88 protein-coding genes, 1 tRNA gene and 2 pseudogenes (2 of these 91 running past the window's edge) are annotated in these 115,343 nt (G+C 60.6%); 36 read left to right on the top strand and 55 right to left on the bottom strand.

Annotation, left to right across the window (positions count from 1 at the left end; all coding sequences use genetic code 11):
- From ABFB52_RS15115 to ABFB52_RS15100, 4 genes are all read right to left on the bottom strand, one after another.
- Nucleotides 1–480: the 5' end (the start) of a transketolase family protein gene (locus ABFB52_RS15115; protein ID WP_129974208.1), read on the bottom strand. The gene continues 573 nt to the left of window position 1, outside the view; only the first 480 of its 1,053 coding nucleotides appear in the window; its start codon is at nucleotides 478–480; its stop codon lies beyond the left edge, outside the window.
- Entirely contained in the window at nucleotides 477–1,325 is an 849-nt protein-coding gene (locus tag ABFB52_RS15110) for a transketolase (protein ID WP_129974207.1), read from the bottom strand. The genes ABFB52_RS15115 and ABFB52_RS15110 overlap by 4 nt, the downstream gene beginning before the upstream one ends.
- Before the next feature lie 18 nt (nucleotides 1,326–1,343).
- A complete protein-coding gene (locus ABFB52_RS15105; protein WP_064596576.1) occupies nucleotides 1,344–2,642 on the bottom strand; it encodes an MFS transporter in 1,299 nt (432 codons plus the stop codon).
- 97 nt (nucleotides 2,643–2,739) lie between these two features.
- Nucleotides 2,740–3,489 (bottom strand): SDR family NAD(P)-dependent oxidoreductase, encoded by a 750-nt coding sequence (locus ABFB52_RS15100; protein ID WP_085745652.1) that lies wholly within the window; start codon nucleotides 3,487–3,489, stop codon nucleotides 2,740–2,742.
- Nucleotides 3,490–3,687: 198 nt separating this feature from the next.
- Here ABFB52_RS15100 and ABFB52_RS15095 point away from each other — a divergent pair, with 198 nt between their 5' ends.
- Nucleotides 3,688–4,602 carry a LysR substrate-binding domain-containing protein gene (locus ABFB52_RS15095; RefSeq protein ID WP_127798179.1) on the top strand — a complete coding sequence of 305 codons (915 nt, stop codon included), beginning with the start codon at nucleotides 3,688–3,690 and terminating at the stop codon, nucleotides 4,600–4,602.
- 42 nt (nucleotides 4,603–4,644) lie between these two features.
- Here ABFB52_RS15095 and ABFB52_RS15090 read toward each other — a convergent pair whose 3' ends face one another.
- Entirely contained in the window at nucleotides 4,645–5,559 is a 915-nt protein-coding gene (locus tag ABFB52_RS15090; protein WP_085745654.1) for a LysR family transcriptional regulator, read from the bottom strand.
- Between the two features lie 214 nt (nucleotides 5,560–5,773).
- On the opposite strand from ABFB52_RS15090, the gene ABFB52_RS15085 reads away from it, so the two are divergent.
- The 3 genes from ABFB52_RS15085 (at nucleotide 5,774) to ABFB52_RS15075 (ending at nucleotide 8,447) form a co-directional block, all read left to right on the top strand.
- The gene (locus tag ABFB52_RS15085) at nucleotides 5,774–7,114 is read left to right on the top strand and encodes a nucleobase:cation symporter-2 family protein (protein WP_102686155.1); all 1,341 of its coding nucleotides are present in this window, start codon (nucleotides 5,774–5,776) and stop codon (nucleotides 7,112–7,114) included.
- A gap of 30 nt (nucleotides 7,115–7,144) precedes the next feature.
- Nucleotides 7,145–7,654, top strand: a complete 510-nt coding sequence (locus ABFB52_RS15080; protein ID WP_129974206.1) for a nucleoside deaminase — start codon at nucleotides 7,145–7,147, stop codon at nucleotides 7,652–7,654.
- Between the two features lie 133 nt (nucleotides 7,655–7,787).
- The gene (locus tag ABFB52_RS15075; protein WP_127798173.1) at nucleotides 7,788–8,447 is read left to right on the top strand and encodes a carbonic anhydrase; all 660 of its coding nucleotides are present in this window, start codon (nucleotides 7,788–7,790) and stop codon (nucleotides 8,445–8,447) included.
- A 215-nt stretch (nucleotides 8,448–8,662) separates the two neighbouring features.
- On the opposite strand, the gene ABFB52_RS15070 is transcribed toward ABFB52_RS15075, so the two are convergent.
- Together ABFB52_RS15070 and ABFB52_RS15065 are read right to left on the bottom strand one after the other, a co-directional pair.
- Nucleotides 8,663–8,983 carry a hypothetical protein gene (locus ABFB52_RS15070; protein ID WP_129974205.1) on the bottom strand — a complete coding sequence of 107 codons (321 nt, stop codon included), beginning with the start codon at nucleotides 8,981–8,983 and terminating at the stop codon, nucleotides 8,663–8,665.
- 274 nt (nucleotides 8,984–9,257) lie between these two features.
- A pseudogene (locus ABFB52_RS15065) lies at nucleotides 9,258–9,533 on the bottom strand (short chain dehydrogenase); the annotation flags it as partial.
- 150 nt (nucleotides 9,534–9,683) lie between these two features.
- Between ABFB52_RS15065 and ABFB52_RS15060 the strand changes: the two are divergent.
- The 3 genes from ABFB52_RS15060 to ABFB52_RS15050 all read left to right on the top strand — a co-directional run bounded on the left by ABFB52_RS15060 (nucleotide 9,684) and on the right by ABFB52_RS15050 (nucleotide 11,426).
- Nucleotides 9,684–9,932, top strand: coding sequence for a hypothetical protein (locus ABFB52_RS15060; RefSeq protein ID WP_129974203.1), 249 nt, complete (start codon nucleotides 9,684–9,686; stop codon nucleotides 9,930–9,932).
- 176 nt (nucleotides 9,933–10,108) lie between these two features.
- Nucleotides 10,109–11,038, top strand: a complete 930-nt coding sequence (locus ABFB52_RS15055; RefSeq protein ID WP_102686159.1) for a ZIP family metal transporter — start codon at nucleotides 10,109–10,111, stop codon at nucleotides 11,036–11,038.
- Between the two features lie 73 nt (nucleotides 11,039–11,111).
- Entirely contained in the window at nucleotides 11,112–11,426 is a 315-nt protein-coding gene (locus ABFB52_RS15050) for an alpha/beta hydrolase (protein WP_256656688.1), read from the top strand.
- A 121-nt stretch (nucleotides 11,427–11,547) separates the two neighbouring features.
- Here ABFB52_RS15050 and ABFB52_RS15045 read toward each other — a convergent pair whose 3' ends face one another.
- Nucleotides 11,548–12,450: a bestrophin family ion channel gene (locus tag ABFB52_RS15045; protein ID WP_039768508.1), complete on the bottom strand. Its 903-nt coding sequence runs from the start codon at nucleotides 12,448–12,450 to the stop codon at nucleotides 11,548–11,550.
- Nucleotides 12,451–12,974: 524 nt separating this feature from the next.
- Here ABFB52_RS15045 and ABFB52_RS15040 point away from each other — a divergent pair.
- From ABFB52_RS15040 to ABFB52_RS15020, 5 genes and pseudogenes are all read left to right on the top strand, one after another.
- Nucleotides 12,975–15,029 (top strand): ATP-binding cassette domain-containing protein, encoded by a 2,055-nt coding sequence (locus tag ABFB52_RS15040; RefSeq protein ID WP_129974210.1) that lies wholly within the window; start codon nucleotides 12,975–12,977, stop codon nucleotides 15,027–15,029.
- Between the two features lie 87 nt (nucleotides 15,030–15,116).
- Nucleotides 15,117–16,094: a glycine betaine ABC transporter substrate-binding protein gene (locus tag ABFB52_RS15035; RefSeq protein ID WP_346836140.1), complete on the top strand. Its 978-nt coding sequence runs from the start codon at nucleotides 15,117–15,119 to the stop codon at nucleotides 16,092–16,094.
- On the top strand, nucleotides 16,091–17,017 hold the full coding sequence (locus ABFB52_RS15030) for a homocysteine S-methyltransferase family protein (protein WP_102716824.1): 927 nt from the start codon (nucleotides 16,091–16,093) through the stop codon (nucleotides 17,015–17,017). Before ABFB52_RS15035 ends, ABFB52_RS15030 begins: the two co-directional genes overlap by 4 nt.
- Nucleotides 17,010–17,159 (top strand): annotated as a pseudogene (locus ABFB52_RS15025) (peptide-methionine (S)-S-oxide reductase); the annotation flags it as partial. The gene ABFB52_RS15030 and the pseudogene ABFB52_RS15025, both read left to right, overlap by 8 nt.
- A gap of 214 nt (nucleotides 17,160–17,373) precedes the next feature.
- Nucleotides 17,374–17,889, top strand: coding sequence for a cupin domain-containing protein (locus ABFB52_RS15020; RefSeq protein ID WP_129973781.1), 516 nt, complete (start codon nucleotides 17,374–17,376; stop codon nucleotides 17,887–17,889).
- A 199-nt stretch (nucleotides 17,890–18,088) separates the two neighbouring features.
- On the opposite strand, the gene ABFB52_RS15015 is transcribed toward ABFB52_RS15020, so the two are convergent.
- On the bottom strand, nucleotides 18,089–18,700 hold the full coding sequence (locus ABFB52_RS15015; protein ID WP_129973780.1) for a dTMP kinase: 612 nt from the start codon (nucleotides 18,698–18,700) through the stop codon (nucleotides 18,089–18,091).
- 148 nt (nucleotides 18,701–18,848) lie between these two features.
- On the opposite strand from ABFB52_RS15015, the gene ABFB52_RS15010 reads away from it, so the two are divergent.
- From ABFB52_RS15010 to ABFB52_RS15000, 3 genes are all read left to right on the top strand, one after another.
- Nucleotides 18,849–19,982, top strand: a complete 1,134-nt coding sequence (locus tag ABFB52_RS15010; RefSeq protein WP_085745690.1) for an aminotransferase class V-fold PLP-dependent enzyme — start codon at nucleotides 18,849–18,851, stop codon at nucleotides 19,980–19,982.
- Between the two features lie 271 nt (nucleotides 19,983–20,253).
- Entirely contained in the window at nucleotides 20,254–22,659 is a 2,406-nt protein-coding gene (locus ABFB52_RS15005) for a glucose/quinate/shikimate family membrane-bound PQQ-dependent dehydrogenase (RefSeq protein ID WP_129973779.1), read from the top strand.
- Between the two features lie 84 nt (nucleotides 22,660–22,743).
- The gene (locus ABFB52_RS15000) at nucleotides 22,744–24,042 is read left to right on the top strand and encodes a carbohydrate porin (protein WP_129973778.1); all 1,299 of its coding nucleotides are present in this window, start codon (nucleotides 22,744–22,746) and stop codon (nucleotides 24,040–24,042) included.
- Nucleotides 24,043–24,109: 67 nt separating this feature from the next.
- Here ABFB52_RS15000 and ABFB52_RS14995 read toward each other — a convergent pair whose 3' ends face one another.
- Nucleotides 24,110–26,305 (bottom strand): OsmC domain/YcaO domain-containing protein, encoded by a 2,196-nt coding sequence (locus ABFB52_RS14995; protein ID WP_129973777.1) that lies wholly within the window; start codon nucleotides 26,303–26,305, stop codon nucleotides 24,110–24,112.
- 177 nt (nucleotides 26,306–26,482) lie between these two features.
- Between ABFB52_RS14995 and ABFB52_RS14990 the strand changes: the two genes are divergently transcribed.
- Both ABFB52_RS14990 and ABFB52_RS14985 read left to right on the top strand, forming a co-directional pair.
- Nucleotides 26,483–29,104 carry an EAL domain-containing protein gene (locus ABFB52_RS14990; RefSeq protein WP_129973776.1) on the top strand — a complete coding sequence of 874 codons (2,622 nt, stop codon included), beginning with the start codon at nucleotides 26,483–26,485 and terminating at the stop codon, nucleotides 29,102–29,104.
- 138 nt (nucleotides 29,105–29,242) lie between these two features.
- Nucleotides 29,243–30,487 carry an OprD family porin gene (locus ABFB52_RS14985; protein WP_305955801.1) on the top strand — a complete coding sequence of 415 codons (1,245 nt, stop codon included), beginning with the start codon at nucleotides 29,243–29,245 and terminating at the stop codon, nucleotides 30,485–30,487.
- 7 nt (nucleotides 30,488–30,494) lie between these two features.
- Here ABFB52_RS14985 and ABFB52_RS14980 read toward each other — a convergent pair.
- The 5 genes from ABFB52_RS14980 to ABFB52_RS14960 all read right to left on the bottom strand — a co-directional run bounded on the left by ABFB52_RS14980 (nucleotide 30,495) and on the right by ABFB52_RS14960 (nucleotide 34,971).
- Nucleotides 30,495–30,590: transfer RNA gene (locus tag ABFB52_RS14980), tRNA-Sec, on the bottom strand.
- A 6-nt stretch (nucleotides 30,591–30,596) separates the two neighbouring features.
- Nucleotides 30,597–32,507 carry a selenocysteine-specific translation elongation factor gene (gene selB / locus ABFB52_RS14975; RefSeq protein WP_129973782.1) on the bottom strand — a complete coding sequence of 637 codons (1,911 nt, stop codon included), beginning with the start codon at nucleotides 32,505–32,507 and terminating at the stop codon, nucleotides 30,597–30,599.
- Nucleotides 32,504–33,910, bottom strand: a complete 1,407-nt coding sequence (gene selA, locus ABFB52_RS14970; RefSeq protein ID WP_129973774.1) for an L-seryl-tRNA(Sec) selenium transferase — start codon at nucleotides 33,908–33,910, stop codon at nucleotides 32,504–32,506. The genes selB and selA overlap by 4 nt, the downstream gene beginning before the upstream one ends.
- A 51-nt stretch (nucleotides 33,911–33,961) precedes the next feature.
- Nucleotides 33,962–34,642: a DUF3313 domain-containing protein gene (locus tag ABFB52_RS14965; protein WP_129973773.1), complete on the bottom strand. Its 681-nt coding sequence runs from the start codon at nucleotides 34,640–34,642 to the stop codon at nucleotides 33,962–33,964.
- Between the two features lie 17 nt (nucleotides 34,643–34,659).
- Entirely contained in the window at nucleotides 34,660–34,971 is a 312-nt protein-coding gene (locus ABFB52_RS14960; RefSeq protein ID WP_129973772.1) for a hypothetical protein, read from the bottom strand.
- A 149-nt stretch (nucleotides 34,972–35,120) separates the two neighbouring features.
- Between ABFB52_RS14960 and ABFB52_RS14955 the strand changes: the two genes are divergently transcribed.
- Together ABFB52_RS14955 and ABFB52_RS14950 are read left to right on the top strand one after the other, a co-directional pair.
- Nucleotides 35,121–35,846 (top strand): response regulator, encoded by a 726-nt coding sequence (locus tag ABFB52_RS14955; protein ID WP_102686172.1) that lies wholly within the window; start codon nucleotides 35,121–35,123, stop codon nucleotides 35,844–35,846.
- Nucleotides 35,843–37,174 carry an ATP-binding protein gene (locus tag ABFB52_RS14950; RefSeq protein WP_129973771.1) on the top strand — a complete coding sequence of 444 codons (1,332 nt, stop codon included), beginning with the start codon at nucleotides 35,843–35,845 and terminating at the stop codon, nucleotides 37,172–37,174. The genes ABFB52_RS14955 and ABFB52_RS14950 overlap by 4 nt, the downstream gene beginning before the upstream one ends.
- A gap of 3 nt (nucleotides 37,175–37,177) precedes the next feature.
- On the opposite strand, the gene fdhE is transcribed toward ABFB52_RS14950, so the two are convergent.
- Genes fdhE through fdnG form a run of 4 tightly spaced genes read right to left on the bottom strand, consistent with a single transcriptional unit; the run spans nucleotide 37,178 to nucleotide 42,773 of the window.
- Nucleotides 37,178–38,104: a formate dehydrogenase accessory protein FdhE gene (fdhE, locus tag ABFB52_RS14945; protein ID WP_129973770.1), complete on the bottom strand. Its 927-nt coding sequence runs from the start codon at nucleotides 38,102–38,104 to the stop codon at nucleotides 37,178–37,180.
- A 3-nt stretch (nucleotides 38,105–38,107) separates the two neighbouring features.
- On the bottom strand, nucleotides 38,108–38,761 hold the full coding sequence (locus ABFB52_RS14940) for a formate dehydrogenase subunit gamma (protein WP_129973769.1): 654 nt from the start codon (nucleotides 38,759–38,761) through the stop codon (nucleotides 38,108–38,110).
- Nucleotides 38,758–39,693: a formate dehydrogenase subunit beta gene (fdxH, locus tag ABFB52_RS14935; protein WP_129973768.1), complete on the bottom strand. Its 936-nt coding sequence runs from the start codon at nucleotides 39,691–39,693 to the stop codon at nucleotides 38,758–38,760. The genes ABFB52_RS14940 and fdxH overlap by 4 nt, the downstream gene beginning before the upstream one ends.
- Before the next feature lie 14 nt (nucleotides 39,694–39,707).
- Nucleotides 39,708–42,773, bottom strand: a complete 3,066-nt coding sequence (gene fdnG / locus ABFB52_RS14930) for a formate dehydrogenase-N subunit alpha (RefSeq protein ID WP_165369567.1) — start codon at nucleotides 42,771–42,773, stop codon at nucleotides 39,708–39,710.
- Nucleotides 42,774–42,991: 218 nt separating this feature from the next.
- Here fdnG and ABFB52_RS14925 point away from each other — a divergent pair, with 218 nt between their 5' ends.
- From ABFB52_RS14925 to ABFB52_RS14910, 4 genes are all read left to right on the top strand, one after another.
- On the top strand, nucleotides 42,992–44,140 hold the full coding sequence (locus tag ABFB52_RS14925; RefSeq protein WP_129973766.1) for a PatB family C-S lyase: 1,149 nt from the start codon (nucleotides 42,992–42,994) through the stop codon (nucleotides 44,138–44,140).
- Nucleotides 44,141–44,235: 95 nt separating this feature from the next.
- A complete protein-coding gene (locus ABFB52_RS14920) occupies nucleotides 44,236–45,093 on the top strand; it encodes a glucose 1-dehydrogenase (protein WP_129973765.1) in 858 nt (285 codons plus the stop codon).
- 90 nt (nucleotides 45,094–45,183) lie between these two features.
- On the top strand, nucleotides 45,184–45,795 hold the full coding sequence (locus ABFB52_RS14915; RefSeq protein ID WP_129973764.1) for a Yip1 family protein: 612 nt from the start codon (nucleotides 45,184–45,186) through the stop codon (nucleotides 45,793–45,795).
- A 48-nt stretch (nucleotides 45,796–45,843) separates the two neighbouring features.
- Nucleotides 45,844–47,205 (top strand): cation:proton antiporter, encoded by a 1,362-nt coding sequence (locus ABFB52_RS14910; protein ID WP_129973763.1) that lies wholly within the window; start codon nucleotides 45,844–45,846, stop codon nucleotides 47,203–47,205.
- 13 nt (nucleotides 47,206–47,218) lie between these two features.
- Here the strand turns inward: ABFB52_RS14910 and ABFB52_RS14905 are convergent, their stop codons facing one another.
- From ABFB52_RS14905 to ABFB52_RS14885, 5 genes are all read right to left on the bottom strand, one after another.
- On the bottom strand, nucleotides 47,219–47,755 hold the full coding sequence (locus tag ABFB52_RS14905; RefSeq protein ID WP_129973762.1) for a hypothetical protein: 537 nt from the start codon (nucleotides 47,753–47,755) through the stop codon (nucleotides 47,219–47,221).
- Nucleotides 47,756–47,828: 73 nt separating this feature from the next.
- Complete coding sequence (locus ABFB52_RS14900; RefSeq protein ID WP_085745711.1) at nucleotides 47,829–49,748, bottom strand: PAS domain-containing sensor histidine kinase; 1,920 nt, start codon at nucleotides 49,746–49,748, stop codon at nucleotides 47,829–47,831.
- A gap of 100 nt (nucleotides 49,749–49,848) precedes the next feature.
- On the bottom strand, nucleotides 49,849–50,763 hold the full coding sequence (locus ABFB52_RS14895; RefSeq protein WP_085745712.1) for a zeta toxin family protein: 915 nt from the start codon (nucleotides 50,761–50,763) through the stop codon (nucleotides 49,849–49,851).
- Nucleotides 50,764–50,939: 176 nt separating this feature from the next.
- Complete coding sequence (locus tag ABFB52_RS14890; protein WP_129973761.1) at nucleotides 50,940–53,225, bottom strand: ATP-dependent DNA helicase; 2,286 nt, start codon at nucleotides 53,223–53,225, stop codon at nucleotides 50,940–50,942.
- Nucleotides 53,222–54,874: a VRR-NUC domain-containing protein gene (locus ABFB52_RS14885; RefSeq protein WP_129973760.1), complete on the bottom strand. Its 1,653-nt coding sequence runs from the start codon at nucleotides 54,872–54,874 to the stop codon at nucleotides 53,222–53,224. The genes ABFB52_RS14890 and ABFB52_RS14885 overlap by 4 nt, the downstream gene beginning before the upstream one ends.
- Before the next feature lie 196 nt (nucleotides 54,875–55,070).
- On the opposite strand from ABFB52_RS14885, the gene ABFB52_RS14880 reads away from it, so the two are divergent.
- Nucleotides 55,071–55,295, top strand: coding sequence for a YgdI/YgdR family lipoprotein (locus tag ABFB52_RS14880; protein WP_007951417.1), 225 nt, complete (start codon nucleotides 55,071–55,073; stop codon nucleotides 55,293–55,295).
- Between the two features lie 59 nt (nucleotides 55,296–55,354).
- On the opposite strand, the gene ABFB52_RS14875 is transcribed toward ABFB52_RS14880, so the two are convergent.
- The 14 genes from ABFB52_RS14875 to ABFB52_RS14810 all read right to left on the bottom strand — a co-directional run bounded on the left by ABFB52_RS14875 (nucleotide 55,355) and on the right by ABFB52_RS14810 (nucleotide 76,962).
- Entirely contained in the window at nucleotides 55,355–55,729 is a 375-nt protein-coding gene (locus ABFB52_RS14875; RefSeq protein WP_085745715.1) for a hypothetical protein, read from the bottom strand.
- A gap of 239 nt (nucleotides 55,730–55,968) precedes the next feature.
- Complete coding sequence (locus ABFB52_RS14870) at nucleotides 55,969–57,822, bottom strand: polyurethanase (RefSeq protein ID WP_129973759.1); 1,854 nt, start codon at nucleotides 57,820–57,822, stop codon at nucleotides 55,969–55,971.
- Nucleotides 57,823–57,922: 100 nt separating this feature from the next.
- Nucleotides 57,923–59,611, bottom strand: a complete 1,689-nt coding sequence (locus tag ABFB52_RS14865; protein WP_129973758.1) for a polyurethanase — start codon at nucleotides 59,609–59,611, stop codon at nucleotides 57,923–57,925.
- 57 nt (nucleotides 59,612–59,668) lie between these two features.
- Entirely contained in the window at nucleotides 59,669–62,755 is a 3,087-nt protein-coding gene (locus ABFB52_RS14860; protein ID WP_346836082.1) for an autotransporter domain-containing protein, read from the bottom strand.
- Between the two features lie 179 nt (nucleotides 62,756–62,934).
- Complete coding sequence (locus ABFB52_RS14855; protein ID WP_129973757.1) at nucleotides 62,935–65,886, bottom strand: autotransporter serine protease; 2,952 nt, start codon at nucleotides 65,884–65,886, stop codon at nucleotides 62,935–62,937.
- Nucleotides 65,887–66,137: 251 nt separating this feature from the next.
- Entirely contained in the window at nucleotides 66,138–67,499 is a 1,362-nt protein-coding gene (locus ABFB52_RS14850) for a TolC family outer membrane protein (protein WP_085745720.1), read from the bottom strand.
- A 2-nt stretch (nucleotides 67,500–67,501) separates the two neighbouring features.
- Nucleotides 67,502–68,851, bottom strand: a complete 1,350-nt coding sequence (locus ABFB52_RS14845; protein ID WP_085603749.1) for an HlyD family type I secretion periplasmic adaptor subunit — start codon at nucleotides 68,849–68,851, stop codon at nucleotides 67,502–67,504.
- On the bottom strand, nucleotides 68,848–70,647 hold the full coding sequence (locus ABFB52_RS14840) for a type I secretion system permease/ATPase (RefSeq protein ID WP_085745721.1): 1,800 nt from the start codon (nucleotides 70,645–70,647) through the stop codon (nucleotides 68,848–68,850). The genes ABFB52_RS14845 and ABFB52_RS14840 overlap by 4 nt, the downstream gene beginning before the upstream one ends.
- A 158-nt stretch (nucleotides 70,648–70,805) precedes the next feature.
- A complete protein-coding gene (locus ABFB52_RS14835) occupies nucleotides 70,806–71,225 on the bottom strand; it encodes an AprI/Inh family metalloprotease inhibitor (protein WP_158247722.1) in 420 nt (139 codons plus the stop codon).
- A 93-nt stretch (nucleotides 71,226–71,318) separates the two neighbouring features.
- Nucleotides 71,319–72,785: a serralysin family metalloprotease gene (locus tag ABFB52_RS14830; protein WP_102716848.1), complete on the bottom strand. Its 1,467-nt coding sequence runs from the start codon at nucleotides 72,783–72,785 to the stop codon at nucleotides 71,319–71,321.
- A 387-nt stretch (nucleotides 72,786–73,172) separates the two neighbouring features.
- Nucleotides 73,173–74,258: a polyamine ABC transporter substrate-binding protein gene (locus ABFB52_RS14825; protein WP_007954580.1), complete on the bottom strand. Its 1,086-nt coding sequence runs from the start codon at nucleotides 74,256–74,258 to the stop codon at nucleotides 73,173–73,175.
- Between the two features lie 56 nt (nucleotides 74,259–74,314).
- Nucleotides 74,315–74,659 carry a cupin domain-containing protein gene (locus ABFB52_RS14820; RefSeq protein WP_102686193.1) on the bottom strand — a complete coding sequence of 115 codons (345 nt, stop codon included), beginning with the start codon at nucleotides 74,657–74,659 and terminating at the stop codon, nucleotides 74,315–74,317.
- Nucleotides 74,660–74,688: 29 nt separating this feature from the next.
- Complete coding sequence (locus ABFB52_RS14815; protein ID WP_346836081.1) at nucleotides 74,689–76,095, bottom strand: FAD-dependent oxidoreductase; 1,407 nt, start codon at nucleotides 76,093–76,095, stop codon at nucleotides 74,689–74,691.
- Nucleotides 76,096–76,146: 51 nt separating this feature from the next.
- Nucleotides 76,147–76,962, bottom strand: coding sequence for a helix-turn-helix domain-containing protein (locus ABFB52_RS14810; protein WP_085745727.1), 816 nt, complete (start codon nucleotides 76,960–76,962; stop codon nucleotides 76,147–76,149).
- 263 nt (nucleotides 76,963–77,225) lie between these two features.
- Here ABFB52_RS14810 and ABFB52_RS14805 point away from each other — a divergent pair, with 263 nt between their 5' ends.
- Nucleotides 77,226–77,498 carry a DUF1652 domain-containing protein gene (locus ABFB52_RS14805; protein ID WP_129972735.1) on the top strand — a complete coding sequence of 91 codons (273 nt, stop codon included), beginning with the start codon at nucleotides 77,226–77,228 and terminating at the stop codon, nucleotides 77,496–77,498.
- A 57-nt stretch (nucleotides 77,499–77,555) separates the two neighbouring features.
- Here ABFB52_RS14805 and ABFB52_RS14800 read toward each other — a convergent pair whose 3' ends face one another.
- The gene (locus ABFB52_RS14800; protein ID WP_129972736.1) at nucleotides 77,556–80,030 is read right to left on the bottom strand and encodes a UvrD-helicase domain-containing protein; all 2,475 of its coding nucleotides are present in this window, start codon (nucleotides 80,028–80,030) and stop codon (nucleotides 77,556–77,558) included.
- A gap of 278 nt (nucleotides 80,031–80,308) precedes the next feature.
- On the opposite strand from ABFB52_RS14800, the gene ABFB52_RS14795 reads away from it, so the two are divergent.
- Nucleotides 80,309–81,004, top strand: a complete 696-nt coding sequence (locus ABFB52_RS14795; RefSeq protein ID WP_085683700.1) for a pirin family protein — start codon at nucleotides 80,309–80,311, stop codon at nucleotides 81,002–81,004.
- A 61-nt stretch (nucleotides 81,005–81,065) separates the two neighbouring features.
- On the opposite strand, the gene pgm is transcribed toward ABFB52_RS14795, so the two are convergent.
- The 4 genes from pgm to ABFB52_RS14775 all read right to left on the bottom strand — a co-directional run bounded on the left by pgm (nucleotide 81,066) and on the right by ABFB52_RS14775 (nucleotide 87,287).
- Nucleotides 81,066–82,712 carry a phosphoglucomutase (alpha-D-glucose-1,6-bisphosphate-dependent) gene (pgm, locus tag ABFB52_RS14790; protein WP_102686197.1) on the bottom strand — a complete coding sequence of 549 codons (1,647 nt, stop codon included), beginning with the start codon at nucleotides 82,710–82,712 and terminating at the stop codon, nucleotides 81,066–81,068.
- 76 nt (nucleotides 82,713–82,788) lie between these two features.
- A complete protein-coding gene (locus tag ABFB52_RS14785; RefSeq protein ID WP_129972737.1) occupies nucleotides 82,789–84,219 on the bottom strand; it encodes a PLP-dependent aminotransferase family protein in 1,431 nt (476 codons plus the stop codon).
- A gap of 49 nt (nucleotides 84,220–84,268) precedes the next feature.
- Nucleotides 84,269–85,717, bottom strand: a complete 1,449-nt coding sequence (locus ABFB52_RS14780; RefSeq protein WP_129972738.1) for a hypothetical protein — start codon at nucleotides 85,715–85,717, stop codon at nucleotides 84,269–84,271.
- Nucleotides 85,718–86,264: 547 nt separating this feature from the next.
- Complete coding sequence (locus ABFB52_RS14775) at nucleotides 86,265–87,287, bottom strand: zinc-dependent alcohol dehydrogenase family protein (protein WP_102686200.1); 1,023 nt, start codon at nucleotides 87,285–87,287, stop codon at nucleotides 86,265–86,267.
- A gap of 270 nt (nucleotides 87,288–87,557) precedes the next feature.
- Between ABFB52_RS14775 and ABFB52_RS14770 the strand changes: the two genes are divergently transcribed.
- Complete coding sequence (locus ABFB52_RS14770; RefSeq protein WP_074690647.1) at nucleotides 87,558–88,472, top strand: LysR family transcriptional regulator; 915 nt, start codon at nucleotides 87,558–87,560, stop codon at nucleotides 88,470–88,472.
- A gap of 58 nt (nucleotides 88,473–88,530) precedes the next feature.
- On the opposite strand, the gene ABFB52_RS14765 is transcribed toward ABFB52_RS14770, so the two are convergent.
- The gene (locus ABFB52_RS14765; protein ID WP_129972739.1) at nucleotides 88,531–89,781 is read right to left on the bottom strand and encodes an MFS transporter; all 1,251 of its coding nucleotides are present in this window, start codon (nucleotides 89,779–89,781) and stop codon (nucleotides 88,531–88,533) included.
- A gap of 101 nt (nucleotides 89,782–89,882) precedes the next feature.
- Here ABFB52_RS14765 and ABFB52_RS14760 point away from each other — a divergent pair, with 101 nt between their 5' ends.
- Nucleotides 89,883–90,851, top strand: a complete 969-nt coding sequence (locus ABFB52_RS14760) for an AraC family transcriptional regulator (RefSeq protein ID WP_129972740.1) — start codon at nucleotides 89,883–89,885, stop codon at nucleotides 90,849–90,851.
- A gap of 37 nt (nucleotides 90,852–90,888) precedes the next feature.
- On the opposite strand, the gene ABFB52_RS14755 is transcribed toward ABFB52_RS14760, so the two are convergent.
- The 3 genes from ABFB52_RS14755 to gcvA all read right to left on the bottom strand — a co-directional run bounded on the left by ABFB52_RS14755 (nucleotide 90,889) and on the right by gcvA (nucleotide 93,489).
- Nucleotides 90,889–91,650, bottom strand: a complete 762-nt coding sequence (locus ABFB52_RS14755) for an SDR family oxidoreductase (protein ID WP_129972741.1) — start codon at nucleotides 91,648–91,650, stop codon at nucleotides 90,889–90,891.
- A gap of 30 nt (nucleotides 91,651–91,680) precedes the next feature.
- Nucleotides 91,681–92,508 (bottom strand): DMT family transporter, encoded by an 828-nt coding sequence (locus ABFB52_RS14750; RefSeq protein WP_129972742.1) that lies wholly within the window; start codon nucleotides 92,506–92,508, stop codon nucleotides 91,681–91,683.
- A gap of 75 nt (nucleotides 92,509–92,583) precedes the next feature.
- The gene (gcvA, locus tag ABFB52_RS14745) at nucleotides 92,584–93,489 is read right to left on the bottom strand and encodes a transcriptional regulator GcvA (RefSeq protein ID WP_129972743.1); all 906 of its coding nucleotides are present in this window, start codon (nucleotides 93,487–93,489) and stop codon (nucleotides 92,584–92,586) included.
- 429 nt (nucleotides 93,490–93,918) lie between these two features.
- On the opposite strand from gcvA, the gene mexE reads away from it, so the two are divergent.
- From mexE to ABFB52_RS14730, 3 genes are read left to right on the top strand one after another with little or no spacing between them, the layout of a single operon-like run.
- Complete coding sequence (mexE, locus tag ABFB52_RS14740; protein ID WP_011334072.1) at nucleotides 93,919–95,172, top strand: multidrug efflux RND transporter periplasmic adaptor subunit MexE; 1,254 nt, start codon at nucleotides 93,919–93,921, stop codon at nucleotides 95,170–95,172.
- A 15-nt stretch (nucleotides 95,173–95,187) separates the two neighbouring features.
- The gene (locus tag ABFB52_RS14735; RefSeq protein WP_129972744.1) at nucleotides 95,188–98,379 is read left to right on the top strand and encodes an efflux RND transporter permease subunit; all 3,192 of its coding nucleotides are present in this window, start codon (nucleotides 95,188–95,190) and stop codon (nucleotides 98,377–98,379) included.
- Nucleotides 98,376–99,797, top strand: coding sequence for a TolC family protein (locus tag ABFB52_RS14730; RefSeq protein WP_102686206.1), 1,422 nt, complete (start codon nucleotides 98,376–98,378; stop codon nucleotides 99,795–99,797). Before ABFB52_RS14735 ends, ABFB52_RS14730 begins: the two co-directional genes overlap by 4 nt.
- A 59-nt stretch (nucleotides 99,798–99,856) precedes the next feature.
- Here the strand turns inward: ABFB52_RS14730 and ABFB52_RS14725 are convergent, their stop codons facing one another.
- Genes ABFB52_RS14725 through ABFB52_RS14715 form a run of 3 tightly spaced genes read right to left on the bottom strand, consistent with a single transcriptional unit; the run spans nucleotide 99,857 to nucleotide 103,167 of the window.
- Nucleotides 99,857–100,837 (bottom strand): HlyD family secretion protein, encoded by a 981-nt coding sequence (locus tag ABFB52_RS14725; protein WP_129972745.1) that lies wholly within the window; start codon nucleotides 100,835–100,837, stop codon nucleotides 99,857–99,859.
- Between the two features lie 4 nt (nucleotides 100,838–100,841).
- The gene (locus ABFB52_RS14720) at nucleotides 100,842–101,042 is read right to left on the bottom strand and encodes a DUF1656 domain-containing protein (RefSeq protein ID WP_085745740.1); all 201 of its coding nucleotides are present in this window, start codon (nucleotides 101,040–101,042) and stop codon (nucleotides 100,842–100,844) included.
- Entirely contained in the window at nucleotides 101,032–103,167 is a 2,136-nt protein-coding gene (locus tag ABFB52_RS14715; RefSeq protein WP_129972746.1) for an FUSC family protein, read from the bottom strand. Before ABFB52_RS14715 ends, ABFB52_RS14720 begins: the two co-directional genes overlap by 11 nt.
- Before the next feature lie 192 nt (nucleotides 103,168–103,359).
- On the opposite strand from ABFB52_RS14715, the gene ABFB52_RS14710 reads away from it, so the two are divergent.
- From ABFB52_RS14710 to ABFB52_RS14700, 3 genes are all read left to right on the top strand, one after another.
- Entirely contained in the window at nucleotides 103,360–104,415 is a 1,056-nt protein-coding gene (locus tag ABFB52_RS14710) for a tetratricopeptide repeat protein (protein WP_085745742.1), read from the top strand.
- A gap of 127 nt (nucleotides 104,416–104,542) precedes the next feature.
- On the top strand, nucleotides 104,543–106,045 hold the full coding sequence (locus ABFB52_RS14705) for an ATPase domain-containing protein (protein WP_085603805.1): 1,503 nt from the start codon (nucleotides 104,543–104,545) through the stop codon (nucleotides 106,043–106,045).
- Nucleotides 106,042–107,712, top strand: a complete 1,671-nt coding sequence (locus ABFB52_RS14700; RefSeq protein ID WP_129972747.1) for an ATP-binding protein — start codon at nucleotides 106,042–106,044, stop codon at nucleotides 107,710–107,712. Before ABFB52_RS14705 ends, ABFB52_RS14700 begins: the two co-directional genes overlap by 4 nt.
- Before the next feature lie 13 nt (nucleotides 107,713–107,725).
- On the opposite strand, the gene ABFB52_RS14695 is transcribed toward ABFB52_RS14700, so the two are convergent.
- The 5 genes from ABFB52_RS14695 to ABFB52_RS14675 are packed head-to-tail and all read right to left on the bottom strand — an operon-like array spanning nucleotide 107,726 to nucleotide 114,270.
- Complete coding sequence (locus tag ABFB52_RS14695; RefSeq protein WP_007954537.1) at nucleotides 107,726–108,103, bottom strand: response regulator; 378 nt, start codon at nucleotides 108,101–108,103, stop codon at nucleotides 107,726–107,728.
- A 44-nt stretch (nucleotides 108,104–108,147) separates the two neighbouring features.
- Nucleotides 108,148–109,362, bottom strand: a complete 1,215-nt coding sequence (locus ABFB52_RS14690) for a hybrid sensor histidine kinase/response regulator (RefSeq protein WP_085603811.1) — start codon at nucleotides 109,360–109,362, stop codon at nucleotides 108,148–108,150.
- Nucleotides 109,356–109,949 carry a chemotaxis protein CheB gene (locus tag ABFB52_RS14685; RefSeq protein ID WP_085745744.1) on the bottom strand — a complete coding sequence of 198 codons (594 nt, stop codon included), beginning with the start codon at nucleotides 109,947–109,949 and terminating at the stop codon, nucleotides 109,356–109,358. The genes ABFB52_RS14690 and ABFB52_RS14685 overlap by 7 nt, the downstream gene beginning before the upstream one ends.
- A complete protein-coding gene (locus tag ABFB52_RS14680; RefSeq protein ID WP_085603817.1) occupies nucleotides 109,946–110,779 on the bottom strand; it encodes a protein-glutamate O-methyltransferase CheR in 834 nt (277 codons plus the stop codon). The genes ABFB52_RS14685 and ABFB52_RS14680 overlap by 4 nt, the downstream gene beginning before the upstream one ends.
- A complete protein-coding gene (locus tag ABFB52_RS14675; protein WP_085745745.1) occupies nucleotides 110,779–114,270 on the bottom strand; it encodes a response regulator in 3,492 nt (1,163 codons plus the stop codon). Before ABFB52_RS14675 ends, ABFB52_RS14680 begins: the two co-directional genes overlap by 1 nt.
- A 265-nt stretch (nucleotides 114,271–114,535) precedes the next feature.
- Here ABFB52_RS14675 and ABFB52_RS14670 point away from each other — a divergent pair, with 265 nt between their 5' ends.
- Both ABFB52_RS14670 and ABFB52_RS14665 read left to right on the top strand, forming a co-directional pair.
- On the top strand, nucleotides 114,536–114,901 hold the full coding sequence (locus ABFB52_RS14670) for a response regulator (RefSeq protein ID WP_085745746.1): 366 nt from the start codon (nucleotides 114,536–114,538) through the stop codon (nucleotides 114,899–114,901).
- A 165-nt stretch (nucleotides 114,902–115,066) separates the two neighbouring features.
- Nucleotides 115,067–115,343 carry the start of a glycosyltransferase gene (locus ABFB52_RS14665; protein WP_129972748.1) on the top strand. 1,013 nt of this gene lie beyond the right edge of the window, so only the first 277 of its 1,290 coding nucleotides appear in the window; its start codon is at nucleotides 115,067–115,069; its stop codon lies beyond the right edge, outside the window.

Raw genomic sequence — 115,343 nt, 5'->3', positions numbered from 1 at the left:
GGGCATCGCCCGGAAGATCGCCAGGTCATCGGTGGCCTGGTGGCTGGGGCCGTAGCCGGTGGTGAGGCCGGGTAATCCGCAAACGATTTTGACGTTTAGGTTTTCCTCGGCGATCGCCATGCAGATGAAGTCATAGGCGCGGCGCGAGGCGAACACCGCATACGTGGTGGCGAACGGTACGAAGCCTTCGCGGGCCATGCCTGCGGCCGCACTCATGAGCAACTGTTCGGCCATGCCCATCTGATAGAAGCGCTCGGGATGGGCCTTGGCGAAAATGTGCAGGTCGGTGTACTTGGACAGGTCAGCGGAAAGGCCGACGATGTCCGGACGCTGATCTGCCAGTGCAGCCAATGCATGGCCAAAAGGTGCTGAGCGGGTGGCTTGGCCTTCAGAGGCAATCGAGGCAATCATCGCCGAGGTGGTCAGACGCTTCTTGATCGGTTCGCCAGTCGAGGTCGGTGTGTTGGCGGCGTTGCTCATTGTTTTTTTCCTTCTTCAAGCGTGGTCAGTGCCAGATCCCATTCGTGTTCGTCCACGCGGATGAAATGGGTCTTTTCGCGGTTTTCGAGGAAGGGCACACCTTTGCCCATGGTGGTGTCGCAGATGATCACCCGGGGTTGGGTGCCAGGGTGGTGGCGGGCGGCATCGAAGGCTTCGACCAGTGCGCCCAGATCATTGCCGTCGACGCGCTGGGTGAACCACCCAAACGCTTGCCAGCGATCCACGATGGGTTCGAACGACAGGATCTCGCTGGAATGGCCGTCTGCTTGCTGGTTGTTGACGTCGACGATGGCGATCAGGTTGTCGAGCTTCCAGTGCGAGGCCGACATCACGGCTTCCCAGGTCGAACCTTCGTTCAGCTCGCCGTCCGACAGCAGGTTGTAGACGAACGATGTCGAGCCATTGCGCTTGAGACCCAGGCAGGCCCCGACGGCGATGCCCAGCCCCTGACCCAGCGAACCACCGGTGATTTCCATGCCCGGCGTGTAGGCGGCCATGCCCGACATCGGCAATCGGCTGTCATCCGAGCCGTAGGTTTCAAGCTCATCGAGCGGAATGATCTCGGCTTCGATCAGCGCCGCGTACAGCGCAATCGCGTAGTGACCGATCGACAGATAGAAACGATCACGCGGCTCCCACGCCGGGTCTTCGGGGCGATAGCTCAGCGCATGGAAGTAGGCGACCGCGAGCAGGTCGGCGGCACCGAGGGCCTGACCGACGTAGCCCTGGCCTTGCACCTGGCCCATGCGCAAGGCATGGCGGCGAATGTTGTGGGCGCGCTCGGCCAGCGTCTGGGGTGTTGTGAATGAAAGGTTGGCAGTCATGGTGAATTCTCCTGTGAATCAACGATTGACCAGAGCGGCGGGTATGCGCAGAACCAGCGAGGCGCCGATCAGCAATACGCCGGTGATCAGATACATGCCGATAGCGCTGGAGCCGGTGAGTGTGGTTATCCAGCCAATCAGGTAGGGCGAGCAGAAGCCGGCAAGGTTGGCGAAGCTGTTGACGGCGGCGATGCCGGCCGCGGCGGAAACACCGCCGAGCAGCGTGGTCGGGAGCATCCAGAACAGCGAGGTCGCGGACAGGATGCCGGAAGCCGCCAGGCACAGACTGAGAATGGACAGCATCACATTGCCTCCCATCAGCGCCGCGAGGGTCAGGCCGATGGCCCCGGCGATCATCGGCACGATCAGGTGCCAGCGGCGTTCGCGATGTTTGTCGCCACTGCGTCCGACCAGCAACATGGCGGCGATGGCACAGAGGTACGGCAGGCTGGTCAGCAGGCCGATCTTCATCGGATCGGAGACCCCGGCATTACGCACAAGGGTCGGCAGCCAGAAGGTGATTGCGTACTGCCCCATCACCACACAGAAATAGATCCCCGCGAGCAGCCAGAGGCGACGGTCACGAATGAATTCGCCCACGGACGCATGCGTCACTTTCTGCTGGTCGTCCTCCGCCAGCTCACGAGCGATCAAGGCTTTTTCATCGTCGTTGAGCCAACTGGCCTGATGCACGCCATCCTTGAGGTAGCTGAGCACCAGCAGGCCGACAACCACGGTAGGCACAGCCTCCAGCACAAACATCCATTGCCAGCCGGCCCAGCCGTGCATACCGGCGAAGTGGTTCATGATCCACCCGGAGAGCGGACCGCCGACCATGCCCGACAACGGGATGGCGATGAACCACAACACCGTCATGCGCGCACGCCGGTAGGACGGAAACCAATAGGTGAGGTACAGCAGCAGACCCGGCGCCAGGCCGGCTTCGGCAATGCCCAGCAGAAAGCGCAGGGCGTAGAACTGCCAGGCGGTTTCGACGAAGGCGAAGAGGGCGGAGACAATGCCCCAGGTGATCATGATGCGCGCGATCCACACTCGCGCGCCGACCTTGTGCAGGATGATGTTGCTGGGCACTTCGCAGAGAAAGTAGCCGATGAAGAACATGCCGGCGCCCAGTCCGTAGACTGTTTCGCTGAGCGCCAGATCGTTCATCATTTGCAGTTTGGCAAAGCCGACGTTGACGCGATCGAGGTAGGCGCACAGGTAGCACAGCATCAGGAACGGCATCAGGCGCCAGGCGGTTTTACGGTAGGCGTTGGAACGCACCGCCGAAACGGCTTCGAGCGACAGGGTAGTCATGATGGTCTGATCTCTTGTTTTTATTGACCGCCGGGCAAGAATGCCCGGCCGTATCATCGATCCAGAACCGCACGGGCCGCGAGGCCCGCCACGTGTGTCAGTGAATCAGCATGCCGCCGTTCACATCCAGGGTGATGCCGGTCAGATAGGAGGACAGGTCGCTGGCCAGGAACAGCGCCGCATTGGCCACATCCTGCGCCTCGCCCAGACGACCCAGCGGAATGCCGTCGATGATCGCGTGGCGGCGCTCGTCCTGCATCAGGCCGCCAGTAATGTCGGTGTGAATCAGGCCGGGAGCAATGGAGTTGACGCGTACGTTGTCCGGCCCCAGTTCACGCGCCATGGCCTTGGCCAGACCCAGCACACCGGCCTTGGCGGCGCTGTAATGAGGCCCGCCAAAAATGCCGCCGCCGCGCTGTGCGGAAACCGAAGACATGCACACGATGCTGCCGCTGGCTTGCTGGCGCATGAGCGGAATCACCGCCTGGGACATCAGCAACGTACCGCGCAGGCTGACGTCCAGCACCTTGTCGTAATCACCGGGGCGGATATCGAGGGTCTTGAGGGGTTGGGTGATGCCGGCATTGTTGACCAGTATGTCGATCCGGCCAAAGTGTTCGATGATGGTGGCGACAGCCTGCTGCACCTGAGACTCGTCGGCGACGTTGGCAGCCAGGCCGAGATGACCCTCGCCCAAAGAGGCAGCGGCATCGCGGGCAGCGGATGCGTCCAGATCCAGAATCACCACCCGGGCGCCATGTTGAGCGAAGGTCGTAGCTGTCGCGCGGCCGATACCACGTGCGGAGGCAGCACCTGTGATGATCGCGACTTTGCCTTGAAGAAGCATGGGAAAAAACCTCTGATTGTTGTTATTGAGTCGGTCCGTGCAGAACCGATGACTCAGCTTGTCTCCCGTAACGACCCTGAGCAATAACGCAAACTTCACTGGATGCTGAAAAAAATTCAGCACTCGCCAACATGCGATTGCAGTGTTTGAATAGCCGAACGCCCGGCCTCAGCCACTTGCAGCGGAATAACCATCATCATGAGTTCATCTGGCGAAGCACCGCCGATCCTGCCACCGCTGAAAGCCATTCAGGCCTTTGAGCAAACTGCGCGCTTTGGCAACGTCGCACGTGCGGCCGAAGTGCTGGACCTGACGCCCTCGGCAGTCAGTCACCAACTGGCCAAACTCGAGGCGATGATCGGGCGACAGCTGTTCCTCAGAACGGCGAGGGGAGTGACGTTGACGCCCGTGGGCGAGCAATACCTGTCCGAGATATCCGGCATCCTGCACAGCCTGGCGGTGGCAACAGAGCGTGCGACCAGTGATGTCAGCCTCGACTGCCTGCGATTGCATTCGTCACCCAGCTTCGGCCTGTTGTGGCTGATGCCGCGCCTGGAACAGTTTCGCGAGAGCCATCCCGACATTCAGCTCAATCTCTCATGCTCCTATGAATCGCTGCACTTCAGTCGGGACAAGATCGACGTGGACATCCGCCACGGCATGCCGAACTGGCCAAGTTTCGAAGTGCGCACGTTGCGCAACGAAAAAATCGCAGTCCTCGCATCACCCAAGCTTCTGGAAAAACGCCCCATCCGCGCCGTCGCCGACTTGCTGGACTGCAACCTGATCCTGTCGGAAGCGACGCTGATCAAGTGGCCGCAACTGTTTGCTCAACACGGGCTGTCGCGCCCTGAAAGCCCCTATACCTTGAGCTTTGACCGCTCCTACATGACCCTCGAAGCCGCCAGCCACGGTCTTGGTTTTGCACTGGAAAGCACGCTGCTGGCGCAGGACTATCTGGCGCGCGGCGAGTTGGTTGAAGTCATTCCCGGGCTGAGTGCCCCGATTACCGCGCACCACCTGGTTTTCCCGAGGGCGCATGCGGGGTTTCCCCGGGTGAGGCGTTTTCTGGAATGGATGCAGCGTGAGTTGGGGCATGACTTCAGTTACTGATGCTGGCGCGATCGGCGAGGTATTGGGCGTCATGTACAAACCTCAAAGCGTGGTGGTCTGCCCGTTGCGATCCAGTTCATACACTTTGTTGCCCTGCAATTTTTCCTTCAACCACCGCTCCGCCTTACCCAGCGGCCGCTGCCGCGCCCAAAGCAAATCCACACCAATCTGCCAGTCCGTATGCGGGTACGCCGAGAGCAGCAATTCCACCAGCTCACCCTTGGCCAGTTCACGCTGTATGAGTTGGCGGGGCAGGGTGGCCCAGCCGAGTCCGGCTCGGACCATTTCCAATAACGCCAGATAGCTTTCAGCCTGCCACAACTGGGTCGAACGCAGGTATTCGCTGCTCGGCAGTTTGCTCGCGTGGGCGCTGAAGGCCAGGCGGCGATGGACGTGCAGATCCTCGAATGTGACGTTTTCGAGTTGCGCCAATGGGTGGCGGGGATGGCAGACGTGCAGCATGATCAGTTTGCCCAGTTGCTGGAACGCCAGCTCCTTGGGGTAGCCGGGCTGCGAGAACGCCACACCGAGTACCGCTTCGCCGCTGCTGACCAGTTCGCTGACGTCGCCATGGACCGGATGACGAATGATCAGGTCGACAAAGGGGAACGCTGCTTCGAAAGCTTTGAGCACCGGCATGATCGGGCCGTACGGCGTTTCAATGGCCAATGTCAGGCTGGGCTCTACGTTGTCCGAGAGGCAGTCGGCGTGGGCTTCGAAGGTCATGCAGCGTTCGAGCACGGCTTCGGCCTGCACCAGTAATTTGTGACCGCTGGCGGTGAGGGCAGGGCTGCGGTTGCTGCGATCGAACAGGTCGACGCCAAGGTCGGTTTCCAGGTTGGCAATCGCTGCGCTGATGGTCGATTGGGTCTTGCCCAGTTTGCGCCCGGCGGCGGAAAACGATCCGCTTTTGACCACTTGGACGAACATCTGCAGTTGATCGAGTGAGAAGCGCAAGCGTTGAACTCCCGGTTCGAAATGAAGGTTTGGAGTGGCTAGCAGATGCCAGATTCATGCCATCGGAAAAAGCGATGGTTGCTAATTTGTTTCATCGCAATAAACGTTCAAATATGGCCCCGCGTCAAAACGATCTCCGGGGCGGATCCTCCTTTCAAACGCCCCGAGCATGCCCGCTATCTCAACAGATGCCGCACTTTCAGGAGCGTGTGAAATGACCACACAACGCATTCATCCGGTGGACGAGGTTTTGCCACTGCGCCAGTTGTTCACGTTTGGCTTGCAGCATGTTCTGGTGATGTACGCGGGAGCGGTGGCGGTGCCGCTGATTCTTGGCAGTGCGATGGGGCTGACCTCGGCACAGGTGGTGTTGCTGATCAACGCGAACCTGTTGACCTCTGGTGTGGCGACGCTGATTCAAACCCTCGGTTTCTGGAAGTTCGGCGCCCGCCTGCCGCTGATTCAGGGCTGTTCGTTCATTGCCCTGGCGCCGATGATCATGATCGGCAAGGAGTTTGGCCTCAGTCAGATTTTCGGCGCGGTGATCGCGGCGGGTTTTCTCACCATTGCGCTGGCACCGGTGTTCAGCCGCTTGCTGCGGTTTTTTCCGCCGGTGGTGATTGGCAGCCTGATCACCATTATCGGCATCTCGCTGATGCCAGCGGCGGCGATCTGGCTGGGCGGCGGCAATCCCGATGCGGCAGATTTTGGCAATCCCGCCAACCTGTTACTCGGTTTGGCCACGGTCAGTGTGACGCTGGTGATCTACGCCAAATTCAAAGGTTTCATCGGCAACCTCAGCGTACTGATTGGCCTGTTTGTCGGCAGCCTGATCGCAGCGGCTTGCGGCATGACTCACTTCAATCGGGTCAGCGAAGCGGCGTGGTTTGAGCTGAGTGCGCCGATGGCGTTCGGCGCGCCGGAGTTCGCGCCGGTGCCGATTCTGATCATGACCCTGGCGATGCTGGTCATCATGGCCGAGACCACCGGCAACTGCCTGGCGATCGGCAAATTGACCGGAAAACCGACCACGCAACACACCCTCGGCAACGCATTTCGCGCCGACGGCTTGTCGACCATGCTCGGTGGCTTGTTCAACAGCTTTCCTTACAACGCCTTCACCCAGAACACCGGTTTGATTGCGCTTTCCAACGTGAAAAGCCGCTTCGTCGTGGCCGCTGCCGGGGCAATCATGGTGCTGATGGGCCTGTTCCCGAAACTCGGCGCGTTGATCGCCGCGGTGCCGACGCCGGTGCTCGGTGGCTGCGCGATTGTGATGTTCGGCATGACCACGGTGGCGGGGATTCAGGAACTGTCACGGGTGCAATTCGAGGGTACGCGCAACGGCATTATCGTCGCCGTGTCAGTGAGTGTCGGGGTGCTGCCGATGTCCTTTCCGGCGCTGTTCGAACACGTCGGCCCGACCCTGAAACTGGTGCTCGACAGTGGAATTTTCCTCGGAGCGATCACCGCCATCGTCCTCAACGTTCTGCTCAACGATGAAAAAAAATCGACCGAAACCATCGGCGCTACATCGGCTGAACTGGCCGACTGACTTTTGTTTTCCACTGCCCTGGAGTTACCCATGAATCAATTGACTGAACTCATCCCGGCTGGCATCAGCGCGCTTGATCTGAAACTACTGCGCCAGACCATCGCCTTGTCCGAGGCATCGAAGCAACGCGATCGCCATCCGTTCGCGGCATTGGTGGCCGACCGCAACGGCAAGGTGATTGTCGAAGCGGGGAACAACTCGATGCCCCCGGAAGGTGATCCGACGCAGCACGCTGAGTTGGTGGCAGCGGCGGCAGCGGCAAAACTGCTGTCGCCGCAGGAGTTGGAACTGTGCACGCTCTACACCAGCGCCGAACCTTGCTGCATGTGCGCCGGCGCCGTGTATTGGACGGGGATCGGGCGGGTGGTCTATGCCTTGTCGGAGCATGCCTTGCTGGGTTTGACGGGGGACCACCCTGAGAACCCGACGTTCTCGCTGCCGTGCCGCGAAGTGTTCGCCAAGGGGCAACGCAAGGTCAGCGTGCTGGGGCCGATGTTGGAGGGGGAGGCCGCTGAACCGCACAGAGGGTTTTGGTCCTGACAGGTTTGAAACGAAGCTTGAGCGGTGTGAGGTCGCGCACTCGCCTGCAACGTCTGCGATAATGACGCCCCACTGAGGCGCGAAGGCATCGAGTGCTCGTCTCGGCATCCGGAATCAGGCTTTGGAGGACTTTATGCGTGACATTATTGATGGCTTTCTGCGGTTTCAGCGCGAGGTGTATCCACAACGCGTCGAGCTTTTCAGGCAGCTCGCGACAGAGCAAAACCCAAAGGCGTTGTTTGTCACATGCTCGGACAGTCGTGTAGTGCCAGAACTGCTCACACAGCGTGAGCCGGGTGAGCTGTTCGTGATCCGCAACGCCGGCAACATTGTGCCGTCATATGGTCCTGAACCGGGTGGTGTTTCGGCTACCGTCGAATATGCGGTTGCAGTGCTCGGGGTACGGGACATTGTGATCTGCGGCCACTCGGATTGCGGAGCGATGGGCGCGATTTCACGCTGCACGTGTCTGGATCATCTTCCGGCAGTTGCCAACTGGCTTCGGCACTCGGACGCCGCGAAAGCGATCAACGCGGCGCATGAGTTCGATACGCCACGCGACAAGCTCGATGGCCTCGTTCGTGAAAACGTGATCGCACAACTGGCGAACCTGCGCACCCATCCATCGGTGGCGCTTGCGCTTGAGCAAGGACGCTTGAATTTGCATGGCTGGGTCTATGACATCGAGGCGGGCTGCATCGATGCGCTGGATGGTGCAACTCGGCGCTTCGTCAAGCTTTCCGATTCACCGACCACCGTTGCCGTTGCTGCGCGCAATGCTGGTCAGTTGTAACTCGCGGAAGGACTGCACGTCGCTGATAACGAGAATTCTCTAAGCATGCGTTGAGTCAAGGGCTGGGCACCTTATGCCAAGCCACCGCAGCGTTAACTTGGCTACGTCGTACAAATGCCAGAGGGCCAGCGGTTGTATTGGGTGCATCCAATGCCTCGGTTCGTCGATTATGAGCAACACTGGAACATCATCCGAATCGCACCTTACGCCGAGAGTTAATCAGGCTCTTGGAGCGAGCTGAACCATTCGGCATAAGGGGAGTTGACGACCAGCCGCCGGTTGAAGTCAGGGCTTCCATCAGCCCACCAGACAGGCCCCCGTTCCCCGAGGGCCACTTTGGCCATTTGTACCTTTTCCCGAGCGCGCTTGAGTTGCGACCCGTCTTGCGCACTCTTAGCGTTCTTGACCTCTCGTCGAGCGGCCATAAGCGCATCGACAAGACGCTGGCGCACATCTTCATCCAAAGACGGGTTGGAACATCGCCATAGCTGGCCTTTGACAACAAAGTAGCGACCGTCTGGTGTCACTGGATGCATTCCTGTCTCCGACCGTTCAAAGAGCACTTCTCCAAAAATTCAGCAAGGACGGCTATCTAGGTTTTCGGGTAGGAAGGCGATTGGCTTGTTTGACTCCAAGCAGTATTCCCAGCATTAACGCAGCGCCTGCCGCCAGGAGGATTGGATACGGATGTTTACCTGACATCCGGACGCCCTCGACTCCGAGTTGATCGCTTGCCGGAGCAGGTCGATTCCGTGATGGCGATGGATTAAGACTGCTTGGACTGGCAGGGGAGTCGACATCTGCCCTGTACGGCATTTCGTTCAAGGGCAAACGCGCACCGTCCGCGAGAGTCAGGGTGAGGTCCTCGACAGTCCCGGCGAGTCGATCGGGAAACACCGGCTCACCCGTGGGATCAAGTTCATCGTAATAAAACTGCTTTCCTTCCAGCCAACCTATGGCCGTCATCAATTCCGGGCCAAGATAATATTTTCCGTCGAGGAAGAAACCCGGGAAATGTCGCGTGCGTTCGAGACTGTCTATGGTGTAGCGCTCGCCTGCCTTCATACCGGTTGCTGGGTCGATCATGATGAAATCCTCAGATTCGCTGGTGTTGCGATAGAGGACGGGGCCTGGCGCAACGTTCCATCGAGATTACCGAAAGGCTGTGCTTCGTCAGACCTTTTGAACCTAATTCGAAAACTGTTGCTCAACCGGGAAATGTAGGGGGTGGGTGAAATGAATGCTTTCAAGAATCAACTGACGCTTGAGCAGGAATCCAGATTGAAAGCCCTGGATGCCTGGCATCGTGCATTGGAGAACCGAGCGTTACGCATGGAGTGTCCCGATGCCTATCACGAGGAACTATTGCGCCAGTCTGATGAGATGCATCGGTTGGGTATGTTGACCGATTCCGAATGGCGTGACCTGAGAAGGGAGGCAGATGCGGCCTATCTGCGTGCGGTCGCCGGTGAGGATTATCACTGAGGTCATTCAGCTCATGTCTATTGCCGACGAAGCCAGGGCGATGTCCGACCCAGACAGCAATCCGATCACGGGTGCGGACCTGGGGGCGGGTGTGAAAGGCGAACCACAACCTTAACGACGTGACCGCACGCCAAAGGGCGTGCGGTTTTTTCATCTCAAGACAACAGGAGGGTGCGATGTCCGAGCCGTTGACCTCATCTGGCGCAACACTTCGCTCACGGTTTGTTCGGTTCTCAAAATCCGGATGGGGCGGGCTAGCCTTCTGGTCAATTCTGATTGGCGTGACGCTTTACTTGCTGATCAGCGGGTATGGTGCCTTCGTCGGCGCCAACAAACAAAATCTGCACTTTGCATTTCTCGGCGGCATGTCAGGCTTCGCTGCGACGGCCATAGGTGCGGTGGCAGCGATCGCGTTACGTGATATCGCCGCCAGAACGCAGGACATCATGCTGGGCTTCGCTGCCGGGATGATGCTGGCCGCCAGTTCGTTTTCGCTCATACTTCCGGGTATCGAAGCCGCCCAGGAGCTCTGCGGTAACCAGTTGCTCGCAGCCTGTGTCGTCGTTGCAGGATTGGGATTGGGGGTAGCGCTGATGATCGGTCTGGATCGCTTCGTGCCTCACGAACATGAGAAAAGCGGTCGCCGTGGGCCCGAGGTGCAGCGCATCAATCGCGTATGGCTGTTTGTTCTGGCAATCACGCTGCATAACCTGCCGGAGGGGATGGCCATTGGAGTGAGCTTTGCCAATGGCGACATGAAGGTGGGATTGCCGCTAACCACTGCCATTGCCATTCAAGACATTCCCGAAGGCCTGGCTGTGGCCCTTGCGTTACGCGTGACCGGGATTTCAGCGCTTCGCGCTGCGCTTATTGCGGTGGGCTCAGGGTTGATGGAGCCCATAGGCGCGATCGTCGGCTTGGGGATTTCGAGCAGCTTCGCATTGGGATATCCCATAGCGCTCGGTCTGGCGGCGGGCGCGATGATTTTTGTGGTGTCCCATGAGGTCATTCCCGAGACCCATCGCAACGGTCATGAGACACCTGCAACCTTGGGGTTGATGCTCGGTTTCGGGGTCATGATGTTTCTCGACACGGCTTTGGGTTGACCCTTTACCTCCCATCCCGCACAAGCAAGAAAGATCCGGCCATTCAGTTCAGACGCTGCTGCGGTTCGGTGTGATGAAAGGCATGCTCTCTGTTAATCCGCGAACCTACTATTTCCAGCGCGCAGCCTTGATCGGATGGACAAGCCTGCTTCGCTTTTCCCGGATGCTTCAACGCACGCTGATTCTTGCCGGCGACCGCGATCCGTTAATACAGGCGTACAACGGCCATATCCTGCGCCGCACAATCCGACGTTCAGAACTTCGCCTTCTGGAGGGCGAGGGACATTTCTTTGTGGTGACCAGCGCTGGACGAACTGCCGTCCTGGTCCGCGAATTTCTTCGCCGCCATTATGACGATGAAGAGAAGGCGCCGAGGATCACGATTTGAAACACCAAGGCTGGCCTGGAGCGCACACAGGTCAGTTAATCCGCTCGTTTCATCAATAGTCGCTCTGCACCTGATAAGGAAAAGGGGAGACCCGCTATCGCGCTGCTGCTAAAGCAGCGCCTCACGCGTGCTCTTCAAGCCTGCGCACATCACCCAACGAATCACGTTGCATCGACTGCAAGTTCTTTTCAATGGTTTCGCACAGTGCTTCCATTTGAATCTGGTGTTCGCTGTGGCGAAACGGGCTTTGCAGATCGGTGCCGATGCGTTCGATGGCCAGCAGCATGAATCCCACCACGGTCGACGCCAGCGGCGTGAACCAGCCCAGGGATTCGACCAGACCCACCGGCACGATCAGGCAGAACAGCGAAATAAACAGCCGCGGAAAATAGACGTAAGGGTAGGGCAGCGGGGTATTGGCGATCCGCTCCATGCCGCCCTGACTGTTGGACAGGTCGACCAGCGTCGACTCAAGCCGCGCCAGGCGAATACTGTCCAGATGCCCGGCCTTGTATTCCTTGGCGAGCAAAGTCGCGGAGCCGGTGAGAATATCGTTGGCAAAGTTATTGGTCGTGCCACTGCGGGCGAACTCTTCGGCGGGAATAAACGCCCGCACCTCGTCAGGACAAGGCTGGCCTTGCAGATGCGCGGCGAGGCAGTTCACATACGCGACGTGGCGGCGCAGCAGAGTGGATTTGACCGGATTCACCTCGCCGCCGGCGTCGTCCAGCAGCGTCAGCACCTGCCGGGCGAAGCTGCGGGAGTTGTTGATCATCGCCCCCCACAACGTCCGCGCTTCCCACCAGCGGTTGTAGGCGCTGCTGTTGCGAAAACTGATCAATACGATCAACGCCGAACCCAGCAAGGTCAGCGGCATCAGCGGCAGGTTCAGCTTGGCGTTGAGGAACAGCATGAAGTCTACGGTGACGGCGATGTCCCACAGCAGCAACCAGAACAGAGACCAGCCCACGTAGCCCAGGGTCTTGATGATCAGGCGGTATTTTTTGACGATGGCAGCTTTCAAACGGAAACCTCGTGGCGAGCAGTTTGCTTAAACGCTTAAGCTCGGACGATGCCTGGCACCGGCAGTTCCCTGAAGCAGCCAACCGTCAGTCAATCTGCGAAGCCCGGCCATCCGAATGGCCAATGCTTGCGAGAAAAATCCTCGTATCCCGATTGGACCGCAGATGAACCACGCGGGACCTGCGATACAGGATCGTTGTCGCTGTGCAGCACGTCCGGCGGTCGGCACGCAACAAACCACATCGCTTTGAAAAGCACCTCCGGGAACCGGGCGGGAAGGCCTAAGCTCATTCCAAAAAGATATTTATTTAATCTTTTTAAGATCGTTTAGCTTTTAACAAAAGAAACGTGCAGCGCCTCGCTTGCGGCGTTTTTTTGCCTCAGGCCAACCCTGTCCGCGGTCATCGCCCGAGGCTTTTGTCCATTTTTTACCCTGGAACGGCCACATATCTGGCCGTCAGCGGTTCGTTGCCGGGAGCCCTCGTGACACTTATTCAAACCTCTTTGGCAACGGTACAGGTCGACTTGCCTGAACGATTGGCCCCACCCATCGACGATAGCGCCGAGGAGGGCGATGTTGTCCTCGAACTGCGAGGCGTCACTAAAGCTTATCTGCGCAAGGGCGGATCGCCGTTGCCGGCTGTCAACCATGTCAGCTTGAAGGTCCGGCGCGGCGAAGTGCTGTGCCTGATGGGCACCTCCGGCAGCGGCAAATCGACCTTGCTTCGCCATATCAATCGTTTGATCGAACCCACCAGCGGTGAGGTCTTGATTGAAGGTCAGGCTATCAGCGGTCTGAGCCACAAAGCGTTGCGGGATTTGCGCTCGCGGCGAATCGGCATGGTCTTCCAGCATTTTGGTCTTTTGCCCCATCGCACGGTGCTGGACAACGTTGCGCTGCCTCTGGAGTTGCGCGGCGAATCCGAGGCCGTCCGGCACGCAGCGGCCACCCGACAGTTACAGGCGATGGGCCTTGAGGGATGGGGCGAGCATTATTCCCACGAGTTGTCCGGCGGTATGCAGCAAAGGGTCGGTCTTGCGCGGGCATTGGTGACTGATCCGGATATTCTCCTGATGGACGAGCCTTTCAGCGCACTGGATCCGACCATCCGGCGAGACCTGCAAAGCCACTTTCTGGCCTTGGTACGCGAGCGCGGGATCACCACGTTGCTGGTCACCCACGATCCTGCCGAAGCGGTCCGTCTCGCTGACCGGATAGCGGTATTGCGCCAGGGACGTCTGGTGCAATCGGGCACCCCGAAACAGCTGCTCGAGACGCCGGCCGATGCTGAGGTCGCGGATTTTTTCCGCGATTGCCTTCCAGCCGCACCGGTATTGCACGATGCCGGTGGCGCGGTACGTCAGGTTCCCGAAACGGCACCAAAGGAGCAACCGGTTCAGCCGGGCTTGCGCGGCTGGCAAGCCCTGTTGCTCGGGCCGGCAGCGCTGGCGGCGCGGGGCCGAGGCGGGTTGTTCTGGCTCGGGTTCGCCGCAGAACTCGCGGCCCTGGCCACTGCGGTGCAGGGCATTACGAGCGCATCCTGGATATCGGTCGTGGTGGGATTGGCAGTGCTGGCGGCCAGTCGTTTCACCGCGTATTCACTAGGCCGTCAACCGGTGCGGCGCGCCGTTTCGAGTTGGACGTTGCCGCTGGCGGTGCTGCTGGTCAGTCAGGCATTGGTGATCTGGCGCGTGTTGACGCCCGATACCACCCAGGCGTTCTTGCAGTTCCCGGCCAGCCGCCAGGCGCTGTTACTGACTGCACAGAGCCTGGATGACTTTATCGGTTGGTCACAGGTGACGTTCGAGAGCGCTTTTGTCGGCGTGATCGTTGCGGTTCGCACGGTCATTGAAGGAATCGAATCCCTGCTCGGTTGGCTGCCCTGGCCGGTTTGCGCGCTGGCGCTGGTATTGCTGGCATGGCGCTCGGCGGGCCTGGCCCTGGCGCTCACCAGCAGCGCAGCGTTGTTGTATATCGGCCTGTTCGGGTTTTGGGAGCGGACAATTGCCACGCTGGCGCTGGTTGGTTCGTCGGTGCTGATCGCACTGGTGATCGGCGTACCCACCGGCATTCTGCTGGCGAAGCGGCCATTTGCCCGCAGGCTGCTCACGCCTTTGCTGGATGTCATGCAGACCCTGCCGACCTTTGTCTATCTGATTCCCGCTGTGGCGTTCTTTTCGGTAGGCAAGACCCCGGCGGTCATTGCGACGGTGATTTTTGCCCTGGCACCGATGATTCGTCTGACGTCCCTGGGTATTCAGGAAGTCCCGAAGGATGCCGTGGAAGCGGCAATCGCCCATGGAGCAACCCCCTGGCAAACCCTGGTGAAGGTGCAACTGCCGCTGGCGCGAAGATCACTGTTGCTGGGGATTAATCAGACCATTGTCATGAGCCTGTCGATGGTGGTGGTTGCCGCCCTGATCGGCGCTGGAGGACTGGGTTACGACGTCATGACGGCGTTGCGCAATATCAAGGGCGGCGAGGGCGTGCTGGCCGGCGTGGCGATCGTGCTGTGTGCATTGATCCCCGATCGAATCATTCAATCGAGCTTGCGCAAGCAAGACCATCTGCATAACTGAACAGTGAGACTTATCGTGACAAAACATCTATTGCGTAACCTGAGTGCGGTCGCAGTGCTGGCTTCCCTGATCGTGCCGGCCAGCGTGATGGCCAAGGACAAAATTGTCATTGGCGAGCAGAACTGGACGGGGGCCATCGCCATTCAACACATTCTGGGTGAGGTGATCAAAAGTCGTCTGGACGGTGATGTGTCGTATCTCGCCGGGGACGTGCCGGTGCTGTTCAGTGCGGCGGCCAAGGGCGACGGGTCTGTGGATGTGCTGACGGACATCTGGCTGCCCAATCAGTCGGCGGCGTGGGCCAAGTACGTCACCGGCGGCACCCGCTCACTGGTGCCCAATGCTCACCCTTATGCCGGCGAACAAGGCTTCTACATTCCCGGTTATCTGCAAGACAAGTACGGCGTCAAATCGATCTACGACCTGAAAAAACCGGAAGTGGCCAAGCTCTTCGAGCCAGTGGGCGGCGGCAAGGCCGAACTGCTGGTGGGGCCGGCGGGCTGGGAGTCGACCTATATCGGCCAGATCAAGGCCAAGGATTACGGCTTCGCCGATAAATTCGAGTCCGTGTCGACGGAAGCCTCGGTGACTTACGCCAAACTGGCCTCGGCTTACAAAGCGCAACGCGGCGTGGTGTTCTACGCCTACACCCCTGACTGGATTTTCTCGGCCTATGATCTGCGTCGCCTGGAAGAGCCCGCGTTCGATGGCTACGCCCAGGACAACAAAAAAGAAGATCCTCTTTACAAGGCGGATGGCTGCTGGAAATTCATCAGCCCGACCGTCGATCCCGACTGGCTGAACAAGAGCCACATCACCTGCGCCTTCCCGGATGCCAAGGTGTACGTCCTGGCTTCCACCGCACTGCAAAAGCGCGCGCCGAAAATTGCCGAGTTCCTGCACAATTTCGCCATCGACCCGGCACAGTTGAACGGACTGATCCAGAAGATCGAAAAGGAGAAACAGCCAGCAGACGTCGCCGCCAAGGCCTGGGTTCAAGCCAACCCTTCTACTGTTGACCAGTGGGTTGCAGGGAAGGCGCAGCAAGTGAGTTCAGCCCAATGACCAGAGCGAACGTACGTGTGCTCGATGGCGGCATGGGGCGGGAGTTGAAGCGAATCGGCGCGCCGTTCCGTCAACCGGAATGGTCGGCCCTCGCGCTGATCGAAGCGCCCGAGTATGTGCTGCAGGCGCATCAGGCGTTCGTGAAAGCGGGCGCGCGGATCATCACCACCAACAGCTATGCGGTGGTGCCTTTTCATATTGGCGACGAGCGATTTGCCGAGCAGGGAAGAGCGCTGGCTGAGCGCGCCGGACGGCTGGCGCGGCAGGCCGCCGGCGAAAGTACCGATGCGGTCACCGTGGCCGGTTCGTTGCCGCCGGCGTTGGGGTCCTACCGGCCGGATCTGTTCGATCATCAGCGTTCAGTAGCGATCCACCGCGAACTGATTGCCGGATTGCGAACGCACGTCGATGTTTGGCTGGCCGAAACGCAAAGCTCCATTGCTGAAGTGCGGGCGGTGGCCGAAGCCCTCGGAACGGATCCCGCGCCACTTTGGGTATCATTCACGCTGTTGGACGAAGAGGGGCGGGAGCCGCGATTACGCTCAAACGAGGCCGTTGCCGATGCAGTTCGCGTGGCGGCTGGGCTGGGGGCCAAGGCGGTGCTCTTCAATTGCAGCCAGCCGGAAGTGATGGCCGCGGCTTTGATTGAGGCACGCGCTGTGATTGAAAACCTGGATCATCCTGTCGAACTGGGGGTTTATGCCAATGCTTTCCCCCCTGTCAGTGCCAAAGCCGAGGCCAATAGCGATTTGTTGGAAATTCGGCGTGATCTGGGCCCCGAGTCCTACCTGGACTGGTCGAAGTCATGGGTTGCCGCAGGGGCCAGCATTGTCGGCGGATGCTGTGGAATCGGCCCGGAGCATATCGCCCAGTTGCATTTGCACCTGCACTATCAAAATGGTGAGGAGGCCGCGCATGAGTGATTTTTCAGGCGACGTTCTGTCAGAGCAGGCGACATTCGGTGCCGGCTGTTTCTGGGGAGCGGAAGCTTCATTCCGGGCATTGCCGGGTGTGCTCGACACCCGTGTCGGGTTCGCGCGGTCAGACTTGGGTGACGCCACCCTGATCGAATGCGCCGCTTTTGCCGTCACGGCCGGGGCGTTGCAATTGCTCGGGTCGGCGAGTGGGGCAAGCCGAAATTGGCGCAAGAGTGAATCCACAGGAATACGGGCAGGAAAGGGTGTATAAAAGTGATTAAAATCGTCGAAATATAGTTAACTACGCTAAATAGATGTTTAGTCGAGTTATTACAGATCGTATTGAAACGATGGAGCAGGTCATGAATCCACGCCCGATTACTGCATCGAACCTGATTGCGTCACTGGACCTTGAGCCTCACGTCGAAGGTGGTTTCTTTCGCAGAACCTACCAGGCCGATCATCGGGACATGCTCGAAACCGCCGGTGGGCCGCGTTATCGGATGACGTCGATTTACTACCTGTTGACCGAAGAATCACCGGTTGGCCAGTTTCATTTCAACCAGTCAGACATCCTGCATTATTTCCATCTGGGCGATGCCATTGAGTACAGCTTGATCCTTGAAGACGGTTCACTGCAGACGTTGGTGATGGGCAACGATGTTCTAGCCGGACAACATTTGCAATTGCACGTACCGGGCGGAATCTGGAAAGCCTCCAGATTGCTGAATGGTTCGAACGGATTTGGTTTGATCAGCGAAGCGGTTTCACCAGGCTTTGATTTTGCCGATATGGAAATGGGGAACCGGCAGAAACTCACAGCGCGGTATCCGCAGCATCGAGTGCTGATTGAAAAGCTGACGCGTGACGAGGATTGAGCGCAGCACGTTTCAAATGGAGAGATCTGCAGGCACCAAGGATCAGGTCCTTTGAGAGCGATGCTGGAGATTGAAATGGTGTGCGCAACCGTGCTGACTTCGTAATACTTTGTTACGTGTAATGTATATTATGTTAAATGATGTGTCTGGGCGGAACTTTATGAACTCCCGCCTAAACCCATCTGATCCACCTCGGCAATCAGTTGAACAATTCATAGATCTCAGAAACCACCTGCATCGTCGCATCCTCGACCGTTCCTTCATTACGGCACAAAACCCAACCATGATCGGCAGCTGCTTGCTCGAACATCTCCGTACACGCGACATGCTCTGCGTGCTTTTGAATCACAGTACCGCCCAGTCCTCTGGATCGTGCCGTTGCCCTGGCCCATGAAACATCCGGCGTGGTGACGACCCCGACATGCAAGTCTGGCACCTGCACGTTTCGCTCGATATTCAATTGGAGAATCTCTGCAAACGGGACGGTATGGCGAAACGCGGCGTCAGACGGATACCAGCGATCGATCAAGACAATGCTGCCCAGCGGCTGCTTAGTCAGCACGTGCCGGGAGATCCAGCTACGGCTATCAGCAAAGCGCTGACACACAGCCCACTCCAGATCCCGGGAGGGATTTCTGGCAAGTTCGTTAACGAGGGCCATCGTGGCACCCCGGTACGGATCGCTTTTTCTCTCGCAAAGCCGGATGACTTTCTTGTTGTCGGCCCTCAGTACTGCCGTAACCGCTTCCAATAATGTGGTCTTGCCGGTTCCTTTTGGCCCATCCAGAGAAATAAACAGCGGACGATTCATTTTTCACACAACGATTGAGGCATTGATGACCACTCTATCCTCATTTCTGCAATTCGATCAGCTCATCCCTGCCCTTTGCCTAGACTTGCTTCCCAATGATGTTCGCCAGACCTTTCGACTGCCAGGGAATCACATAAGGAGCCACCCCATGTCAAAGCTATATCCCGGAATCGATCCTGAAGGGCTTATCGAGTACTCAGTGGTCTACACCGACCGCTCGCTGAACCACATGTCGCAGTCGTTTCAGGCCGTGATGAAGAACATTTCCCAGACCCTGAAACAGGTCTACAACGCCGAGGCCGTTGCGGTGGTTCCGGGCAGCGGCACATTCGGCATGGAAGCGGTGGCGCGACAGTTCGCCACCGGTCAGCAATGTCTGGTGATACGCAACGGCTGGTTCAGTTATCGCTGGAGCCAGATCCTTGACACCGGCAACATCCCGGCAGCCACGACGGTGCTGAAAGCCCGACCGGTCGAAACGGGTCGCCAGGCTGCCTACGCCCCGCCACCTCTGGACGAAGTGCTGGCAGCCATTGCGGCTTCGAGGCCGCAGATTGTCTTCGCCCCCCACGTTGAAACCTCATCAGGGATTATCCTGCCCGACGAGTACCTGCGGGCCGTCGGCGACGCCGTGCATGCGGTGGGTGGGCTGTTCGTGCTGGACTGCATCGCTTCAGGCACGCTTTGGGTTGATATGCACAAATGCGCCGTCGACCTGCTGATCAGCGCACCGCAAAAAGGCTGGAGCGCCTCCCCGTGCTGCGCCCTGGTGATGTTCAGTGCTCTGGCCCTCGAACGCATCGAGCAGACACAAAGCAGCAGCTTCGCCTGCGACCTGAAAAAGTGGCTGCAGATCATGCAGGCCTACGAACAGGGCGGACATGCCTACCACGCGACCATGCCCAGCGATTCCCTCGCGCGGTTCAACGACGTAATGAAAGAGACGCAGGTCTACGGTTTCGACAAGGTCCGCGACGACCAGCAGGTTCTGGGTGACCGGGTGCGCGCCATGTTGGCCGGCAAAGGCTTTAAAAGCGTGGCCGCAGCCGGCTTTCAGGCGCCAGGCGTCGTGGTGAGCTACACCGATGATGCCGATATCAAAAACGGTAAGAAATTTGCCAGCCACGGCCTGCAGATCGCCGCTGGGGTGCCGCTGCAATGCGATGAACCGGCCGACTTCCAGACCTTTCGTATCGGTCTGTTCGGACTCGAAAAGCTGCACAACATCGAGCGGACGGTCAGCACCCTCGAGCGGGCACTGGATGAGCTGATGGTTAGCTAAGCTTTCATCTCGGCCGCAGCCAATACTGTTCCCGCAGATCCTGTCTGGCGGGAACCACCAGGCCGTGATCAACCTGTCATAAATTCCATATCTGCTGGCAAATAGAGGACTTTTCTACCGTTTCAATAGCACCTGAGGTGCCGCGAAGACAAGGCCAGCGTCGATCCGTCGCACCATTGAGCGCCAAAACCCCTTTCATTCTGAATTAGTGATTTAACTAGGTAGTTACCTAACTATATAATGCCCTCCTCATTTCAACGGGACATTCAACGTGAAGCAGAGTCAACGCCTCTCGGGCATATCAACATTCATTCTGGTCGGGCTGGGCGTGATCATCGCCCTGCTCGGCCTGGCACTGGCCGCTGGCGGTGTGAAATTGGTCAGCCTGGGAGGCTCCTGGTACTTCCTGGTGGGTGGTCTGGCGATGACCATTTCCGGCCTGCTGATCGCACGCCGCAAGCCTTCCGGCGCCTGGCTGTTCGCAGCGTTTCTGCTGGGGACGGCGATCTGGGCAGTGATCGACGCAGGGCTGGTGTTCTGGCCGGTGTTCTCGCGTTTGTTCATGTTCAGTGCAGTTGGCCTGGTGGTTGCGCTGGTCTATCCACTGCTTAAACGCGCCAATGGCGACACTGCGGGCCGTGGTGCCTACGGTGTTGCCGCTGTTCTGGCGGTTGGATTGGCGGTAGCTGCCGGCAACATGTTCGTCGCACACCCGACCGTTGCCCCTACTGGCACCGGCCCAGGCCTGACGCCGGTCGAGCCGGAAAAAGCGCAGAAAGACTGGGCACACTACGGTAATACTGAAGGTGGCAGCCGCTTCGCCGCGCTGGACCAGATCAACCGCAGCAACGTCGACAAGTTGAAAGTCGCGTGGACCTACCACACCGGCGACATCGCCGAGAGCGACGGCAACGGCGCCGAAGACCAGCTGACTCCGCTGCAGATCGGCAACAAAGTCTTCATCTGCACCCCGCACAACAACCTGATCGCACTCGATGCCGACACCGGTAAAGAAATCTGGAAAAACGCGATCAACGCTCAATCCAAAGTCTGGCAGCGCTGCCGGGGCATGGCGTATTTCGACGCCAGCACCGCCGTCGCCAAACCGGCCAGCGCGCCAGTGAGCGAAACCCCGACCGCTCCAATCGCCAACTGCACACGTCGCTTGCTCACCAACACTATCGACGCCCGCCTGATCGCGGTCGATGCCGACACCGGCGAGTTCTGCCAGGGTTTCGGCAACAACGGCCAGGTCGATCTGAAGGCCGGTCTGGGTGATGTCCCGGACAGCTACTATCAATTGTCCTCCGCGCCGCTGATGGCCGGCACCACCGTGGTGGTTGGCGGTCGCGTTGCCGACAACGTGCAGACCGACATGCCGGGCGGCGTGATCCGTGGTTTCGACGTGATGACCGGCGCCATGCGCTGGGCATTCGACCCGGGCAACCCGCAGGATAAAAACGCACCGGCAGACGGCAGCACCTACGTGCGTAGCACGCCGAACAGCTGGGCGCCGATGTCCTATGACCCGGCGACCAACACGATCTTCCTGCCGATGGGCAGCTCGTCCACCGATATCTATGGTGTCGAGCGCAGCAAACTGGATCACACCTACGGCGCCTCGATCCTGGCGCTGGACGCCAACAGCGGCGAAGAAAAGTGGGTGTACCAGACCGTCCACAACGACCTCTGGGACTTCGACCTGCCGATGCAACCAAGCCTGATCGACTTCACCAAGGACGGAAAAACCGTGCCGGCGCTGGTGATCGGCACCAAGGCCGGGCAGATTTACGTACTCGACCGCGCCACCGGCAAACCGTTGACCGAAGTAAAAGAAGTGCCGGTCAAGGCCGCCAATATCCCCAACGAACCGTACTCGCCTACCCAGCCTAAATCGGTCGGTATGCCGCAAATCGGTGCCCAGCACCTGACCGAATCGGACATGTGGGGCGCCACGCCGTACGACCAGTTGCTGTGCCGGATCGATTTCAAGTCGATGCGTTACGACGGTCTGTACACCGCGCCAGGCACTGACAAATCCCTGAGTTTCCCGGGTTCGCTGGGCGGCATGAACTGGGGCAGCATTTCCACTGACCCGGTGCACGGTTTCATCTTCGTCAACGACATGCGTCTGGGCCTGTGGATTCAGATGATCCCGTCGCAGAATAAAGGCCAGGCAACCTCCGGTGGTGAAGCGTTGAACACCGGTATGGGCGCCGTTCCGCTGAAAGGCACGCCTTACGCAGTGAACAAGAACCGCTTCCTGTCGGTTGCCGGCATTCCGTGCCAGGCCCCACCGTTCGGTACGCTGACCGCCATCGACATGAAAACCCAGAAAGTCGCCTGGCAAGTTCCGGTCGGCACTGTTGAAGACACCGGCCCGCTCGGCATCCGCATGCACCTGCCGATCAAGATCGGTCTGCCAACCCTCGGCGGCACCCTGTCGACCCAGGGCGGCCTGATCTTCATCGCCGGCACCCAGGACTTCTACCTGCGCGCGTTCAACAGCGGCAACGGTGAAGAAATCTGGAAAGCGCGTCTGCCAGTCGGCAGCCAGGGCGGCCCGATGACGTATGTATCGCCGAAAACCGGCAAGCAATACGTGGTCATCACCGCCGGTGGTGCTCGCCAGTCGACCGACCGTGGCGACTACGTGATGGCGTACGCCCTGCCGTAAACCGCAGCGCCCTCCTTCACTTCACTTGTGCGCGGCACCTTCGGGTGCCGCGTCGTTTCATGTCCTTCGCTCTGGATTTCAGCAATGTCATTGGCTGTTCGCTTTTCTCACGCCGGCGTATTCACCGGCATGCTGTTCGGTCTCACCTGCGGCGCTGCCCTGCCCGCCCTCGCCGATACCGATTCGAACGTGTTCACCCGCAGCACCCTGACCGGCGACTGGGGCGGCCTGCGCCACCAGCTCGATAAAGACGGCATCAAGTTCACCGGCGATTACACCGGCGAAACCGCCTACAACGCCGACGGCGGCCTGCATCGCTCGGCGCGCTATTCGCAGAACATCAAGCTCGGCGCGCAGTTCGACCTGAGCAAACTGTACGGCGTCGATAACGCCGGCAAGATCCAACTGACCATCAACGACCGTCGCGGCAACAGTGCTTCTGAAGATCTGGTCGGCAACCGTTTGCCGATCCAGGAAAACTACGGCGGCCTCTACACCCGCCTGACCGAGCTGAGCTACGAGCGCAGCCTGTTTACCCCGGCACTGAACGTCAAACTCGGCTACATGGCCATGGGCAACGACCTCGGCGGGCTGGACAGCGGCATTCTCTGCAACTTCATGAACGCCGGTTTCTGCGGTCATCCGCTGAACATGTCCGGTGGCAGCGGCTGGACTAACTACCCCAACGCCCACCTCGGTGTACGGGTGAAATACGACCTCTCCCCTGCCTGGCAACTGCGCGTGGCCGCGTTCAATGTCGACCCGGAAAGCAACGGCAATTCCAGCCGCGCCTGGCACCTGGGCCCGAAACACACCACCGGCACGGTGGTGCCGATCGAGCTGGTCTACAAGCAGGCAGGCAAACTGCCCGGCGAGTACAAGGTCGGTTATTACTACGACAGCTCCGACGTTAAACGCATCGGCAGTGACAAGGAAGTGTCCGGACGCGGCGGCCATTACGTCCTGATCGACCAGGCCGTCTGGGCCTCGGACGCCTCTGAAGGTCGCAGCCTGCACGCCTTCGGCCAATATTCGGCGGCCAGCGAAGCAGCTTCGCCGTTCAGCAAGTGGTACGGCACCGGCCTGGTGCTGTACAAGCCTTTTGAGGGCCGTCCGCGCGACACCGTGGCGCTGGGCTATGGCCGCGCAGTGCCGAACCCGCGCAGCCGTGATGTGCAGCAAGACGCGGCGCTGGACAATGGCGCAGCGTTTCCAAACCTGGACAGCGCCGAGCAATTGATCGAACTCGGCTACGGCTACCAAGCCACTCCATGGCTGACGCTGCGCCCGAATATGCAGTACATCATCGAGCCGGGCGCGTTTTCCGGGAAGGACATCGACAATGCATTGGTGTTTGGATTGCAGGTGAAAGCTGCGCTCTGACGCCAAAGTTTGTCGACCACAAAAAAAGCACCCGAAGGTGCTTTTTTTGTGCGTGCCGCCAACCGAATCAACCCGTGAAGCTGGCCCGCGCTGCGTGCAGTTTCTTGTAGCTCTCGATCAGGCGCAGATGGCGATCCAGCCCTTCCAGCTTCATGCTGGTCGGCGTCAGGCCGTAGAAGCGCACGCTGCCGTTGACCGAACCGATCGCCGCGTCCATGCGCTCGTCGCCGAACATGCGGCGGAAGTTGGCTTCGTAGTCTTCCAGCTGCAGATCCTCGTCCAGCTCCATTTCCAGCACCACGTTGACCGCTTGATAGAACAAGCCACGCTCGACGGTGTTGTCGTTGTATTGCAGGAACGCTTCGACCAGATCCTTGGCCTGCTCGTACTTCTGCAAGGCGAGATAGATCAGCAGGCGCAGTTCGAGAATGGTCAACTTGCCCCATGGCGTGTTGTCGTCGAACTCGATGCCGATCAGCGTGGTGATGTCGGTGTAATCGTCCAGCTCGCTGTGTTCCAGGCCTTTGGCGAGGTTGCGCAGGCCGACCTTGCTCAGGTTGTGCAGGTTGAGGATGTCAGCACGGAATTGCAGCGCTTTGTTGGTGTTGTCCCAGATCAGGTCTTCTACCGGATAGATCTCCGAATAGTCCGGCACCAGAATGCGGCAAGCCTTGGCGCCGATGTGCTCGTAGACCGCCATGTAGACTTCCTTGCCCATGTCTTCGAGGATGCCGAACAGCGTCGCGGCCTCTTCGGCGTTGGAGTTTTCGCCGTTGCCGGAGAAATCCCACTCGACGAATTCGAAGTCGGCCTTGGCGCTGAAGAAACGCCACGACACCACACCACTGGAATCGATGAAGTGCTCGACGAAGTTGTTCGGTTCGGTCACGGCCTGGCCCGAGAAGGTCGGCTGTGGCAGATCGTTGAGGCCTTCAAAGCTGCGGCCCTGCAGCAACTCGGTGAGGCTGCGTTCCAGCGCCACTTCGAAGCTCGGGTGCGCGCCGAATGAGGCGAACACGCCGCCGGTGCGCGGGTTCATCAGCGTCACGCACATCACCGGGAATTCACCGCCCAGCGACGCGTCCTTGACCAGCACCGGGAAGCCCTGCTCTTCCAGCGCCTTGATCCCGGCGAGAATGCCCGGGTACTTCGCCAGCACCTCTTGCGGCACATCCGGCAGGGCCATTTCGCCTTCGAGGATTTCGCGTTTGACCGCCCGCTCGAAGATTTCCGACAGGCACTGCACCTGGGCTTCCGCCAGGGTGTTGCCGGCGCTCATGCCGTTGCTGAGAAACAGGTTTTCGATCAGGTTGGACGGGAAGTACACCACCTTGTTGTCCGACTGACGTACGAACGGCAGCGAGCAGATGCCGCGCTGGGTGTTGCCGGAATTGGTGTCGTACAGGTGCGAGCCGCGCAGTTCGCCGTCGCGGTTGTAAATGCCCAGGCAATATTCGTCGAGGATTTCCGCAGGCAACTCGTCTTTGGCGCCGGGCTTGAACCAGCGCTCGTCCGGGTAATGCACGAACTCGGCATTGGCGATCTCTTCGCCCCAGAACTGATCGTTGTAGAAGAAGTTGCAGTTCAGCCGCTCGATGAACTCGCCCAGCGCCGATGCCAGCGCGCCCTCTTTGGTCGCGCCCTTGCCGTTGGTGAAGCACATCGGCGACTGCGCATCGCGGATGTGCAGCGACCAGACGTTGGGCACGATGTTGCGCCACGAAGCGATTTCAATCTTCATGCCCAGGTCGGCAAGAATCCCCGACATGTTGGCAATGGTCTGTTCCAGCGGCAGGTCCTTGCCGGCAATGCAGGTGCCCGCGCCGGACGTGGACGCCGGCATCAGCAAGGCCTGGGCATCCGCGTCAAGGTTCTCGACTTCCTCGATCACGAACTCCGGCCCGGCCTGCACCACCTTTTTCACCGTGCAACGGTCGATCGAGCGCAGGATGCCCTGGCGATCCTTCTCGGAGATGTCCGCCGGCAGCTCGACCTGGATCTTGAAGATCTGGTTGTAGCGGTTTTCCGGATCGACAATGTTGTTCTGTGACAGACGAATGTTTTCGGTCGGGATATTGCGGGTGCTGCAGTACAACTTTACGAAGTAAGCCGCGCACAAGGCCGACGACGCCAGGAAATAGTCGAACGGACCCGGTGCAGAGCCATCGCCCTTGTAACGGATCGGTTGGTCGGCCACCACCGTGAAGTCATCGAACTTGGCTTCGAGTCGGAGGTTGTCGAGAAAATTGACCTTGATTTCCATGCGGGTTACCAGAATAGCGGGCTAAACAAATTGGCCGCCATTATCCGGCTTTTGAGCGTGAAGTCTTGTGCTTTTGCTTAGCGGGGCCTGAGCGGTCAGACACATTTGGCGAACTTCTGAACATCTCGAAGCTGAAGATGTTCTAGATTGAAGAAGTACCGGATCAAGGACGAGCAAATGGACATTTCCAGCCGTGCGACGCCGTTACCCACCCTGCAGGGCTCCGTCACCCGGCGTCTGGCCGTCGCGGTGGGTGCGCTGTTCATTGCCGGAGTGATGGCGGCGACCGCTGCGTTGCTCGGCATTGCCACTCAACTGGATGAGGATGACGTCAACGACGTGCGGTTCTATTCCGGCCGGGCGCTGGAAAACCGGATTACTGCTTCCAAGAACTACATCACCAGTTACGCCAACTGGACGACAGCGTATGAACGTCTGAGCGGTACGGTCGACACGAACTGGGCGTACACCGAGCAGAACATGGGCAAGACCCTGTTTACCAGCGACGGCTATGACGGTCTGTTCGTGCTGGATCGGGAACGCACCAAATACGCTGTCGTTCGCGGGCAAATGCTCGATGCGCAAATGCCCCAGTTCCTTCAGCTTTCGGCGAACAGTCTGGTTGAGCAAGTGCAGAGTCAGTCCGACCTGACCAAGCCCGTCAGTACTTATTCATTGTTTGAAGAATGGCCGGCGTTGGTCACCGCAGCGGCGATCCTTCCCAACGATGAGCGCCCGGTAGGCGATCCACAAAAGACCTCGGTACTGGTATTCGTCGACAAACTGACACCCACCAAGTTGCGCAAGATCGGCAGCGGGTATGGGCTGAACAATCTGTCGCTGGCACCGGACGACAGCATCGACCAGGGCCAGCCCCGCGTCCCGCTGGACAGCACCGGATACAGCCTCGTTGCGGATCTGGAGCGACCGGGCCTGCATCTGCTGTGGTCATTGTTGCCCACCCTCGGCTCCGCCTTGATTGTGTTGATGGCGCTGACGGCCTGGTTCTTTCGCCATGCATTGCGTTCCTCGCGCTATGTCGACAACAGTTTTGAAGCGATGCAGGCCTCGAATCAGGCACTGCTGGCGTCCAACCGCGCACTGGAAGCCAGCGAGGAGCGCTTCCGGGCGGTGGCCGAAGCCGCGTCCGACTGGATCTGGGAAGTGGATGAAGCGTTGTCCATCACCTATCTGTCGACCCGGTTCAGTGCGGTCACCGGCTATCCGCAGGCCCAATGGATCGGGAAACACATCGGGCACTTGCTTGTCTGCGACACCACGCCGCTGGATCTGTGGCTGAAAAAACTCGATGAGGAGAACAACGCCAGCGACCTGCGCTGCACCTACCGTGACCGCAAGGAACAACAGCGCCACTGCCGCCTCTCGGCCCGGCCCATCGTGGAAAGAGCGGCAGTCGTCGGCTATCGCGGCACGGCCAGCGACATCACCGATGAAGTCGCCGCCCATGCGCAGATCCAGCACCTGTCCTTGCATGACGCGCTGACGGGACTGCCCAACCGCAACAAACTGTCGCGCTATCTGGACGACGCTCTGCTGCTCAAGGAACACGCTCCGCCTGTGTCGCTGTTGATGATTGACCTGGACAATTTCAAGCCGATCAACGATTCGCTCGGCCACCCCGCCGGCGATGCTGTTTTGCAGGAGGTTGCCGGCCGACTGCGCGAATGCACGCGTGACCACGATATCGTCGCCCGTCTGGGCGGTGACGAGTTCGTCGTTGTGCTCTGCGGCATGGACACGCATCAGGAGATCGACAGGTTCTGCACACGCCTGATCGGCAGCCTGCATCAGCCCATCCTCTTCGAACAGCAACCGTTGCACATCGGCGCCAGCATCGGAATCGCCCTGAGCCGGCGTCACGGGTACATCGCCAGCGAGCTGATCCGCTGCGCGGACATTGCGCTGTACCAGGCCAAATCCGAAGGCAAGAACACCTGGTGCTATTTCGAAGCGCACATGAGCGATCAGATCCAGACCCGTCGGCAGATGGAGGACGACCTTCGAAGGGCCCTGACGAACAATGAGTTCGTGCTGCACTATCAACCCCGATACAAAGTCGATGGCAAGCAGATCGTCTCGGTCGAGGCACTGGTGCGCTGGCAGCATCCTGCCAAAGGCTTGCTCGGGCCGGATTTATTCATTCCGCTGGCCGAACAGACCGACCTGATTGTTCCCCTCGGTCGCTGGGTCCTGCGTGAGGCTTGTGAAACGGCACTGACCTGGCCGGCGGACATTCTCCTGTCGGTCAACCTGTCACCTGCGCAGTTTGCGATCAGCGATGTGGTCGAAGATGTACGCGAAGTGCTGGTCGGCACTCGCTTCCCGGCCAGCCGGCTGGAGCTGGAAATCACCGAGAACGTAATGCTCAACGACACGGACGGCGCGCTGACCACCATGACCGCGCTCAAGGAACTGGGGGTGCGCCTGAACATGGATGACTTCGGCACCGGTTATTCCTCCCTTGGCTATCTGCGGGCCTACCCGTTCGATGGCATCAAGATCGACAAACGCTTCATCGCGTCCATTAGCACCGGCGCCAATGATCGGGCGGTGGTACAGGCCATCATCGGACTGGGTAAAGCGATGGGGCTGACCGTGACCGCCGAAGGCGTCGAAACCGAGGAACAACTGGACATCCTGGGCAAGGATCAATGCAACGAAGTTCAGGGTTATTACATGAGTCGCCCGATCGACAAGGCGGCCTTCGCCAGTCTTCTGCAAACATCAAGAGTCGCTGTTGTCGATCCTTCCAGACAGCGAAAAGGCCGGGTGACCTGAGGACGCTGACTCAGCACATCCGCTCAATCGCGGCACGACGGTTTGCTTCAGTATCCGGCGACTTCCATCACGGCCGGTCACTGACACATGAAAGGTTTCATGCAACCGCGTTTCGCCCTGGCACTGTTGTATTGCGCAATGACCGACTCGGCATTTGCCAGCGGATTTCTCGACGACGCCAAAACCGAAGTGCTCAGCCGCAACTTCTACCTGAGCAACGACTATCGCTCGCCCTCTCCGTCCGGGAAAAACTACAAACAGGAATGGGCTCAAGGGTTTATCGGCACTTTCGCATCCGGTTTCACGGATGGAACCATCGGCTTTGGCCTCGATGCTCATGCCTTTTATGGTTTGAAACTCGATGGCGGCAAAGGGCATTCCGGCACGGGACTGTTGCCGGTGGACAGTGATGGCCGTAGCGAAAGCGAATACTCCAGCGCGGGTGGTGCGCTGAAGCTCAAGGCCTCGAAAACCACCCTCGCCTTCGGTGAAATGACCGTGGAAACGCCGGTATTCGACACTTCGGACAAACGCCTGCAACCGGAATACGCCACGGGGTTTCTGCTCGACAGCCGCGAGATCGATAACGCGCGTCTTGTCGCCGGGCGTTTCACTGCGTTCAAGAACCAGGACAGCTCCTCCGGCAGAGGCGACTTTCAGGGCTATGGCGCAAGTACCCAAGGTGAAAGCATCAGTTTTATCGGCACCGACCTGTTCAGCGACAGCCCGGTGGGCGGCGCGTTGTATGCGTCCGACCTGAGCGACACCTGGCGCCAGTACTACGCCAACCTGCATTTCAAACAGTCCGGTCTGTTGCTTGACGCCAACGTCTACCACACCCGCGACACCGGACAGGCGTTGGCCGGCGACATCGACAACACCGCGTTCAGCCTCTCGGGCAAATACACCTTCGGTGCCCACGCGGTCATGCTCGGCTGGCAACGCATCAATGGTGACACGCCGTTCGATTTCGTCGGCGGCGACTCGATCTACCTGGCCAACTCGATCAAATACGCCGACTTCAACGGCGCCAACGAACGTTCCTGGCAAGCACGTTACGACCTGGATCTCGGCGCCTTCGGCATTCCCGGGCTGAATTTCATGACCCGCTACGTCGCCGGCAGCCACATCGACGGCACCCACGCGCCCAAGGGCGGCGCCTATAGCCCGTTCGACGCGGACAGCGGGCAATACCAGCCGCAGCAAGGGGACGGCGGCAAACACTGGGAACGCGACATCGATCTGCGCTACATCGTCCAGTCAGGTGCGGCCAAGGATCTGTCGGTGCAGCTGTCCCACGTTTCGCACCGGGCCAACAGCGCCCAGGCGGGCGATGACATCGACCGGATCTACGTGGTGATCCAGTACCCGTTGGGCTTTTGAGGGACATTGGCGGAAGGCAGCCGGAGTCGAACCTGCCCGGGAACGGATGCCGTCCCCAACCGGGTTTGAAGCCCGGCCGCGCCACCGGGCGCGATTGCCTTCCATGAACTCAGTCCGCGCCGGGGTTGGCCAGCGCACTGTCGGAGCGGATTTGCCGGCCTTCGCCGACGCGCCGGGTCAGGCCCAGCCGATCGAAGTATTCGAGGATCTGAATACTGCGCTTGCGTCCCAAGCCTAGCGCATCGCGGAAGGCCGTGACTTCGATCTGCGGATTTTCTTCGGCCAGGCGCAGCAGCACCGCCGCCATTTGCCGCAGCGTGATATCGGTGACAAACAGGTCGCGCACCACCTGATGCATCACGCCAAGGCGCGCCAGTTTGCGCAGCAGCAAACGCACAGCCGCGTCTTCCTGACCAACGACTTTCGCCACATCACGAACCCACGGCGGATCGAAGCCGGCCTGTTCGAACAATGGCTGCAGCGCCTGCCACAGGGTTTCGTCATCGGCGCTCAGGCGCACCTGATGGTCGGGCAAATGCAGCCACGGGCCGCTGGCGACCAGGGAGCCGGCGCCGAGCAGTTCTTCCAGCAGGCTGATAAAGGTCGCGCGTTCGAGGCTCAAACCGCTGAAACGCCGCAGACGGTCGCGATCCGGGCCCATCTGATCGGGCTCCAGCTCATGAAAGCGCGCCAGTTGTTCCAGCAAGGTGAACTTGAGCATGCCCCAGCGCTGCGCATTGAACAGCACCGGGCCTTGTCGGGTTTCGATCAGGCGGACGTTGTCCGGCAGCGTCCAGCCGTCACGCGGACGATTGAACTGACGTTCCAGACGCTGCGGATCGAGGCCGCTTGCGCTGTATTCCAGTAGCGTCGGCAACGCCTGTTCCAGCTCGGAGCTGATCGCCAGCACACGCAGTTGCGCCAGCCGTTCCGGACTGCGGCGCTGACGGGCCGGGGCGAAGGGATCGAGCACACGCCCGCCGCCGAGCGTTCGCTGGGCGCTGGCATCACGCAGGATCAGCGGATCGCCGTGGACGCCATGCACCGGAGCGTTCGTCAGCAGTTGCGCAAACATGCGCTCGCCGGGCGCCAGGCTTGAACCCTCCAGCAAGGCGACCCGCGCGATCACATCTTGCGTGCCCAGATGCAGGTGCACCGGCTGGAAATGCTCGAAAACCCGCTCGCCCGGCAACAACCGGAATTCGATATCCAGCCGCTGGGTCGGCGCGTGCAGCCATTCGGCGAGCAACCATTGGCCGCGATGGATCTGCCCGAGTTCCAGACGATCCGCGCTGATGTTCAGGGCCACGCGCTGGCCGGCGAAGGCTTGTTCGGCGGCGTGATTCTGCGCGTGCAGGCCCCTGACCCGCACGGTTTTGCCCGCCGGGCCGAGGCTGAGTTTGTCACCCACGACGACCGAGCCCGAAAGCGCCGTCCCCGTCACCACGATCCCGGCGCCGGCGACACTGAACGCCCGGTCGATGGCCAGGCGAAAACCGCCTTCGCGACTGCGCTCCTCGCCTTCTATCTGCAGCAATGTCTGGCGCAGCGCATCGACGCCCTCGCCCGTCACGCTGGAAACCGTCAGCAACGGTGCTTCGGCATAGGGCCCGGGTGCCAGCAGGCTTTCAACCTGTCGGCGAACCTCTTCCACCCTGCCCGCCTCGACCCGATCACACTTGGTGATCGCCACCAGCGCCCGTGGAATGCCCAGCAGCTCGACAATCGCCAGATGCTCGCGGGTCTGCGGCATCACGCCGTCATCCGCCGCCACCACCAGCAATACCAGATCGATGCCCTGCGCGCCTGCGAGCATGTTGTGGGTGAATTTCTCGTGGCCCGGCACGTCGATGAAACCGGTCAGCCCGGCGCCGGGCGCCAGTTCTGCGTACACATAACCGAGGTCGATGGTCATCCCGCGCTCGCGTTCCTGCGGGCGGCGGTCGCCGGTTTGCCCGGTCAGCGCTTGCAGCAGTGACGTCTTGCCGTGGTCGATGTGCCCTGCCGTGCCGACGATCACGTTTGCAACTGCCCGAGTTGCGCCTGCCACGCCGGTTCATCGTCGAGTTGCCGCAGATCCAGCCACAACGCGTCGTCATCGATCCGCCCGAGCACCGGGATCGGCAAGGCGCGCAGCGCGGCTTCCAGATTCAGCAGGCAACGGCCGCGCAGGCGTTTCGATACTTGCGGGCGCAGGCACAGCGCTGCGCTTGGCAGGCGCGCCACCGGTTGGCTGCCGCTGCCGATCATGCCCAGCGCGGGCTCCGCCGTGACGATCCAGCCCTCGCCCAACAGTTCGGACAAGGTCGGTCGCAGGCGTTCGGCCTGGGCCAGAATCTCGGCTTGCGGTCGGGTCAACAGGCGCAGGCTCGGCAAACGCTCGGCCAGACGATCCGGGTCGCGATAGAGCCCGAGCACCGCTTCCAGTGCCGCCAGCGTCAGTTTGTCGACCCGCAACGCGCGTTTCAGCGGGTTCTTCTTGATCTTCGCGATCAAGTCCTTGCGCCCGACGATCACCCCCGCCTGCGGCCCGCCAAGCAACTTGTCGCCGCTGAAGGTGACGATGTCGGCGCCATCGAGCAGCGCCTGACGCACCGTCGGTTCCGCCGGCAGGCCCCAGCGGGTCAGGTCCAGCAGGCTGCCGCTGCCAAGATCTTCCAGCAACGGCAGGTCATGCCGATGGGCCAATGCCGCCAGTTCGGAAGTCGGCACCCGGGCGGTGAAGCCTTCGATGCTGTAGTTGCTCGCGTGCACGCGCATGATCAGGCCGCTGCGCGGGCCGATCGCCGCTTCGTAGTCGCGGGCATGGGTACGATTGGTGGTGCCGACCTCGTGCAGGCGCACGCCAGCACGGCTCATGATGTCGGGGATGCGGAACGCGCCGCCGATCTCGATCAGCTCGCCCCGGGAAATGATGCCTTCCTTGCGCGCGCCGAGGCTGTTGAGCGTCAGCAGCACGGCGGCGGCATTGTTGTTGACCACCGTGACGGCTTCGGCGCCGGTCAGCTCGCGGATCAGGCCTTCGATCAGATCGTCGCGGTCACCGCGCTTGCCGCTGGCCAGATCGAATTCCAGGTTCAAGGGATAGCGCGCCGCAAGTTGCACCGCTTCAATGGCTTCTTCGGGCAACAAGGCGCGCCCGAGGTTGGTGTGCAGCACCGTGCCGGTCAGGTTGAACACCCGGCGCACCTGACTGCGCTGCTTCTGGGCCAGACGTTCAGCAACCCTTCCGGCCAGCGCTTCAGGGCTGATTTCAACGGCGGTCAGTTGCCCCGTCACCACGGCTTCGCGCAAGTCATCCAGTAACTGGCGAAACCCCGTCAACAAGGCCTCGCGCCCATAACGCTCGGCCAAAGGCTGGCACGCGGGGTGGCGCAACAGGCTGTCAATCGACGGTAACCGCAGGGCAACACTTACGGACATCAGGCACTCCCGAAATCGAAATACGCCTGATGATGTTAGACCACCCTGCTTCTAGCGCAGCGCGGCCCGCTGAACCGGCACATAGGTTTGACTCAAGTCCGTCGCCCAGCCATCGAGCACGGCTTTCACGTTATCGGGCGTCATGATCTGTTTGTCGTTTTCCAGCGGCACGCCCTTGCCCTTGCGCACCACCTCGGCCACAACCTCCCCGGTCGAACCGTCCTCGAAGGACACTTCGGTGGCGATCTCACTGTCCCGGTCACGAATGCCGGTAGCGCTGCTCACCCCGGCCGCGACCAGTGTCACCGGCAGCCATTCATAAAAGCGCAGACCCTGAGTACTAGCGGCGACCTGGGTGATGGCCGGTTTGACGATCAGTGTGTTAGGGCCGGGTTTAGAAACCAGCGGCAGCACCTTGCCCAGCTCGAGCCTGAGGGCTGCGTCGTAGTAGTGGGTCACGCCCGACAAGGTACTTTGGGGAATGCGCTGCGACGGCTGGGGCCGGGGATAGAACTGGCTCGGCGCCAGGTAAACCTGGGTGTAACGCCCCCTCATCAGTGTCGGGCTGACCCAGCTCAGAATCTTGTGCCCCGAAGCGGTCTGCCCTTCCTTGAGCACGCTGTAATCCCGCAGAAACCCGGCCTGCGGCTCGGCCGGAAGCTTTTTGCTGCTGCACGCCGACAGGCTGAGGGTGGCGGCAAACAGCACGGCCAGTGAGCGATGGCTAGTCATCGATGGTGTTTCCTTGTTCAAGCGTGGACGTGGCTGTGCGGGGTGTTGTCGGAGCACTCGATGCGCAACTGGCCGTGGGTCATGATCCATTGGATGAATTCGGCGGTAGGAATCGTGTGCAGGTATTCGACCCAATGGGCCTCGGTCGGGCTGAACCGTTCGAAATAGCGGCGCAGGATCAACTGGCTCTGATCGTTCGTCAGCCCCAGGCACGTCTCTTGGAACAGGATCGGCGTGTCGGGACCCGGTGCGGTGGTGCGCTGGGTCAGGATCAACGGGCGCACGGCGCCATGGTCCCGGGTGATGTAGCCGCTGTTCATGTCCTTCATGTTGAGCCCCCTTGGTTGGAAGGCCTGCAGAGTGCCTGCGGATGTTTGCCCGACGATGTCCGGCTGATGTCCGCGCTGAAGGAATGTTGCAGGATTGAAATATATGACCGGCGCATCGAAATGGTTTTAGATGCGCTTCTTTTGGGTTCATGGATTGCGCAAACGTGAGCAGATTGCTGATCGTCGATGACGACGGGGAAATTCTGTCCTTGCTGAAGAAGTTCTTCGTTCAGCACGGCTATCAGGTCGATGTCGCCGCCCATGGCGAGGCCATGTGGGCGGCCATTGCGCAGGCACGGCCGGACACGATCATCCTCGACCTGATGCTCCCCGGTGAGGGTGGCCTGAGCCTGTGCCAGAAAGTCCGGGCGCAGATGGGCATCCCGATCATCATGCTCACGGCCATGGCCGAGCTGAGCGACCGGATCGTCGGCCTGGAATTGGGCGCCGACGACTACCTGACCAAGCCCTTCGCCCCGCAGGAGTTGCTGGCCCGGGTGCGCGCGCTGCAACGCCGGGTCGGTGAGAACACGCCGTCCGGCGCCGAGCCTTCACGCCCGGTCATGGCCTTCGCCGGTTGGCATCTGGACATCACCTGCCGCGAACTGCGCTCGCCCGAAGGCGTGATGATTCCGATGTCCGCCGGCGAATTCGACCTGTTGCTGGTGTTGCTCGAACATCCGCAACGCATCCTGACCCGCGAACAACTGATCGACCTGACCCACGGCCAGGGCCACGACGCCTATGACCGCAGCATCGACGTGCAGATCAGTCGGCTGCGGCGCAAGATCGAACCGGACAGCAAACGCCCGGACCTGATTCGTACCGTGCGCAACGGCGGCTACATGTTCACCGCCAAGGTCAGCCGCTCATGATCGGCCGGATGCTGCGGCGCGACACCCTCAGCCGGCGGATTGCCCTGACAATCGTCGCGGCGATGCTCGCTTCGCTGCTGCTCAATGCGCTGTTCGTTCAGGTCGCCGGCATCTGGGCCCGCCCACCAATCGAGCGCACCGGGCTGCTGGAGCAGATCGCCGCCACCACCCGAGTGGTCGAGGCCGCGCCGGCAAACTTGCGCCCGCAACTGGCCAGTGCCGCCAGCAGCCCGATACTTGAGGTGTTGTGGAAACCCCGTCGAGCCGACTTCGGTCTGCCGGGGGACGGCGAACAGGTCGAAGCCGGAAAAGTGCCGGCGCTGCGGCAATTGCTTGGCGATAACCGACAGATCGATGTGTTCAACCCCGATGACTGGCCTGCCGGCAGCCCTCGCGCGCATTACATGGCGCTGGTGCGGCTGGCGGATGACAGCTGGCTGTCGTTCACGCCGCCGGAGCGCAGTTGGGGCTTGAGCCTGAACGTGCGGATTGCTGTGATCGTTGCCCTGGGGCTGGTCGCCACCCTGCTGGTCGCCTGGCTCGCCACGCGGCAACTGGCCCAGCCGTTGCAGCGCTTTGCCCATGCGGCGCGGCGTTTTGGCGGGGATCTGAAAGCGCCGCCGATCCACCTCGAAGGCCCCCATGAAATCCGTCAGGCCATCGTCGCCTTCAACACGATGCAGGCGCAGATCCAGCATTTCATCGGCGAACGCACCCACATGCTCGCCGCCATCTCCCATGATCTGCGCGCCCCACTGACCCGGATGCGCCTGCGCAGCGAGTTCATGGAAGACCTCGATCATCAGGGCAAACTGATCCGCGACATCGAGGAAATGCAATCGATGATCAACGCCGCCCTGGCGTTCTTCCGGGAAGACACCCATCTGGAGCAATCCACCGCGTTCGATCTGTCGGAGTTGCTGCAAACCATCGTCGATGACTACCGCGACCAGCACATCGACATCGACTTCAGCGGCCCGGCGCATGTGGTGTACGACGGCCGGCCGCTGGGCATCAAACGGGTCATCGTCAATCTGTTGGATAACGCGGTGAAATACGGACAGCGACCCAGTGTGGCGCTGAGCTGCGATGACACGTCGATCCGCATCGAGGTCATTGACGAGGGGCCGGGAATTCCCGAGGACGCGCTGGAGCGGGTGTTCGATCCGTTCTTCCGTCTGGAGACTTCGCGCAACCGTGATACCGGCGGCGTCGGGCTCGGTCTTTCGGCGGCGCGAGGGATCATTCGTGAACAGGGTGGTGAACTGAGTCTGCGCAATCGCCGCAGCGGCGGCTTACGCGCACGGGTTGAATTGCCGCATCGCTGAGGCTTATTCGTCGCCGGGCGCCAGCAGCAGATTCGGCGCCAGGCGCTGATAGCCGTCCTGAGCCAGGCGCATGTCGAGCAACAGACTGCCCAGATCCGCCGACAGCGCCTCGCCCTCCCCGTCGTTTTCCAGATACAGCAACTTCAGATAGCTGTTGCAGCCCGGACAGACTTCGGCGCGCAACGGCGCCTGATTGGCGGCGTGGCGGTCATCCTCGAGGCTCAGGTATTCAAGCCCTTTGCTCTGCTCGCAATACACGCACTTGACCCGCACCACATGCCATTCGCAGGCGCACAGTGAACACACCAGATAACGCAGGCCGTTGTGCTTGCCGCGATGGCGGATCACCCCGGCCATGGCTGGCGAACCGCAGGCCGGGCACTGGCTGAGGCTGTCGCCGGGCGTCAGTTGCAGGTTTGGTGCATTGAGCAGCCAGTGACTCCACGCCGCTTGCAGCGCCGCCCCGAGAAACGGCACCAGCGCCGCCGGCACCAGCGAATACTGGCCGCTGACCAGCGCCACCGCCCAGGCGCGCAACTGGCCGGGGCTGGCAACGCGCAGCGTGGTCACGGCCTCGACCACCGCTGGTTGTTCGGGAGCGACATAGCGCTGGAGCAAGGCTCCGAGATAAAGCTGCCAGGTGTCCTCGCGAATCAGGGTGTCGGCGGCGAACGGCGGCATGCCGTGTTGCCGACAGACTTCCAGCCGCTGTTCATCGAGCGGCACGGTCGAGGGCGGGTCGTCGAAGATTTGCTGCTGGACACGGCACAAACCGGCGATCAAATGCAGGTAATCGGCCAGCGGATGACCTTCGGCCAAGCGCTCAAGGCGCTGGGCCCGCAACGTGAACAGGTTGTGCGGCGGCAGGTGCAGAAACGGCGGCGAACTGGCCGCCGCTTCGATTTCTCCGGGTTCGAGGATGGTTGGCAACTGTCAGCCCTTTTTCGTGACCGGTCGCTCTGGCGGATCTTTGCTGTCCACCTCGCGATACCAGAGTGCATGGTGTTTCCTGGCCCAGGCGCGGCTGACCCAGCCGTGCATCATCGCGTCCACCGAACCCTTGATCCAGATCCCGGCGTAGACGTGAACGATGATGCTCAGGATCAGCACAAATCCCGCCAGAGCGTGTAGCAACATCGCCCAGCGAATCGTGGTGATGCCGAAGTAATGACTGAAATACGCGCGCCAGATCACCAATCCCGTGAACAACAATCCGAGCATGCACAGCAGTAAAGTCCAGAACAGCAGCTTTTGCCCGGCGTTGTATTTGCCCACCGCCGGCACGGTCTCCTCGTCGTTGACCAGCACCCGGTCAATGCGCCGCAGCCATTTCCAGTCGTTGTCGATAAAGAAGTTCGAGCGCCAGAAGCGAAATACCAGGCCGAGGAAGAACACGAACATCAGCACGCCCATGAACGGGTGCAGGATCCGCGTCCACGGGCCGCCGCCGAACAGGTGGGTCAGCCAGAACATCGACGGATGAAACAGCGCCAGCCCCGACAGCCCGGCCATGAAGAACAGGATCGCCACCAGCCAGTGATTGGTACGTTGGTTGGCGGTGTAGCGCAGGATCGTCTTGTTGCTCATGGCCGGTCCTCCCCGCGTGGGTCAAAGGTGTGCACCGCCGGATCGACAACGTGCACCGAGGTGTCGGGCGGTTCGGGATGTTCATCTTCCTCGACCCGGTTCGGGCCGATCCGCACGTAATGGAAGAACCCGGCCAGCACCGCCGCGCCCATGGCCAGCAGGCCCAGCGGTTTGCTGATGCCTTTCCACAAGCCCACCAGCGGACTGATCTCGGGGTTGTCCGGCAGGCCGGCGTAGATTTTCGGGGTGTCGGCGTGGTGCAGCACGTACATGACGTGGGTACCGCCAACGCCTTCCGGGTCATACAGGCCGGCGTTGTCGAAGCCACGGCTTTTCAGGTCGACGATGCGTTCGGCGGCGTGGGTCTTCATGTCGTCCTTGGTGCCGAACACGATGGCGCCGGTCGGGCAGGTTTTCACACAGGCCGGTTCCAGCCCCACCGCCACCCGGTCCGAACACAGCGTGCATTTGTAGGCCTTGTGATCCTTCTGCGAAATACGCGGGATGTTGAACGGGCAGCCGGTGATGCAATAACCGCAGCCGATGCAGTGATCCTGATCGAAATCGACGATGCCGTTGGCGTGCTTGATGATCGCGCCGGGGCTGGGGCACGCCGCCAGGCATCCGGGCTCGGCGCAGTGCATGCAGCCGTCCTTGCGGATCAGCCATTCGAGGTTGCCGGCGTCGGTTTCGTGCTCGGTGAAGCGCATCAGCGTCCATGAATCGGCGCTCAGGTCCTGCGGATTGTCGTAGGTGCCGTGGTTGTGGCCGACCTCGTCGCGCAGCTCGTTCCATTCCGAGCACGCGACCTGACAGGCCTTGCAACCGATGCATTTGGTGGTGTCGATCAGCTTGGCCACCTGTTCCTGGCCGCGTATCGAAGGCGCCGGGGTCGTGGTGGCCGAGCGGGCAATGATGTCTTGGCTGGCCATCTAAAGATTCTCCATCAGAGTTTCTCCACGTTGACCAGGAATGACTTGGATTCCGGGGTCTGTGTATTGCCATCGCCGAGGAACGGCACCAGGGTGTTGGTCAGGTAACCGTGGCGCGTCAGGCCGGTGAAACCCCAGTGCAGCGGAATGCCGATCTGGTGCACCACCTGGTTGTTGACCTGCAACGGCCGGATCCTTTTGGTCACCACCGCCACCGCTTCAATGAACCCGCGCTTGCTGCTGACCCGCACCCGGTCGCCGGCAGCGATGCCCTTCTCCTTGGCCAGCACTTCGCCGATTTCCACGAACTGCTCGGGCTGGGCAATCGCGTTCAACTTGCAGTGCTTGCTCCAGAAGTGGAAATGCTCGGTCAGCCGGTAGCTGGTCGCTGCATACGGGTAATCCTTGGCTACGCCTAGGCTGTCCCACACCGAATCGAAGATCCGCGCCGCCGGGTTGCTGGTGGCTTTCTTGTTGTCCGGGTGCAGCGGGTTGATGCCGATCGGCGTTTCGAACGGCTCGTAGTGCTCGGGGAATGGCCCTTCGTTCATCTTGTCGACGGCGAAGAACCGCGCCACACCTTCGGGGTTCATGATGAACGGGTTCATCCCGGCTTCCGGCGGCACGTCGGCCTTGTAGTCCGGCACATCGGTGCCGCCCCAGGCCTTGCCGTTCCACCAGACCAGGCGTTTTTTCGGATCCCACGGCTTGCCGGCGACGTCCGCCGAGGCGCGGTTATAGAGAATCCGCCGGTTGGCCGGCCAGGCCCACGCCCAGCCCTGATGCTGGTGCATGCCGTAAGGGTCGTTGTTGTCGCGACGGGCCATCTGGTTGCCGGCTTCGGTCCAGCTGCCGCAGAAGATCCAGCAGCCGGACGCGGTGCTGCCGTCATCCTTGAGCTGGGCGAACCCGGCCAGTTGCGCATTGCCCTTGATCGCCGCGCCGGTGGCGTCGGTGAAATCGGTGGTGGCGTAGCCGTTGATCTCTTTGGCGATCTCTTCCGGTGAGGGCTCTTCGGCAATCTTGTACGGCCACGACAGCTTCAACAGCGGATCGGCGAATTTGCCGCCCTCGGCCTGATAACGCTCACGCAGGCGCAGGAACAGCGCACTCATGATCTGAACGTCGGTGCGCGCCTCGCCGGGGCCATCGGCGCCTTTCCAGTGCCATTGCAGCCAGCGGCTGCTGTTGACCAGCGAACCGTCCTCTTCGGCAAAACAGGTGGTCGGCAGGCGAATGACTTCGGTCTGGATGTCGGCGCTCTTCACATCGTTGTACGGCCCGACGTTTTCCCAGAACTGCGAGGTTTCGGTGGCCAGCGGGTCCATTACCACCAGCCATTTCAGTTTGGCCAGTGCCGCCATCACCCGGTTCTTGTCCGGCAACGCGGCGATCGGGTTGAAGCCCTGGCACATGTAGCCGTTGACCTTGCCCTGCCCCATCAGGTCGAACACCTTGAGGATGTCGTAGTTGGGGATGTCGAGCTTCGGCAAGTAGCTGTAGGCCCACTGGTTTTCGGCAGTGGCATTGGCGCCGTACCAGGCTTTCATCAGGCTGACGTGGAACTTGCTGTAGTTCTGCCAGTAGGACAATTGCCCCGGCCGCAACGGAACCTGGGTGCGTTTATGGATGTAGGCCGCGTAATCCTGCTCGGCGTCGGTCGGCAGGGTCAGGTAACCCGGCAGCGCGTTGGACAGCAGGCCAAGGTCTGTCAGGCCCTGAATGTTCGAGTGCCCGCGCAAGGCGTTGACCCCGCCGCCCGGCATGCCGACGTTGCCCAGCAACAGTTGCACCATCGCTGCGCTGCGTATTATCTGCGAGCCGATCGAGTGCTGGGTCCAGCCCAGCGCGTAGAGAATGGTCATGGTCTTGCCCGGTGCCGAGCAAGTGGCAATTTCCTCCCAGATCTTTTTCATCGCATCGACCGGCATGCCGCAGATCTGGCTCGCCAGGTCGATGTTGTAGCGGCTGTAATGCTGCTTCATCAGTTGATAGACGCAGCGCGGGTCCTGCAGGCTCGGGTCGACTTTGACGAAGCCGTCATCCCCCAGTTCGTAACCCCAGGTGGATTTGTCGGTGTAGCTGCGTTTGGCCGCGTCGTAACCGGTGAACAGCCCGTCCTCGAAGCCGAACCCGGCTTTGACGATGAACGAGACGTCGGTGTAGTTGCGCACGTATTCGTGCTGGATCTTGTCCTCGGTCAGCAGGTAATTGATCAGCCCGCCCATGAACGCGATGTCGCTGCCGGTGCGGATCGGCGCGTAGTAATCGGCCACGGACGCGGTCCGGGTAAACCTCGGATCGACCACAATCAGCCGCGCGGCGTTGTGCGCCTTGGCTTCGGTCACCCATTTGAAGCCGCAAGGGTGGGCTTCTGCTGCGTTGCCACCCATCACCAGGATCAGATTCGCGTTGGCGATATCGGTCCAGGTGTTGGTCATGGCTCCACGGCCGTACGTCGGGGCAAGACTTGCCACCGTCGGGCCGTGTCAGACACGCGCCTGGTTATCGAACCCCAGCATGCCGAGACTGCGAACCACCTTGTGGGTGATGTAGCCCGCTTCGTTGGACGCTGCCGACGCTGCGAGGAAACCGGTGGTCAGCCAGCGATTGACCGTCTGGCCCTGGGCGTTCTGTTCGACGAAATTGGCGTCGCGGTCGGCCTTCATCAGGTCGGCGACGCGGTCGAGGGCTTCGTCCCAGGTGATCCGGGTCCATTCGCTGCTGCCGGGCTTGCGCACCTGCGGGTACTGCAAGCGGCCGGGGCTGTGAATGAAGTCCAGCAGACCGGCGCCTTTCGGGCACAAAGTGCCGCGGTTGACCGGGTGGTCGGCGTCGCCCTCGATATGGATGATGTTTTGCGCAACGTTCTTCGCGGCATCGCCCTGGCTGTACATGATCAAGCCGCAACCGACCGAGCAATACGGGCAGGTGTTGCGGGTTTCATGGGTGTGGGCAAGCTTGAAGTGGCGCACCTGCTCGGCGAAGGCCTGCGTCGGGGCCATGCCCAACGCGCCCAGGCTAGAGCCTGCAAGGCCGATACCGGCGACCTTGAAGAACTGACGACGGCTGAGATCCATCGTGCACTCCTGATCAGGTGGAACCCGGTACTGGTGCCGGGTTTGTTCTGGACAATCACGGTTGCGGCAGACGAGTGCCGACTTTTTCACTGTAGACAAAGCTCCCGCCGCTTGTGTGAAAACCGACCGTCGGCCATTCATCGGTCACAAGTTCGCGCCCACAGGGGATGGGGGTTTATCATCGCCGGCACGACCCATCTCCGCCTCAGAGACCGCGCATGACTTTCGATTTTGATCAGGTATTCGACCGCCACGACACCGGCAGCACCAAGTGGAGCCGCTATCCGGCCGACGTGTTGCCGATGTGGGTCGCTGACATGGATTTCGCCGCGCCGCCGGTGGTTATCGAGGCCCTGCAACAACGCCTGCTGCACCCGTTGGTGGGCTACAGCGTGGCCCAGGACAACCTACGTGAGGCCATCGTCGCCGACCTCTGGAACAAGTTCGCCTGGCGGGTCAAAACCCAAGAACTGATTTTCCTGCCGGGCGTGGAGTCGGGTTTCAACATGGCGCTCAAGGCGCTGGTGCAACCGCAGCAGAACGTTGTGGTGCAAACTCCGAATTACCCGCCGCTGCGCCATGCACCTGGCCATTGGGGCCTGAACAAGGTCGAGCTGGAATTCAACGCCCAGGCCGACGGCAGCTACGCCACCCCGCTGGACGCACTGCGTGAATCCCTGACCGGTGGCGGCGCCCTGCTGCTGAGCAACCCTCACAACCCGATCGGCAAAGTCTTCGGCCGTGAAGAACTGCAAGCGGTAGCGGACATCTGCGTGGCGCAGGACGCCTGGATCATCTCCGACGAGATCCACGCCGAGCTGTGCTACGACGGTCGCGTCCACATTCCGACTGCGTCCCTGAGCCCGGAAATATCCCGCCGCACCATCACTTTGATGTCGGCGAGCAAGGCCTACAACATCGCCGGTCTCAAGACTTCGTTCATGATCATCCAGGACGCCGCCCTGCGCGAACGCGTCAACCACGCCCGTTGCGGCATGGTCGACAGCGTCAACCCGCTGGGCATGGAAGCCACCCGCGTGGCCTACAGCGAAGCCGGTCCGTGGCTAGAGGCGCTGAAGCAGTATCTGCAAGCCAACCGTGACTGGCTGGTGGACGCCGTGCGCAGCCGTTTGCCCGGCGTGACCCTCAATGTGCCGCAAGGCACGTATCTGGCCTGGCTCGATTGCTCGGCGCTGGATCTGGACGATCCGCAGAAGTTCTTCCTGGACCACGCCCGGGTCGGCCTCAGCCCGGGCCTGGATTTTGGCGACCACAGCCAGCAGTTCGTGCGCCTGAACTTCGGTTGCCCGCGTTCGATGCTCGAAGAAGGCATTGCGCGGATGGAGCGAGCCCTCGAGTCCCGGTAATCAAGTCAGGGCAAACCCGAGCGTCAATCCGATCGAACTCAGCGCAAACGGGCCGGGTCAACCGGCCTACCTGTCCTGAGACCCGGAGATTGATGATGACCGACTATCCAAAACCCCCGTTCCCGAAACAGGCGCAGCCGGTTCCCGGCTCCCAGCGCAAGATGGAGCCCTACCCCGATTGCGGCGAGCAAAGCTACACCGGCTCCGGCCGGTTGGCCGGCAAGATCGCCCTGATCACCGGTGCCGACAGTGGCATCGGCCGTGCTGTGGCCATTGCCTTCGCCCGCGAAGGTGCCGATGTGGCGGTCGCCTATTTGAATGAACATGAAGATGCCAAGGAAACCGCGCGCTGGGTCGAACAGGCCGGTCGCCAGTGCCTGTTGCTGCCCGGTGACATTGCGCAGAAATCCCAGTGCCAGGCGTTGGTGGATCAAACCGTCGAGCGCTTCGGCCGCATCGACGTGCTGGTCAACAACGCGGCTTTCCAGATGACCCACGAAACCTTCGAGGAGATTCCCGACGACGAATGGGTGATGACCTTCGACGTCAACATCACCGCGATCTTCCGTCTGTGCCAGGCTGCCATCAAACACATGGGATCCGGCTCCTCCATCATCAACACCAGTTCGATCAACTCGGACATGCCCAAGCCCACCCTGCTCGCCTACGCCACCACCAAAGGCGCCATCGCCAATTTCACCGGTGGTCTGGCGCAAATGCTCGGCCCGAGGGAAATCCGCGTGAATTGCGTGGCACCGGGGCCGATCTGGACGCCGCTGATCGTCTCGACCATGCCGGATGAGGAAGTGCAGAACTTTGGCGGGCAAACGCCACTCGGCCGCCCCGGCCAGCCGGTGGAGGTCGCGCCGATCTATGTGCTGCTGGCGTCTGACGAAGCCAGCTACATCACCGGCCAGCGCTATGGCGTGACCGGCGGCAAACCGATGCTCTGAACCACTTGCCAGAAAAAGTGAACCGCTGGACAAGGCGACCTCTCCATACCTTCATGGCCCGTTCGGGTTGCAAGAGATCAGGAGGTCGTCATGTCTGCGCCTATTATCAAACTCTTCACCCAGCCGAACTTTGCCTGGACTGACATCCGCCGCGAAGAAGAGGCCCACCCGCGTCATTACCTTGCTCACCTGCTGTTGCTCGCCCTCGTCCCGGCGGTGTGCCTGTTCATTGGCACCACGTATGTCGGCTGGAGCCTGGCAGTGGGTGAAACCGTGAGGCTCAGCAGTGCCAGCGCCTTGCAGCTGAGTGTCCTGCTCTACGTCACCATCGTGGTCGGCGTGGCGATCATTGGCGGTTTCATCCGCTGGATGTCGCGCACCTTCGATGCGCGGCCGACGCTCAACCAGTGCATCGGTTTCGCGGCATACACCGTCACCCCGTTTTTCATCGCCGGGCTCGCTGGCCTGTATCCCAGCCGCTGGCTGGCTGTGCTGGTGCTTGGCGTGGCGTCGATCTATTCGACGTTTCTGCTGTTCGTTGGCCTGCCGACTTTCATGCACGAGCGCAAGGAACAGGGTTTGCTGTATTCGGCCAGCGTCTGGGGTGTCGCGCTGCTGGTGCTGGTGACGTTGTTGGTGTCGATGATTCTGCTTTGGTTTAACGTGCTGACGCCGGAATACCTGCGCACGACTGCGGGTTAGGCCGGTTATGTCGGGGCGGCATCGAACTGACCTTACGGGCCGCGCGTCATGAGCTTCATCATCTGGGTGGCGGTGCTCGGTGCCGTGCTGCTGACCCTGGCGCTGACATCGTCGTACCTGCGCTGGATGCCGGTGACGACCTCGGCTGTTTGCCTGCTGCTGGGTGTGGGCATCGGGCCGGCAGGGCTCGATCTGCTGAAACTGCCGCTGGACGAAGCCTCTTTGTGGATGGAACACCTGACTGAAGTTGCGGTGCTGTTTTCCCTGTTCGTCTGCGGTTTGAAGTTGCGTTTGCCATTGCGCGACAAGCGTTGGCGGATTGCATTCGGTCTGGCGGGTCCGGTGATGGTGCTGACGATCATCGGCGTCTGTCTGTTGCTGCATTTTGGCCTGGATCTGAATTGGGGCCCTTCGCTGTTGATCGGCGCGATTCTGGCTCCGACCGACCCGGTGCTCGCAGCGCTGGTACAGGTCAACGATGCGCGGGACGTCGACAGCGTGCGCTTCGGCCTGTCCGGCGAGGCCGGGCTCAACGACGGCGTTGCATTCCCCTTCGTGATCCTCGGGCTGTTGCTGCTGAACGGTGAAGGGTTTGCCGCCGAGTGGCCCGACTGGGTACTGCGCAGCCTTGTGTGGGCGGTTCCGGCCGGGTTGCTTTGTGGCTACTGGATGGGCCGTGGCATCGGTCGTCTGACCCTCTCGCTGCGCATCCGCAACGATGACAGCACTCTGAGCCCGAATGACTATCTTGCTCTAGCGTTGATTGCGCTGGCCTATGTGGTGGCTGAATCCATCGGTGGCTACGGTTTTCTGTCGGTATTCGCCGCCGGCCTCGGCTTGCGACAGGAGGAAGTCAAATCCACCGGCGCCCATCAACCACCCGCCGAACACATGGTGCAACCGGTTGTCGGTCATCAGAATGTCGAGCCGCAGCAGGCGGTGCACGGCGATACCGAGCGGCTGGAAGACAGCCAGGTGGCCGCCGGCATCATGATGGGCGACATGCTCGCCTTCGGCGGTCTGGTCGAGCGGGCGATGGAAGTGTTTCTGGTTACCCTGCTGGGCGTGGTGCTGGTCAGTCACTGGGACTGGCGGGCGCTGCTGGTCGGCGGCGTACTGTTCTGTGTCATTCGCCCTGCCTGCGTGGCTTTGATGCCGTGGGGATCGTTATTGGCTGGGCGCCAACGGTTATTGATCGGCTGGTTCGGCATTCGCGGGATCGGCAGTCTGTTCTACCTCTTCTATGCGCTGAACCATGGGCTGGGCGACAGCGTGGGCACGCTGTGTACCGACCTGACCCTGTCGGTGGTGGCGCTGAGCATTCTGCTGCACGGCATCAGCACCCAGCCGATTCTTGCCCGCTACGAGCGGCGTAAAAAACCGGTCAATCCTAAACGCGATGGCCGTTGAACGCGGTGGTGTTTCAGCCTCCCGGGTTGGTCACCTGAATGTAGAAGGCATAAGTGCCGAGCAACATCCAGAATGTTGCAAACATCCACGGCGTACGAATGGAAAACAGCAGTGACTTGCGATACCCCTTGTGGCTCGACTCCATTTCGCTGAACAGCGGCGATTCGTCATAAGCCAGACCCATCAGGGGTTCGCTGCGCAGCAATTCACTCTGCTTGAAATGCCAATGATCGATGATGTCGTAGGCGGCACGAATCCCCGGCCAGGCATTGAGCGAACTGAGCAGGCCGAGCAAGGCCAGGAACGGTGGCACCACCAGGGTGAACAACTTGCCCCACTCGGGGTTGAGGTTGGCCATGCAGGACGCGAAGGCAATCACCAGAAACGATTGCGCGGCCAGGTAGGCATCGGTGCGGTTGGCCAGGATGCTGGTTTCGTACTGGATTTCCCGTCGGTAGAAATCCAGCCGTTCCTTGGGTGAACCGAACATTTTGGCGTTATGTTCGTTGAGGGTCTCTTCGGCGGTCGGTTGGGTCAATATGCGTGGCACGATGGAACGCTCCGAAACAAAGCGTTTTGAGGCGCCACGTCTCGGACAAGTTCAGCCCGATTGTGCCTCCGGTTCACTTTATCGACTGGGCAATGATCTCCACCAGATTCAGTTGATTGAACGGTTTCGACAGCCGCGGCAGCCCTGCTGCAAAACCTTCGAGGCGCTCGGCATAACCGGTCGCGAGGATGATCGGCAGATCCGGCTTGAGCAGGCGCACGGCGTGAGCCAGTTGCGCGCCGCTCATCTGCGGCATGGCCATGTCGGTGATCATCAGGTCGATGACCTCGCCCTGATCGAACAGCTCAAGCGCCTGTGCACCGGAGGCGGCGCTGACCACCCGGTGGCCGAGGTCTTCCAGCAGCAGGACCGTGCTGGTGCGCACCAGACTGTCGTCGTCCACCACCAGCACGCTGAGGCGCGGCACCGTATCGGTGGACACCATCGGACCAAGCGGTTTGGCGACAACACCGTCGACGGCCACCGGCAACCACAGTTCAGCGGTGGTGCCCTGCCCCTTTGTACTTTTCAGAATGAAGCGGCCACCCAGTTGTTCGATGAAACCCTGGACCATCGACAATCCCAGACCGGTGCCCTTGCCCAAGCCCTTGGTGGTGAAAAACGGATCGCTCGCCGACGCCAGGGTGGCGGCGTCCATGCCTTCACCGGTATCGGTGACCCTCAGGCACACGTAGCGCCCAGCTGCCAGGCTTGTGTCGTTCTGTTCGAGCACCACTTCGGGCTCGGCACTGATCGTGACGTTGCCTCCTTCGGGCATGGCATCACGGGCATTGGTCGCCAGATTGAGCACCGCCAGTTCGAGTTGGTTGCTGTCGGCCAGCACCGCTTGCAGGTCTTCGGGAAACTGCGTTTCGATGCGGATCCCCGGCCCCAGTGAACTGCGCAACAGCCCGGTGATGCCCTGCACCAGTTTCGGGATTTCGATCGGTTCGGTCTTGAGCTCCTGACGCCGGGCAAAAGCCAGCATGCGCTGGGTCAGCGACACGCCGCGCAAGGCGCCCTGGGTGGCGTTCTCCAGCAGACGGCTGACTTTCGGGTCATCGCCCAGGCGTTTGCGCACGATTTCCAGGTTGCCGAGGATCACCGTCAGCAGATTGTTGAAGTCGTGGGCGATACCGCCGCTGAGTTGGCCGATAGCCTGCACTTTCTGCGCCTGGAACAGCGCTTCACGGGTTTTTTCCAGGGCCTGTTGCGCCTGGGTAGCCTCGGTGACGTCGCGGGTAATCTTGGCAAAACCGAGCAAAGTGCCGGTGTCGCCGCGAATCGCATCGACCACCACATGGGCCAGAAACCGCGTGCCGTCCTTGCGCAGGCGCCAGCTCTTGTTCTCGAAACGGCCCTCGCGCACCGCAGTTTCCAGGGCGCGCTGGGGTTCACCGGCGTCACGGTCTTCCGGGGTGTAGAACATCGAGAAATGCTTGCCGATGACCTCATCCGGCTTGTAACCCTTGATCCGCTGCGCGCCGGGATTCCAGTTTGTCACCCGGCCTTCGGGGCTGAGCATGTAGATCGCATAGTCGGTGACGCCCTGCACCAGCAGGCGAAACTGCTGTTCGCTCTGCTTGAGGGTTTCTTCGGCCATTTTGCGGTCGGTCAGGTCGCGGGTGATCTTGGCAAACCCGAGCAGTTGCCCGCCCGGGCTGAAAATCGGATCGATCACCACGTGGCACCAGAAGTGCGTGCCGTCCTTGCGTACCCGCCAGCCTTCACCCTCGAACCGGCCCTCGCGGATCGCCGTGTCCAGCGCCCGCTGCGGCAAACCGTTAGCACGGTCTTCATCGGTGTAGAACCGGGAAAAGTGTTCGCCGAGGATCTCCGCCTCTTCATATCCCTTGAAGCGCTTTGCGCCGGAGTTCCAGCTGGTAATGATCCCCTCGGGGTCGATCATGTAGATCGCATAATCGACGACCGCATCGATCAGCAAACGAAAGCGCATGTCTTCGATTGCAGCGGACTTCTTGTTCTCGCTCATCAGGCTTGGCTCAAAGCAGGTTTTCAATGACTGGAGTATGCGTCAAACCGGCGGTTTGGAAAGCCGCAAAAGCATACCGGGCCAGGCAAGGGGCAGCAGCTCATCGCTGGACATATCTGATGATCCTTGCGTAAAGCGCATTGAAGAGGAAATCCGGTACCTGCGTCGCGTATTGCGTTGCCTTGGACAAGGCCAGGTGGCACTCCCTGACCATTTCATTACGCTCGTTTTCGCCATTGACCGATTTGCTGAAAATGCGCTCATAGGCCTCGTAACTGTAAGGCGTGGATGTCGAGGTAATGGAAAGCTTGTGCTGGGTGTCCAGGGTGTATGTGCTGTGCGCGCGCAGGATCCGATCCTGCAAGGCACCCAGCCCGCGCTCGTACAGGAAAATCTGCGAGCCGCTGATTTTTCTGGCCACCGACTCCAGTGTGTACAGCACCGCATGAGCATTACCCAGGCTGGATTTCAGCGCCGACGGTTTGACGAAACGCTCAAGCTCGCCCTTTTCGAGGCTTTTGAACCCACGTTGGACACCTGAAATAAAGGCAAAGGGATAGTTGCAGGCGACCACGTGCACTTCCAGCTGATAGCCGGCGCTGGCGGCGTATTCAGGCAAGGCGGCAAATTGAATGGTGTCGAATGCGCACTCCAGAATGATGTTGAGTTTTTCCCTGAAGGCTCTTTCGAAAATCTTCTGGCACAGATCGCGGACGAAAGTCTCTGTGTGTTCGTAGGCATGCAATACGCCGATTTTGATCATTTCCTCATATTGCGGATGCCTCTCCCGATACTGGGGAAGGTAGAGGCGAACATGGTTTTGATAGCGACCGGAAGGCAGCAGGCTTTTTTCCAGCAGGTAGGTTTTGCCCGAACTTTGCACGCCGGCAGTGACCAGCATCCGGGGTGTGGTCTCGGCTGTTACTGCGGAAAACAGCGTTGGGCTGAGGGTGTCGAAAGCGGCAGTGACCTGCTCTGGCGTGTAGGTGTAGTGGTAGGCAGCGGCGACAGACATGCAGTGATTTCCTTATCTCGTCTTGAGGGATACCGGTGGCCGGTCCTTTGACTAAAGACCGGTTTTCGGACTTCATCAAAGACAAGATATTTACAACGTATATCACTGTTTTGTATGGGAATTAATCCTACAGTTAACGATGGAAATCACCCTGTTCAAATTCCCGGAAACGTACGTCAACCCGACAGGTTTCCTGCGCATTCACTCCCCTCCAGCGACCACCAGCGCGGCAGCAATTGGCGGATCCGGCTTTCGGCAAAGCGGTCATCGATCAGCATCACCACGCCGCGATCCTGCTGGGTGCGGATCACCCGTCCGGCGGCCTGCACCACTTTCTGCACGCCGGGGAACAGGTAGGTGTAGTCGTAACCGGCGCCGAAGATCGCGGCCATGCGCCGCTTCATCTGTTCATTGACCGGGTTGAGCTGGGCCAGCCCGAGGGTGGCGATGAATGCACCGATCAGCCGTGCGCCGGGCAGATCGATGCCTTCACCGAACGCGCCGCCGAGCACGGCAAAACCGACGCCCTGGCTGTGGGCGGTGAATTGATCGAGAAAGTCCTGCCGCGCGCCTTCGGTCATGCCCCGGGATTGCTGCCAGCGGGTGATGTGCGGGTGCCGCTCGGCCAGCAGCTGCGCGACCTGTTGCAGGTAATCGAAACTGCTGAAGAACGCCAGATAGTTGCCCGGGCGTTCGCTGAACTGGCGGGCGATCAGCTCGACAATCGGTTCCAGCGACGCTTGCCGGTGCGTGAAACGCGTGGAAATCCGGCTGACGATCTGCACCTGCAATTGTTCGGCGCTGAACGGTGACTCGACATCGATCCAGACCGTGTCGACAGGGGTGCCAAGCAAATCCGCGTAATAGTGGCGCGGGCTGAGGGTTGCGGAAAACAGCACGCTGCTGCGCGCCGCCGTCAGGCGCGGGCCGATGAACGCCGCCGGCACCACGTTGCGCAGACACAGTTGCGATAGCGGGCGTTTGCGCTCGAGGTCGCGCTTGCTGATGTCGAACAGGTAATGCGCGTCGAACAATTCTGCCACCCGGCCGAATTGCAGCATTTCGAAATAGAAATTCTGCAAGGCGCTGTCGAGCCCTTGCGGGTGATCGTTGAGGTAGTCGCCGATGCTCGCCGTGCAGGATGAGAGCGCCTGCAACAGTTTTTCCGGCGCCCTGTCGTAGGCCTGATACGGCGCCAACTGGTCATTGTGCAGGGCGTTCCATTCGCGGTTGACCCGCTGCAACGATTTTTTCAAGGCCTCGGGGGCGGTTTTGCGCACGCTGCCCAGCGTCGCCTGATCGAGAGTGGAGCTGTACATCTGCCGCCCGCGCTCGACCAGGTTATGCGACTCGTCCACCAGCACCGCAACGTTCCATTGATTGAACTGGGCCAGACCGAACAGCAGCGCGCTGAAATCGAAGTAATAGTTGTAGTCCGCCACCACCACGTCGGCCCAGCGGGCCATTTCCTGGCTCAGATAATACGGGCACACCGCGTGCTGCGCCGCGACGTCTCGCAGCGCGGCCTGATCCAGCAGACGTAGTTGGCTGGCGGCTTCGCGGGCAGCGGGCAAGCGGTCGTAAAAGCCCTGGGCCAACGGGCAGGATTCGCCGTGGCAAGCCTTGTCCGGGTGTTCGCAGGCCTTGTCCCGGGCGACCATTTCCAACACCCGCAGCGGCAAGGTTTCGCTGTGATCGAACAGCACTTGCGCCGCGTCCAGCGCCAGTTTGCGGCCGGGTGTCTTGGCGGTGAGGAAGTACACCTTGTCCAGTTGCTGCGGCGCCAACGCCTTGAGCATCGGAAACAGGGTGCCGAGGGTCTTGCCGATCCCGGTCGGGGCCTGGGCCATCAGGCAGCGGCCGGTGCTGACGGCCTTGAACACCGATTCGGCGAGGTGACGCTGGCCGGGGCGAAACGCGGCATGGGGGAAACCCAGCTGCTGCGCCGCCCGGTTGCGCGCGTCGCGGTGGGCCATTTCCTGTTCGGCCCACGCCAGGAACAGACCGCATTGTTGTTCGAAGAACTGCCGCAGCGCATCGGCGCTGAACGCTTCGACCAGACAGGTTTCCTTTTCCGTGACGATGTCGAAGTACACCAGCGCCAGATTGATCTGCTCAAGTTGCAATCGACAGCACATCAACCAGCCGTAGATTTTCGCCTGGGCCCAATGCAGCGAACGGTGATTGGCCGGTTGCTTGCTCAAATCGCCGCGGTAGGTTTTGACTTCTTCCAGGCAGTTCTGCGTCGGGTCGTAGCCGTCCGCCCGGCCCTTGACTTTCAATGGCCCGAATGCGCCCTCCAGCGCCACTTCGCTCTGGTAGGCGTCGTTGCGCCGGGACGCCACGGTGCGATGCCCGGCCATCCCCTCCAGCGCGGTCGGTGACGGGGTGAAGCGCAGGTCGAGGTCACCGGTTTTCGCGGTGAATTCGCATAACGCCCGCACCGCGATGCTGTAGCTCAAGCGCCCTGCTCCGCCCATTGCACGTAACACACGGCGACCGGCATCCGGTGCGTGTTGCAGAACTCCAGCCAGCGCAATTGGTTGTCCTGCAAGCGATCGCCCGGGCCTTTGACTTCGATCATCCGGTAGGTCTTGTGCTGTGGCCAGAACTGGATCAGATCGGGCATGCCGGCGCGATTGGCCTTGATGTCCAGCAGCAGACGGCTGAACCAGTGCTTGAGGTGTTCGGCCGGCAGACAGGCCAGCGCCTGCTCCAGCAAATCTTCATTGAGCGCGCCCCAGAACACGAACGGCGACTGCACGCCCCATTTGGCGGCGAACCGCGCGCGGATGGTGTCGGCATAGCGGCCATCGTCGAGTTCGGCCAGACAGGCCTGAAACAGCTCGGCGCGTCGGGGCTGGAAGTCTTCATTGAGGAGATCCACCGGCCCGCGCTGGAACGGGTGAAAGAACGCGCCCGGCAGCGGCGCGAAGATCGCCGGCCAGCACAGCAGGCCGAACAATGAATTGATCAGGCTGTTTTCCACGTAATGCACCGGGCCCGTTTCTTCGTGCAGGTGCGCCTGAACGTGATATTCCACCGACAACGCCGGATCGAGACGCGGCAGGTGCAGATCCAGCCGCTCCACCAGGCCGGGTGCCGTGCGTTTGATCGGCGGTCCGCCGAGCTTGCGCCGCAGGCGCGGCAATATCCGTTGCAAGCCCTGCTGTTCGGTGGCGGTTTCCGGCGCCTGCTCGGCAATGACCGCCAGTTCCAGAGCCAACGCATACTCGGCGCTGCGCTCCAGCACGCGGATCATCCGCAATCGTGCGCCGGGATAGGCGCAGTCGCGATAGATCTTCAGGGCCAGGGCGAATTCGCCGAGGCGCTCGCAGTATTGGCCGATCTGGAACAACAGCTTGCCGCGCCGGCGTTGCAGCCACGGGTTGTCGAAATGCAGCGCCGCGACCTGTTCGACGATCGGCTCCAGCGGCTCGCCGGCTTCGAAATACAGCTGGCAGTCGTGCAGAAACAGGCAGGCATCGACGTCGGCACGGCTGCGCAAACCCCGGGAATCGGCGCTGAACTCAACTTTTTCGTAGGTGAAGATGCCGAGGTCGGCGAGCACGAACTCCGACCAGTCCTGATAGAGGTTGCCGAAGAACATCAGGCGAAAACGGTCGCACAGGTCCATCAGCGTCAGGCTGAACAGCCGATCCGCCAGCGTTGGGCACCATTGCCGGAAAATGCGGGGCTCGGGGAATTGTTCGTGCAGCAGCGGCAGCCAGTCGACTTTCTTGCCCCGGGGCTGATCGATGGCCGGGCCAAAGGCTTGCAGGATCTCGGCCTTGAGCAGCACCTCGAACAGATCCGCCATCGACAGCGGCGCCTGTTCATCGAGCCAGCCCTGCTCCAGCAGTGGTTGCGCCGCCTCGGCGATGTCGCCGATTTCCGGATAATTCAGCTTGCCGGCGCGAAAATGCACGCCCTTGCGCATCACCATCCGCACCAGCAACCCCTGGGATCCGCGCGGCAGTGCCTTGAAGTCGCGGATGAAGCCGTGCTCCGCTTCGCTCATGACATCGGCGTAACGAAGCTCAAGCCAATCAAGCACCTGGCGGAAGTTGTTGAGGTAATAGAACGGATCTTCGAGGGAATTGGCAGTCACGGTGATTTCGGGGCCATGGCAAGCGAGTACTGGTTATGCGTACAGATACCAGCCTGCCCCGGCGGGCGCAAACGGAAAAAGATCAGTGGCACCTTCATTGCGGAATTTTTTCAGGTGGCCATCGAACTTTCTCCGGCGTAATGGCACCAACCGCGTTAGAGGCCGACAATGGTCGAAATGAACAGGAATGCTGCTTATGAAAATCAAGACTCTCGGGATCCCGTTGGCTGTTGCGGCCCTGCTGACGCTGGCCGGTTGCTCGACCCCGACGGTGGTCACCCTGCAGAACGGCACCCAGTACCTGACCGAGGACATGCCCGATACCAAAAACGAGGACGGTTTCTACGAGTTCAAGGATATTTCCGGCGCCAAGATCCGCGTGCGTGCCGACGAAGTGGCCACGGTGCGCAAGGAAGACTGACGGTTCCCCCATCAAAAAAAGGCTGCGTTCCTGGTGGAGCGCAGCCTTTTTTGCATTGATCAGCGGGGTAATGCCATGCCCGGGAGGGAACCGTCGCAGTTCAACGCGCGCTCGCCGCGCCGGACCATTTCTTCCTGCAAGCGCTGGCAGCGCTGACGTTCCTGCTGCGCCATGCGGTCGATGCTCAGGTTGCCGGTCATTTCCGGCTCATGGTCTTCGCCGATGCGAACGGTCACGAACGGTTGTTCGGGCTGGATATGAAAGCGGCTTTTCTCTTCGACGGGTTTGACGTCATCACTGTCGGCAGGTTTTGGCAGTTGATCGGTGGTGACGCCATAGCGGCTCAGAATCGAGCTGTGAGGCAGATCGGCCCAGGCATTGGCCGACAGCAGCGCCAGTCCCGCGATACCGATAAACCTCTTGAAACCTTTCACGTGTGAATCTCCTGTACTCGTTGGCGACCCTTACATGACGAACGTTGCCGTCATGGCTTTAGGCCGCATTTCCTGTTGGTGCAGGGATTGGAGTCAGGGAGTGGCTGGTGAGTCACTTTCAATACCGCGTTATCGTTCAATCGCGAGCAGGCTCGCTCCCACAAAAGGCCGGTACTCGGTCAAGAGTGGGAGCGATGTTCGACGTGCTCGCGAAGGCGCCCTTGCGGGCGCCACTAACGTCAGGCAATCACGATCCCGTCGCCACTCAGACTGTTCAACGCAACCCCGACCAGCGTGACCGAATCCGCGCCGAACTTCAGCACCGTATCCTGCCCCACCGCCGTGGCATGGGCGCGGAAGTCGTCGCCCGGCAACACGCCCTGCACGCCGAGGAACAGCAGTTTGTCGTTGGCGGTGTAACCCACCACGCGGTCCTGGCCGAACGCGCCGCTGAACAGGAAGGTATCCGCCCCGCCACCCGACTCCATCAGATCATTGCCGGCGCCGCCGACGAATACGTCGTTGCCCGTCCCGCCGATCAGATGGTCGTTGCCGTCCAGGCCGAACAGCCAGTCACCGCTGGCCTTGGCCTTGAGGGTGTCGGCGGCGCCGGTGCCCTTCACGCTCGACTCGTACTGGGTGACGTTGTTGCCGACCTTCAGTCCGGTCGCCGTGACGGTGTGGGTGACGTCGTCCTTGAACAGGCCCCAGAGGAAACCTGGCTCCTTGGTGACGATGCTGCCGATGTCGCGGGTGATGCTGATCCCGCCGTTGGCATCGCGGATGTACAGGTTGCCGGCGCCGTCGTTGGCGAAGTCGAAGGTATTGACCGACTTCTGCAACTCCAGGGTGTTGTTGCCCGAGCCACCCAGCAGGATGTTGTAGCCCCCGCCGTCGCGGAACGTGTCGTTGCCGGCGCGGCCTTCCAGATAATCGTTGCCGCTGCCGCCCTGGATCAGGTCGTTGCCGTCGCTGCCGATGATGAAGGTGCTGCCCTTGTGGGTTTCGGCGTTGCGGTTCAGGTCCTGCACCCAGGTGTTGGCCCGCGCCGGATCCGACAGGTTGGCGACGATGATCGTCGAGTCCTTGCTGGTCAGGTCGTAGAACTTCGATTCGATCACCCGGTTCATGCCATCGCCATAAGCGGTCGGCAGGTGCGAGATCCAGGTCGGAATGTTGACGATCGAGAACGGCAGCACGTTCCACGCCGCCGAAGCGTAGTGGTCGTTGAAGCTGACGATGTTGTCGGTCGCCGACTCCTTGGGCGCGTCGTGCACGCCGAGCGAGGCGCCGGTGAAGGTCGAGCCGTCGAGCGCGCGGAACACCGGATCGTTTTCGTAGCCGACGTTGAGCACCTTGTCGGTGCTGCTCTGGGTCGGCGAGGCGTAGGCGATGTAGTTGGAGTCCTGGAAGAACCCGCCCCATTTGCTGGTGCTCAGGTCCGCCATGCTGTTGACCGCCAGCCCGCCGAGGCTGTGGCCGCTGACCAGCACGTCCTTGCCGGTCAGGCCGTTGGCCTTGGCGAACGCCACCACATCGTTCATCAGGTTGCCGAAGGCTTCGCCGACATAGTTCTTGGCGTAATCCTTGGGCCCGAATGCAGCGAGCAAGTCGTTGATCACGTCACCGATGGAATCGCCGATGAGGATTTCCCGTGGGCCGCTGGTGCCGCGAAAGGCGATGCCGATTTCCGTCAGATGGCCCTGAGCGTCGTATTTGCCGAGGATTTCCACCTGAGCGCTGGTGTAGCCGGCTTTTTCGCCGAAGAAGGTGCCGCGGGCATCGGTCTTGCCCTCGTAACCCAGCTGCGAGGCAGTGATCGGGGTCCAGCCGGCTTTTTTCACCGCATCGAGCGCGGCTTTTTCCGAATCGGGGTTCCACGGAATGCCGGGGATCACGCCTTGGGAATCCGTGCCGCCGATCAGAGCGGTCACCAGCGTGGCCGGCAAGCCGAGGCCGAAGCCGTTGTGCTGATAACCGACGGCAAAGCCGTTATCGAGGTTGTGGTAGGAATACAGCGTAATGGCCATGGCGTCGCTGAACAGCGCCTTGGATTCCGCCGTACCGAAGTTCTTGTAGTCATACACACCCATTGCTGTTGCCTCTCTTTTTGTTGGAATTGTTCAGAGATAGCTCACAACCAGAACGCCCCTCCCGAGGCGCCCCGGAGCATTTCAGTACAACGTTCGTTTGTCAGGCGAAGACGAAACTCGAATCCGACAGGTTAGCCACACCGACCCCGACCAGCGTCACGGCAAAGTCGCCAATCTTCAGCACGGTATCGCTTCCGGACTGCGACGCGTGTTGCTTGTAGTCGTAGCCCTGCCCCGCGCCTTCGACGCCCATGAACACCAGTTTGTCGCTGCCCTGGTAGCCATTGATCGCGTCGAAGCCGAAGGCGCCGCTGAACAGGAAGGTGTTGTTGCCACCCACCGCGCTCATCACGTCGTTGCCGGCGCCGCCGACGAAGGTCACGTGGGCCTTGTCGCTTTGCAGGTGATCGTTGCCGCCCAGGCCGAATAGCCAGTCGCCGTCAGCGGTGGCTTTGAGGGTGTCGCCCATGGCGCCGCCGCTGAGCGAATGGTTGTACTGGGTCAGTTCGGCACCGTTGGCCAGGCCTTTGGCGGTGACGGTCCAGGTGATTTCCTTGCTGCCCCACCACGAACCCGACTCTTTGCTTACCAGCGCGCCGATGTCACGGGTCATGCTGATGCCGCCGTAGGCGTCACGCACGTACAGGGTGCCGTCGCCGTCGTTGGCGAAGCTGAAGTTCTGCAACGGTTTTTGCAGTTCGAAAGTGTTGTGGCCCTGGCCACCAAGCAGGATGTTGAAGCCGCCGTCGTCACGGAAACGGTCATCGCCGCCCAGACCTTCGAGGAAGTCGTTGCCCGCCCCGCCCTTGAGCCAGTCACCGCTGTCGGTGCCGATGATGAAGGTGCTGCCGGTGTGCGGCTCGCCGCTGCGGCCCAGATCCTCGACCCAGGTCTTGCCCCGCGATGCTTGCTCAAGGTTGGAGACGATGATCGTCGAGTCCTTGTGCGTCAGGCCGTAGAACTTCGACGCGATCACCCGATTCAGGCCGTCGGCATACCCCAGCGAGCTGTGGGCCGACCAGTTCAGCGGATTGGCGATGCTGAACGGCACCAGGTTCTGCGCGGTGGATGCGTAGTTGTCGTTGAAGTTGACGATGTTGTCGGTGGTCGAATCGTGCGGCTTGTCGTGCTTGCCCATCGACGCGGTACTGAACGTGGTGCCGTCGAGCACGCGGAACACCGGGTCGTTCTCGTAACCGATGTTCAGCACGTTGGTGCCGGTGCTGCTCTGGGTCGGCGAGGCGAACGAAATGTAGTTGGCGTCCTTGAAGAATCCGCCCCAATTGCTCGCGCTCAACTCCGCCACGCTGTTGACCCCGAGACCGCCGAGGCTGTGGCCGCTGACAAGTACGTCCTTGGCCGCAATGCCGTGGGCGACAGCGAACGCGGCCACCGATTTGAGCAGGTTGTCGAAGGCGTTTTTCGCGTACTGAGTGGCGTAGTCCGACGGGCCAATGGCAGCCAGCAGGTTGTTTTTCATGTCGCCGAAGGTGTCGCTGTAACCCAGCCCGCCGGTGCCCCGGAAGGCCACGCCGATGCCGATCAGCTTGCCCGCGGCGTCGTACTTGCCGAGCACTTCGGCTTCGGCGCTGGTGAAACCATCCTTCTCACCGAAGAAAGTACCCTGCGCCCCGACTTTGCCCTGATAGCCCAGCGCCGTGGCGCCGATCGGCTTCCAGCCAGTGCCGGGCAAGGCCTGCCCGGTCGGCGTGTAGGCATACAGCGTCAGGGCGATGGCGTCGCTGTACAGCGCTTTGCCGTCGGCGTTTTTGTAATCGAACAATCCCATGTTGTGCTCTCTCTTCCTTTCAAAAACGGCAGTTCTCGAAAGAACTGCCGCTACCCCTTAGAACTGCCAGTCCAGCGTCAGGCCCACACCGTGGTCCTTTTCGTTGGAGCCGATCAGCCCGTTATAGTCCAGGTTGACCCGGACATCGTGATTGAGCGCCAGCCCGGCGCGCACGCCGACTACCGCTGCATCTCGATCCATCGACACACTTTGCACGGTGAACGCACTGTTGCCATTGACGAAGGCCAAGTGACTGTCGGAATCCACGCTGCTCAGATTGTGCTGCCAGCCCAGGCTTGCGCCCAGTTCCAGCTGGTGTTTCTCCGACAGGGCAAACGTGCGCTTGGCCCGCACACCGAGGGTCGACAACACCACATCGCGGTTGTCTTCACCACCCTTCAGTGCGGCGGCATCACCCTTCTCGGTGAAGCTGTCGCTGTTGAGGTGCACGTAGGCCAGATTGGCGAACGGCTCCAGATTCATCGGTTGCAGACCCAGGTCGTAGGCCGCTTCGGTGAACAATTGCGCGGTGGTCGCATCGCGCTTGGTTTTCTGTTTGCCGCTGACGCCAGCGAATTGCAGGTCGCGTTTGACGTCGATGCGATGCCAGCTGTAAGCCGCACCGGCGGTCAGACGCAACGCATCAATCTGATGCCCCAGGTACGCGCCCAGGTGATAGCTATCGACCGAGGCGGACGAATGCGTACCCTCGCCCATGCTCAACGAGCTGTCGCTATAACCAGTAACGAAACCGAGACGAGTATCTTCAGCGATCAAACCGTCGACACCGGCCAGCAGGCCGCCGATGGAACTGGTGGAATCGGCGTATTTCGACCCGCCATCGCTCTTGCCCCAGGCGCCCAGCACTTTGAGCCAGGCGTTGCTGCGGTCATCGGTCGGCGCGCCGGCATCGAACAGATCGCGCTCACGCAGACGTTCGCCCACGGCATCGCGCAGGTAGCGGCTGTCGTTGATCAGCAGCGTGCCGATCGCCGGATGAATCTCGCCGGACAATTGCTGGAAGGCCTCCTGCGCAGCGGCCGCCGACGGCGACAGCAACAGGGTTTCGAACAACGCATTGCCGGCGCCGAGGCGTTCGGCGGCAGCACCGACTGCGCGCTGGTTCGGGGTCAGGCCGACACTGGCGAACGAGGCGCCGTTACGTCCAACCTCCAGTTGCACGCCACCTGATGAGTAATCGAGGGTGCCGCCGAGGAACGCATAGTTAGGCAGCACCTGACCAAAGCGCCCCTGAATCCCGCCTGCTGCCTGCAGAATGTTGAACTGACTGCCGAGCAGCGATTTCACGTCTTCGGTGGTCAACAGCGTCGGGCTGTTTTCCAGGGACAGACTGACGGTGGCGCCCTCAATTATGGCGGTGCCACCGGCGGCGATCCGGTCGCTGCTGGTCGGCGACACTTCCACCGCATAGGTCGAACCCGGTGCGAAGGTCACGTCACCCGCCACGTTCAAGGTGCCGATGGAATTGCCCGGCGCCACGGTGCCGCCGCTGTTGGCGGTCAGCGCGGCGATCCGGCCGTTACCACCGAGGATGCCGCCGTCATTGACCGTCACCGCCGATTGCAGCGAGCCATTGATTGCCAGTCGGCCCTGATTGACCAGGGTCGGGCCGCTGTAGGTGTTGTTGCCGGTCAGCACCAGAGTGCCGATGCCTTGTTTGGTCAGACCACCATGGCCGGAGATGTTGTTGCGCCAGGTGTCGAGCCCGCAGGTGATGTCGTTGCATACGCGTTCGGTGGGTTTGCCCGCATCGATGATTGCGCCGATGCCCGGCAGATCGGCCACGAACTGGCCGGAACCGTAGGCGCCCTGGATGCGGAATTCTTCGGGGATGTCCTGCTCGGTGACGAACATCGCCGGGCCGTCGATGCCCTTGCGCAGGTTGATCATGCCCCAGCCATACAGGGCGTCGATGCCCGGTGCGCCGAGGTCGGTGGCCGTGGTGCGCAACACGCTGGCGACCTGATCGCCGGACATGTACGGGAAGCGCTCCATCAGCACCGCCATGGAGCCGGCCACGTGGGGCGCGGCCATCGAGGTGCCGTTGTAGTTCTTGTAGCCGGTGGTCAGGTTGTCGGCGTTGGTGCCTTCGATGATCGAGCTGTAGATCTGCGTGCCCGGTGCCGAGACGCAGAAACTGGCGGTGTAGCCGCAGCGCGAAGAGAACGTACTCATGATGTACGGATTGGCGCTGGCCTGATCCGGGTTCCTTTGCAATGCGGCGACGGTGATCCAGTTCGGCGCGATGTCCGGCACGAAGTAACCGAGGCCGGCGATGGCGTCCGGGTTGTTCAGGTTGTAGTCGTTGCCCGCCGCGAAGATCGTCACGATCCCGCTGCGTGCGGCGGCGATTGCACCGTCGTAGGCGCCGCCGGGTTTGGTGCCCAGCAGTGTGCGGATCTCGTTGAACTGCAGTTGCGCGTCGTTGACGGTGAAGTGCGGGTACGCCGGGTCACGGCCGCCGAGGTCGAAACGGTCTGTGATGCCGATGCCCCAGCTGTTGTTGATGATCCGCGCGCCGCTGGCGATCAGCGCATCCCAGCCGGCCTTGTACACCGCGCCGTCGTTGCCGCGCACGATGCCGTCTTCCGGGCCCGGGTCGCCGTTGTCGGCGCTGATGATCTGCGCGCCGAACGCCACGCCGTGCATCGGCCCGCCGTCACGGCTGCCGGCAGCGATACCGCCAACGTGGGTGCCGTGGGCGCCGAGTTTGCCGTCGGAACCGACCGAGGGCGAACCGTCATAGCGGAACGCGTCCCCCGCTTTGACCGGGATGTACGGGTCGGTGTATTCGCGGATCCCCGAGGTCACCAGGGTGATGACCTTGTTGCTGCCGGAAAACTCCGGGTGCGCGGCGTAGACCGGTTGGTCGAAAATTCCCAGTTTCACGCCTTTACCGGTGTAACCGGCGGCGTAGGCGTAATCCGCGCCGATGGCGCCCAGGCCCCAGTCGGCCTTGAACTCGGCACTGCGCCAACTGCCCGGATCCCCTGCCCGGCCGCTTTCCACGTAGGGCGCCGCGTGTGCGCTACCCCAGGTGGCCAGCGCGCAGAGCAAGGCGACGTTGAGAGTTTTCAGGCGAAAGCATCCACCCGATTGCGCGGGGGTGTTGTTGTTTTTCATCCAGCGACCTTCCTTAGTGATGTTGCGAAAAATCCGTGTGTTCAGCCCCGTGATCGTTCCCACGCTCCCGCGTGGGAACGCAGCCCGTGACGCTCCGCGTCACTGGACGCGGAGCGTCCCTAGAGGCATTCCCACGCAGACGGTTCGACGCCTCGACGTGGGAACGATCATCCGTGTGTCTAGAACTGCCAGTTCAGGCTCAGGCCCACGCCATGCTGCTTCTCGCGGCTGGCCAGTTGTCCGGTGTAATCGAGGTTCACCCGCACGTCGCGGGTCAGTGCCAGGCTGGCCTGCACGCCGACCAGTGCGGCGTCGCGCACCAGTGGCGAGCTTTCGACCGTGTACGGCGCGCTGCCGCTGGCAAAACGCAAATGCTGTTCGGAGTCGATGTCGGTCAGGCTGTGCTGCCAGCCCAGGTGTCCGCTCACTTGCAGCTTCTGCGCGGACGGCAGGTCGAAGGTCTTGATCGCCCGCACGCCGAGGGTGCTCAACACCGCGTCGCGCTGGTCGCCGCCGCTTTTCAGCGCGGCGGCGTCGCCCTTCTCGGTGAAGCCGTCGGTGTCGAGGTGCACGTAGGCCAGGTTGGCGAACGGCTCCAGGGCCAGCGGTTGCAGGTTCAGTCGATAAGCCGCTTCGCCGAATACCTGAGTGGTGGCGGCATCGACCTTGGCTTTTTGCCTGGCGCTGACGTTGCCGTACTGCAAGTCGCGTTTCACATCGGCGCGATGCCAGCTATAGGCCGCGCCGGTGCTCAGGCGCCAGGCGCCGATGTCGTGACCGGCGTAGGCGCCGAGGTGATAGCTGTCGACTTTGGCTGAGGAATGCGTGCCCGAGCCCATGCTCAGCGAGCTGTCGCTGTAACCGGTGACCAGACCGATGCGGGTCTGCTCGTCGACCGCTCCGTCGACACCGGCCAGCAGGCCGCCAATCGACGTGCTGTATCCAGCGGTGTCGTGCTGCGAATCGGTTGTACCCCAGGCGCCGAGGGCCTTGATCCAGCCGTTGTTTTGCGCGGCATTCGAGTCATGTAGGCGTTCGCCAATGGCGTCGCGCAGTTGCCGGCTGTCGTTGATCAGCACCGACCCGAGGGCCGGATAGATTTCGCCACTCAACTGTTGAAAGGCTTGTTGCGCGTCACCGGCGGTGGCCGACAACAACAGGCTTTCGTAAACCGAACTGCCCGCGCCCATGCCTTCCACGGCGGCAGCCACAGCACGTTGATTCGGTGTCTGGCCCACGCTGGCGAACGATGTCGCGTTGCGCTCGACATTCAAGCCGATGCCGTTGTCGCTGTAGGCCAGGCCGCCACCGATGAACAGATAATCCGGCAGCACCGCACCGAACCGCCCCTGAATGCCACCCGCCGCTTGCAGAATGTCGTACTGCCGGCCGAGCAGGCTTCTGGCCTCGGTGGTGCTGAGCAGCGTCGGACTGTTTTCCAGCGACAGGCTCACGGTGGCGCCGTTGATGGACGCAGTGCCGCCGGCAACGATGCGGTCGCTGCTGGTGGGAGATAACTCCACGGCGTAGGTCGAACCCGGCGCGAAGGTCACGTCACCGGCGACGTTCAACGTACCGATCGAATTGCCCGGTGCTACCCGGCCGCCGCTGTTGGCGGTCAACGCGCCGATCCGCCCGGATCCGCCGAGGGTGCCGCCGTCGTTGACGGTCACGGCCGAAGTCAGCGAACCGTTCACCGTCAGCAGACCGCCATTGACCGTGGTCGGCCCGCGATAGCTGTTGTTACCGGTCAGAACCAGTCGCCCGTCGCCGGACTTGATCAGACTGCCCTGATACACCCGACTGGCCGCCGCTGCATCGCGAGCCATGCCCACGGCGTAATCGGTCTGATCCTGTTGACTGGCGCCGGCCGATACGCCGTTCTGCCAGCCTTTGTTTTGCAGGGTTTGCTGCCAGGCGCTGTGTTCGGCGAGGTCTTCGCCCTGGCGCTGGATCAGCGCCTTGTCGCTGATGTCATTGCTCCAGACATCGCTCTGCCCGGCTGCCAGGTTGGCGTCGAACGCTCCGAGCAATTGCCCCGGACCGCGCATCGCCCGGTACAGGTTGGCTACGCCCCAGCCGACTCGCTCGGTGGGCGCGTCGGTCACCGAGCCATCGAGTTGCGTAGCCGTGGTCAGCAGCACTTCGAGAGCCTGCTGGTTGTTCATGTACGGGTAGCGCTCCATCACCAGCGCCAGTGCGCCGGTGGCGTGCGGCGCGGCCATCGACGTGCCGGACTTGATCGCATAACCGCCGTCGGGAATGGTGCTGTCGATCTTCGCCCCCGGCGTGGTGATGCACCAGTACTTGGCGATTCCGCACTGGTTGTACTTCTGCTGATTGCTTTGATCGAGTCCCGAAACCGCCAGCCAGTGACCTTCCAGATCCGGCTGAAAGTACGGCAGCGCCGAGCGCACGCTGGCATTCGGGTAACCGCTGTTGCCGGCGCTGAACACGTTGATCACGCCACGACGGGAAACGTCCGCCGCTGCGTCGAGCCAGGTGCCTTTGTTCCAGTGCTGGGCGTAAGCGGCGTGCAGATCCGTGAGGGTTCGATAGCTGACATCCGGCGGCTGGCTGCCCCAACTGTTGTTGATCGCACGCACACCGGCATCAGCCAGGGCGTCGTACACCGCTTTGAAGTAGCGCGGGTCCGGGTTGGGGCCGAACAGGAAACTGTCGTTCTTGTTGGTGTTGCCGACGTAGATTTGCGCGTTGTACGCCACGCCATGCATGCCGCTGCCGTCACGGGATGCGCCCATGGTGCCGACCACGTGGGTGCCGTGGGAGTCGTTGTTCGGGTTGAGGGTGCCGTTGACGTTGAACAGCGAGCCGTCGATATAGCTGCCGCTGGCCAGTACCGGGTGATAGCGGTCACGGGCGAACTCGGGATGGGCGGCGTCGAAACCGGAGTCCAGCGCGCCGATTTTCACGCCCTTGCCGGTAATGCCGGCGGCGTAGGCCTGATCGGCCTGCATCCGGTCCAGTCCCCAGTCACGCTGGAATTCGGCGCTGCGCCAACTGGCCGGATCGCCGGGTTGTCCGGATTCCAGGTACTGCGCCTGAGCCTGGGTCGAAGAAATCACAAGCAGCAGGGTACCGACCGAAACCGGCTTGATGCGTACGTCCATGTTCTCCACTCACTTTTATTGTTTTATGCAGGTTGATTCTGCGGTGTTGCCCATTCCCCTCACCCCAGCCCTCTCCCCAAGGAGAGGGAGCTGATCGAGGTGTCTTGCGTCATACATCGACCTGAAAAACCGGGTCGATGCTGGATTCGGTGACGCCCGATCAGGTCGGTGTACGTCCAAAATATCCCCCGATCAGTCCCCTCTCCCTCCGGGAGAGGGTTAGGGTGAGGGCCGCTCTGAAGCCATGCACATCAACGTCGAGCCACCCCAAACGCCTCATCCACCCGCGCCAGATCCTGTTCGCTCAAGGTGCCCGCGTAGTAATGCAACTTCGTCCAGGCCATGAGGTAGTCATAGCGTGCCTGGGCCAAATCACGGCGGGTGGTAAATAGTTGTTGTTCGGCGTTCAGTGCGTCGAGGTTGGTTCGCTCGCCACCGAGAATGCTTTGCTTGGTCGACACGACCAGCGCTTCGGCCGAGGCCAGGGCCTTTTGATAGGCGCGCAGCTTGTTGACCCCGGACAGGCACGCACTGAACTGGCGACGCAATTCGATCAGCGTCTCACGGGTCTTGCCGTCCAGTTCGTATTCGGCCTGTTCCATGGTGCGGCTGGCCTGGCGGGTCGAGGCCGACACGCCGCCGCCGGCATACAACGGCACGCTGACTTCGAAACCGATGGTGTTGGTTTCGTAACGCTGGTTGTAGGTGTTGCCGCTTTCCGATTCGTTTTGGCGCATCGTGGCGTAAGCGCTGACTTTCGGCAGGTGCCCGGCGCGGTTGCGCTCGACTTCGTACCGCGCCACTTCCACCGCCTGACGCTGCGACGCGAGGTTCGGGTTGTTGCTGACTGCCAGTTCGTGCCAGGTGTCGTAGTTGGCCGGCATCAAGGCGAATGTCTGGAAATTCTGATCCAGCGGTGCCAGATCACTGATGTCCATCGCCGGCACGCCTACCAATGCGCCCAACTCCCGTAGCGCGGCGTCCTGCTCGTCGCGGGCCTCGATTTCCTCGGCGGTCGCCAGTTCGTAACGCGACTCGGCTTCGAGGATGTCGGTGCGAGTGCCCTCGCCCTGCTTGAACATGTGCTCGTTCTGCTGGAACTGCTGCTCGTACGCCTTCTTCTTGGCCTGCGCGATGTCGATCTGATCTTGGGCAAACAAAGCCTTGGTGTAGTTGTCCAGTACGCGAACCAGCAGTTCCTGGCTCTTGCCGCGAAAGTTTTCGTCGGCAAACAGCGACTGGGCCACACCTTTGCGATACGCCGCGTAGGCTTCGTAGTCGAGCAACGGTTGTTGCAGGGTCAGGCTCGAGCCGTAGCTGCTGTAGTTGCGGTCATCGGTGCGATTGCGCGCGCGTTCGTCGAGGGACGTGGCTTTCGACGAGTTGCGGCCCTTGTTGTAGTTGTAACCCAGTTTCGGCAACAGGCCGGCGCGGCCGATGGCGCGGTTTTCAAGGCCTGCGTCGCGTTCCTTGATCGCGCCGAGGAACACCGGGTCATTGCGCAACGCCTGTTCGTAGATCTCGAACGGCCCCATGGCCGCCATTGCACTGTTGCCCGCGAGCAGCGCGAACGCTGCCGCCAGCATGGAAAGCTTATTCATACAGCCGAACATCCTTATTCTTCGGTCAACGCGGAACCGGCGCGGTCGAGCAGCGGCTTGAACAGGTAGTTGAGGAGTGAACGTTCGCCAGTGCGCACGAACATTTCCGCCGGCATGCCGGGCTTGATCACCAGACCGTTGAGTTTTTCCATGGCCTGATCGCTGACGCTGCTGCGCAACACGTAGTACGGCACGCCGGTTTTCTCGTCGACCATCTGGTCGGCGGAAATCAGGCTGACTTCGCCGGGCACTCGTGGCGTCTTGCTCTGGTTGAACGCGGTGAACAGGATGTCGACCGGCAGGTGTGTGCCGACCTTGTCGATCAGGTTGATCGGCAGGTGTCCTTCGACTTCCAGGCGCGTGCCTTGCGGGACGATTTCCAGCAGGGTTTCGCCCTGACGCACCACGGCGCCCTCGGTGTGTACGCCGAGGTTGACCGCCACGCCGTCGGCGGTAGCAAGGATTTCGCTGTGTTGCAGGTCGAAACCGGCGGAAGTCAGTTGCTCGGACAGCGTGACGCTTTTCAGTTGCGCGTCGGCCAGTTGGGTGCGGACTTCCTTCTGGTATTCCTCACCGTGCTGTTGCAGCTTCAGGCGGGACTCAAGAATGCCCTGCTCGACCCGGCCACTTTCGCCGGTGTTTTCGGCCAGTTGTTGCTGGACCTGCGACAACTGGCGCTGGTATTCCATCAAGCGGTTGCGCGGGATGTAGCCGTTGTCAGCCAGCGGTTGCAGGTTGCTCAACTGTTGTTGCAGCGAGTCAGCCTGCGCGTTGAGGTCAGTACGGGCGCGGCGCATGCCGGCCAGTTGCGCGGTGGCGCCTTCGATGCTGGCGCGCAGGGCGGCTTGCTCGCGGGAGAACGCTTCGCGGCGGCTGCTGAACAATTGCCGCTGGCCTTCCAGCACCAGTGCCAGGCGCGGATCGGCGTTGTCGCTCAGCTCGGCCGGAAACGTCACTTGCTTGAGGTTGTCACGCTCGGCCTGCCAGCGCGCCAGGCTGGCCCAGGCCATGCGGTACTGCGCCTGCAGCGATTGCACGTCGGCGGCGACCTGGGTCTGGTCGAGCCGGAACAGCGGCTGGCCCTGCTTAACAATTTCGCCTTCGCGCACCAGAATCCGGCTGACTACGCCGCTGCTCATCGACTGCACGGCTTTGCGCTTGCCCGACACCACCACGGTGCCCTGCACCGGAATGCCTTGATCCAGCGGCGCCAATGCCGCCCAGGTGAAGAAACTGCCGGCACCGACCAGCGCCAGAATCCAGCCCATGCGGGCGAAGAATTTTGCATCGCGCTCCGGGCGTTCGGTGATGTACGCGTGTTCCATCGTCGCTTCGTTTTGCGTGTTCATGCTCGCGCTGCTCATACACCCGAATTCCTTGTCGTCGGCTGATACTGTCGGCTCATGCTGAGCCCGGCCGGTGCTTGCGCAGGTTTTTCATTGTGTTGTGATGGGTTGCCGGGCTGATTGCCGGGCTGGTTTGCGGACAGCGCCTTGAGCACATCGTGGCTCGGGCCGAAGGCTTGCAGGCGACCGTCGTTGAGCACCAGCAGCTTGTCGGCCTGGGCCAGCACCGAAGAACGGTGCGTCACCAGCACTACGGTGGTGCCCTGGGCCTTGAGCTGCACGATCGCGCTGGACAACGCGGCTTCGCCGACGGTGTCGAGGTTGGAATTCGGCTCGTCCAGCACCACCAGGCTCGGGTTGCCGTACAGTGCACGGGCCAGGGCCACGCGCTGTTTCTGGCCGCCGGACAGACCGCTGCCATCCTCGCCCAGTTGGGTGTCGTAGCCTTGCGGCATGCGCAGGATCAGTTCGTGCACGCCGGCCTGTTGCGCGGCGGCCACAACCTTTTGCGGATCGGCTTCACTGAAGCGGGCGATGTTCTCGGCGATGCTGCCGCTGAACAGCTCGATGTCCTGTGGCAGGTAGCCGATGTACGGGCCGAGCTGATCGCGGTTCCAGCGGTGGATGTCGGCGCCGTCCAGACGCACCGTGCCGCCAAGCGCCGGCCATACGCCGACCAGCACACGCGCCAGGGTCGACTTGCCGGAGCCGGAGGCACCGAGCACGCCCAACACTTCACCGGCCCCCAGGTTGAAATTGACCATATGCAGAGTTGCGGCGCGCTGGCCGGGAGGACCGGCGCTGACTTGTTCGAAGGTGATCTGGCCTTTCGGCGCCGGCAGCGCCATGGCGTCATCGCTCGGCGGGAAGGCCTGCAGCAACGCATCGAGGCGACGGTAAGCCAGCTTCGCCCCGCTCCACTGCTTCCACACGGCGATCAACTGGTCGATCGGGCTCAGTACCCGACCCATCAGGATCGAGCCGGCGATCATCATCCCGGCGGTCATATCACCCTTGATCACCAACAGTGCGCCAAGGCCCAGCACCAGCGATTGCAGGCACAGACGCAAGGTTTTGCTCAGCGAGCTGATGACTGCGCCAGTGTCGCTGGCCTGATTCTGCAGGCCAAGAAAGCGCGAATGCACCTGGAACCAACGCTTGCGCAAGGCACCGAGCATGCCCATGGCTTGAATGGTTTCGGCGTTGTGCAGGTGGCTGGTGGCCAACTGGCTGGATTTCTGCGAGTAGCCGGCAGCTTCGCCCAGCGGCTTTTTGGTCATGTATTCGTTCAGGCACGCCAGCGCGATCAGCAGTAGCGCACCCGCCGTGGCCAGCACGCCGAGCCAGACGTTGAACAGGTAAATCACGAACAGGTAGACCGGGAACCACGGCGCATCAAAGAATGCGAACAGCGCAGGCCCGGTGACGAACTGGCGAATGTGGGTCAGGTCGCCCAGGGACTGCCCGGCGTTACCCTCGCCCTTGAACAGGTTGCGCTCGAAGGCCGCCTGATAGACCCGCAGGTTGAATCGGCGCTCCAACTGGCTGCCGATGCGGATCACGATAAAACTGCGCACCACTTCCAGCAGACCGATGAAGGCGAAGAAACCGACGACCATCAGCGACAGCATCGCCAGGGTGGTTTCGTTCTGCGAAGACAGCACCCGGTCATAGACCTGGAGCATATATATGGAGGGCACCAGCATCAGCACGTTTATCAATGCGGTAAAACATCCGACGCTGATCAGAATGCTTTTATAGTCACCCAAGGCCTTGAATAAGGGAGCAGTGGCTGGGGCCTTCGCCATCTTCATTGATTCTTCCTGAAATGATTGAACCCGCCCAAAAGTGACGAGCGCTCAATTGTTATTTCGCTTACCTGCGAGAGATGACTTGCAAGTACCCGCTTACATTTTCATAACAACTTTTTCGAATACTTATAACTGTCGGGTACTTCTTTATATTCGCTGCGTTATTGCTCGACACGCTTGAGCGTCACGATCAGACCCGACTTCAAAGTACTGGAATAAAGTCCGTCATGTTGTCGGCCGAAAAAAAGAATTCTGGAGCCTTCCTTGCCAGTGATCGAAAGACCGTCCGGATCGGGAAACCAGCCGATGGCGTTTTCCTGTAGCCAGGCGCTCAGACAGTCGGCGCCGTGGCCCAGTGTCTGGTTCGGCTCAAGGTCGATCTGGCAGGTGTTGGAAGGTTTGTCTTGCAGTGCCTGTGCTTCGGGAGCGTCATGGGCGGCGGTCAGCGTCGCCTGCCAGTGCCCGGCGAATACCGATGGATCTTCGAGTCTGAGGCTGCTTGCCATGGTTGTTTCTCCAGAAATCATCAGCATCGGCATGAAACAGGTGACTGCCATGCGGGAAAAAGGGTTTCGAATCATAGGAAATTTCACTCCGGCGTGTAGCCTTGCGCACGTAGCGAGACGAAGCAAGCGAAGAAAGCGGCGCATAACGCACCGCTTTCCCGTGTTACATCACGCCACGATATCGCTGGTGGCCGCCTGGCCAACGGTGCTGACCTGGAAATCAGCCACGCCGTGCCCGGAGAAGTCCACCGACAACAGGCTGTTGCCGCCCGAGGACGTCAGAACCGCATCACCCGCCGCGCCGGTGAAGGCGCTGACGAAGTGCAGGCCTGCGCCCTTGGTGATACCGGTCAGGTCGATTTTGTCGAGACCGCTGACGAAATCGAGGATCTGATCGATCGCACCCGGCTTGGAGTCAGAGCTGGCCGCGAACACAAAGGTGTCCGAACCTGCGCCGCCCCACAGCTTGTCCGCACCGCCGGCGCCCCAGATGATGTCGTTGCCGGCACCACCCTTGAGCTCGTTGGCCGCGCTGTTGCCGATCAGCAGGTCGTTGCCCGAACCGCCGATCGCGTTCTCGATGGTGACGCCCTTGGCGATGGACACGTTGCCCACCAGGCCGCCAACGTCGGAGAACGAGGCTTCATTGAGGTTGATCTTCTGGTTCTGGGTGAAACCCGAGAAGTCGAAGGTGTCCTTGCCGCCCGCATCCCACACCGAGAACACCAGCTTGTCGGCCGACGACGAGGCGCTGAGGAAATCGCGACCGGCGTTGGAGTTGAAGCCGTAGGTGGTGTCACCGGTACGGGTGGTGAGGTTGGCGCCGTAGAGCTTCTGGATCGCTGCGATGTCATCCATCAGCGGGCCGGAGGAATAAGCTTCCACGCCGCCCTTGCTGAAGTTCTGGCTGGTGTTGCTTTCGCTCCAGTAGCTCATGACGCTGTAGCCGCGGGTGTCTTGCCCGTAGGTCGCGTCATTGTAGGTCGGGTTGCCGTTGCCGGCGTTGTAGTCGCCCGGGTGCGCCAGGCCAAGGGTGTGGCCGATTTCGTGGGTCAGGGTCTGACGACCGTAGTTGTTCAGATCCGGATTTTTGTTTTGCGTGTAGCCACTGTTGATCAGGTACCACGACGTGCCGTCGTAACCGGCGCCAGTGCCTGGCAGATAAGCGAACGCTGCAGCGCCATCCTGGCCACCGCTGTAGTTACCGAAGGTCATGTGGCCGTCACCGCCCGAGGCTTTCTCGGTGAAGGTGACGTTGGCCACATCGGCCCAGGATTGCATGGCGAGTACGGCCTGGGCTTTCTGTTGAGCACTGAACTGACTGAACCCGGTGATCCCGTGCTTGTTCATCGTGCTGGACGATGCCGAAGTCAGGAACGTGTAGGTGAGTTCGATCTTGCCGCTGCCATCCTTGTCCTGGTAGGCAGCGCCGTCACGCAGCAACTGGGTTGCGGCCTGGTCGACGGAAAAAGAGGGTTTGCCATTGACCGTGAGGTTGCCGCCACGATCGTACTGATGGCTGAAGCTATTGATCTGGTTATACGCCGTGCTGGTTGCCGCCAGTGGTTCCGGCGCCGCGCCCAGCTGGAAAGCCTGTTCGGCGGTATCAATAGCGTTAGCTTTTACTTTCGACATAAACACACTTCCTTGTTTAGCAATGGAACAGTTTTTGTCCGATAGCGACAACCTCTGGCGAGATTGTCCTATCACTCGCCCAATGAAGGCGTAAGAAACCTGACACAATTTGAAATCTAACGTCTAGCGTTTTTTTGAGATCAAATTGAACTGTTCCGGAAAACTCCCGTAAACAAAGCGCGTGCTGCCGAAAGAAGTTTGTAAGTGTGGTGAATTTGCCTAATTGTCTGACGATTTCTTATTTAAATATTAAATATCGGTAAGTTGTTTTTTGTTAGCAACGTCTCACTTTGCTGCACTTTATCGGTGCAATGCCAGTGGTTTGATATCAAGTTGATCCAACAGAACATATTCAGGCGAGGGCTGTACCGCCCTCGCCTGTTTTCTTCAGCTGCCAGTACGAATCTTGTTCCACACCCGCGTGCGAATCCGGTCGATATTCAGCGGCATCGCTTCCAGTGCGAACAGCTTGCCCATCATTTCCGGGCTCGGATAAACCTTGGTGTCGTTCTTGATCGCCGGGTCGATCAGGCTGTCGGCCTGTTCGTTGCCATTGGCGTAGTGCACGTAGTTGCTGATGCCGGCCATTACGTCGGGCTGCAGCAGGTAGTTCATGAACGCGTAGCCGGCCTTCTCGTCCGGTGCGTCGGCGGGCATGGCGACCATGTCGAACCAGATGGCGGCGCCTTCCTTGGGAATCTCGTAGCCGATTTCGATGCCGTTCTTCGCTTCCTTGGCGCGGTTTTCCGCCTGCAGGATGTCGCCGGAGAAACCGACCGCCACGCAAATATCGCCATTGGCCAGATCGCTGGTGTACTTCGAGGAATGGAAATAGCTGACATAAGGCCGCACTTTCATCAGCAGCGCTTCAGCTTTCTTGTAGTCCTCGGGATTCTTGCTGTGATGCGGCAAACCCAGGTAGTTGAGCGCCGCCGGCAGCAGTTCCGGGCCGTTGTCGAGGATCGCCACGCCGCATTTCTGCAGTTTTTCCATGTATTCGGGTTTGAAGATCAGATCCCAGGAGTCGACCGGCGCGTTGTCACCCAGCACGGCTTTGACCTTGGCGATGTTATAGCCGATGCCGGTGCTGCCCCACAGGTACGGAAAGCCGTGTTCGTTACCCGGATCGTTGGTCTGCAAGGCCTTGAGCAATACCGGGTTGAGGTTCTTCCAGTTCGGCAACTGGCTCTTGTCGAGCTTCTTCAGCGCCCCGCCTTCGATTTGCCGCGCCATGAAGTGGTTGGACGGAAACACCACGTCGTAACCGGATTTACCGGTCATCAACTTGCCGTCGAGAGTTTCGTTGCTGTCGTAGACGTCATAGGTGACGCCAATGCCGCTGGCCTTTTCGAAGTTCTTGGCGGTGTCCGGTGCTATGTAGTCGGACCAGTTGTAAACCTTGACCGTATCCGCCGCCTGAGCGAGGGAGACGGCGAGCATCAAGGGTGCGAGTGCGAGGGTCTTTCGGATCATGGATCGATTCCTGTATTGGCTATTGTTGTTGGCAGGCAATCAAAAGGATCAAAACGTCAGAAAATCAGGACATAGGTCTTGCGCACGGTTTCTTCGATGTCCCAGATCCCGAGCGTGTTGGCCGGCAACATCAGTGCGTCGCCACCTTGTATGTGCAGGGTTTCGCCGCCGTCGTCCGGGGTGAACGTGCAGCGACCGGAAATGAAATGGCAGAACTCCTGAGCGGTGATCTGACGGCGCCAGCGACCGGGGGTGCATTCCCAGACGCCGGTCTCGACGCCGTCGTCGCGCTCGACGCTGGTGGTCGAGGCAATCGCCACCGGCGTGCCGAGCGGCACGGCCACCGGGTTGGATTCTTCCAGCTGCAACGTGGCGGTGTTCTTGAATTGGGTGATGCTCATGGCGTTACCTGTCTGCTAGTAAACAACGATTAGTGCATGAAACCTTCCATGAACCCGGCCACCTGGCTGGCAAGCTTGCGCCGCCAGGGCGCAGTCGCCGGGTTGGCCAGGGTCTGGTCTTCGTGGACGAAGCTTTTGATGATCGCGTTGTAGCCGAGCCAGCGGCACGGTTCCGGCTCCCATGCCCGCAGCGCGTGGATCCCGCCGTCGGGCAGCACCCACGGCTGATGCGTCAGCTCGGTGTCGCGCTCGAGAATCAGATCCGCAAGCGTGCGCCCACCCAGATTGGAAGCGCCGACACCCTCCCCGCCATAGCCGCCGGACAGCGCGATGCCGTTGGCCCGATCACAGAGCATGTGCGGCTTGAAATGCCGGGACATGCCGAGGTTGCCGCCCCAGGCGTGGGTGATCTGGACGTTTTTCAGTTGCGGGAACAGCTCGCCGAACAGGTAGCGACGCAGGTCGACTTCATCACGGGTCAGGTCGAAGTTGTGGCGCAACTTGCCGGCGAACTGATAACCGCCACGGGCGCCGAAAATCAGCCGGTTATCGGCACTACGCTGGCCGTAAGTGACCTGACGACTGAATTCGCTGAACGCCTGCCCCCGGCTGAGGCCGATTGCATCCCAGGTCGCGGCGGACAACGGCTCGGTGGCGACGATCAGGCTCTGCACCGGTAATTGATAACGGCCCAGCGGTGGCAGCGTGACGGAATAACCTTCGATGGCCGGGACGATCCAGCGGCTGCGCACGCTGGCGTTGTCGGTGCGCAGGCTGCCGGCCTGCCAATGGGTCACCGGGCTGTTTTCGTAGATCTTTACCCCCATGCCTTCGACGGTTCGCGCCAGGCCGCGCACCAGTTTCGCTGGGTGAATGGTCGCCACATGTGGCGCGAAGATTCCGCCGTAAGGTTTGGCGATGCGGATCTGCTGCGCCAGTTGTTCGGGGCTGAGCCAGCGGTAATCGTCGTCGGTCAGGCCCTGAGCGTGGAGCTTTTTCAGGTAGTCGCGAAGACTGGTTTCCTGCTCGGGATAACGCGCGGCGCAGTACAACACCCCGCCTTTGCGGTAATCGCAGTCGATGCCTTCGCGTTCGAGGACGACTTCGACTTCATCAGGGATGCTGTGCAACAGATCGAACGAAGCGCGGCGTTGTTGTGGCGAGAGGCCCGCCAGCAGGCGATCTTCACCCAGCAGATTGCCCATCAACCAGCCGCCATTGCGACCGGACGCGCCAAACCCGGCGGTTTGCGCTTCGATGATGACGATGTTCAGGTTTGGCGCCTGTTGTTTCAGGTAGTACGCCGTCCACAGCCCGGTGTAACCGGCACCGATGATCGCCACGTCGACGTCCAGATCCTGCGCAAGCGACGGGCGCGCGATCAGCGGCTCGTCGAGTTGGTCCATCCACAAACTGATAGTGCGCCACGCCGGCATGCAAGACTCCGCCAATCCAGGTTTCGATGGCGTCGATCCTAGAGGCAGAACTCAGGGATTGTCTTGCGCGCGTGTCCGCAAAGAAATTTGCTTCGCGTAGGCCTTGGGCGACTGGCCGGTGTGCTGGCGAAAGCAGCTATAGAAAGCCGACAGCGAATTGAAACCGGCGGCGAAGGCCAGTTCATCGATGCGCAACGGCGGCGTGGCGTTGTCCAGCGACTGCAATAGATGTTGCAGACGCGCCTGATTGACGTAGCGGTAGAAACTTTGCCCCAGCACCTGATTGAGCAAATAGGAAATCTGATTGCGGCTGTACCCGCACTCCTTCGCCACCCGCTGCAGGTCGAGCTCGGGGTCGAGATAAGGCTGCTGACGCTGGAAATACTGCTGCAAGTCATCGGCCATGAAACTCAACTGGCGCGGCGACAGCCCCAGTCGACTCACCGCCGGACGCTGGCTGCTTGTCGTCGGGCTATCGGCCTGCTCGCGCACCAGCGAAGCATATTCGTTGACCCGCCAGATCTGCCCGTCCTTGACCGTGATCGCTTCGCTGGAGCGAAACGACACCAGCCCGTTGCCGCCGCGCAATGTCACTTCGTACTGAATGAATGCGGTATTGCCGTCGATGCGGATGCGGTCGCAATGCTCCAGCGCTTCGTCGGATTCGCGCGGCATGCTGACCCGCACGTACTCGCGCAACTCGTCGAGGCCGAGCACGCGGTTCTGGAAAAAATCGTTGTACTGGATGTCCGGGTGGTACAGCGCCATCACGCCATCCAGGTCCCGGTGTTTCCAGCACAGGTGATAGCGCATGACCGTTTCGGCCGTGGCCCGCGTCTGTTCCGGGCCGTCATCATCGGCGTGCATAAGGGACTCTTGGAAAAAGAACCGAGCTTGCCCAACTTCTGGCGTTGCATCAACAACCCGACCGTAATGGCACTTTGGCGACGATTGGGTGGATCGTGACTTACATCAAAAGAATCCTCGCAATCGCTAAATGAACTGAAAATTCTCACAGGAATTTCACATTCAGATGCTACTTTTAAAGGCAGTCACCGGTTGAGCCAATGAAGGCTCTTCCCACCTAACATGAGCAAACGGAAGCGCTCGATGAAGAAGGCGGGCAACACATGAACAAAGGGTCAAGCAAAGTCACGTTTCCCAATGCCTGCCAGCTGATGCGCTGGCATTTTCATCCCATGGGTTTCGAGGCGACCATGGATGCGCCGGGCAGTCTGGTCGCGCGCCTGTTCGATCGGGCCAGCGGCGAAACCCTGATCGCGATCGCCGGCATTCCCTGTGCCACGGTCATGAACGCGGCGGATGTGGAGCGAATAATCGAAGCCGTCGAGGACGAACTGGAGACTTTCATTCCTCCGGAATCTCTCAAGAGTTACGCATAACTAGCTGATTTAAAATAAAAAGCCCGCTTTGTGCGGGCTTTTTCATGGACGTTGGTTTCAGGCCGTTTTCTTTTCCGGACGATGATCGACGAAGAACGGTTTGCCTTTGGCGACCCGGTCCGAAGCCCGGGGCATGTTGACTGCCTGCGTGTCTTGCGGCTCGACGTACCAGTAGCAATGGCTGACCGCACGAGTAATGCCGACATAGGCCAGGCGCAGGATTTCGTCTTTTTGCGCGCTGTCGTACGGCTCGCTGTCACCAGCCTTGCCCAGTCCGGCCATGCGATACACCTGATTCTTGTATGGCGAACTGGTCAGGTGCTGGCAATCGCCCAGCAGGAAGACCGCGTCGGCCTGGAGACCTTTGGCGCTGTGATAGGTCAGTTGTTTCAGGCGTCGGGACTCGTATGGCAAGCTCGAATCCACATTAACTACAGACTGAATATGCTGCTCTATCAACAACTTATCGCTGCTTTTTCGATAGAGCATCAGGATTGAATCGCCCTTTCGATAGTGTTCTGCAAGGCGCTGGCCGAGTGCCTGATCGTCGCGTTCCAGCACGTTGACTGGTTGCAACGGCCTCTCCTCGCCGCTGGCCTTGGCCTTCTTGCCCGGGATCGCCGGTGCCGCACGAACGATGTGTTCTGCCGCGTCGATGATGTGCTGATGGCTGCGATAGTTGTCGCTGAGCATCACCCGGGTCGTGCTCGGCGACGGGAATTCCTTGTTGAATTCCATGAAGTAGCTCGGCGAACTGCCGCGCCAGCCGTAGATCGATTGCCAGTCATCGCCTACGCAAAGCAGCGAGGATCGCTGTGCACCTCGTCCGACGTGCATGGCCGGCCCGCGACTGCGGATTTCCGAGAGGCTGGCGCGAATCCACGAGACGATTTGCGGTGAAACGTCCTGAAACTCATCGATCATCAGGTGCGACATCGGCCGCAGTAACTCATCGCTGAGCAGTTTGAAGTTTTCCGGTGAGTGCTCGCTGAACAGCGCGAACATGCGGTTGTAGGTCATGACCGGCGGTTTTTGATCCAGCAAATGGTCTTCCAACGCTCGCCAGAACAGGCTCAAGGCTTCGAAGAAAAACCGGTCCGGATCGTCCTTGGCGAAACTCATACGGCCAACGGCGTCCGGCACATCCAGGCCCAGGTTCTCGATGAAACCTGCGGCGGCGACAAAACAGTCGAGCAACGGCGCGGAAGCGAGCTCGCCCTTGACCTTGTAATCGAAGCCGGGACCGGCGCTGACATCGCCTGCCAGCGTGGCCAATAAACGCTTTGATGACTCGTAACTATCAAGCCAGATCAATGGTTTACGACAGAAAGCTTGAAACAGGGTGCGTTTGACTGCCCACTCCGCGCGTACCGTCAGCTTGGCGTTCGGACGGCAGACCTGCGGGTTTTCCCGAGGGTCGAAACCCAGAACGACCCAGGCGTCCAGGCTTGGAATGTAGCCGTGGCAATGGAACGAAGCACCGTTGATTTCGAAAGTCTCGCGGCTTGGTTCGATACCCTTGATCGGCCAGGCGCCGGCGCGGAGCCACATGTCCTCGATCATGTCGCACAGCTCTTCATCGCGCCGGGCCGCCAGCTCTGTCACTGCCACGCGCTTTTGCACGTCCGGGTGATCGCGTTCCAGCTCCTTGAGCTGCAAGGCGTGCCGGGACAATGGCTGGATCAGTTGCGCAAAGCGCGGGTCTTCCTTGTAGAGCCGGTGGTAGCAGGCGTTGAGCTGCTGGCGCTGTGCGTCGTTGATGCGCAGATCGAACGGATTGCTGTCGACGTCTTCATCCGCACCCGGCGCGCGCTGGCTGAGGTTTTCGAATGCCTGCAAGCGCTCGAACCCCGGCAGACTGCGAACCATCGGCAAAATGCGCGAGTGAAACGTACGCACCAGATCCCGCGCGTCTTTCTGACTGAGTGCCCGGCCCCACAATGCGAACAGTTCGATCAGTTTGTTGATGAAGTCCTTGCGCGACTCGCGGGTGAATGTCACCACGGTCATCGAATCGAGCTCGAAGCCCAGGTAGTGAGTCAGCAGCACGATCCGCAGCACCAGCGTGGTGGACTTGCCGGCTCCGGCGCCGGCAATCACCGAGGTTGACGGGGTATCGCTGAAAATCATTTTCCATTGCGCCACGCTTGGCTGGGCGTGGGCTGGCAGCAGGCGCGCGACATCGGCTTTCATGCGCTTCTTCAGTTCTGCGCTGAGCGGCAGACGCCAGTCGTCGAACAAGTGATTGTCGATACCCGGCGGGCGATGCTCGTTATTGCGACTGTCGCGGATCAACAAGACCTGGCGACCCTCCTCCAGCCCGTCAGCCTTGCCTTCCTTGTACCCGTAATCCACGCCGGCGGTATGCCCGCTGCGAAAGCCGTCGGCCTGGCCGTGCAACCACGAAGCCCGGTGCTGGGCGCGCAGTTGCGTCAGACCGTGGCCAAGAAAACGCGCCGCCAGGCGTTTGAACCAGGGCATCTCGGCCAAGGGACGAAGTTCGGGAGGAAGATCGGGGGTGTGTTGCGCCACGCTGACGGACTCCGGATGTGAGGCTGTTGAGGGCTATGGTGTCTGCATTTGCTTTTTTGTTCTAGCGAAATGCTTACAGGTCATTGGTTTAGGCGATGAATTGAAGGTGGGATGAGACGGTTTCGAGCCTTTTTCATATCAACCGATTCGATTGGAATGCCGCAGTTTTTACGCTTTTTCTCGATGGTTGACTGATAGATGATGGCTGCCATCAATCACCGGTCTCGCTTCGTGGCTCAGGCATCGCGCCCCATGACGAACCTTTTGAGGAGACGATCATGCTTGAACTCAGACCCTTCAGCTCGCTGGGCGGCGCCCATCACGGCTGGTTGGATGCCCATCACCATTTTTCGTTCGCCGAGTACTACGATCCGCAACGTATGAGCTGGGGCAACCTGCGCGTGTGGAACGACGACATCATTGCCGCCGGCACGGGCTTCCCTACTCACCCGCACCGCGACATGGAAATCATCACGTACGTGCGTGAAGGTGCGATCAGCCACCAGGACAACCTGGGCAACAAGGGCCGCACCGAGGCTGGCGACGTGCAGGTCATGAGCGCCGGCACCGGAATCGCCCACAGCGAATACAACCTGGAAGCCACGGACACCAAGATCTTCCAGATCTGGATTCTGCCGACCGAAACCGGCGCACCGCCGTCCTGGGGCGCCAAACCGTTCCCGAAAGGCGACCGCGAAGGTTTCGTGACCCTCGCCAGCGGCAAGGACGGTGACGATCAGAGCCTGCGCATCCGCGCCGACGCGCGCTTGGTGGCGGCCAATATCAAGGCCGGGGAAACGGCTGAATACCGTCTCGATGCCGGGCGTCGTGCCTATCTGGTTCCGGCCACGGGCGTCATTGAAGTCAACGGCTTGCGCGCACAAGCTCGAGACGGTGTGGCGGTGGCTGATGAACAGGTGTTGACCGTCACGGCGCTGGAAGACAGCGAGATCGTGCTGGTGGATCTGGCCTGATCGGCGAATCGCGGGCACAAAAAAGGGCGACCTCAGGGTCGCCCTTTTCCGTTGTCTGGATTTATTGGGTGCTGATTGCACCGTCTACCAGGGTTTGTGCTTCAGCCACCAGTTGCTTGAGGTGGCCGTCGCCGATGAAGCTTTCAGCGTAGATCTTGTAGATGTCTTCAGTGCCCGACGGGCGCGCAGCGAACCAGCCGTTTTCAGTCATCACTTTCAGGCCGCCAATGGCCTGATCGTTGCCTGGAGCCTTGCTCAGAATGCTCTGGATCTTCTCGCCCGCCAGCTCGGTCGAGGTGACCTGCTCCGGCGACAGTTTGCTCAGCAGCGCTTTCTGTTCCGGATTGGCCTTGGCGTCGACACGCACCGAGAACGGCTCGCCCAGTTCATCGGTCAGCGCACGGTAGGCCTGGCTTGGGTCGCGTCCGGTACGGGCAGTCATTTCAGCGGCCAACAGGGCTGGAATCAGACCGTCCTTGTCAGTGCTCCAGACACCGCCGTCCTTGCGCAGGAACGAGGCGCCGGCGCTTTCTTCGCCGCCAAAACCCAGCGAGCCGTCGAACAGACCATCGGCAAACCATTTGAAGCCAACCGGTACTTCATATAGGCGACGGCCCAGACGCTTGGCCACGCGATCGATCAGACCGCTGCTGACCACGGTTTTACCCACGGCAGCATCGGCGCGCCATTGCGGACGGTTCTGGAACAGGTAGTCGATCGACACCGCCAGGTAGTTATTCGGTGCCAGCAGGCCGCCGGACGGTGTGACGATACCGTGGCGGTCGTGATCCGGATCGCAGGCGAAGGCCACGTCAAAGCGTTCCTTCAGACCGATCAGGCCTTGCATGGCATGGCTGGACGATGGGTCCATGCGGATCTGCCCGTCCCAGTCGACGGTCATGAAGCGGAACGTCGAATCGACTTCCTTGTTCACCACATCCAGGTCCAGACGATAGTGCTCGGCAATCGCCGACCAGTAGCGCACCCCTGCTCCGCCCAACGGATCGACGCCCAGGCGCAGTTTGGCCCCGCGAATGGCATCGAAGTCGATGACGTTGATCAGGTCGGCGACGTAGGTGTTGACGTAGTCGTGACGGTGGGTGGTTTCGGCCTTGAGCGCTTGCTCGTAGCTGATGCGTTTGACGCCGGCCAGTTTGTTGGCCAGCAGTTCGTTGGCCTTGGCTTCGATCCACTTGGTGATATGGGTGTCGGCCGGGCCGCCGTTGGTTGGGTTGTATTTGTAGCCGCCGCTTTGAGGCGGGTTGTGCGACGGCGTAATGACGATGCCGTCGGCAAGGCCCGTGGTGCGACCACGGTTGTAGCAAAGAATGGCGTGGGAGACTGCCGGGGTGGGCGTGTATTCATCGCCTTCGGCGATCATTACGGTCACGCCGTTGGCCGCCAGCACTTCCAGGGCGCTGGCCCCGGCCGGGGTCGACAACGCATGGGTGTCGATACCGACGAACAGCGGCCCGGTGATGCCCTGGGCTTCGCGATACAGGCAGATCGCCTGGCTGATGGCCAGAACGTGCCACTCGTTGAAACTCAAATCAAAGGAACTGCCCCGGTGCCCGGAGGTGCCGAACGCCACGCGCTGGGTGGAAACCGAGGCGTCGGGTTGACCGGTGTAATACGCCGTAACCAGTCGCGGGATGTCGACCAACAGTTCTGCCGGTGCCGGTTTGCCCGCAAAAGGACTGAGTGTCATGCAAAACCTCTGAAATAGAGTGGTTCAGGAAATTACACCGGAGTTTACTGGCAGTTTGTCCGGAGTGCGATGGGGTCTATTGCGTACAAGCCGAGTGTTTGCGCGCATCTGTCCGCGGAGCCAGTCGCAACGCATCCCCAAGCAGTCCGACAAGTCTTAACAACTCGTGTTCCGTGCCACCGATCGCGCTCAAAAGCATGTGCTGCGCGTGCAACCCTCTGAGGCTGAACAACTCCCCCGGAGCAATCAGCACGTGCTGCTTGAGCAACCGTTGAAACACGGCATCCATCACGACCGGGCGCGCAGAATGCAGCCAGATTGTTGCGCCGCCATCAGGTTCCACGATTTGCAGAAAGTCGCCCAGACGCTCACGTATCAAATCGATCCATTGCGTTCGGCGCTCTCTGAGCAAGTGCTTGAGCACTGGCAGATGCTGGTCGACCCGCCCGCTCGCATAGAGCCGGGCAATGGCTTTCTGGCGGATCGGTGACAGGCGGAACGAACGCAGCAGGAAGTGACGCTGCAGGTCCGCACGCCATTGCCGCGACAGGACAAAACCGTAAGGTGCTTCGACCCCGATGATTTTTTCGAACATGGAAAACACCAACAGACGGTCGGGATCCACCAACTCGCGCAGCGGCTCCCCTTCGGCGTCGTCCAGCAAGTCGCCGTGGCAATCATTTTCCAGCAACCAGGTGCCATGACTCAGCAGCAAATGCGCAATGGCTTCACGGCTGGCCGGCGGGATACGACTACCGTGGGGCATGTTCAATCTGGAGGACAGCAGGATCAATCGCACCCGCTCGCTTTCAAGCAGTCTCTGGAGTTTCTGCGGATCGAATGCCCCGTCCGGCTGTAGCGGCAACTCGATCACCTGAACCTCGGCGGACTGGAAAAGGCGCAGGATCATCCAGTCACACGGCGATTCGATCACCACGGTTGCGTGGCGCAGCTCAAGGACGGCGATCAGGATTTCCAGCACTCCTCGCAGATCGGCACCGATGTAGACGTCTTCAGCGTGCCAGCAATGAGCGGCCGATGACGTGTAGCGCGCCGCCAGCAGCGTGCGCAACTCAAGCTCGCCGCAAGGCTGGACCGGCGTTTGCAGGTGCCGGGGATACTGGCGCAACAGCTCTCGTTCAAGCATCAGCAACGGACGATCGAGGGGCTGGATCGACGCCGGCTCATCGGCGCTCAATACCTGCATGCCAGTGCATCTGGCGTTGACGTACACCGTTTCCAGCAAATCACCGCCGCGTCCGGGCGGCATGACCGACGATGCAGGCTGCGCGAAGTACCCGGATTTGGCGACGGAATAGACCCGGCCTTCTTTCTCCAGTAGCGCGTAAGCATATTGAATAGTCGATATCGAAACGTTCAACCGCTCGGCCAGCTGCCTTAACGATGGCAGTCGAATCGCCCCTTGGTTGCCCGGCTCGCTGATCAGTTGCGTCAGGTAGCGATAGACCGCCTGGTAGGCAAAATCAGATTCTCTCGGCTCACTCATGAGCGTACGTCCGCAGAGGTGTCCGTGTGATCGGGCGACAAAATCCCATTCAACCTTCCGCCGAGCGGTCGCCCAGAGTGACCTCGTGCTCGGGCAACTCCTGAGCTTGTGCGACGTGTTCGCCCATCCGGACAGCCCCCATTGCATATAACCGGCAGATCAGTCGCAGGGGCAAACCGCTGACATCAGTCATCCATTGCAAGACCTGCTCCGGCGCGTGCAAACCCTGCATGGCGCGGTGCAGGTCCGGCATGGCGACCAGCATGCCGGGGTGACAAGTGCGCAGGAATCGCTCGAGACCGGCACCGGAATTGTTGAAGGGAGCGAACAACAGACAAACCAGTTGCGACTCATTGATACTGAAATTCTTTTGCAGGGACGACGCTGCCAGCGACCGATGCTCGGCGAGATCTTTGTCGAACGTGGCAACGAAGCGTTCGCAAATCTGCTCGGGCGTGTTCCTGCGGCGCATCGTGGCCAGGCATTGCTGCAGATAGTCCGATACGCCGGCCTCGTAGGTACTCCCTTCGATGTAACTGGCTTGCAGTCCCTTCAAATAGCCGCCGATCAAGGGATCAGCGCACTCGCCGGGGCGGGCTTCAAGCATCATCTCGTCAGCCTGAAACCCGAGAAAATCGCTGAGCAAGGGCCAGCGCTCCTCCATTTTGCCGACGACCATATCGTCGATCCCGATATAGCTGGTGCGACGACAGGCTTCGAACTCGCCGAGCGGACGCCACGGCACCCGATCGTCTTGCGAGTAGAGTTCGCGATAACAATCGCCGCCGATGTTGTCGAGCAGACTGAACAGTTCATCGAACCCGCCGCCCTTTCGCGACAGATCGCCCATGCCGACCTTGCGCACTGCGCGGTCCAGCCCATCGAGAAACTGCTCCTGACGGTGTGCGCTGTCGCTACTGATCAATGCATCGACACCGTTGTTCCATCGGGCGACCTGGCCGTAGAACTCGGCGGTGGTCAAGTACTCGTCATCCCACAACGTCAGCTCCTCATTCCATCCACGACGATGCCCGACCATCAACAGGTCGATTCTGCCGGCTTCACGACCTTCATCGCAGACAGGTGTCAGATGGTTGAAAGGCAGAATCTCGCGATGATCGACCATCAACAGTTCGACCCTCGGATCGTCATGCAGAAACAGGGCGCTGAAACTGCGATGCAGATTGTGCAATGCCGAAGCCGGTAAGCCATTGCTCCGCAAGGTTGCGACCCGTAACTGGAACGTAGCCGGTGCACGCCCGGCAATGCTCAGCTGGGCAGCACGCAACAGGGCCAGGCTGTAGCTGCAATCTCGTGTGCCGGACTGAATCGTCATCACCTTGAATTCACCGATGCGATCCATACCTCCGGCAGCGACCGCCAGCCGCTGGATCAACAGCTGCAATGCCGTGCGCTCGGCACGGGAAAAGAAACTCAGCAGTCGTTGCAATACTTGCTGGTAGACATAATTCATTGCCTGATCATGGATCGTGCTCATCAGTACTTCACCCGGTATCAAAGGTTTTATATCGCACGGACGCAAATGGCGGACGCACAATCATTCTTCATTAATTAATAGACGCTGAAATGCTAACACTTAAGCTTTTGTAGTTATTTGAAACAGTTGAGCGCGCGGCATTTTAGAATCACGAAGGGCGTGACCGAAAGCCCCGTCGTTGCTGGGCTCCTTGCAAGGTCGAGCTTTCCTAGGAAACTTCTTACAAGCCCCTGCACATGATGAGCACAAGAAAAAAAGAAGGGATTACATGACACGCCTACAAACTTTAAACAAAAGTTTGAGATGCGATGATAAACAGCAGATTGATACTGCACAGAACAAATAGAATGCACAGACATAGCTCATTCCTTGAGATGAAAGTAGTCATTCAATTATCAGGGTCTGGAGGGCAATTAGAAGATACAGATCGAGAGCAAAAACCAGTTCAGTTGCTGAACGTCCCCAGGCGTATGGCCCAGGGGCTTCTCGATATCTGAAGGATTAAACGCACAAGAGTCCGTGCGACCACGGACTCTGATTGGAAGGGTCAGGCAGTTTCGATTTGCAGGGCAACCCGCTCGCGGCATGGGCATTCGTCCATGTAGCGGTGAGCTTCGACAAACTCGTTGAACGGAAACACACGAGTCTTGAGCGGCACCAGCACACGGTCGGCAGTGAGCTGGTTGATATCACGCAAGGCACGCTGCAAGGCGACGTGATCCTGAATGATGCCGAGCTCCGGTTTGCCGGTGAAGTTGCCGATGCAATGCACGAAGAACTGAATGTTCTTCTGGAATGCTGCGCAGGCCGGGAACGGCGTTTGGTTGCCGCCCTGCAGGCCGTACAGCACCAGACTGCCACGGGGTGCCAGCACATCGCCGAGCAGCGACATCTGAGGCCCGCCGAGACCGTCGAACACCACGTCGACGCCGCGGTTGTCGGTGATCTTGTTGATCCGCATCAACAAGTCTTCTTCTTCAGTGACGATCACTTTCTCGGCACCGAGCGACAGCAGATACTCACGTTCCTCCGCCGTTTTGGTGGCAGCAATCACCCGCACACCCAGCGCCTTGCCCAACTGGACGAAGGACGGACCGGCACAGTGGCTGGCGTCGGTCACCAGGGCGAACTGCCCGGGTTTGACCCGTGCCAGATCAACGTACCCGAAATAGGCGATCAACAGCGGCGTGTAATGCACGCTGGCTTCAATCGGGCTGAGCACGTCCGGATAACGGGTCAGCGCGGTGCGCGGCAGAACGATCAGTTCGCCGTAGACCGGGTAATCGTTGGGGCTCTCGGCCGGGAAGCTGGCCACCTTGTCGCCCACGGCCAGATCTTCGACGCCGTCGCCGATCGCCGTGACCACGCCGGCCATTTCATGACCAAGGCCTGAAGGCAGACGCGCCTGGGACGACGCCAGATTCTGGCGCCAGAGCGTGTCATACCAGCTGATGCCGATCGCCTCGACACGCACCTGCACTTCGCCAGGACCTGGCTGAGCAGCCGCATGCTCTTCGCATTTGAGCACCTCGGCTGGACCAAACTTGTGAAAACGGATCGTGCGGGACATCGCAAACCTCGTCAAAGTAACCTCTAATGCCATGAACTCTATCTGGGCTTTCCAGCCAAGACTATCAGTGGCTATTAATAGTCGACATGCCTGTCATTGATTCCGCAGCATGGTCAGCATTGAAAAAATCCATGAAAAAACTGCTGCCGCCTTCTCAGTAAAGCTGAATTACCCGGTGCAGACTACCAGCCTTTCCCCGTAAGATTCATGCCGGCCATTGTTCTCATATGGTCGCTCTCGTCAAGCTTGATGACTCTGCCAGGACTCCAGATGAATCGTAATGACCTGCGTCGTGTCGACCTCAACCTGTTGATCGTGTTCGAAACGCTGATGCATGAGCGCAGCGTGACCCGTGCGGCGGAAAAGCTGTTTCTCGGCCAGCCGGCGATCAGCGCAGCGCTTTCTCGCCTGCGTGGCCTGTTCGACGACCCTTTGTTTGTGCGCACCGGGCGCAGCATGGAGCCTTCCGCCCGCGCGGTGGAAATCTTCGCCCTGCTCTCCCCGGCCCTGGACTCGATTTCGACAGCCGTCAGCCGCGCAGCGGAATTCGACCCCGCCACCAGCACTTCAGTATTTCGCATCGGTCTGTCGGACGACGTCGAATTTGCGTTGCTGCCAATGCTGCTCAAACGCCTGCGCGCCGAAGCACCCGGCATCGTGCTGGTGGTGCGCCGCGTCAACTACATCCTGATGCCCGGCCTGCTCGCCTCCGGCGAAATCTCCATCGGCGTCAGCTACACCACCGACCTGCCGGCCAACGCCAAACGCAAGGTCCTGCGCCGCAGCGCACCCAAATTGCTGCGCGCCGATACTGTGCCGGGACCGTTGAGCCTCGACGATTACTGCGCCCGACCGCATGCGCTGGTGTCGTTCGCCGGCGACCTCAGTGGTTTCGTCGATGAAGAGCTGGAAAAACTCGAACGTAAACGGCATGTGGTACTGGCGGTGCCGCAGTTCAACGGACTGGGTACGCTGCTGGCGGGCACCGACATCGTCGCGACCGTCCCCGATTACACGGCGGAAGCGCTGACGGCGGCTGGTGGTCTTCGCGCGGAAGATCCACCGTTGCCGACACGCACTTTCGAGCTGCACATGGCGTGGCGTGGGTCGCAGGATAACGATCCGGGTGAGCGGTGGTTGCGGTCGCGGATTCAGATGTTTTTTGGGGATCCGGACAGTCTCTAGGCTTCCTTTGGGGCATCTCCTGGTTACGGACGAGTTCGAAGCGGTTTGGCAAACCGGATCAAAGGTGCAACGCGGGTTTGGCCTGGCGAACGCCATGGACAGAATGCACGCGGACACGCAGCGCAATCAGTAACGCGGCCAGCAGCATCAGCACGGCAGCCGCTACGAACACGGCTGCACTTCCTCCGAGGTTGAACATCGCACCGCCAGCGGCCGCGCCCGTTGCAATGGCGGACTGCACAGAGGCCACCACCATGCCCCCGGCGCTTTCCGCCTGATCAGGTACCGCGTTGGCGACCCAGTTCGACCACGCCACCGGCACTCCACCAAAGGCCAGGCCCCAGATCGCCAGCAGTACCGCCTGCCCCGGCACCGAGGCCGGCAACAGCACCAACGCCAGCGCTGCGACACCGACCAGCGCGGGCATCAACACCAGCGTCGCCAGCGGGTGGCGCTCCAGCAGCCTGCCGGCCAACAGCGTGCCGACGAAGTTCGCCGCACCGAACCCCAGCAGCATCAGCGACAACCCTTGCGGACCGATGCCGGTAGTCCCTTCAAGGAATGGCCGAACATAAGTGAACATCGCAAAGTGCCCGCTGTGCACCAGTACACAGCCGAACATGCCGATGGCGATGCCCGGACGCTGCAACACCTCGAAAACGGTGCGCAGTCTTGCCGGCCGGCGCGGCGCGAGGCGCGGCAGAGTGAGCGACTGGAAAGCCAGGGTCACCAGGCCTACCGCCGCCGCTGCAAAGAACGCGTTGCGCCAGCCATATAACCCGCCCAGATAACTGCCCAGCGGCACTGCCACCACCGTCCCAATGGCTATGCCGCTGAAAATGATCGACAACGCCCGAGGCAACAGAGCATTCGGCACCAGGCGCATCGCTACCGCTGCCGCCATGCTCCAGAACCCGCCAAGGGCAATACCCAGCAAGATGCGCATCAACAACAGCACCACGAAGCTGGAAGAAACGGCGACCAACAGATTCGAGGCGACCATCAACGTGGAAAAGCCCAGCAACACCCAACGTCGGTCGATGCTGCGGGTCAGACCTGGCACCAACAAGCCAGCGAACAGCGCCACCACGGCTGTTACCGTCACCGCCTGGCCAGCCAGCGCTTCGGACACTCCCAGTTCGGTAGCCATCAGCGTCAACAAACTTGCGGGAAGGTACTCAGCGGTGAGTAATCCGAACACACCCATTGCCAATGAGAAGACGGCCATCCACGCGGGCGTCGCAGGCTCTACATCCGCACCGACGCCGCAATGGCGGTCGGATACGGCGTTACATACACAGTTATTCATCGCACGGATCTCCCAATGTTCATTGCGAGCCGAGTCTAGGCGCTGAAAACTGGATGATCTATGATCCAAAGTCTCTACTTTTTGATCAAAACCCCTGAACGATGTCTGCAGACCAGTTTGCTCTCTCCTCGGACCTCATCAATGAGCTATTGCGCGGCATGCGCCTGCGTGGCGTTGAATACCGGCGTATCCAGGCGGGTCCAACGTTCGGATTGAGCTTCGCGGAAAAACCTGGGCACGCCTGGTTCCACTTCATGGCCGTTGGCAATGCGGTACTGCAAATGGAGGACGGCAACACCTACGCGCTGTCTGCCGGCAACGCCGTGTTCATCTCCCATGGCGCGTCCCATCAACTGTTTTCCCATCCGGACGTGCCTGTTCAAGACATCGACCGTCTAGACGGCGAAACCTTGGGTGACACCGTCAGCGCGGTGGATACCGGAGCGGATGCCAGCCCCACGCCGAGCACTATCTTGTTCAGTGGTTGCATGGAGTTTGAACTGGGCAGTATCCATGGGCTCGGCCGGCTGATGCCGGGCCTGATGCTGATTGATGCCGGTGGCCAGCGTTATCCCGGGCTGGTACCGATCCTGGCCACCATGGAGCGCGAGGTCAGCGCCGCCCGCGTGGGCTTTGCCGGCATCCTCGCGCGGTTGGCCGACGTGGTGGCCGCCATGGTCGTTCGCGGCTGGGTGGAATGCGCCTGCGGCAATGCTTCGGGTCTGATCGCCGCCTTGCGCGATCCACGCTTGGCCGGTGCACTGCTTGCGCTCCATCAACAACCGGGCCGCGACTGGACCGTTGCGCAGTTGGCAGAGCACTGTAATACCTCACGTTCGGTATTCGCGGAGCGCTTTCAGGTCACGATTGGCATGACTCCACTGCGCTACGTGACCGAACTGCGAATGCGGCTTGCAAGCCAGTGGCTGACGCTCGAAAGGCTGCCGATTGAAGAGGTGGCGCAGCGTTTGGGTTATACCTCCCAGGCTGCGTTCAGTCGTGCATTCAAACGTATTACGGGCAGGACACCGGGCTTGAGTCGCAAGGCGAGGCAGCCCGCGATTACTTGAAGTCGAGCGCAAGGAGTCGATGATCCTTGCCCCTGTCTCACTTACCGCCCGTTACGTCGAGGAATGTACCGGTAACAAATGATGCCTCTGCGCCAGCCAGCCATAAAATGGCCCGCGCCACTTCCTCCGGCTGCCCGCCTCGCCCCATCGGGATAGAGTCCTTTACCCGATCGACCCGCCCCGGCTCGCCGCCGCTGGCGTGCATATCGGTATAGATATGTCCGGGTCGAATACAGTTGACGCGTATTCCTTCCCGGGCGACCTCTTTGGCGAATCCGATGGTGAACGTTTCCAGCGCACCCTTTGATGCTGCGTAGTCCACATATTCATTCGGACTGCCCAGACGGGCCGAGGCCGACGACACATTGATCACCACGCCGCCCGCACCGCCGTGCCGCAGGGACATGCGCTTTACGGCCTGCTGGGCGCACAGTATCGGCCCGAGCGCATTGACCGCAAAGATGCGTTGCATGCGTTCGAAACCCAGGTCTTCGAGACGTGACTGTTGCGCCAGCACCCCAGCGTTATTGACCAGGACATCGATGCGCCCGAACGTGCGGTCGATCGCGGTAAAAAGACTCGCGACCTGCTCGGGATCGGCACTGTCGGCGCGCATCGCCAACGCCCTGCGCCCCATCGCTTCGACATCCGCCGCAACCGCCAGCGCGGCGGACTCATTGGCAACGTAACTGATTGCGACATCGTAGCCTTGGGCAGCAGCGAGTCGGGCGGTGGCGGCGCCTACTCCACGACTGCCACCCGTGATCAGAATCAGCGGAGCCTGCGAGACGTTGACCATGAAAACTACTCCTGAGCAAATAAAGCCGAATCAGCCGATGATGATCGCGCCGCTGGCGATCACCACACAGGCCAGCATCCGGCGGACGGTAAGTGTTTCGCCGAGGAACAGGTAGCCAAGCAGCGCCGCAAACAGCACGCTGGTTTCACGCAGGGCTGACACCGCGCCCAGCGGGGCTTCGTTCATCGCGTAGATAACGATTGCATAGGCAAGCAGAGAGACCAGCCCGCCCATTGCCGCAGCGAACATTCCGGGCCGGATCGAAAACAGGCTGCGGGCATCGCGCAAACCGATGTAGACCACCGGCATCAGCACGCCCCACAAGGTGCTCATCCACACCGTGTAGGCCAGCGGTGCACCGGAAAGCCGCGCGCCAATGCCATCGACCACGCTATATGCCGCGATAAAGCAGCCGGTTCCCAATGCGTAAGGCAGGCTGGGCACCGACAGCCTGCGTCCCCGAAAAGCCAGCGAAATGATTCCGCCTGACACCAGCGCAATGCCGAGCAATTCGCCGGGGGTGATGGTTTCGCCGGCAAACAATGCGGCGCCCAGCGTGATCAACGCGGGCGAAGAACCGCGCGAAATCGGATAAATCTGCCCAAGATCGCCGACCCGGTAACTGCGCACCAGAAAGAGGTTGTAGCCAACGTGCAGCAATGCCGACAGCAGTGCATATCCCCAGCTCCGAGGTGCAGGCGCCACCATGAACATCGCAGCGACTGCGCAGACTAAGGCGATGGCAACGCACATCACCGTCATCGACCAGAGCCGATCGGCACCGCCGCGCAGCAGCGCGTTCCAGCTGGCGTGCAGCAGCGCGGCGAACAGGACAAGGAGGAAGAGATGAGTAGGCATTGGCCATTTTAGGCAGCCCGAACGGCCGGATTACAGAGAAGACTCCTCACTGTGCCATGAGCGATTCTTCATACTTCAAACGAGCTCGCCCCGCACTTTAATTGCCTCGCTGAGTAACCACTCGCGAAAACTCACAATGTGCGGCTGTACCTCAACGCCCTTGGGACAGACGAAGTAGTAGGCAAGCGGTGACTGAAACGGCACATCGAACAGCCGCACCAGACGGCCATCGTCAATTTCCTTCTCGACATGCCCGCTGCGCACCAGAGCAATGCCATGGCCGAGCAAAGCCGCCTCGACCGTCATATTGGTATCGCCAAACCTGACGCTTTCCCGCAGCGGCAAAAACGCCAGCCCGACGGACTGGAACCACGCTTCCCATTTCGGCGCCAGTTCGGCACCGTCGCGAGCCAGCAGCGGCAACTGCAACAAACCGGCGGGACTGCCAGGCATTCCGACGCGTTGCAGTAGTTCGGGACTGGCCACCGGGAAAACCTGCTCACCGAACAAAAACTGTGAATACAGCCCGGGATAGTCGCCCTTGCCCAAGCGGATCGCGACATCGGCTTCGCTGCTGGCGAAGTGGATGACCTTGTCCGTGGTGTCCAATGACACCAACAGTTCCGGGTGCTGGCGGGCCAGGCTCGGCAAGCGTGGCAGCAACCATTTCAACGCAAAGGAATACGTCGTGCTGACGCTGAGCCGCACCCTGCCCTTTTGCTCGCGCAAATCGGCCAGCGTCGCCGTAAGGGTCATGAAGAACTCGCGCACAATCGGCGCCAGGGTAGCGCCCGCAGGCGTAAGGCGTAACGACTTGCCCCGTTCAAACAGCTGCACGCCCCAAAGTTCTTCCAGATGCCGCAGCTGATGGCTGACCGCGCTCTGGGTCACATGCAATTCCTGCGCGGCGGCGGTGAAAGTCGGGTGCCGGGTGGATACTTCGAAAGCCCGCAAGGTTGCGGTCGGGGGTAGATCTCTCATAAACACAGGGTCCGGGAATGGCAAAACATCGAGGCATGAGTATCAGGTCATGTTAGAGCGAAATGTTGTGGGTTGCCTGTTCCGGGTCACAGGACTGTTGATGTTGGCGTATTGCTCCAGCAGCCAGGCGAGGTCTTTGTAAACAAGCGCCATATGCTCCGCAAGGATGTCGAGGCTCGGTAACTTCAGCGGAATATTTAATCGCCGCATAATCCTCACCGCGCAATTTCGCCTGCGACAGTTGCCGATCACGCAACACAGAATTGTCATCGAATCGATTGATAGCCTCCTAACGAAAGGTGCATGCTAGAGGGCTTTCCTCGGGCTTATATCATTCCGAATGATAGTTACCTTCGTGTCATTCGATTCGTTTGCCATCTACCCGCCGAGCATCATCCGCCCATCTTCAATACATTGGCGGATGCATCCATGGAACAATCACTCAAACATTTGCGCTTCCCGTTGGCTCTATTGGCCGTGCTGGTGATGAGCGCGTGCGGCAAGACTCCGGAAACCGCCGCCACCATGCCCGCTGCCAAGGTCAGCGTGGCCAAGGTGCTGGAACAACCGGTCAACGAGTGGGACGAATTCACCGGGCGCCTCGAGGCGCCGGAAACCGTTGAAATCCGTCCGCGGGTCTCCGGCCAGATCGACGAAGTCGCCTTCACCGAAGGTGCGCTGGTCAAGAAAGGCGACCTGCTGTTCCAGATCGACCCGCGTCCGTTCCAGGCTGAGGTCCGCCGCCTCGAAGCTCTGGTTGCCCAGGCCCGCGCCAACGCCACCCGCAGTGAAAACGAAGCCGGCCGTGGCGAACGCCTGCGTGCCAGCAACGCCATCTCCGCTGAACTGGCCGACTCGCGCACCAGCGCTGCACAAGAAGCTCGTGCTGCTGTCGGCGCGCTACAAGCGCAACTGGATCTGGCCAAACTGAACCTGAGCTTCACCCGTGTAACCGCACCGATCAGCGGCCGCGTCAGCCGTGCCGAGATCACCGCCGGTAACCTGGTGACCGCCGACACCACTCCGCTGACCAGCGTTGTGTCCACCGACAAGGTTTACGCGTACTTCGACGCCGATGAGCGTGTGTTCCTCAAATACACCCAACTCGCCCGTCAAGGTCAGCGCGGTGCAACTACTCCGGTGTACATGGGCCTGTCCAATGAAGACGGCAACCCGCACCTGGGCCAGATGAACTTTATCGACAACCAGGTCAACCCGAAGACCGGCACCATCCGTGGTCGCGCGGTGTTCGACAACAGCGACGGCAGCTACACCCCGGGTCTGTATGCACGCCTGAAACTGGTCGGCAGCGGCACCTACAACGCCATGTTGATCAACGACGAAGCGGTCGGTACCGACCTCGGCAAGAAGTTCGTGCTGGTGATGGATGGCGACAACAAGACCGCCTACCGCGCCGTCGAACTCGGTCCGAAGATCGAAGGCCTGCGTATCGTGCGCAGCGGCCTGAACAAGGACGACACGATCGTCGTCAAGGGTCTGCAACGGGTTCGTCCTGGCTCCCCGGTTTCGCCTGAAGTGATCCCGATGGCCAGCGAGCAAACCATTGCCGCTCTCGCTCAACAACGACAAGCGCTGGAAGCCAGCAACCTGCCCAAAGTCGCACCTGCCAAAGGCGCGCCGGGTTCGGTTGTGAAGCTGGCTGCTGCGACCCCACGCGGTTAAGGGACGACAACTCCGATGAATTTTTCCCAATTCTTCATTTCACGGCCGATCTTCGCAGCGGTGCTGTCGCTGCTGATCCTGATCGCCGGTGCGATTTCGCTGTTCCAGTTGCCGATCAGCGAATACCCGGAAGTCGTGCCACCGACCGTGGTGGTGCGTGCCAACTTCCCGGGCGCCAACCCAAAAGTCATCGGTGAAACCGTGGCGGCTCCGCTGGAGCAAGCCATCACCGGCGTCGAGAACATGCTGTACATGTCCTCGCAGTCCACCGCTGACGGCAAGATCACCCTGACCATCACCTTCGCTCTGGGCACTGACCTGGACAACGCGCAGGTGCAGGTGCAGAACCGCGTGACCCGGACCGAGCCGAAACTTCCAGAAGAAGTGACGCGCATCGGTATCACCGTCGACAAGGCTTCGCCCGACCTGACCATGGTTGTGCACTTGACCTCGCCGGACAAACGCTACGACATGCTGTACCTGTCCAACTACGCGATCCTCAACATCAAGGATGAGCTCGCTCGCCTCGGCGGTGTCGGTGACGTGCAGTTGTTCGGTATGGGCGACTACTCGCTGCGTGTATGGCTCGACCCGAACAAGACCGCTTCGCGCAATCTGACCGCAACTGATGTGGTGACCGCGATTCGCGAGCAGAACCGTCAGGTGGCCGCCGGCCAATTGGGCGCGCCCCCTGCGCCGAATGCCCAGAGCTTCCAGCTGTCGGTCAACACTCAAGGCCGTCTGGTCTCCGAGGAAGAGTTCGAGAACATCATCATTCGCGCTGGCGATAACGGTGAAATCACTCGTCTGAAGGACATCGCCCGCGTCGAACTGGGTTCCAGCCAGTACGCCCTCCGTTCGTTGCTGAACAACCAGCCGGCCGTAGCGATCCCGATCTTCCAGCGTCCTGGTTCCAATGCCATCGAAATCTCGAACGAAGTTCGCGGCAAGATGGAAGAACTGAAGAAAAGCTTCCCGCAAGGCATGGACTACAGCATCGTCTATGACCCGACGATCTTCGTGCGCGGCTCCATCGAAGCGGTGGTTCATACCCTCTTCGAAGCACTGATTCTCGTGGTACTGGTGGTGATTCTGTTCCTGCAGACCTGGCGCGCCTCGATCATTCCCTTGGTGGCGGTGCCGGTATCGTTGATCGGTACGTTTGCGGTGATGCACCTGTTCGGTTTCTCGCTCAACGCCCTGTCGCTGTTCGGCCTGGTACTGGCGATCGGTATCGTGGTGGACGACGCCATCGTGGTGGTCGAGAACGTCGAGCGGAACATTGAACTGGGGCTCAACCCCTTCGATGCGACCAAAAAGGCCATGGGCGAAGTAACCGGCCCGATTATTGCCACGGCACTGGTGCTGTGTGCGGTGTTCGTACCCGCCGCGTTCATCTCGGGCCTCACCGGTCAGTTCTACAAGCAGTTCGCTCTGACCATCGCCATTTCGACCGTGATCTCGGCTTTCAACTCGCTGACCCTGTCGCCAGCGCTGGCCGCTGTGTTGCTTAAATGTCACGACGCACCGAAAGACCGCTTCTCGCGAGTGCTGGACAAGATCTTCGGTGGCTGGCTGTTCCGTCCGTTCAACCGTTTCTTCGACCGCGCCAGCCATGGCTACGTCGGCACCGTGCGCCGGGTCATCCGTGGCAGCGGCATCGCCCTCTTCCTGTACGCAGGCCTGATGGTGCTGACCTTCTTCGGTTTCTCCAGCACGCCGACCGGTTTCGTACCCGGCCAGGACAAGCAATACCTGGTGGCCTTCGCGCAACTGCCGGACGCCGCGAGCCTCGACCGCACCGAAGATGTGATCAAGCGCATGTCCGACCTGGCACTGAAACAGCCGGGCGTGGAAAGCGCCGTAGCGTTCCCGGGCCTGTCGATCAACGGCTTCACCAACAGCCCGAACGCCGGCATCGTGTTCGTGACCCTGAAACCGTTCGACGAGCGTAAAGACCCGAGCATGTCCGCCGGTGCGATTGCCGGTGCATTGAACGGCCAGTACGCCGGGATTCAGGAAGCCTACATGGCGATCTTCCCGCCGCCGCCGGTACAGGGGCTGGGCACCATCGGTGGTTTCCGCCTGCAAATCGAAGACCGGGGCAACCTGGGCTACGAAGAGCTGTACAAGGAAACCATGAACATTATTGCCAAGAGCCATAACGTTCCGGAACTGGCCAACCTGTTCACCAGCTACACCGTGAACGTGCCGCAGGTCGATGCCGCCATCGACCGGGAAAAAGCCAAGACCCACGGCGTGGCCGTCAGCGACATCTTCGACACCCTGCAGATCTACCTGGGTTCGCTGTATGCCAACGACTTCAACCGCTTCGGTCGTACCTATCAGGTCAACGTTCAGGCCGAGCAGCAGTTCCGCCTCGAGTCCGATCAGATCGGCCAGCTGAAAGTACGCAACAACAAAGGCGAGATGATCCCGCTGGCGACCTTCATCAAGGTCAGCGACACCTCGGGCCCGGATCGTGTGATGCACTACAACGGCTTCATCACCGCTGAAATCAACGGTGCAGCAGCCCCGGGCTACAGCTCCGGCCAGGCCGAAAAAGCCATCGAGAAACTGCTCAAGGATGAACTTCCGAACGGCATGACCTACGAGTGGACCGACCTGACCTACCAGCAGATTCTGTCCGGCAACACTGCGCTGTTCGTGTTCCCGCTCTGCGTGTTGCTGGCGTTCCTGGTACTCGCGGCTCAATACGAAAGCTGGAGCCTGCCACTGGCGGTAATCCTGATCGTACCGATGACCCTGCTGTCGGCCATCACCGGTGTGATCATTTCTGGTGGCGACAACAACATCTTCACCCAGATCGGCTTGATCGTACTGGTTGGCCTGGCGTGTAAGAACGCGATTCTGATCGTCGAGTTCGCCAAAGATAAGCAGGAAGAAGGCCTCGATCCGCTGGCCGCTGTACTGGAAGCCTGCCGTCTGCGTCTGCGGCCGATCCTGATGACCTCGTTCGCATTCATCATGGGTGTGGTGCCACTGGTGTTCTCCAGCGGTGCCGGTGCCGAGATGCGTCATGCCATGGGTGTGGCGGTGTTCTCCGGGATGCTCGGTGTGACCTTCTTCGGTCTGCTGCTGACCCCCGTGTTCTACGTGCTGATCCGCAACTTCGTGGAGCGCAGCGAAGCGCGCAAAGCGGCGAAGGCGAACAATCTTCAAAAGCCACTGGAGGCGCACCCATGAGTCTGAAAGTCTTCCTGCCGAGCCTGCTGGTGCTGGCCCTGAGTGCCTGCGCCGTCGGCCCTGACTACAAGACCCCGACGACGGAGGCGGCGAACATCACGTCCGCCACCGATGGCGCCGCCGGCCAGAAGAACTTCGACCGTTCGAAATTCGAAGGCATCTGGTGGCAGCAGTTCGACGATCCGACTCTCAACCAGTTGGTGACCCAATCGCTGCAAGGCAACCGTGAACTGCGCGTGGCATTCGCCCGCTGGAAAGCCGCCCGGGCAATCCGCGACGACGTCAGCAACGACGCAATGCCGACCATCACCAGCCGCGCCAGCAGCGACCTGGCCAAAGGTCAGATTCCGGGCCAGACCACCAAACGGGTCAACAGCGAACGCTACGACCTGGGTCTGGACATGGCGTGGGAGCTGGACCTGTTTGGACGCATCCAGCGCAATCTGGAAGCCAGCGACGCCGACCAGCAAGCGGCCGAAGCCGATCTGTACCAACTGCAAGTCACCATGATTGCCGAACTGGTGGACGCTTACGGTCAACTGCGCGGTGCCCAGCTTCGGGAAAAGATCGCCCTGGCCAACCTGAACAACCAGCAGGAGTCGCGCAAGATCACCATCAGCCTGCGTGACGCCGGCGTTGGCGATCAGCTCGATGTTGAACGGGCCGATGCCCGTCTGGCGTCGGTCGAAGCCAGCGTGCCGCAGTTGCAGGCAGAACAGGCCCGGCAGAAAAACCGCATCGCCACCCTGCTGGGTGAACGTCCGGACAAACTGACCGTCGACCTGAGCCCGAAAGACCTGCCGGCGATTGCCAAGGCCTTGCCGATCGGTGATCCGGGCGAACTGCTGCAGCGTCGTCCGGACATCCTCAGCGCAGAACGCAAACTGGCTTCGGCCACGGCGCGTATCGGTGTGGCCAAGGCCGACCTGTTCCCACGGGTCAGCCTCAGCGGTTTCCTCGGCTGGACGGCCGGGCGTGGTTCGCAGATCGGTTCCTCGGCGGCCAACGCCTGGGCACTGGGCCCAAGCATCACCTGGGCAGCGTTCGACCTCGGTAGCGTGCGGGCCCGTCTGCGCGGCGCCGATGCCGATGCCGAAGGCGCACTGGCGACCTACGAGCAGCAAGTATTGCTCGCGCTGGAAGAGTCGGAAAACGCCTTCAGCGATTACGGCAAACGTCAGCAACGGCTGATCTCGCTGATCCGCCAGAGCGAATCAAGCCGCAAGGCTGCCGACCTCGCCGAAATTCGCTACCGCGAAGGCACCACCGACTTCCTGGTGTTGCTCGACGCCCAGCGTGAACGTTTGAACGCCGAGGACAGTCAGGCCCAGGCCGAAGTGGATCTGTATCGCGGCATAGTCGCGATCTACAAGGCCCTCGGTGGCGGTTGGCAGCCAGAGGCGGTCGCCAGCAAGTAAAAGGTTTTTAAAGAGCTCCTTTGGTTGGCCGCAACCAACCAAATTTTTTGCCCCGCGTATCATTCGGTCGCGGGGCTTTTTTGTACCTGTCTTTCTCGGTTTTCCAGCACTGTGACCGTCGCCGTGGTGCCGGCTCTCAATCGATCCTTGCCTGCGTAATCAGGGTCGATGCCGATCCGCACCGGTACCCGCTGCGCCAGTTTCACCCAGGTGTAGCTGGGGTTGATGTTGGCCAGCAATCGACTTCCCGGGGCGTTTTCCCGGTCGGCAATGGCGAAGGCGATGCTTTGCACGGTTCCACCGAATTTTTCCCCGCTCATCAATTCGATCCGCACCCGATCACCCTCCTCGATCCGAGGCAATTTGGTTTCTTCGAAATAACCGCTGACATAAAAGGAGCCACTGTCGACCAGTGCCAGCAACGCACCGCCGGCCACCGCGTAATCCCCTTGACGGGTCAGCAGATTGGTGACGTAACCGCTGACCGGCGCTTCGACACGGGTACGTTGCAGATCCAGTTCGGCCTGGGTCAATGCAGCTATCGCCAGTTGCACGTTGGCTTCAGCCAGACCGAGATTGGCCTGATTGCGCAACAGATCGGCCTGGGCCACGGCCACGTCGGTACTGGACTTCTCCCACTCCTCCCCGGAAATCGCGAACCCTTGCTTGAGCGTGCGTCGCCGGCGTTCTTCGCTCTGGCGCTGTTTGAGCAACGCTTCGCTGGCGACAATCGCCGCTTGCGACTGCCCGAGCGTGGCCTTTGAGACCTCCACCGAGCGTTTCGCATGCTCGACCGCGAGGCTGTAACGAGCCGGGTCGATCTCCAGCAACAACTGGCCCTTGTCGACATGCTGGTTGTCCTGCACCGCCAGTGTGACGATGCGGCCCGAAACATCCGCCGACAGCGTCACCACATCCGCCCTCACCCGCGCATCCCGCGTCCACGGAGCTCGGGTGTAATGTTCCCAGGCAAACCAGCCAAGCACGATTGCCAGCAGCACCACTGCCAAGGTCGTCAATCGAGTGAGCAACGTCTTCAAGGTTTCAGGCTCCCATCAGCAAAATCAGTGTGGCGCACACGCAGGCGTACAAGGCGCCCTCGAACAGCGCCTCATGCCAGACAAAACGCAGGACGCCAAGCCGGCGCAAACCCCAGTCGAGCAGCAGAAAAACCGGTATGGCCAGCAACAAGGCCTGGGCGATAGGAGGCAAGTAAACGCCGCCGATCTCGAAATCAATGGGCAAGGACGGACTCTCCTTCAGAACGGTCGGGCTGCAAATGTTCGCCATGCCGCTCCAGAAACGACACCACGATCAACAGGGCCACTCGCATGCGAAACACCGACCATAGGTGTTCATGGGTGGCGACATGCAAGGCATCCAGCTCATCGCCGAGCGAATGCAGCGTAGTCAGCAACGGTGTCAGGCGCACATCCGGTCGGCCGGCGACGAAACGACCGGTCTGACGCAGCGCCGTCGACAGCTGCCGACCGAAAGCGTCCGTGAGCAAGGCGTTGTTCTGTGCCTGTTGCCTCAGTTGGTGCATGGCCACGCCCAGCGCCACGCAGGCGAGACTGATTTCATACAGGCGCTGCATGTCCCGATCGTTGGCGGCGGGTAACACGCCCAGCATTGAAGTCAGGCGATCGACCATTCGACTTTCGAAGGCGAATTGCTCTTCGTCGGTAGCCGGGCTTTTTGTCAGTTGATAGACCTGCTCCCGCGCCTCGTTATAAAAGCGCCTGATTCGAAAGGCCGGGCGAAAAGGGAAGATCCAGGCGTAGACAATCAAAGCCAGCATCGCCGCACTGACATAGGCCCCGGCGAATTCGAACCATTGAATGGCGGTGTTCTGCCCGGTGCCGACGTTCTGCGGACCGAGCATCAGGAAACTCGACAGCCCCAGCCCCATTCCGATACCGGCGGTGGCCGGGCTGGACAGTCCGACCGCGATCACATACAGCAAAGGCGCGAGCAACAAGGCCAACATTTCGAAATCACTGATCGCCGGGACCAGCATGAACTGATAAAACGCCGAAACCACCAGGGCCAGTCCCAACCCTCGCGCGTAACTCTGCGCAGCAACCAACGGGCGCGGAAACGTCGCCATCAGCGAACACAGAATCCCCACCAGAATCATCCCGCCCCGCGCGCCGTCCCAGGCGGTTTCGATCCAGATCAGTCCGGCCACCAGTAACGCGCTGAATGCGCGGATGGCGTTCATCGTCGCGAGCGTGAAATCCAGGTGCAAGGGGCTGGACTGGCCACGGAACATGCAGCTGGCCTCCCGGCCTTCCTGTATCGCATCGCTCAGTTCGAGAATCTGCTCCAGTTGCTGCAACAGCCGCGCCTGTTCCCAGCGCAATGCCCAGGCCAGCGAGCGCAGGGTTGCACTCATGTCTTCCGTCAGTTGTTCGGCCTTGTAGGCCAGCGCTTCGAATTGCTGTTGCAGCGCGACGAACTGGTGCCGCACCTCGGCTGGCAGTGAGCGTCCTTGCTGTGCGAGCTGATCAAGCAGTGCCAGCTCCTCGGCACGCAATTGCTGGATGTCCAGCGGCAGATCGCCCTCCCAGCGTTCGGTGAGCAGTTCCCGCTGGTGACGCAACGCGGTGAGGCGCGAGGTCAGCAGCATCAGCTGATTGCCCAGCAACAGCACCAGATTGTTGGCACTGCGCAGGCGTGGAGCATCGAAATACAAGTGCCGGCGCAGGCCTTCGAGGGCGCTGATCTCCCCCAGCAGCTGCATTTGCCGACGCTGAAAGTCCGCTTCGCTTTCTTCGGTGCGCAGCACGGCGGCGGCATGGATGGCGGCGAGCTTGATCACCTGATCAACCTTCGCGAAATAGTTGCGTGATACCGCCTCGGGCCGCGCCGTCAGCAGGCTGACCACGCATACGCACGCCACCGCCAGCAAGGTTTCGGTAACCCGGGTCACCGCCAGCAGAAAGGTGCCGTCCTGATCCGGAATCGCCAGCAGCGCCACCACCACGGCGGTATACCCGCTCAACACGAACGCCTGGGAACTGGTGTAGCGCAGCAACGTGCCGCCCGCCGTGCACAGGGCCAGCCACAGCGCCAGGGTCGTGATGAACGGCAACGGCGCCTGGGGAAAGATCGCCATCAGCACCACCGCCACCACCGCGCCAAGGGTTGTCCCGATGATTTGCCCGAAGCTGCGTGCCAGCGCCATCCCGGCCAGTGGCTGGCTGATGATCACCACGGCCATGATCGACCACTTCGGCTGATCCAGGTCGAACAGGAACGCCAGGTACAAGGTCAGCAATCCGGCGGCAATGGTGCGTAAACCAAACAGCAGCACGGCCTGGCTGGGGTGGATCACCGCCTTGAAATAAACAAGCAGGGATTGCATGGGTAGCCTCTTCGAAACAACTTCTGCAAGCGTAGACACTGCATGGAGGGCATGACGGCAAACAGAGTCGACACAAGCTGTAGGTCGATTCAACGCCTGTAGTAGGCCATATCGGGCAGAGGGTTTGACTCACGGCGCGAGCTGACAGAAGCTTGCGACCTTCGCTACAAAACGAAAGTTTCGGAAATTCGCATGCCTCAGTCTCGCCGCTATTTGCTCATCAGCCTCGGCCTTGTGTTGGTCCTGCTCGTTGGCTGGCTGTCTTTTCGCAGCACAGTGCCGGTTGTGCCAGAAGCGATCAGGCATGGTTACAGTGAAGCGCTGGACGCCGCTCGTGCCGGCCAGCCGGGGGCCGCGCGGGTTCTGTATCAACAGCTGGGACGTCCGGATTTGTCCGCCAAGCGGCGGGTCTGGCTGCATGCCGAACTGCCCAACTACCCGAGTCCGCAAGCCTTGAAACTGGCGGATGCCGATCTGCAGCATGAATCTCCCGACGTGCGAATGGCAGCCATCAGGAGCGTGACCGGTCTGGTGCCCGGTGGCCAGCGCAGCCTGCTGCTCGGCCCGTTGCTCGAGGATGAAGATCAGAACGTTCGTTTTGCGGCAATCAACGCCCTGCTCGGCTTGTCGCCGGATCAACTGGGCCTGTATTTCGCCCCGCTCCAGCAAGGCATCGATGTGTGGGAGCAGGCGCTCAAGAGTCAGCCGGAAAGCGCCGCCAACTACGTGCAACTGGCGCGCCTGTATCTGCACAACGCCGAGTTGAAACAGGCACAGGAAGCGCTGGAACAGACCTTGCGTCTCGACCCCGGCAACCTGCCGGCGCTGGTGATGCAGATCGAAGTGCTCGATCGTCAGGGTCAGAGCGACGCCGCGCGACAATTGCTCGCCCGACAATTGAAGGCCCAGCCTGACTCGGCTTATCTGCAACATGCGCTGGGACTCTGGCTGCTGCACCACGATCAACGCGAGTACGCCCTGCTCGGTTTGTCCAAAGCCGTGGAGCTTGAGCCCGATAACAAGGACTATCGCTACGACCTCGCCACGACCCTGCACAGCGCCGAAGAACTGGAAGCGGCGCAAAAGCAGTTGCAGGAAATCGTCCAGCGTCATCCTGCCGATCGTAAGGCGCGGGTGTTGCTGATCAACTACTGGAAAGAAAGCGGTCAGTTGCAGAACGTGCAGATTCTGCTGGCGCAGCTCGAACAGATGAACCCGGACGATCCCTCTTTGCAGCAAGGCCTCTAGCGGCCTTCTCGACATCCCGCAAGAAAATCGGAACCGTCGTCACGGCAAAAGGTCAAGTAAACAGGCAGTGCCAAAACGGCGTCCGGCGCCCGCTGCCGCGTTTCCCCTAGTCATGAGAGGGCATTTTTTGTCTACATCGAACGCGTTGATCAGTGCAAAAGCCGCCACCGGCATCGAGGGTCTCGACGATATCCTGGCTGGTGGTTTGTCCCGCAGTCATGTTTTCTTGCTGGAGGGCGAGCCTGGAACCGGTAAAACCACAGTCGCGTTGCATTTTTTGCTGGCCGGTGCCCGTGCCGGCGAACGTTCGTTGTACATCACGCTGTCCGAAACCGAGCGCGAATTGCGCCAGGGCGCGGCGTCCCACGGTTGGGAACTGAACGAAAACATCGAAATTTTCGAGCTGACGCCGCCCGAAAGCCTGCTCAACGCCGAGCATCATCAGAGCCTTCTGTACTCCTCGGATCTTGAACTGGGCGAAGCGACCAAGCAGATTTTCGAAGTGGTCGAGCGGTTCAAACCCACGCGGGTCGTGCTCGACAGTCTCTCGGAAATCCGCCTGCTGGCGCAAAGCTCCCTGCGCTACCGTCGACAGATCCTGGCGATCAAGCATTACTTCGTGCGCTACGACGCCACGGTATTGCTGCTGGACGACCTGACCACCGAATCCCTCGACAAAACCGTTCACAGTGTCGCGCACGGCGTGATCCGCCTCGAAGAACTGACCCCCAACTATGGCGCCGAACGCCGTCGCGTGCGAGTGATCAAGTACCGAGGCCAGAAATACCGCGGAGGCTTCCATGACTTCACCATCATGGGCGATGGCGTGCACGTCTTCCCGCGTCTGGTGGCGGCGGAGCACCGGGGCGATTACCCGCGGTTGCAACTGTCCAGCGGCATCAAGGAAATGGACGCCCTGCTGGGTGGCGGTATCGAGACTGGCTCCAGCACGCTGATTCTGGGCCCGGCGGGGACCGGCAAATCCTTGATCACCATGATTTTCGCGGCAGCCGCCGTGGCGCGTGGTGAAAAGGCCGCGCTGTTCATTTTCGACGAAGAACTGGGCCTGCTGTTCGAGCGCATGAATAACATTGGCATCGACCTCAAGGCCCTGCAGGCCACCGGCAATCTGCTGATCGAACAGGTGGATGCTGCCGAGCTTTCTCCTGGCGAGTTTTCCCACCGGGTGCGACGCTGCGTCGATGAAGGTGACATCAAGACCGTTGTGATCGACAGCATCAACGGCTATCAGGCCGCGATGCCGGAAGAGAACGCGCTGGTATTGCACATGCACGAACTGTTGCTGTACCTGAACCGCAAGGGCGCCGCGACGTTCATGACCGTCGCCCAGCATGGACTGGTCGGCGACATGCAGGCCCCGGTAGACATTACCTACCTCGCCGACACAGTGATTCTGCTGCGTTATTTCGAAGCCCTCGGCAAGGTACGCCGGGCGATTTCGATCATCAAGAAACGTACCGGCAGCCATGAATCGACCATTCGTGAATACCGCATTTCCAAGCAAGGCATGACCATCGGTGAACCGCTGGAAGCCTTCCAGGGTGTGCTGCGCGGAGTCCCCACCTACCTCGGCGCGAGTAACCCGCTGCTCAAGGATGACAACTTGTGACCCTCACCGTACCGCTGTCGGAACGGGCGTTGATTCTTGCGCCCCAGGGTCGCGACAGCCAAGTGGCGCTGATGATCCTCAACGAGGCCGGATACGGTGGCCTGATCACGCCCGATCTGGCCACCCTGTGCACCGAACTCGAGCCTGGCGCCGGGCTGCTGCTGATCGCGGCCGAGGCCCTGAATGGTCCGGAACTCGAAGGCCTGCTGCTGTACCTGGAGCAACAACCGGCGTGGTCTGACTTGCCAATTGTCTTGCTCACCCATCACGGAGGATCCGAACAAGGGCCCTCGTCGCAGCTCAGCAAATTACTGGGCAACGTGACGTTCCTTGAACGCCCTTTTCATCCGGCAACGTTGGTCAGCCTCATTTCCACCGCCCTGCGCGGGCGACGACGACAATACGAAGCCCGCGATCGCCTGATCGATCTGAGCAATAGCGAACGGCGCCTGCAATCGACCCTCGAAACCCTCGAGCAACAAGTCGAAGAGCGCACCGCACAGCTGCGGCACAACGAGGAAGCCCTTCGACAGTCGCAGAAGATGGAAGCGGTCGGCCAGCTCACCGGCGGTATCGCCCACGACTTCAACAACATGCTGACCGGCATCATCGGCAGTCTTGAATTGCTACGCCGTCGGTTGGCCCGTGGCCGCCTGGATGATCTCGACAGCCTGATCGACCTCGGTGTGACTTCGGCCAACCGCGCCGCCGGCCTGACCCATCGGCTGCTGGCGTTTTCCCGTCGCCAGTCGCTGGACTCCAAAGCCGTGCATATGAACGATCTGGTGCAGTCGATGGGCGAGCTGCTGCAACGCAGCCTCAACGAAAGCATTCAGCTGGACATGCGTCTGCACGAAAAATTGTGGGTGGCCGAGGCCGACCCCAATCAATTGGAAAGCGCCCTGCTCAACCTTGTCATCAACGCGCGCGACGCAATGCCCGACGGCGGCAATCTGGTGGTCGAGACGAAGAATCAGGTGCTGGATCGCGACTACACCGCGACCTATAGCAATCTTGAGCCCGGTGATTACGTCGTATTGAGCGTGACTGACAATGGCTGCGGCATGCCGGAAAGTGTCATCAATCGCGCGTTCGACCCGTTTTTCACCACCAAGCCAATCGGCCAGGGCACGGGGCTGGGTCTGTCGATGATTTATGGCTTCAGCAAGCAATCCGGTGGTCATGTGTCGATCAACAGCAAAATCGATGAGGGCACCACAGTCAAACTCTATCTGCCGCGCTTCCAGGGTGAATCACTGCCTCACGCACCGGTTGACATGGAGCAGGCGCCGGACGCCGTGGAAGGCGAAACCGTATTGATTGTCGAGGACGACCCGGCCGTGCGCGTGCTGGTCAGTGCGGTATTGAGTGAATTGGGTTACAGGTTTGTCGAGGCCGGCGACGCTGACGGTGCCATGCCGATTCTGGATTCGGAGCAACGCATCGATCTGCTGATCAGTGACGTCGGCCTGCCGGGCATGAACGGTCGGCAGCTGGCGGAAATCGGCCGGCAATACCGGCCAGACTTGAAGGTCCTGTTCATCACCGGTTATGCCGAGCACGCGGCGGTGCGCGGCGGCTTCCTCGACTCTGGCATGCAGATGATCACCAAGCCGTTCACCTTCGATCTGTTGACGGCGAAGGTGCGGGAAATGATCAAGAGCTGAGGCGGTTGACGCCTCAGGCCAGCAGTTCCTGAATCTTCTCCTGCAACACATCCAGATCGAACGGTTTTTCCAGGATCGGTGCCCGACGAGTGATCGGGCTGCCGGTCTCGCGGATTTCCTGCGGATAGCCGCTGATGAAGATCACCTTCAGATCCGGGCGCAATTTGACGGCAGGCTCGGCGATCTGCACGCCGGAGATCCCGCCAGGCAGGCGGAAATCAGTAATCAACATGTCCAGATGCGGCTTGCTCGCCAGAATCTCGAACGCCTGCTCGCCGTTTTCGGCCTGCAATACGCGATAGCCCTGGCCTGACAAGTAATCGGTCAGGACCATCAGGATCACCGGTTCGTCCTCGACGACGAGTACTACATCTTGTGCATCTACGCTCATGGGAAGCCTTTGTTCGGTCAATAGCTGCTGATACGACCGTGTGGTCACTCAGAGGTTGCGTTTGTTTTGCCGTTTTCCTGGAGCGGCAGACAAACGCGAAACAGGGCGCCCTCGTTGATCTTGCTTTCGACGACGATGGAGCCGCCATGGGCGGCGACGATCTGCTCGGAAATGAACAGACCCAGCCCGAGGCCGGCCACCACCGTCTTGGCGGAGACCCGTTCGAACTGTTGAAAAATGCGTTTCTGGTTCTCCTCGCTGATGCCGATGCCCTGATCCTGAACTTCGACCCGAGCCTCATTGCCTTCGCGATAAACCCGAACCTGGATCGGACTTTTGCCGCCATAACGCAACGCGTTGGTCAGCAGGTTCGACACCACCTGCTCGATACGGAATTCATCCCACTGCCCTTCCACCGGCTCGGTCGCGGTGAAGCTGACTTCGGTCTCGGCAGCTTCGATCTGCTGGGCGAAATTCTCCAGCAGAGTGCCCACCAGTTGCGCGAGATCGAAGCGACTCGGTCGGATCGACAGCTTGCCGGTGCGGATCCGCGACACGTCGAGCATGTCCTCGATCAGCCGGATCAGGCTTTTGATCTGGCGCTCGTCGCGGTCGACCATGGCGTGCATCTTGTCGAGGGTGAACGCGGCGGCGTTGTCCCGGGCCAGGTGCATCTTGCGCAGTTGGGTCTCGAGGATCAGGCCGTTGAGCGGCGTGCGCACTTCGTGGGCGACGATCGACATGAAATCGTCACGCATGCGCACCGCCTGCTCCAGTTCGCCCTGGGTGCTTTGCAGTTGCTGCAGCAGCGCTTCCTGTTCGCGACGACTCTGCTCCAGGGCTTCGACCTGTTGCTTCATCGCCTTGCTCTGGCGGTACAGGTCGACGAAGACGTTGACCTTGCTCTTCACCGCATGGATATCCAGCGGCTTGTGCAGGAAGTCCACAGCACCGCTTTCATAGCCTTTGAACGCGTAATTGAGTTCACGGCCGGCGGCGCTGACGAAGATGATCGGGATGTTTTTGGTTTTCTCGGTACCACGCATCAGCTCGGCCAGCTCGAAGCCGTTCATGCCGGGCATCTGCACGTCGAGGATGGCCATGGCGAATTCGTGTTGCAGCAGCAGCGACAGTGCTTCGTCCGCCGACAATGCTTTGTAGACGGTGCGATCCTCACGTTTGATCAGCGCTTCGAGGGCCAGCAGGTTCTCGGGCAGATCGTCGACGATCAGCAGTTTTGCCTGGATATTACTCAGCATGCGATTCGTTCCAGCTCGACAAGCAGACGGCCGATGCCGTTTATGGGAAGGATGTAATCCGGTTGATGCGTTTTCAGTGCCGCGCGAGGCATGGTGGCGACCTGCGCCTCGTCGGGGTCCTGCACGATGGTCAGGCCGCCCAGGCGTTTGACTTGCGCCAGGCCCCGTGCGCCATCGTGGTTGGCGCCGGTCAGCAACACGGCGGCCAGCGCCGGCCCATAGGCATCGGCGGCGGATTCGAACAGAAAGTCGATCGAAGGCCGCGAATGATGCAGGCGGTCTTCAAGGCTCAGCGACAGGCTGAAATCCTGTTCTACCGACAAGTGATAACCCGGCGTCGCGAAATACACGGTGCCGGGGGTGATGTCCTGCTTGTCGATGGCCTCTGCGACCGGCAGCGCCACTCGCCGGGCAAACACCTCGGCGAGCTGGCTGCGGCGCTCTTCCGGCAAATGCAGGACGATGATGATCGGCAGACCGAACCCGGCACGCAGTGAACCAAGCAAGGTCAGCAAAGCCTCAACGCCACCGGCGGAAGCTCCGACCACAATCGCCCCGACACGAGGCAAATCCGCTGCACTGTTCATGATTTACGGTAGATCCGTTCTTGTTTCACCAGCGGTTCGAACTGGTTGGAGTAGCCGGAAAAATCCAAAGTTTCCTTGCTGCCCAAGACCAGGAATCCACGGTGGCACAATGATTCATGGAACAACCCGAACGCTCGATCCTGAAGTTTTTTATTGAAGTAAATCAACACGTTACGACACGAAATTAATTGAGTTTCGGAGAATACACTATCGGTCGCCAGGCTGTGATCGGCGAAGGTCACGTTCTCGCACAGGCTCTTGTCGAAAATCGCGTAGCCATAGGCTGCAGTGTAGTAGTCGGCGAACGAGCGCTGACCGCCGGCCTGCTGATAGTTGGCGGTGTAAGCGCGCACGTTTTCCATCGAAAAGATCCCCTGCTTGGCCTTGTCCAGCGAGCGCGGGTTGATGTCGGTGGCGTAGATGATCGTGCGGTCGAGCAGGCCTTCTTCGCGCAGCAGGATCGCCATCGAGTAGACCTCCTCGCCGGTGCTGCAGCCGGCGATCCAGATCTTGATCGACGGATAGGTCTTGAGCAGCGGCACTACTTCCTGACGGATCGCCAGGAAGTGCGACGGATCGCGGAACATCTCGCTGACCGGGATCGTCAGCAATTGCAGCAACTGCATGAACGCCGTCGGGTCGTGCAGGACTTTCTCCTGCAAGGCCGAGATGGTCGCGCACTCGAACTGGCTCAGCGCGTGTTGCACCCGGCGCTTGATCGAGGCGCCGGAGTAATCGCGAAAGTCATAGCTGTACTTGAGATAAATCGCCTCAATCAACAGCCGCAGTTCGATTTCACTGTTTCGTTCAACGGGATTACTACGTTCCACTAAATGCGTTCCATCTTCGGCAACCACACGCGAATCAGCGAGAACAGGCGATCCAGGTCAATGGGCTTGGCCAGGTAATCATTGGCGCCCGCCTGCAGGCAGCGCTCCTGATCGTCCTTCATGGCCTTGGCCGTCACCGCGATGATCGGCAGCTTGCGCCAGCGCGGATCCTTGCGGATTTCCATGGTGGCTTCGAAACCATCCATTTCCGGCATCATCACATCCATCAGCACCAGGTCGATGTCCTCGACTTCATTCAGTTTTTCAATCGCTTCACGGCCGTTACGGCCGATCACCACGACTGCACCCTTGGTTTCCAGCGCACTGGTCAGGGCGAAGATGTTGCGCACATCGTCGTCCACCAGCAGCACTTTGCGACCCTCGAAGACCTTGTCGCGGCTGCGGGCGGTCTTGAGCATCTTCTGCCGTTCATGGGACAACTGCGATTCGACTTTGTGCAGAAAGAGTGTGACCTCGTCCAGCAGGCGTTCCGGCGAGCGGGCGCCTTTGATGATGATCGAGCGCGAATACTTGCGCAGTTCGGCTTCTTCGTCGCGGGTCAGGTTGCGTCCTGTGTAGACAATGACCGGCGGGAACGAGCAGATATCCTCGGTCGACATGCGCTTGAGCAGGTCGTTGCCGAGCATGTCCGGCAGCTTCAGGTCGATGACCATGCAATCGAAGATCGTCGTGCGCAGCAGTTCCAGTGCGTCTTGCGCCAGGCCGACAGCAGTGATTTCGATGTCGTCATCACCGATCAGACGGGCGATGCTTTCGCGTTGCAGATCGTCGTCCTCCACCAGCAGCACGCGTTTGACCTTTTGGGTCAGCTTGGCCTCGAGACGGGCGAACACGTCCTTGAGCTCTTCGCGGGTAGTCGGCTTGACCGCATAACCGATGGCGCCCATGTGCATCGCCGCTTCGACGCGGTCTTCCACGGAAATCACGTGCACCGGGATGTGGCGGGTTTCGGCGTGTTCTTTCAGGCGTTGCAGAACGGTCAGGCCCGAATGATCCGGCAGGCGCATGTCCAGCAGGATCGCGTCCGGCACGAATTCTTTCGCCAGGTCGTAACCTTCATCGGCGCCGTGGGCGACCAGGCACTGATAGCCCAGTTCATGGGCCAGGTCGTAGAGGATGTGAGCGAAATTCGGCTCGTCTTCCACCACCAGAATGCAGCGGGTAGTGAACGGTGCCTTGTTGCGGTCGTCGTTGAAGCGCGGGATGTCTACGGGCGCCAAAGGCGAAACCGCTGCGACAGGCGCGATGACCGGCGCAGAGGCCGGCGGGCTGAAGGTCAGCGGTGCAACCGGCGTATCACCTGGTTCGTTGTATTGCTGCGGCAATACCAGCGTAAAGGTGCTGCCCTGCCCCGGCGCGCTGCTGACGCTGATCGAGCCACCCAGCAAGGTCGCCAGATCCCGGGAAATCGACAGGCCCAGGCCAGTGCCACCGTATTTGCGGTTGGTGGTGCCGTCGGCCTGGCGGAAGGCTTCGAAAATGCTTTCCTGCTGATCTTGCGCAATCCCGATCCCCGAGTCGCGCACAATGAAAGCGATGCGATCGTCCGGCTGGCCGGCGATGGTCAGGCTGACCGTGCCCTGCTCGGTGAATTTTACGGCGTTGGACAACAGGTTCTTGATTATCTGTTCCAGACGCTGGCGGTCGGTGAACAGAGTGATGGGCGCATCGGGCTGCAATTCGACGGTGAACGTCAGTTTCTTGTCCGCCGCCAACGGTTCGAACACGCTGCGCAGGCCATCGGCCAGGCGCGCGACACTGGTGTTTTCCGGCATCACTTCGAGTTTGCCGGCTTCCACCTTGGAAATATCGAGAATGTCGTTGATCAGGTTGAGCAGATCGTTGCCGGCGGAATAGATCGATTCGGCAAATTTGACCTGCTCGGCACTGAGGTTGTCCTGCGGGTTTTCTGCCAGCAGCTTGGCCAGGATCAGCGAACTGTTGAGCGGCGTGCGCAGCTCGTGGGACATGTTGGCGAGGAATTCGGATTTGTACTTGCTCGAACGCTGCAGCTCTTCGGCGCGTTCTTCGAGTTGTGCCTGGGCCTGATTGAGCTCGGTGTTCTTCTGATCCATGGCGTCGCGCTGCTCGGCCAGGGTCTGGGCCTGTTCGGCCAGTTGCTCGTTGGTCTGTTCCAGCTCGACTTGCTGGGTTTCCAGATGGGCCTGGGATTCCTTGAGAATGCGCGACTGCTCCTCCAACTCTTCATTGGCGGTTTTCAACTCTTCCTGCTGCACCTGCAACTCTTCATTGAGTTGCTGGGTTTCGGCCAGCACTTCCTGCAGACGCTGGCGATAGCGCGCCGCTTCGATGGACGTACCAATGTTGCCGGCGATCAGTTCCAGCAGCGCCACGTCGCGATCGGTGAGCGGACGCAGGAAACCGAGCTCGATCACACCGTTGACTCGTTCGTCATCACTGGTAGGCACCACCAGCACACTGTGCGGCAGGCCTTCACCCAAGCCGGAACTGACCTTGAAGTAGTCGGAAGGCACCGAATCGAGACGAATCAGCCGAGCCTGCTGGGCGACCTGCCCGACAAGGCCTTCATCGCTGTAGATCACTTGATTCTGTTGTTCCTGTTCGCGGGAGAATCCGTAAGTCGCCACGCGTTTGAGGCCGCCATGTTCCTCGCGCACATACAACGCGGCCACGGCGGTGCCGAGGTACTGGGCGCAGAATTGCAGAATATTGCGCCCCAGCAGATTGACCGTCAGTTGCCCCAGCACTTGCTCGGCGAGCTGGGTCTGGCCGTTGCGCAACCAGGCTTGCTGTTCCAGACGTTTTGCACTGGCCTCTTGCGCCGCCAGGGTCGCGCCATAGCTTTGCGACAGGTTGACCAGATCGCGCCGACCGACATAGGCCAGCAGACCGCTGATGCCGGCCACGAACAGCAGATAAAGGCTAATGCTCCAGATCGTGGTGCGGCGCACGTCTTCGTTGCGTGAAGCTCGCAGCAACTGCTCGGTTTCAATTACATCTTCGAACTGTTTACGTATTTCGTCGGTCAGGCGCTTGCCCTTCCCCGCTTTGACCGCGGACTTGTAATCACCGCTCGCGCGTTGCAGATCGATCATCGACTGCGCATACGTCGCCCACTCGGTTTGCAGCGCCTGAAGACGACGCAGGCGGTCGGTTTGAGCCGGATTGTCGGCAGTCAGTTCAAGCAAGGTATTCAGTGCCACGGCGATGCGGGGCTTGGCCGTCTCGTACGGGTCGAGGAAGTGCTCGTCGCCGCTGAGCAGATACCCGCGCATGCCGGTTTCCAGATCCACGGTGAGTTTCACCGCTTCGTTGGCGTTATTGATCACCCGGTCGGTGTGTTCCACCCACTGAATCACGGACAACAAATAGGTGATCAATGAGATGAAAAACACCGCACTGATCACGCCGACGCCCAACGGCAAACTGACGTTGCGGCTCAAGAGTTTGCGAAACCGTTGCTCATCAACCGAAGACGGAGAGGACATGTGGCAGCCTTGTCGAACTGGTGAAAACCAGGGAGTTTGCCCCAAAACGGCACCATGGATCCATTTTTCTCACAGCTTTAGTACTGTTTTCCCACAATTGCCTGCGCCTAATCCAAGGCCAACGGTTATCCTTGCCCCCCCCCGTTTGCGCCTATTCTTTTTTGTATCCATTCGGGAACTTGTGGCTATGCGCCACTTACTCATGCAAGAGCCCGGCATTTTTGATCGACCGGTGCCCCGTCCCCCATTCTTGAGAGCCGCCATTATGTCCAGCCCTGTGTCCACCATCCTTGTAGTAGAAGACGATGCCATCGTGCGCATGCTGATCGTCGACGTGCTGGAGGAATTGGAGTTCAAGGTCCTGGAAGCGGACGGCAGCGAACAGGCGCTGGAAATCCTCAAGGACGTGAACCAGCACATCGACCTGATGATGACCGACGTCGGCCTGCCGATCATGGATGGCCGTCAACTGGCCACCGAAGCCCGCAACATTCGCCCCGCCCTGCCGATTCTGTTTGCCAGCGGTTATGCAGAAACGATTGAAGTACCGAAGGACATGCACGTAATCGGCAAGCCTTTTTCCATTGATCAACTGCGTGACAAGGTCAAATCCGTACTCGGGCAATCCTGAACGCGAGACTTCAATACCTGAATGACGCTGTCACGCGCCCTGCCGGTGGTCTTCTTGCTCGGTCTTGCCCGATGCACACCCAATAAACACGGATCACCCGACACGTGGATTATGGTCTAATCCGCGCGCCTTTTTTCCGTCTCTTCGTTTCAGGAACCGTTTCTCATGAGTCAGCCCGCAACCAAAGTCCTCGTCATTGGTTACGTCTGGCCGGAACCCCGCTCCTCCGCTGCGAGCGGGCATGTGATGCAGATTCTCGAGACGTTCCTGCAACAGGGCTGGCAAATCACTTTTGCCAGCCCGGCCGGCACTGGCGAACACCGCGCCGACCTGACCGCGCTGGGCATCCGCGAAGTCCCGATCGAACTGAACAACAGCAGTTTCGACACATTCATCAGCGAACTGATGCCGGATATCGTGTTGTTCGACCAGTTCATGATCG

This window comes from Pseudomonas sp. 9.2(2024) (assembly GCF_039695385.1).
Taxonomy (GTDB): Bacteria; Pseudomonadota; Gammaproteobacteria; order Pseudomonadales; family Pseudomonadaceae; genus Aquipseudomonas; species Aquipseudomonas paraglycinae.
This window is presented reverse-complemented; position numbering and strand designations above follow the sequence as displayed.

What these genes read in the sequence shown, in the direction of transcription:
- ABFB52_RS15110 (WP_129974207.1), bottom strand. Translation starts at nt 1,325, where the DNA reads ATGACTGCCAACCTTTCATTCACAACACCCCAGACGCTGGCCGAGCGC.
- ABFB52_RS15105 (WP_064596576.1), bottom strand. Translation starts at nt 2,642, where the DNA reads ATGACTACCCTGTCGCTCGAAGCCGTTTCGGCGGTGCGTTCCAACGCC.
- ABFB52_RS15100 (WP_085745652.1), bottom strand. Translation starts at nt 3,489, where the DNA reads ATGCTTCTTCAAGGCAAAGTCGCGATCATCACAGGTGCTGCCTCCGCA.
- ABFB52_RS15095 (WP_127798179.1), top strand. Translation starts at nt 3,688, where the DNA reads ATGAGTTCATCTGGCGAAGCACCGCCGATCCTGCCACCGCTGAAAGCC.
- ABFB52_RS15085 (WP_102686155.1), top strand. Translation starts at nt 5,774, where the DNA reads ATGACCACACAACGCATTCATCCGGTGGACGAGGTTTTGCCACTGCGC.
- ABFB52_RS15080 (WP_129974206.1), top strand. Translation starts at nt 7,145, where the DNA reads ATGAATCAATTGACTGAACTCATCCCGGCTGGCATCAGCGCGCTTGAT.
- ABFB52_RS15075 (WP_127798173.1), top strand. Translation starts at nt 7,788, where the DNA reads ATGCGTGACATTATTGATGGCTTTCTGCGGTTTCAGCGCGAGGTGTAT.
- ABFB52_RS15070 (WP_129974205.1), bottom strand. Translation starts at nt 8,983, where the DNA reads ATGCATCCAGTGACACCAGACGGTCGCTACTTTGTTGTCAAAGGCCAG.
- ABFB52_RS15060 (WP_129974203.1), top strand. Translation starts at nt 9,684, where the DNA reads ATGAATGCTTTCAAGAATCAACTGACGCTTGAGCAGGAATCCAGATTG.
- ABFB52_RS15055 (WP_102686159.1), top strand. Translation starts at nt 10,109, where the DNA reads ATGTCCGAGCCGTTGACCTCATCTGGCGCAACACTTCGCTCACGGTTT.
- ABFB52_RS15050 (WP_256656688.1), top strand. Translation starts at nt 11,112, where the DNA reads ATGAAAGGCATGCTCTCTGTTAATCCGCGAACCTACTATTTCCAGCGC.
- ABFB52_RS15035 (WP_346836140.1), top strand. Translation starts at nt 15,117, where the DNA reads ATGGCCAAGGACAAAATTGTCATTGGCGAGCAGAACTGGACGGGGGCC.
- ABFB52_RS15030 (WP_102716824.1), top strand. Translation starts at nt 16,091, where the DNA reads ATGACCAGAGCGAACGTACGTGTGCTCGATGGCGGCATGGGGCGGGAG.
- ABFB52_RS15020 (WP_129973781.1), top strand. Translation starts at nt 17,374, where the DNA reads ATGAATCCACGCCCGATTACTGCATCGAACCTGATTGCGTCACTGGAC.
- ABFB52_RS15015 (WP_129973780.1), bottom strand. Translation starts at nt 18,700, where the DNA reads ATGAATCGTCCGCTGTTTATTTCTCTGGATGGGCCAAAAGGAACCGGC.
- ABFB52_RS15010 (WP_085745690.1), top strand. Translation starts at nt 18,849, where the DNA reads ATGTCAAAGCTATATCCCGGAATCGATCCTGAAGGGCTTATCGAGTAC.
- ABFB52_RS15000 (WP_129973778.1), top strand. Translation starts at nt 22,744, where the DNA reads ATGTCATTGGCTGTTCGCTTTTCTCACGCCGGCGTATTCACCGGCATG.
- ABFB52_RS14995 (WP_129973777.1), bottom strand. Translation starts at nt 26,305, where the DNA reads ATGGAAATCAAGGTCAATTTTCTCGACAACCTCCGACTCGAAGCCAAG.
- ABFB52_RS14990 (WP_129973776.1), top strand. Translation starts at nt 26,483, where the DNA reads ATGGACATTTCCAGCCGTGCGACGCCGTTACCCACCCTGCAGGGCTCC.
- ABFB52_RS14985 (WP_305955801.1), top strand. Translation starts at nt 29,243, where the DNA reads ATGACCGACTCGGCATTTGCCAGCGGATTTCTCGACGACGCCAAAACC.
- selA (WP_129973774.1), bottom strand. Translation starts at nt 33,910, where the DNA reads ATGTCCGTAAGTGTTGCCCTGCGGTTACCGTCGATTGACAGCCTGTTG.
- ABFB52_RS14965 (WP_129973773.1), bottom strand. Translation starts at nt 34,642, where the DNA reads ATGACTAGCCATCGCTCACTGGCCGTGCTGTTTGCCGCCACCCTCAGC.
- ABFB52_RS14960 (WP_129973772.1), bottom strand. Translation starts at nt 34,971, where the DNA reads ATGAAGGACATGAACAGCGGCTACATCACCCGGGACCATGGCGCCGTG.
- ABFB52_RS14955 (WP_102686172.1), top strand. Translation starts at nt 35,121, where the DNA reads ATGGATTGCGCAAACGTGAGCAGATTGCTGATCGTCGATGACGACGGG.
- ABFB52_RS14950 (WP_129973771.1), top strand. Translation starts at nt 35,843, where the DNA reads ATGATCGGCCGGATGCTGCGGCGCGACACCCTCAGCCGGCGGATTGCC.
- ABFB52_RS14940 (WP_129973769.1), bottom strand. Translation starts at nt 38,761, where the DNA reads ATGAGCAACAAGACGATCCTGCGCTACACCGCCAACCAACGTACCAAT.
- fdxH (WP_129973768.1), bottom strand. Translation starts at nt 39,693, where the DNA reads ATGGCCAGCCAAGACATCATTGCCCGCTCGGCCACCACGACCCCGGCG.
- ABFB52_RS14925 (WP_129973766.1), top strand. Translation starts at nt 42,992, where the DNA reads ATGACTTTCGATTTTGATCAGGTATTCGACCGCCACGACACCGGCAGC.
- ABFB52_RS14920 (WP_129973765.1), top strand. Translation starts at nt 44,236, where the DNA reads ATGACCGACTATCCAAAACCCCCGTTCCCGAAACAGGCGCAGCCGGTT.
- ABFB52_RS14915 (WP_129973764.1), top strand. Translation starts at nt 45,184, where the DNA reads ATGTCTGCGCCTATTATCAAACTCTTCACCCAGCCGAACTTTGCCTGG.
- ABFB52_RS14910 (WP_129973763.1), top strand. Translation starts at nt 45,844, where the DNA reads ATGAGCTTCATCATCTGGGTGGCGGTGCTCGGTGCCGTGCTGCTGACC.
- ABFB52_RS14900 (WP_085745711.1), bottom strand. Translation starts at nt 49,748, where the DNA reads ATGAGCGAGAACAAGAAGTCCGCTGCAATCGAAGACATGCGCTTTCGT.
- ABFB52_RS14895 (WP_085745712.1), bottom strand. Translation starts at nt 50,763, where the DNA reads ATGTCTGTCGCCGCTGCCTACCACTACACCTACACGCCAGAGCAGGTC.
- ABFB52_RS14880 (WP_007951417.1), top strand. Translation starts at nt 55,071, where the DNA reads ATGAAAATCAAGACTCTCGGGATCCCGTTGGCTGTTGCGGCCCTGCTG.
- ABFB52_RS14870 (WP_129973759.1), bottom strand. Translation starts at nt 57,822, where the DNA reads ATGGGTGTGTATGACTACAAGAACTTCGGTACGGCGGAATCCAAGGCG.
- ABFB52_RS14865 (WP_129973758.1), bottom strand. Translation starts at nt 59,611, where the DNA reads ATGGGATTGTTCGATTACAAAAACGCCGACGGCAAAGCGCTGTACAGC.
- ABFB52_RS14860 (WP_346836082.1), bottom strand. Translation starts at nt 62,755, where the DNA reads ATGAAAAACAACAACACCCCCGCGCAATCGGGTGGATGCTTTCGCCTG.
- ABFB52_RS14855 (WP_129973757.1), bottom strand. Translation starts at nt 65,886, where the DNA reads ATGGACGTACGCATCAAGCCGGTTTCGGTCGGTACCCTGCTGCTTGTG.
- ABFB52_RS14850 (WP_085745720.1), bottom strand. Translation starts at nt 67,499, where the DNA reads ATGTTCGGCTGTATGAATAAGCTTTCCATGCTGGCGGCAGCGTTCGCG.
- ABFB52_RS14845 (WP_085603749.1), bottom strand. Translation starts at nt 68,851, where the DNA reads ATGAGCAGCGCGAGCATGAACACGCAAAACGAAGCGACGATGGAACAC.
- ABFB52_RS14840 (WP_085745721.1), bottom strand. Translation starts at nt 70,647, where the DNA reads ATGAAGATGGCGAAGGCCCCAGCCACTGCTCCCTTATTCAAGGCCTTG.
- ABFB52_RS14835 (WP_158247722.1), bottom strand. Translation starts at nt 71,225, where the DNA reads ATGATTCGAAACCCTTTTTCCCGCATGGCAGTCACCTGTTTCATGCCG.
- ABFB52_RS14830 (WP_102716848.1), bottom strand. Translation starts at nt 72,785, where the DNA reads ATGTCGAAAGTAAAAGCTAACGCTATTGATACCGCCGAACAGGCTTTC.
- ABFB52_RS14825 (WP_007954580.1), bottom strand. Translation starts at nt 74,258, where the DNA reads ATGATCCGAAAGACCCTCGCACTCGCACCCTTGATGCTCGCCGTCTCC.
- ABFB52_RS14820 (WP_102686193.1), bottom strand. Translation starts at nt 74,659, where the DNA reads ATGAGCATCACCCAATTCAAGAACACCGCCACGTTGCAGCTGGAAGAA.
- ABFB52_RS14815 (WP_346836081.1), bottom strand. Translation starts at nt 76,095, where the DNA reads ATGCCGGCGTGGCGCACTATCAGTTTGTGGATGGACCAACTCGACGAG.
- ABFB52_RS14810 (WP_085745727.1), bottom strand. Translation starts at nt 76,962, where the DNA reads ATGCACGCCGATGATGACGGCCCGGAACAGACGCGGGCCACGGCCGAA.
- ABFB52_RS14805 (WP_129972735.1), top strand. Translation starts at nt 77,226, where the DNA reads ATGAACAAAGGGTCAAGCAAAGTCACGTTTCCCAATGCCTGCCAGCTG.
- ABFB52_RS14795 (WP_085683700.1), top strand. Translation starts at nt 80,309, where the DNA reads ATGCTTGAACTCAGACCCTTCAGCTCGCTGGGCGGCGCCCATCACGGC.
- pgm (WP_102686197.1), bottom strand. Translation starts at nt 82,712, where the DNA reads ATGACACTCAGTCCTTTTGCGGGCAAACCGGCACCGGCAGAACTGTTG.
- ABFB52_RS14785 (WP_129972737.1), bottom strand. Translation starts at nt 84,219, where the DNA reads ATGAGTGAGCCGAGAGAATCTGATTTTGCCTACCAGGCGGTCTATCGC.
- ABFB52_RS14780 (WP_129972738.1), bottom strand. Translation starts at nt 85,717, where the DNA reads ATGAGCACGATCCATGATCAGGCAATGAATTATGTCTACCAGCAAGTA.
- ABFB52_RS14775 (WP_102686200.1), bottom strand. Translation starts at nt 87,287, where the DNA reads ATGTCCCGCACGATCCGTTTTCACAAGTTTGGTCCAGCCGAGGTGCTC.
- ABFB52_RS14770 (WP_074690647.1), top strand. Translation starts at nt 87,558, where the DNA reads ATGAATCGTAATGACCTGCGTCGTGTCGACCTCAACCTGTTGATCGTG.
- ABFB52_RS14765 (WP_129972739.1), bottom strand. Translation starts at nt 89,781, where the DNA reads ATGAATAACTGTGTATGTAACGCCGTATCCGACCGCCATTGCGGCGTC.
- ABFB52_RS14760 (WP_129972740.1), top strand. Translation starts at nt 89,883, where the DNA reads ATGTCTGCAGACCAGTTTGCTCTCTCCTCGGACCTCATCAATGAGCTA.
- ABFB52_RS14755 (WP_129972741.1), bottom strand. Translation starts at nt 91,650, where the DNA reads ATGGTCAACGTCTCGCAGGCTCCGCTGATTCTGATCACGGGTGGCAGT.
- ABFB52_RS14750 (WP_129972742.1), bottom strand. Translation starts at nt 92,508, where the DNA reads ATGCCTACTCATCTCTTCCTCCTTGTCCTGTTCGCCGCGCTGCTGCAC.
- gcvA (WP_129972743.1), bottom strand. Translation starts at nt 93,489, where the DNA reads ATGAGAGATCTACCCCCGACCGCAACCTTGCGGGCTTTCGAAGTATCC.
- mexE (WP_011334072.1), top strand. Translation starts at nt 93,919, where the DNA reads ATGGAACAATCACTCAAACATTTGCGCTTCCCGTTGGCTCTATTGGCC.
- ABFB52_RS14735 (WP_129972744.1), top strand. Translation starts at nt 95,188, where the DNA reads ATGAATTTTTCCCAATTCTTCATTTCACGGCCGATCTTCGCAGCGGTG.
- ABFB52_RS14730 (WP_102686206.1), top strand. Translation starts at nt 98,376, where the DNA reads ATGAGTCTGAAAGTCTTCCTGCCGAGCCTGCTGGTGCTGGCCCTGAGT.
- ABFB52_RS14715 (WP_129972746.1), bottom strand. Translation starts at nt 103,167, where the DNA reads ATGCAATCCCTGCTTGTTTATTTCAAGGCGGTGATCCACCCCAGCCAG.
- ABFB52_RS14710 (WP_085745742.1), top strand. Translation starts at nt 103,360, where the DNA reads ATGCCTCAGTCTCGCCGCTATTTGCTCATCAGCCTCGGCCTTGTGTTG.
- ABFB52_RS14695 (WP_007954537.1), bottom strand. Translation starts at nt 108,103, where the DNA reads ATGAGCGTAGATGCACAAGATGTAGTACTCGTCGTCGAGGACGAACCG.
- ABFB52_RS14690 (WP_085603811.1), bottom strand. Translation starts at nt 109,362, where the DNA reads ATGCTGAGTAATATCCAGGCAAAACTGCTGATCGTCGACGATCTGCCC.
- ABFB52_RS14685 (WP_085745744.1), bottom strand. Translation starts at nt 109,949, where the DNA reads ATGAACAGTGCAGCGGATTTGCCTCGTGTCGGGGCGATTGTGGTCGGA.
- ABFB52_RS14675 (WP_085745745.1), bottom strand. Translation starts at nt 114,270, where the DNA reads ATGTCCTCTCCGTCTTCGGTTGATGAGCAACGGTTTCGCAAACTCTTG.
- ABFB52_RS14670 (WP_085745746.1), top strand. Translation starts at nt 114,536, where the DNA reads ATGTCCAGCCCTGTGTCCACCATCCTTGTAGTAGAAGACGATGCCATC.